This window comes from Agromyces sp. Root1464, from assembly GCF_001427265.1.
GTDB classification, from domain to species: Bacteria; Actinomycetota; Actinomycetes; order Actinomycetales; family Microbacteriaceae; genus Agromyces; species Agromyces fucosus.
This window is the reverse complement of sequence record NZ_LMFU01000002.1, coordinates 226,773-340,232: the sequence shown is the minus strand read 5'-3', so window position 1 is coordinate 340,232 and position 113,460 is coordinate 226,773. Positions and strand designations below refer to the sequence as shown.

General features: G+C 68.9%; 106 protein-coding genes, 2 tRNA genes and 1 other RNA gene (2 of these 109 running past the window's edge). 56 read left to right on the top strand and 53 right to left on the bottom strand.

What is annotated here, in order from left to right:
- The 6 genes from ASD23_RS07425 to ASD23_RS07400 form a co-directional block, all read right to left on the bottom strand.
- Positions 1-812, bottom strand: partial view of a DUF3097 domain-containing protein gene (locus ASD23_RS07425; RefSeq protein ID WP_056008866.1) — the 5' portion only. It extends 67 nt beyond the left edge of the window; the window shows 812 of its 879 coding nt (coding positions 1-812); the start codon lies at positions 810-812; its stop codon lies off the left edge, out of view.
- A gap of 86 nt (positions 813-898) precedes the next feature.
- The gene (locus tag ASD23_RS07420; RefSeq protein WP_056008859.1) at positions 899-2,086 is read right to left on the bottom strand and encodes an MFS transporter; all 1,188 of its coding nucleotides are present in this window, start codon (positions 2,084-2,086) and stop codon (positions 899-901) included.
- A gap of 88 nt (positions 2,087-2,174) precedes the next feature.
- Positions 2,175-5,612, bottom strand: coding sequence for an error-prone DNA polymerase (locus tag ASD23_RS07415; RefSeq protein ID WP_056008856.1), 3,438 nt, complete (start codon positions 5,610-5,612; stop codon positions 2,175-2,177).
- Between the two features lie 47 nt (positions 5,613-5,659).
- Positions 5,660-7,243: a DNA polymerase Y family protein gene (locus ASD23_RS07410; RefSeq protein WP_056008852.1), complete on the bottom strand. Its 1,584-nt coding sequence runs from the start codon at positions 7,241-7,243 to the stop codon at positions 5,660-5,662.
- Positions 7,243-7,959, bottom strand: coding sequence for a hypothetical protein (locus ASD23_RS07405; protein WP_157377038.1), 717 nt, complete (start codon positions 7,957-7,959; stop codon positions 7,243-7,245). Before ASD23_RS07405 ends, ASD23_RS07410 begins: the two co-directional genes overlap by 1 nt.
- Positions 7,960-8,161: 202 nt before the next feature.
- Positions 8,162-8,245: transfer RNA gene (locus ASD23_RS07400), tRNA-Leu, on the bottom strand.
- A 113-nt stretch (positions 8,246-8,358) separates the two neighbouring features.
- Here ASD23_RS07400 and ASD23_RS07395 point away from each other — a divergent pair.
- Complete coding sequence (locus ASD23_RS07395) at positions 8,359-9,684, top strand: M20/M25/M40 family metallo-hydrolase (RefSeq protein WP_056008850.1); 1,326 nt, start codon at positions 8,359-8,361, stop codon at positions 9,682-9,684.
- Between the two features lie 71 nt (positions 9,685-9,755).
- Positions 9,756-10,574, top strand: a complete 819-nt coding sequence (locus ASD23_RS07390; protein WP_056008847.1) for an undecaprenyl-diphosphate phosphatase — start codon at positions 9,756-9,758, stop codon at positions 10,572-10,574.
- Between the two features lie 19 nt (positions 10,575-10,593).
- Here the strand turns inward: ASD23_RS07390 and ASD23_RS07385 are convergent, their stop codons facing one another.
- Together ASD23_RS07385 and ASD23_RS07380 are read right to left on the bottom strand one after the other, a co-directional pair.
- On the bottom strand, positions 10,594-11,361 hold the full coding sequence (locus ASD23_RS07385) for an SDR family NAD(P)-dependent oxidoreductase (RefSeq protein WP_056008843.1): 768 nt from the start codon (positions 11,359-11,361) through the stop codon (positions 10,594-10,596).
- Positions 11,362-11,399: 38 nt separating this feature from the next.
- Complete coding sequence (locus ASD23_RS07380; RefSeq protein WP_056008840.1) at positions 11,400-12,314, bottom strand: PAC2 family protein; 915 nt, start codon at positions 12,312-12,314, stop codon at positions 11,400-11,402.
- A 75-nt stretch (positions 12,315-12,389) separates the two neighbouring features.
- Here ASD23_RS07380 and ASD23_RS07375 point away from each other — a divergent pair, with 75 nt between their 5' ends.
- The 9 genes from ASD23_RS07375 to lnt are packed head-to-tail and all read left to right on the top strand — an operon-like array spanning position 12,390 to position 22,326.
- Positions 12,390-13,064 (top strand): HAD family hydrolase, encoded by a 675-nt coding sequence (locus ASD23_RS07375; protein WP_056008837.1) that lies wholly within the window; start codon positions 12,390-12,392, stop codon positions 13,062-13,064.
- Complete coding sequence (locus ASD23_RS07370) at positions 13,061-14,131, top strand: tRNA (adenine-N1)-methyltransferase (protein WP_056008833.1); 1,071 nt, start codon at positions 13,061-13,063, stop codon at positions 14,129-14,131. Before ASD23_RS07375 ends, ASD23_RS07370 begins: the two co-directional genes overlap by 4 nt.
- 42 nt (positions 14,132-14,173) lie before the next feature.
- Positions 14,174-15,121 carry an FKBP-type peptidyl-prolyl cis-trans isomerase gene (locus ASD23_RS07365; RefSeq protein ID WP_056008829.1) on the top strand — a complete coding sequence of 316 codons (948 nt, stop codon included), beginning with the start codon at positions 14,174-14,176 and terminating at the stop codon, positions 15,119-15,121.
- A gap of 50 nt (positions 15,122-15,171) precedes the next feature.
- The gene (locus ASD23_RS07360) at positions 15,172-16,212 is read left to right on the top strand and encodes a helix-turn-helix transcriptional regulator (RefSeq protein ID WP_235507677.1); all 1,041 of its coding nucleotides are present in this window, start codon (positions 15,172-15,174) and stop codon (positions 16,210-16,212) included.
- Positions 16,212-17,231: a helix-turn-helix transcriptional regulator gene (locus tag ASD23_RS07355; protein ID WP_056008826.1), complete on the top strand. Its 1,020-nt coding sequence runs from the start codon at positions 16,212-16,214 to the stop codon at positions 17,229-17,231. Before ASD23_RS07360 ends, ASD23_RS07355 begins: the two co-directional genes overlap by 1 nt.
- Positions 17,232-17,269: 38 nt before the next feature.
- A complete protein-coding gene (gene tatA / locus ASD23_RS07350; protein WP_056008823.1) occupies positions 17,270-17,482 on the top strand; it encodes a twin-arginine translocase TatA/TatE family subunit in 213 nt (70 codons plus the stop codon).
- A gap of 50 nt (positions 17,483-17,532) precedes the next feature.
- Entirely contained in the window at positions 17,533-18,285 is a 753-nt protein-coding gene (tatC, locus tag ASD23_RS07345; protein ID WP_056012707.1) for a twin-arginine translocase subunit TatC, read from the top strand.
- A gap of 12 nt (positions 18,286-18,297) precedes the next feature.
- The gene (locus tag ASD23_RS07340; RefSeq protein ID WP_056008820.1) at positions 18,298-20,730 is read left to right on the top strand and encodes a DEAD/DEAH box helicase; all 2,433 of its coding nucleotides are present in this window, start codon (positions 18,298-18,300) and stop codon (positions 20,728-20,730) included.
- A gap of 30 nt (positions 20,731-20,760) precedes the next feature.
- Complete coding sequence (gene lnt / locus ASD23_RS07335; protein WP_056008816.1) at positions 20,761-22,326, top strand: apolipoprotein N-acyltransferase; 1,566 nt, start codon at positions 20,761-20,763, stop codon at positions 22,324-22,326.
- Here the strand turns inward: lnt and ASD23_RS07330 are convergent.
- The 4 genes from ASD23_RS07330 to ASD23_RS07315 form a co-directional block, all read right to left on the bottom strand.
- The gene (locus ASD23_RS07330) at positions 22,323-22,688 is read right to left on the bottom strand and encodes an RNA polymerase-binding protein RbpA (protein WP_056008813.1); all 366 of its coding nucleotides are present in this window, start codon (positions 22,686-22,688) and stop codon (positions 22,323-22,325) included. The two genes, lnt and ASD23_RS07330, sit on opposite strands and share 4 nt — an antisense overlap.
- An 84-nt stretch (positions 22,689-22,772) precedes the next feature.
- Entirely contained in the window at positions 22,773-23,528 is a 756-nt protein-coding gene (locus ASD23_RS07325) for a glycerophosphodiester phosphodiesterase (protein ID WP_056008810.1), read from the bottom strand.
- Between the two features lie 10 nt (positions 23,529-23,538).
- Entirely contained in the window at positions 23,539-24,468 is a 930-nt protein-coding gene (locus ASD23_RS07320; RefSeq protein ID WP_056008803.1) for an SPFH domain-containing protein, read from the bottom strand.
- Entirely contained in the window at positions 24,468-24,935 is a 468-nt protein-coding gene (locus ASD23_RS07315) for an NfeD family protein (RefSeq protein WP_235507770.1), read from the bottom strand. The genes ASD23_RS07320 and ASD23_RS07315 overlap by 1 nt, the downstream gene beginning before the upstream one ends.
- A 140-nt stretch (positions 24,936-25,075) precedes the next feature.
- On the opposite strand from ASD23_RS07315, the gene ASD23_RS07310 reads away from it, so the two are divergent.
- A complete protein-coding gene (locus ASD23_RS07310) occupies positions 25,076-25,849 on the top strand; it encodes an SDR family oxidoreductase (protein WP_056008797.1) in 774 nt (257 codons plus the stop codon).
- An 88-nt stretch (positions 25,850-25,937) separates the two neighbouring features.
- On the opposite strand, the gene ASD23_RS07305 is transcribed toward ASD23_RS07310, so the two are convergent.
- Positions 25,938-26,549, bottom strand: coding sequence for an HdeD family acid-resistance protein (locus ASD23_RS07305; RefSeq protein WP_056008794.1), 612 nt, complete (start codon positions 26,547-26,549; stop codon positions 25,938-25,940).
- A 177-nt stretch (positions 26,550-26,726) separates the two neighbouring features.
- On the opposite strand from ASD23_RS07305, the gene ASD23_RS07300 reads away from it, so the two are divergent.
- Positions 26,727-27,401, top strand: a complete 675-nt coding sequence (locus ASD23_RS07300) for a M23 family metallopeptidase (protein WP_056008791.1) — start codon at positions 26,727-26,729, stop codon at positions 27,399-27,401.
- Positions 27,402-27,419: 18 nt separating this feature from the next.
- Here ASD23_RS07300 and ASD23_RS07295 read toward each other — a convergent pair whose 3' ends face one another.
- The 3 genes from ASD23_RS07295 to ASD23_RS07285 form a co-directional block, all read right to left on the bottom strand.
- Positions 27,420-28,085, bottom strand: a complete 666-nt coding sequence (locus ASD23_RS07295; RefSeq protein WP_056012703.1) for a DsbA family protein — start codon at positions 28,083-28,085, stop codon at positions 27,420-27,422.
- A gap of 304 nt (positions 28,086-28,389) precedes the next feature.
- Entirely contained in the window at positions 28,390-29,457 is a 1,068-nt protein-coding gene (locus ASD23_RS07290; protein ID WP_056008788.1) for a permease prefix domain 1-containing protein, read from the bottom strand.
- A complete protein-coding gene (locus ASD23_RS07285; RefSeq protein ID WP_056012701.1) occupies positions 29,454-29,786 on the bottom strand; it encodes a PadR family transcriptional regulator in 333 nt (110 codons plus the stop codon). Before ASD23_RS07285 ends, ASD23_RS07290 begins: the two co-directional genes overlap by 4 nt.
- Positions 29,787-30,312: 526 nt before the next feature.
- On the opposite strand from ASD23_RS07285, the gene ASD23_RS07280 reads away from it, so the two are divergent.
- Both ASD23_RS07280 and ASD23_RS07275 read left to right on the top strand, forming a co-directional pair.
- Positions 30,313-32,583, top strand: coding sequence for a LuxR family transcriptional regulator (locus ASD23_RS07280; RefSeq protein WP_082571293.1), 2,271 nt, complete (start codon positions 30,313-30,315; stop codon positions 32,581-32,583).
- Between the two features lie 47 nt (positions 32,584-32,630).
- Positions 32,631-33,200 (top strand): dihydrofolate reductase family protein, encoded by a 570-nt coding sequence (locus ASD23_RS07275; protein WP_056008785.1) that lies wholly within the window; start codon positions 32,631-32,633, stop codon positions 33,198-33,200.
- Positions 33,201-33,219: 19 nt separating this feature from the next.
- On the opposite strand, the gene ASD23_RS07270 is transcribed toward ASD23_RS07275, so the two are convergent.
- Positions 33,220-33,486, bottom strand: coding sequence for a hypothetical protein (locus tag ASD23_RS07270; protein ID WP_056008782.1), 267 nt, complete (start codon positions 33,484-33,486; stop codon positions 33,220-33,222).
- 75 nt (positions 33,487-33,561) lie between these two features.
- Positions 33,562-33,789, bottom strand: a complete 228-nt coding sequence (locus tag ASD23_RS07265) for an RNA-binding S4 domain-containing protein (RefSeq protein ID WP_056008779.1) — start codon at positions 33,787-33,789, stop codon at positions 33,562-33,564.
- 138 nt (positions 33,790-33,927) lie between these two features.
- On the opposite strand from ASD23_RS07265, the gene bsh reads away from it, so the two are divergent.
- Positions 33,928-34,902, top strand: coding sequence for a choloylglycine hydrolase (bsh, locus tag ASD23_RS07260; protein ID WP_056008776.1), 975 nt, complete (start codon positions 33,928-33,930; stop codon positions 34,900-34,902).
- Positions 34,903-35,015: 113 nt separating this feature from the next.
- Here the strand turns inward: bsh and ASD23_RS07255 are convergent, their stop codons facing one another.
- Positions 35,016-35,900, bottom strand: coding sequence for an AraC family transcriptional regulator (locus tag ASD23_RS07255; RefSeq protein WP_056008774.1), 885 nt, complete (start codon positions 35,898-35,900; stop codon positions 35,016-35,018).
- Positions 35,901-36,006: 106 nt separating this feature from the next.
- Positions 36,007-36,339, bottom strand: coding sequence for a hypothetical protein (locus ASD23_RS07250; protein WP_056008771.1), 333 nt, complete (start codon positions 36,337-36,339; stop codon positions 36,007-36,009).
- A 95-nt stretch (positions 36,340-36,434) separates the two neighbouring features.
- On the opposite strand from ASD23_RS07250, the gene ASD23_RS07245 reads away from it, so the two are divergent.
- A complete protein-coding gene (locus tag ASD23_RS07245; protein ID WP_056008768.1) occupies positions 36,435-37,199 on the top strand; it encodes an SDR family NAD(P)-dependent oxidoreductase in 765 nt (254 codons plus the stop codon).
- An 11-nt stretch (positions 37,200-37,210) separates the two neighbouring features.
- On the opposite strand, the gene dhaM is transcribed toward ASD23_RS07245, so the two are convergent.
- The 3 genes from dhaM to dhaK are packed head-to-tail and all read right to left on the bottom strand — an operon-like array spanning position 37,211 to position 39,618.
- Entirely contained in the window at positions 37,211-37,936 is a 726-nt protein-coding gene (gene dhaM / locus ASD23_RS07240; RefSeq protein WP_056008765.1) for a dihydroxyacetone kinase phosphoryl donor subunit DhaM, read from the bottom strand.
- Between the two features lies 1 nt (position 37,937).
- Entirely contained in the window at positions 37,938-38,585 is a 648-nt protein-coding gene (dhaL, locus tag ASD23_RS07235; RefSeq protein WP_056008762.1) for a dihydroxyacetone kinase subunit DhaL, read from the bottom strand.
- A gap of 31 nt (positions 38,586-38,616) precedes the next feature.
- On the bottom strand, positions 38,617-39,618 hold the full coding sequence (gene dhaK / locus ASD23_RS07230) for a dihydroxyacetone kinase subunit DhaK (protein WP_056008760.1): 1,002 nt from the start codon (positions 39,616-39,618) through the stop codon (positions 38,617-38,619).
- A gap of 206 nt (positions 39,619-39,824) precedes the next feature.
- Here dhaK and ASD23_RS07225 point away from each other — a divergent pair, with 206 nt between their 5' ends.
- Together ASD23_RS07225 and glpK are read left to right on the top strand one after the other, a co-directional pair.
- Entirely contained in the window at positions 39,825-40,610 is a 786-nt protein-coding gene (locus tag ASD23_RS07225) for an MIP/aquaporin family protein (protein WP_082571292.1), read from the top strand.
- A gap of 92 nt (positions 40,611-40,702) precedes the next feature.
- Positions 40,703-42,217, top strand: coding sequence for a glycerol kinase GlpK (gene glpK, locus ASD23_RS07220; protein WP_056008756.1), 1,515 nt, complete (start codon positions 40,703-40,705; stop codon positions 42,215-42,217).
- A 65-nt stretch (positions 42,218-42,282) separates the two neighbouring features.
- Here the strand turns inward: glpK and trpD are convergent, their stop codons facing one another.
- On the bottom strand, positions 42,283-43,335 hold the full coding sequence (gene trpD / locus ASD23_RS07215) for an anthranilate phosphoribosyltransferase (protein WP_056008753.1): 1,053 nt from the start codon (positions 43,333-43,335) through the stop codon (positions 42,283-42,285).
- A gap of 135 nt (positions 43,336-43,470) precedes the next feature.
- Here trpD and ctaE point away from each other — a divergent pair, with 135 nt between their 5' ends.
- The 6 genes from ctaE (at position 43,471) to ASD23_RS07185 (ending at position 49,341) form a co-directional block, all read left to right on the top strand.
- Entirely contained in the window at positions 43,471-44,103 is a 633-nt protein-coding gene (ctaE, locus tag ASD23_RS07210; RefSeq protein ID WP_056008750.1) for an aa3-type cytochrome oxidase subunit III, read from the top strand.
- Positions 44,104-44,152: 49 nt separating this feature from the next.
- Positions 44,153-44,947, top strand: a complete 795-nt coding sequence (gene qcrC / locus ASD23_RS07205) for a cytochrome bc1 complex diheme cytochrome c subunit (protein WP_056008747.1) — start codon at positions 44,153-44,155, stop codon at positions 44,945-44,947.
- Positions 44,948-44,986: 39 nt separating this feature from the next.
- Positions 44,987-46,063: a cytochrome bc1 complex Rieske iron-sulfur subunit gene (gene qcrA, locus ASD23_RS07200; RefSeq protein ID WP_056008744.1), complete on the top strand. Its 1,077-nt coding sequence runs from the start codon at positions 44,987-44,989 to the stop codon at positions 46,061-46,063.
- Positions 46,060-47,667: a cytochrome bc1 complex cytochrome b subunit gene (gene qcrB, locus ASD23_RS07195; RefSeq protein ID WP_056008741.1), complete on the top strand. Its 1,608-nt coding sequence runs from the start codon at positions 46,060-46,062 to the stop codon at positions 47,665-47,667. The genes qcrA and qcrB overlap by 4 nt, the downstream gene beginning before the upstream one ends.
- 152 nt (positions 47,668-47,819) lie before the next feature.
- Positions 47,820-48,593: a methyltransferase domain-containing protein gene (locus ASD23_RS07190; RefSeq protein ID WP_162248735.1), complete on the top strand. Its 774-nt coding sequence runs from the start codon at positions 47,820-47,822 to the stop codon at positions 48,591-48,593.
- A 58-nt stretch (positions 48,594-48,651) separates the two neighbouring features.
- Positions 48,652-49,341 (top strand): methyltransferase domain-containing protein, encoded by a 690-nt coding sequence (locus ASD23_RS07185; protein WP_327019783.1) that lies wholly within the window; start codon positions 48,652-48,654, stop codon positions 49,339-49,341.
- A gap of 69 nt (positions 49,342-49,410) precedes the next feature.
- Here the strand turns inward: ASD23_RS07185 and ASD23_RS07180 are convergent, their stop codons facing one another.
- From ASD23_RS07180 to ASD23_RS07160, 5 genes are all read right to left on the bottom strand, one after another.
- Positions 49,411-49,842 carry a cytochrome c oxidase subunit 4 gene (locus ASD23_RS07180; RefSeq protein WP_056008732.1) on the bottom strand — a complete coding sequence of 144 codons (432 nt, stop codon included), beginning with the start codon at positions 49,840-49,842 and terminating at the stop codon, positions 49,411-49,413.
- The gene (gene ctaD / locus ASD23_RS07175) at positions 49,842-51,578 is read right to left on the bottom strand and encodes an aa3-type cytochrome oxidase subunit I (RefSeq protein ID WP_056008730.1); all 1,737 of its coding nucleotides are present in this window, start codon (positions 51,576-51,578) and stop codon (positions 49,842-49,844) included. Before ctaD ends, ASD23_RS07180 begins: the two co-directional genes overlap by 1 nt.
- A gap of 6 nt (positions 51,579-51,584) precedes the next feature.
- Complete coding sequence (ctaC, locus tag ASD23_RS07170; RefSeq protein ID WP_056008726.1) at positions 51,585-52,478, bottom strand: aa3-type cytochrome oxidase subunit II; 894 nt, start codon at positions 52,476-52,478, stop codon at positions 51,585-51,587.
- Positions 52,479-52,676: 198 nt separating this feature from the next.
- A complete protein-coding gene (gene erpA / locus ASD23_RS07165; RefSeq protein ID WP_022894430.1) occupies positions 52,677-53,027 on the bottom strand; it encodes an iron-sulfur cluster insertion protein ErpA in 351 nt (116 codons plus the stop codon).
- A 79-nt stretch (positions 53,028-53,106) separates the two neighbouring features.
- Positions 53,107-54,549, bottom strand: coding sequence for a dipeptidase (locus tag ASD23_RS07160; RefSeq protein ID WP_056008720.1), 1,443 nt, complete (start codon positions 54,547-54,549; stop codon positions 53,107-53,109).
- A gap of 36 nt (positions 54,550-54,585) precedes the next feature.
- On the opposite strand from ASD23_RS07160, the gene ASD23_RS07155 reads away from it, so the two are divergent.
- A complete protein-coding gene (locus ASD23_RS07155) occupies positions 54,586-55,188 on the top strand; it encodes a DUF3043 domain-containing protein (protein WP_056008717.1) in 603 nt (200 codons plus the stop codon).
- A gap of 57 nt (positions 55,189-55,245) precedes the next feature.
- Here the strand turns inward: ASD23_RS07155 and ASD23_RS07150 are convergent, their stop codons facing one another.
- Positions 55,246-56,394, bottom strand: a complete 1,149-nt coding sequence (locus tag ASD23_RS07150; RefSeq protein ID WP_056008714.1) for an alkaline phosphatase family protein — start codon at positions 56,392-56,394, stop codon at positions 55,246-55,248.
- A 74-nt stretch (positions 56,395-56,468) separates the two neighbouring features.
- Between ASD23_RS07150 and ASD23_RS07145 the strand changes: the two genes are divergently transcribed.
- From ASD23_RS07145 to ASD23_RS07135, 3 genes are all read left to right on the top strand, one after another.
- Positions 56,469-58,943, top strand: coding sequence for a DNA gyrase/topoisomerase IV subunit A (locus ASD23_RS07145; protein WP_056008711.1), 2,475 nt, complete (start codon positions 56,469-56,471; stop codon positions 58,941-58,943).
- A gap of 108 nt (positions 58,944-59,051) precedes the next feature.
- Entirely contained in the window at positions 59,052-60,404 is a 1,353-nt protein-coding gene (locus tag ASD23_RS07140) for an FAD-binding oxidoreductase (RefSeq protein ID WP_056008708.1), read from the top strand.
- Between the two features lie 173 nt (positions 60,405-60,577).
- Positions 60,578-61,387 carry a M57 family metalloprotease gene (locus tag ASD23_RS07135; RefSeq protein WP_056008706.1) on the top strand — a complete coding sequence of 270 codons (810 nt, stop codon included), beginning with the start codon at positions 60,578-60,580 and terminating at the stop codon, positions 61,385-61,387.
- Between the two features lie 106 nt (positions 61,388-61,493).
- On the opposite strand, the gene ASD23_RS07130 is transcribed toward ASD23_RS07135, so the two are convergent.
- Positions 61,494-63,605: a DNA gyrase/topoisomerase IV subunit B gene (locus ASD23_RS07130; RefSeq protein WP_056008703.1), complete on the bottom strand. Its 2,112-nt coding sequence runs from the start codon at positions 63,603-63,605 to the stop codon at positions 61,494-61,496.
- Positions 63,606-63,718: 113 nt separating this feature from the next.
- Here ASD23_RS07130 and ASD23_RS07125 point away from each other — a divergent pair, with 113 nt between their 5' ends.
- Positions 63,719-63,952 (top strand): DUF7455 domain-containing protein, encoded by a 234-nt coding sequence (locus ASD23_RS07125; RefSeq protein ID WP_056008697.1) that lies wholly within the window; start codon positions 63,719-63,721, stop codon positions 63,950-63,952.
- A gap of 135 nt (positions 63,953-64,087) precedes the next feature.
- Here ASD23_RS07125 and ASD23_RS07120 read toward each other — a convergent pair whose 3' ends face one another.
- From ASD23_RS07120 to ASD23_RS07105, 4 genes are all read right to left on the bottom strand, one after another.
- Positions 64,088-64,825, bottom strand: a complete 738-nt coding sequence (locus ASD23_RS07120; protein WP_056008694.1) for a type 1 glutamine amidotransferase — start codon at positions 64,823-64,825, stop codon at positions 64,088-64,090.
- A complete protein-coding gene (locus tag ASD23_RS07115; protein ID WP_056008688.1) occupies positions 64,822-66,078 on the bottom strand; it encodes a Mur ligase family protein in 1,257 nt (418 codons plus the stop codon). Before ASD23_RS07115 ends, ASD23_RS07120 begins: the two co-directional genes overlap by 4 nt.
- 7 nt (positions 66,079-66,085) lie before the next feature.
- Positions 66,086-67,375, bottom strand: a complete 1,290-nt coding sequence (locus tag ASD23_RS07110) for an RNA polymerase sigma factor (protein ID WP_056008684.1) — start codon at positions 67,373-67,375, stop codon at positions 66,086-66,088.
- 252 nt (positions 67,376-67,627) lie between these two features.
- A complete protein-coding gene (locus tag ASD23_RS07105; protein ID WP_056008681.1) occupies positions 67,628-68,554 on the bottom strand; it encodes a proteasome assembly chaperone family protein in 927 nt (308 codons plus the stop codon).
- A gap of 88 nt (positions 68,555-68,642) precedes the next feature.
- On the opposite strand from ASD23_RS07105, the gene ASD23_RS07100 reads away from it, so the two are divergent.
- The 3 genes from ASD23_RS07100 to sucB all read left to right on the top strand — a co-directional run bounded on the left by ASD23_RS07100 (position 68,643) and on the right by sucB (position 73,149).
- A complete protein-coding gene (locus tag ASD23_RS07100; RefSeq protein ID WP_056008672.1) occupies positions 68,643-70,115 on the top strand; it encodes a leucyl aminopeptidase in 1,473 nt (490 codons plus the stop codon).
- Between the two features lie 98 nt (positions 70,116-70,213).
- Complete coding sequence (gene lpdA / locus ASD23_RS07095; RefSeq protein WP_056008669.1) at positions 70,214-71,587, top strand: dihydrolipoyl dehydrogenase; 1,374 nt, start codon at positions 70,214-70,216, stop codon at positions 71,585-71,587.
- A 68-nt stretch (positions 71,588-71,655) separates the two neighbouring features.
- Entirely contained in the window at positions 71,656-73,149 is a 1,494-nt protein-coding gene (sucB, locus tag ASD23_RS07090; RefSeq protein WP_056008666.1) for a 2-oxoglutarate dehydrogenase, E2 component, dihydrolipoamide succinyltransferase, read from the top strand.
- On the opposite strand, the gene ASD23_RS07085 is transcribed toward sucB, so the two are convergent.
- A complete protein-coding gene (locus tag ASD23_RS07085) occupies positions 73,146-74,711 on the bottom strand; it encodes a hypothetical protein (protein ID WP_056008662.1) in 1,566 nt (521 codons plus the stop codon). The genes sucB and ASD23_RS07085 overlap by 4 nt on opposite strands.
- Positions 74,712-74,819: 108 nt before the next feature.
- Between ASD23_RS07085 and lipB the strand changes: the two genes are divergently transcribed.
- The 3 genes from lipB (at position 74,820) to ASD23_RS07070 (ending at position 77,227) form a co-directional block, all read left to right on the top strand.
- Positions 74,820-75,455: a lipoyl(octanoyl) transferase LipB gene (gene lipB, locus ASD23_RS07080; protein ID WP_056008659.1), complete on the top strand. Its 636-nt coding sequence runs from the start codon at positions 74,820-74,822 to the stop codon at positions 75,453-75,455.
- The gene (lipA, locus tag ASD23_RS07075; protein WP_056008656.1) at positions 75,452-76,441 is read left to right on the top strand and encodes a lipoyl synthase; all 990 of its coding nucleotides are present in this window, start codon (positions 75,452-75,454) and stop codon (positions 76,439-76,441) included. The genes lipB and lipA overlap by 4 nt, the downstream gene beginning before the upstream one ends.
- 72 nt (positions 76,442-76,513) lie before the next feature.
- Complete coding sequence (locus ASD23_RS07070; protein WP_056008653.1) at positions 76,514-77,227, top strand: DUF4191 domain-containing protein; 714 nt, start codon at positions 76,514-76,516, stop codon at positions 77,225-77,227.
- Between the two features lie 98 nt (positions 77,228-77,325).
- Here the strand turns inward: ASD23_RS07070 and ASD23_RS07065 are convergent, their stop codons facing one another.
- Positions 77,326-77,760, bottom strand: coding sequence for an RDD family protein (locus ASD23_RS07065; protein WP_056008649.1), 435 nt, complete (start codon positions 77,758-77,760; stop codon positions 77,326-77,328).
- Between the two features lie 137 nt (positions 77,761-77,897).
- On the opposite strand from ASD23_RS07065, the gene glnA reads away from it, so the two are divergent.
- Positions 77,898-79,322, top strand: a complete 1,425-nt coding sequence (gene glnA / locus ASD23_RS07060) for a type I glutamate--ammonia ligase (protein ID WP_056008646.1) — start codon at positions 77,898-77,900, stop codon at positions 79,320-79,322.
- 176 nt (positions 79,323-79,498) lie between these two features.
- On the opposite strand, the gene ASD23_RS07055 is transcribed toward glnA, so the two are convergent.
- Both ASD23_RS07055 and ASD23_RS07050 read right to left on the bottom strand, forming a co-directional pair.
- Positions 79,499-82,516: a bifunctional [glutamine synthetase] adenylyltransferase/[glutamine synthetase]-adenylyl-L-tyrosine phosphorylase gene (locus ASD23_RS07055; RefSeq protein ID WP_056008643.1), complete on the bottom strand. Its 3,018-nt coding sequence runs from the start codon at positions 82,514-82,516 to the stop codon at positions 79,499-79,501.
- Positions 82,517-82,524: 8 nt separating this feature from the next.
- Entirely contained in the window at positions 82,525-83,880 is a 1,356-nt protein-coding gene (locus ASD23_RS07050) for a glutamine synthetase family protein (RefSeq protein ID WP_056008641.1), read from the bottom strand.
- Between the two features lie 99 nt (positions 83,881-83,979).
- Here ASD23_RS07050 and panB point away from each other — a divergent pair, with 99 nt between their 5' ends.
- Positions 83,980-84,864, top strand: a complete 885-nt coding sequence (gene panB / locus ASD23_RS07045; RefSeq protein WP_056008636.1) for a 3-methyl-2-oxobutanoate hydroxymethyltransferase — start codon at positions 83,980-83,982, stop codon at positions 84,862-84,864.
- A gap of 27 nt (positions 84,865-84,891) precedes the next feature.
- Here panB and ASD23_RS07040 read toward each other — a convergent pair whose 3' ends face one another.
- On the bottom strand, positions 84,892-85,077 hold the full coding sequence (locus tag ASD23_RS07040) for an SPOR domain-containing protein (protein WP_056008634.1): 186 nt from the start codon (positions 85,075-85,077) through the stop codon (positions 84,892-84,894).
- A gap of 11 nt (positions 85,078-85,088) precedes the next feature.
- Here ASD23_RS07040 and map point away from each other — a divergent pair, with 11 nt between their 5' ends.
- The 3 genes from map to ASD23_RS07025 all read left to right on the top strand — a co-directional run bounded on the left by map (position 85,089) and on the right by ASD23_RS07025 (position 87,813).
- On the top strand, positions 85,089-85,955 hold the full coding sequence (gene map / locus ASD23_RS07035; RefSeq protein WP_056008631.1) for a type I methionyl aminopeptidase: 867 nt from the start codon (positions 85,089-85,091) through the stop codon (positions 85,953-85,955).
- Positions 85,956-85,991: 36 nt separating this feature from the next.
- A complete protein-coding gene (ppgK, locus tag ASD23_RS07030) occupies positions 85,992-86,744 on the top strand; it encodes a polyphosphate--glucose phosphotransferase (RefSeq protein ID WP_056008627.1) in 753 nt (250 codons plus the stop codon).
- 160 nt (positions 86,745-86,904) lie between these two features.
- A complete protein-coding gene (locus ASD23_RS07025; protein ID WP_056008624.1) occupies positions 86,905-87,813 on the top strand; it encodes a patatin-like phospholipase family protein in 909 nt (302 codons plus the stop codon).
- 54 nt (positions 87,814-87,867) lie between these two features.
- Here the strand turns inward: ASD23_RS07025 and rnpB are convergent.
- The 4 genes from rnpB to ASD23_RS07010 all read right to left on the bottom strand — a co-directional run bounded on the left by rnpB (position 87,868) and on the right by ASD23_RS07010 (position 91,289).
- Positions 87,868-88,245: RNase P RNA component class A (gene rnpB / locus ASD23_RS15630), an RNA gene on the bottom strand.
- Positions 88,246-88,339: 94 nt separating this feature from the next.
- On the bottom strand, positions 88,340-89,077 hold the full coding sequence (locus ASD23_RS07020) for a zinc ribbon domain-containing protein (protein WP_056008621.1): 738 nt from the start codon (positions 89,075-89,077) through the stop codon (positions 88,340-88,342).
- A gap of 58 nt (positions 89,078-89,135) precedes the next feature.
- Positions 89,136-89,954, bottom strand: a complete 819-nt coding sequence (locus ASD23_RS07015; RefSeq protein WP_056008618.1) for a Nif3-like dinuclear metal center hexameric protein — start codon at positions 89,952-89,954, stop codon at positions 89,136-89,138.
- A 105-nt stretch (positions 89,955-90,059) separates the two neighbouring features.
- The gene (locus ASD23_RS07010; protein ID WP_235507676.1) at positions 90,060-91,289 is read right to left on the bottom strand and encodes an NAD(P)/FAD-dependent oxidoreductase; all 1,230 of its coding nucleotides are present in this window, start codon (positions 91,287-91,289) and stop codon (positions 90,060-90,062) included.
- A gap of 137 nt (positions 91,290-91,426) precedes the next feature.
- Here ASD23_RS07010 and ASD23_RS07005 point away from each other — a divergent pair, with 137 nt between their 5' ends.
- Complete coding sequence (locus ASD23_RS07005) at positions 91,427-92,128, top strand: helix-turn-helix transcriptional regulator (protein WP_200941698.1); 702 nt, start codon at positions 91,427-91,429, stop codon at positions 92,126-92,128.
- Between the two features lie 49 nt (positions 92,129-92,177).
- On the opposite strand, the gene ASD23_RS07000 is transcribed toward ASD23_RS07005, so the two are convergent.
- A tRNA-Val gene (locus ASD23_RS07000) sits at positions 92,178-92,250 on the bottom strand.
- A 54-nt stretch (positions 92,251-92,304) separates the two neighbouring features.
- Between ASD23_RS07000 and ASD23_RS06995 the strand changes: the two genes are divergently transcribed.
- On the top strand, positions 92,305-93,006 hold the full coding sequence (locus ASD23_RS06995) for a hypothetical protein (protein WP_235507675.1): 702 nt from the start codon (positions 92,305-92,307) through the stop codon (positions 93,004-93,006).
- 42 nt (positions 93,007-93,048) lie between these two features.
- Here ASD23_RS06995 and ASD23_RS06990 read toward each other — a convergent pair whose 3' ends face one another.
- Positions 93,049-93,501, bottom strand: a complete 453-nt coding sequence (locus tag ASD23_RS06990) for a peroxiredoxin (protein WP_082571511.1) — start codon at positions 93,499-93,501, stop codon at positions 93,049-93,051.
- A gap of 176 nt (positions 93,502-93,677) precedes the next feature.
- Here ASD23_RS06990 and aceE point away from each other — a divergent pair, with 176 nt between their 5' ends.
- From aceE to ASD23_RS06960, 6 genes are all read left to right on the top strand, one after another.
- A complete protein-coding gene (aceE, locus tag ASD23_RS06985) occupies positions 93,678-96,404 on the top strand; it encodes a pyruvate dehydrogenase (acetyl-transferring), homodimeric type (protein ID WP_056008606.1) in 2,727 nt (908 codons plus the stop codon).
- An 11-nt stretch (positions 96,405-96,415) separates the two neighbouring features.
- Positions 96,416-97,630, top strand: coding sequence for a PucR family transcriptional regulator (locus ASD23_RS06980; RefSeq protein ID WP_056008603.1), 1,215 nt, complete (start codon positions 96,416-96,418; stop codon positions 97,628-97,630).
- Between the two features lie 91 nt (positions 97,631-97,721).
- Positions 97,722-98,642 carry an ACP S-malonyltransferase gene (locus ASD23_RS06975; RefSeq protein WP_056012691.1) on the top strand — a complete coding sequence of 307 codons (921 nt, stop codon included), beginning with the start codon at positions 97,722-97,724 and terminating at the stop codon, positions 98,640-98,642.
- 29 nt (positions 98,643-98,671) lie between these two features.
- Positions 98,672-99,676, top strand: coding sequence for a beta-ketoacyl-ACP synthase III (locus ASD23_RS06970; RefSeq protein WP_056008600.1), 1,005 nt, complete (start codon positions 98,672-98,674; stop codon positions 99,674-99,676).
- 64 nt (positions 99,677-99,740) lie between these two features.
- Positions 99,741-99,989 (top strand): acyl carrier protein, encoded by a 249-nt coding sequence (locus ASD23_RS06965; protein ID WP_056008597.1) that lies wholly within the window; start codon positions 99,741-99,743, stop codon positions 99,987-99,989.
- Positions 99,990-100,070: 81 nt separating this feature from the next.
- Positions 100,071-101,306, top strand: coding sequence for a beta-ketoacyl-[acyl-carrier-protein] synthase family protein (locus ASD23_RS06960; RefSeq protein ID WP_056008594.1), 1,236 nt, complete (start codon positions 100,071-100,073; stop codon positions 101,304-101,306).
- 154 nt (positions 101,307-101,460) lie between these two features.
- On the opposite strand, the gene ASD23_RS06955 is transcribed toward ASD23_RS06960, so the two are convergent.
- Entirely contained in the window at positions 101,461-101,982 is a 522-nt protein-coding gene (locus tag ASD23_RS06955) for a DUF3145 domain-containing protein (protein ID WP_235507674.1), read from the bottom strand.
- 171 nt (positions 101,983-102,153) lie between these two features.
- On the opposite strand from ASD23_RS06955, the gene ASD23_RS06950 reads away from it, so the two are divergent.
- Entirely contained in the window at positions 102,154-102,798 is a 645-nt protein-coding gene (locus ASD23_RS06950; RefSeq protein WP_056008588.1) for a PadR family transcriptional regulator, read from the top strand.
- On the opposite strand, the gene ASD23_RS06945 is transcribed toward ASD23_RS06950, so the two are convergent.
- The gene (locus ASD23_RS06945) at positions 102,777-104,570 is read right to left on the bottom strand and encodes a bifunctional 3'-5' exonuclease/DNA polymerase (RefSeq protein ID WP_056008585.1); all 1,794 of its coding nucleotides are present in this window, start codon (positions 104,568-104,570) and stop codon (positions 102,777-102,779) included. The two genes, ASD23_RS06950 and ASD23_RS06945, sit on opposite strands and share 22 nt — an antisense overlap.
- A 79-nt stretch (positions 104,571-104,649) precedes the next feature.
- On the opposite strand from ASD23_RS06945, the gene ASD23_RS06940 reads away from it, so the two are divergent.
- From ASD23_RS06940 to ASD23_RS06925, 4 genes are all read left to right on the top strand, one after another.
- A complete protein-coding gene (locus ASD23_RS06940; RefSeq protein WP_157377036.1) occupies positions 104,650-105,423 on the top strand; it encodes a hypothetical protein in 774 nt (257 codons plus the stop codon).
- A gap of 149 nt (positions 105,424-105,572) precedes the next feature.
- On the top strand, positions 105,573-106,043 hold the full coding sequence (locus ASD23_RS06935; RefSeq protein ID WP_056008579.1) for an NfeD family protein: 471 nt from the start codon (positions 105,573-105,575) through the stop codon (positions 106,041-106,043).
- Between the two features lie 97 nt (positions 106,044-106,140).
- Positions 106,141-107,595 carry a flotillin family protein gene (locus ASD23_RS06930; protein ID WP_056008576.1) on the top strand — a complete coding sequence of 485 codons (1,455 nt, stop codon included), beginning with the start codon at positions 106,141-106,143 and terminating at the stop codon, positions 107,593-107,595.
- Positions 107,596-107,784: 189 nt separating this feature from the next.
- Positions 107,785-109,104, top strand: a complete 1,320-nt coding sequence (locus ASD23_RS06925; RefSeq protein ID WP_235507769.1) for a DUF1254 domain-containing protein — start codon at positions 107,785-107,787, stop codon at positions 109,102-109,104.
- 41 nt (positions 109,105-109,145) lie between these two features.
- Here ASD23_RS06925 and ASD23_RS06920 read toward each other — a convergent pair whose 3' ends face one another.
- Together ASD23_RS06920 and arfB are read right to left on the bottom strand one after the other, a co-directional pair.
- Positions 109,146-109,544 (bottom strand): MmcQ/YjbR family DNA-binding protein, encoded by a 399-nt coding sequence (locus ASD23_RS06920; protein WP_129230264.1) that lies wholly within the window; start codon positions 109,542-109,544, stop codon positions 109,146-109,148.
- Positions 109,545-109,636: 92 nt separating this feature from the next.
- A complete protein-coding gene (gene arfB / locus ASD23_RS06915) occupies positions 109,637-110,074 on the bottom strand; it encodes an alternative ribosome rescue aminoacyl-tRNA hydrolase ArfB (protein ID WP_056008570.1) in 438 nt (145 codons plus the stop codon).
- 158 nt (positions 110,075-110,232) lie between these two features.
- On the opposite strand from arfB, the gene dinB reads away from it, so the two are divergent.
- Positions 110,233-111,429 carry a DNA polymerase IV gene (gene dinB, locus ASD23_RS06910; RefSeq protein ID WP_056008568.1) on the top strand — a complete coding sequence of 399 codons (1,197 nt, stop codon included), beginning with the start codon at positions 110,233-110,235 and terminating at the stop codon, positions 111,427-111,429.
- A gap of 13 nt (positions 111,430-111,442) precedes the next feature.
- Here the strand turns inward: dinB and ASD23_RS06905 are convergent, their stop codons facing one another.
- Complete coding sequence (locus ASD23_RS06905) at positions 111,443-112,024, bottom strand: dihydrofolate reductase family protein (protein ID WP_056008565.1); 582 nt, start codon at positions 112,022-112,024, stop codon at positions 111,443-111,445.
- A gap of 132 nt (positions 112,025-112,156) precedes the next feature.
- On the opposite strand from ASD23_RS06905, the gene ASD23_RS06900 reads away from it, so the two are divergent.
- Complete coding sequence (locus tag ASD23_RS06900) at positions 112,157-112,348, top strand: hypothetical protein (protein WP_056008562.1); 192 nt, start codon at positions 112,157-112,159, stop codon at positions 112,346-112,348.
- A gap of 21 nt (positions 112,349-112,369) precedes the next feature.
- Here ASD23_RS06900 and ASD23_RS06895 read toward each other — a convergent pair whose 3' ends face one another.
- On the bottom strand, positions 112,370-112,939 hold the full coding sequence (locus ASD23_RS06895) for a sugar O-acetyltransferase (RefSeq protein WP_056008559.1): 570 nt from the start codon (positions 112,937-112,939) through the stop codon (positions 112,370-112,372).
- A gap of 41 nt (positions 112,940-112,980) precedes the next feature.
- Positions 112,981-113,460, bottom strand: partial view of a helix-turn-helix transcriptional regulator gene (locus tag ASD23_RS06890; RefSeq protein ID WP_056008556.1) — the 3' portion only. Its footprint extends 399 nt past the window's final position; 480 of the gene's 879 nt are visible here — the last part of the coding sequence; its start codon lies off the right edge, out of view; the stop codon is at positions 112,981-112,983.

Below are 113,460 nucleotides of genomic sequence, written 5' to 3'. Positions count from 1 at the left end.
TCGCCGTAGCCGCGCACCCGCCCGAGGATGTGCTGCCAGGCCCGCGCGATGTCGGCCTGCTCGCCGTGCGGCCAGCCGAACGCGTCGCACACGCCGTGCTTCCACTCGATGCCCCGCGGAATCACGGGCCACGCCTCCTTGCCGAGGCGCGCCGGCTTCACGCCCTGCCAGATGTCGATGAACGGATGCCCCACGACGAGCACGTTCGCCCCGTGCGGACCGCGCATGACGGCGTCGGCGATGCGCTGCTCCTTCGAGCCGGCCACGAGGTGGTCGACGAGCACCCCGGCCCTGCGGCCGGGTCCTGGCCGGAATTCGGCGAGCACGTCGGCCAGCACGTCGACGCCCTCGAGGTACTCGACGACGACGCCCTCGACGCGGAGGTCGGCGCCCCAGACCTTCTCGACGAGTTCGGCGTCGTGTCGCCCCTCGACGAAGATGCGGCTCGGCAGGGCGACTCGCGCGGGCGACGACTCTACGGCGAACGAGCCCGACGCCGTGCGCAGCCGACCGGTCGGCGCCTTCGGCTTCGGCTTCACCAGTTGCACGGCCTCGCCGTCGATGAGGAAGCCCGGGCCCAAGGGGAACATGCGTCTGGCGCCGAATCGGTCCTCGAGCACCACGATGTTCTTCTCGATGCCGATCACGGCACCGCAGAACCCGTTCTCGGCGAGTTCGACGACGAGATCACGTTCGGCCTCGACCGTCGGGATTACCGTTCGCCCACGCGCCTTCCAATCGCCGGCGAGCACATCGCCGCCGTATCGGTCATGGGGGTCGCTGCGGAAGGCATCAGGAGGCGTCGCGGGCACCGATCGAGGCTAACGGATGCCGCGTGGTCGGCGTTGCGCCGACACGGTGGTGCGGCGAACCACCTCTGGCGACATCCGACCTGGCGTCAGGTGGGCAGGTTCGCCTGCGAGCGAGCGGATGCACCGGTGCGGCGGAGGAGGACGAGCGTCCACACTGCACCCATGGCGGCGACGGCCGCCCCGACGGCGAACGCCCACGGGATACCGGCGGCGTGGGCGACGAGTCCGAGCACGATCGGCCCCAGCCCGAGTCCGAGGTCGATGGCGGCACTCGCCGTTCCCGATGCCACGCCGCGCTGCGACGGTGACGCGGTCGCGAAGATCGCGCCGAAGAACGCCGGGGTGCTGAACGCGACGCCGATCGCTGCGACGCCAGTGCCGAGCACGAGGCCGATCGGCGACGCCCACGCCGCGATGAGCGCGAGGCCGATGCCGATCGTCACGAGCGCCGCTGCTCCGAGGGCGAGCGGAGGCACCCGATCGGGAAGACGGGCGAAGACGATGCGGCACACCACGACCACCCCTCCGTAGACGAGCAGCGGGGCGCTTGCGGCCACCGAGCCGACGGCCTCCGCCTGCAACGCCGCGAACGTGAGGAAGCCACCGATCGGCACGAGGGATGCGAGGAAGCCGAGCGAGATCGGCACCGCCGGTCGGTGGATGATCCGCCGATCCGCCTTCGCGGGCGGCGGCCCCTCCCTCGTCTCGCCGACGAGGAGCGAGAGACCGGCGGCGAACACGGCGAGGGCGGCAGCACCGATCCACGCGAGCCCGAATCCGGAGACGCCGACGAGCACCTCGCCGAGTGGCGGTCCGAGGGCGATGCCGAGGTAGAGGCCGAGCGAGTTGTACGACAGGGCCTCGCCCATGCGTGCGGGCGGCGCCAGGTCGGCGAGGGCCGCGAATCCGGCGACGAAGAACGCCGCCTCGGCGACGCCGGCGAGGAGGCGCAACGCGATGATCGTGACGAGGTCGCCGGCGGTCGCGAGCAATGCCAGGCTCAGCGCTGCGGTGAGTGCGCCCCCGAAGAGCAGGGGCCGCCTGCCGAGGGTGTCCGCGAGGCGCCCGGCGACGGGACGCAGTACCAGGGCGGACAGGGCGAAGGCCCCGAACGCCAAGCCGGCCATCGCCTCGTCGCCGCCGATCGGTCCGGTGACCGTGAGCGGCAGTGCGTAGATCGACACCCCGACTGCGGTGAAGTAGGCGAGCTCCGCGACGCCCAGCGCGATGAAGGCGGGCGAGAACAGGCGCTGTGCGGCAGGCGGGCCCGTCATCGCGGGGCGCCTCGGCTCGGTGCACGTGGATCGCAGCTGTCCACGACCTCAGGGTATTCCGCGCGACCGCTCCCGGCAGCTGCGAGATTCAGCGGAAGTCGCGCGATCGGTGCGGCGCCGTCACGGTGAGTGGCTCGAATCGATCGGCGACGAGGTTGGTGACGCCCTCCTGCGAGCGCTCGAGCATGCCGCGCACGATCATGGCCGGTGCCTCGCGGGCGATGCGGCGGTAGCGGTTCCACACCCCGACGCCCGCGATGACGTTCAGCGTGCCCGATTCGTCTTCGAGGTTGAGGAAGGTGATGCCGCTCGCGGTCGCCGGCCGCTGGCGGTGCGTGACGACCCCGCCCACCTCGAGGCGCCGCCCCGACTCCGCCTGCTGCAGCAGGTCGATGCGGATGACCCCGCGCTCGTCGAGTCGTTCGCGCACGTGCCTGATCGGATGGTCGTCGGGGGAGATGCCGGTGGCCCAGAGGTCGTAGACGACTTGCTCGGCCGGGCTCAGCATCGGCAGCAACGGCGGCTGCACGACGACGACGGAACCCGCGAGGTACTCCTCGCGGTCGAGCGCCGCCTCACCCGCCATCCAGAGCGCCTCGCGACGTTCGAGGCCGAATCCGTCGAACGCGCCGGCCGCGGCGAGCGCCTCGAGCTGTGCGGCATCGAGCGCGCCCCGACGCGAGACGTCGGCCATGTCGCGATACGGCCCGCGGGCCTCGCGCTCGGCGACGAGCCGTTCGGCGACCGCCTGCCCGATCGAGGAGACGTCGGCGAGCCCGAGCCGCACCGCGAACGCGCCGTCACGCCGGTGCTCGGTGCTGCGGTCGGGCGCGCGACGATCGAACCCGCCGACGGGCGCCTGCACGGCCTCGGCGCACGCTTCGAGACCGGTGGGTGCGCGGCATCCGTCGTCGCGACCTGATTCGGCATCGGCCGGGCCGCCGCCTGTCGCCTCGAGCCCCGCGTGCACCCCTGATCGCAGGATGTCGGGCCGCAGCACCTCCACGCCGTGGCGGCGTGCGTCGGCGGTGAGCGTCTGGGGCGAGTAGAAGCCCATGGGCTGGGCGCGCAGCAGCGCCGCGAGGAACGCCGCGGGGTAGTGCAGCTTCAGCCAGGAGCTCGCGTACACGAGGAGCCCGAAGCTCAGCGCGTGGCTCTCGGCGAAGCCGAAGTTCGCGAAGGCCTCGATCTTCTCGTAGATCGAGTCGGCGACCTCGCCCTCGATGCCGTTCTCGGCCATGCCGGCGTAGAGCTTCGCCTTCAGCCGCTCGATCTTCTCGACCCCGCGCTTGGAGCCCATGGCCCGCCGCAGCAGGTCGGCGTCGGCGGCGCTGCAGTTGCCGACCGCGACCGCCATCTGCATGAGCTGCTCCTGGAAGAGCGGCACGCCCAGCGTGCGCTCGAGCACCGGTTCGAGTTTCGGATGCAGGTAGCTGACCTGCTCTTCGCCGGTGCGACGGCGGATGTACGGATGCACCGCGCCGCCCTGCACCGGACCGGGCCTGATGAGCGCGATCTCGACCACGAGGTCGTAGAAGCACCGGGGCTTCAGCCGGGGGAGCGTGCCCATCTGCGCACGGCTCTCGACCTGGAACACGCCGATCGAGTCGGCGCGGCAGAGCATGTCGTAGACCGCTCCCTCCTCTTTCGGCAGGGTCGCGAGCTCCCACACCTCGCCCGTCGACTCGCGCACGAGGTCGAACGTGTACTGCAGGGCGGCGAGCATGCCGAGGCCGAGCAGGTCGAACTTCACGAGGCCCATCCACGCGCAGTCGTCTTTGTCCCACTGCACCACGGTGCGGTTCTCCTTGCGAGCGTGCTCGATCGGCACCACCTCGCCGACGGGCCGGTCGGTGAGCACCATGCCGCCCGAGTGGATGCCCAAGTGACGCGGGAAGGTGAGCACTTGCCCGGCGAGCTCGACGACGGCGTCGGGGATGTCGTGGTCGTCGCTCTCGACGACGGCGCCCCATCGCTCGACCTGCCGTGACCAGGCGTCTTGCTGTCCGGTGGAGTACCCGAGCGCCTTCGCCATGTCGCGCACCGCGGCCTTCGGCCGGTAGCTGATGACGTTCGCCACCTGCGCCGCGTTCTGCCGGCCGTACTTCGCGTAGACGTACTGGATGATCTCCTCGCGCCGGTCGGAGTCGAAGTCGACGTCGATGTCGGGTTCCTCGTCGCGGAGCGCCGAGAGGAAGCGCTCGAACGGCAGCCGGTACCCGATCGAGTCGACCGCGGTGATGCGCAGGGCGTAGCAGACCGCCGAGTTCGCCGCCGAGCCGCGACCCTGGCAGAGGATGCCGCGGCGCCGCGCCTCGGCCACGATGTCGTGCACGATCAGGAAGTAGCCCGAGAAGTCCTTCAGCTCGATGACGTCGAGCTCGCGCTCGAGCCGCTCCCGTACGTGCTGCGGCACACCTGGGTAGAGCTCCTCGGCGCCCCGCCAGACGAGCACCCGCAGCCAGCTCATCGGCGTGTGCCCCGCCGGAACCTCTTGTCTCGGCAGCTTCGGGCGGGCACTGCGCAGGGTGAAGGCGAGATCGTCGGCGAGCGTCACCGAGCGCGTGACGGCGCCGGGGTAGCGGGCGAACCGGGCGGCCATCTCGGCGCCGCTGCGCAGGTGCAGCTGGTCGGAGGCCGGCAGCCACCCGTCGAGCTCGTCGAGACTGCGGCGAGCCCGCACCGCGGCGAGGGCGGAGGCCAGGCGGTGCTCGGGCGGCGTCGCGTAGTGCACGGCGTTCGTCGCGAGGAGCGGGAGCCCCGCCCGCTCGGCGAGACCGGCGAGGGCGTCGTTGGCCTCCTGGTCGAAGGGATGCCCGTGGTCGAAGAGCTCGACGACGACGTTGTCGCGCCCGAAGAGCGCGGTGAGGCGATCGAGCTCGCGCGCCGCGGCATCCGCCCCGCCCTCGGCGAGCGCACGGCGCACGGCACCCTTGCGGCACCCGGTCGGCACGACCCACTCGCCGTCGGCGCGTTCGGCGAGCGCTTCGAGGGAGTACACCGGTCGCCCCTTCTCGCCGCCGGCGAGCTGGGCGTCGGTGATCGCGCCGGCGAGCCGGTGGTAGCCGGCCTCCCGTCGGGCGAGCACGAGCAGGTGCTCGCCCTCGGGGTCGGCGAAGCCGTTCTGCGGCCCCTGCAGCCCGAGCGAGAGCTCGGCGCCGAAGACCGTCTGCAGCTCGGGGAAGCTCTCGGCGGCCTCGGCGAAGTGCACGATGCCGTAGAAACCGTCGTGGTCGGTCATGGCGAGCCCCGTGAGCCCCAGGCGCTGCGCCTCCTCGACGAGCTGCTCGGGTGAGGAGGCGCCGTCGAGGAAGCTGAAGTTCGAGTGCGCGTGCAGTTCGGCGTAGGGCACGATCGGGCCGGTCGGGGCCGCGAGTCCCTCCGACGGACGGTACGGATGGCGCTTGCGGCTCCATGCGGGCGAGTCGCCGCCGTCGCCGATGGTCTTCGGGGCGCCCGGCCGGCGCTCGTCGGAGAGCTTGCGCTCGAGCTCCGACCACGGAATGCCCGGATTGTTCCACCCCATCAGTCACCGCCCCCTCGTTCCTCTTGCGTCTTCCGTCGAGCCGGGGCTCAGTCGTACCTCGCCTCGGCCCACCAACCCGCTTCATCGCGCACGAGCAGCCATGCGCAACCGTCGTCGTCGACGATCTGGAACCGGTGCACGCGTCTCGCGTGCTCGGCGTCCCACCATCGCTCGACGACGGGCCAGGGGCCGGCCCAGGCCCGTACGGGAGCAGGCTCAGCACCTGCGAGCGCGAACCGCTCGGGCTTGGCCGAGATCACTCCGCGTGCGTCGATCGTGACGACGGCGCCCCCGCCGTCGAGCAGCCCGATCGGCAGCCGCTCGCGGAACACGCTCGCCGGGGCCAGCGCCGGCAGGCTGCCGGGCCACGGTGCACCCGCACCGGCACCCTCACCGGCGCGTTCGGGCGCCCGATCGCCCCAGGGCACGAGCACCTGGCGGTCGGCGAGCATGCGACCCCCGCCGATCGCGGCCGTGACGACGGCGTCGTGGCCGAGCATGCTCTGCACGCGCGTGAGGCCGTGGTGCACGCGCTCGTCGGGCCCGCCGCCCCAGAGCCCCTCTTCGTGGTTGCCGGTCGAGTCGATGCGTTCGGGCACGACGCGCAGGCGCACGATCGGGCGGGTGAGCGCGCTGTCGGCGGTGCCCGCGCCCTGCAGCTGCCAGCGCACGCGGTCGACGACGTCGGCGGGCGTGAACCAGCGGGGGTGCAGCCAGCTGCGGCTGGAATGCCCGCCGGCCTCGTCGTCGATCTCGACGCGGATGCCGGTGCACACGAGCCGCTTCGCCCGCATGCGCTCGATGAACCCGTCTGCCCGGAGCCGGAAGGCGAAGGCGAGCTGGTCGATGCGGTCGAGCGGGGGCTCGAACTCCTGTGCGACCTCGAACTCGGGCGGCGGCGTGCGGGCGAGCACCCTCGCCTGCTCGCGCCCCGCGGCCCGATCGTGCGCGAAGGCGCCCGCCGCGCCGAACCGGCGACGCACGTCCGCCTCGGGCAGGGCTGCGAACTCGCCGAGCGTGCGCACCCCGAGGCGGTTGAGCAGCGTGCCGATGCGGGCGTCGACGACGAGGCGCACCGGCAGCGGCGCGATGAAGGCAGCGGATGCCCCGGGCGCGATGATGCCCACGGGGGATCCGCCCTCGCCGCCCGCCGCCCGTGCCGCCTGCTCGGCCGCGAACGGACCGTCGGCCACGCCGACCCTCGCGCCCACCACGTCGAGCGCGGCGACGGTGTCGAGCAGCGCCCGCGCCGCGGCATCCTCACCGCCGTAGTAGCGTGCCGGGCCGCGGGCGCGCATGGCGAGCGTGCCCGGGCGGACGAGCTGTACCCCGGGCACCGTCTCTTCGACCCGTCGCACGACCGGCTCGAAGACGCGCATGTCGAGCGAGGCGTCGTAGTCGAGCAAGGCGAGCCCGGGGGAGCGGTACTGCGCCTCGCGGAGCTTCAGACCGCGCACCACGCCGTCGCGGCGGGCTGCGGCCGAGCAGGCGTAGATCTGCCCGCCCTCGGTGAGGGCGACGGGCGAGCCGGGATCGAGGCCCGATTCGCGGCAGGCGGCGAACACCGGCCAATCGGGGCACCAGAGCACGATCGTGCGAGTGGGATCGACGTGCACGAGGTCGACCGCCATCAGACGGCCCGCCGGACGTACTCGTCGAGGCGCACCGGCTCGCCCAGTTGCGCCGGCTCGTCGTCGGAGACCCTGAACTCGAGCGAGCGTCCCGGCAGCTGGAGCCGGGAGCGGCCACGGCGGCCGAACTCCCCGCGCCCGCCCGCCGAGACGACGACGTCGCGATCGCTGAGGTGCCCGTGCCCGAGCTCGAGGCCGTGCCACCGGCTCGTCTCGACGCCGAGGCTCGCGTCGCTGCCCGGCCATTGGCCGGCGACGAGCAGCACGGTGCCGCGCTGCCTGAGGCGGGCCGTCAGCCGCGACGCCTCGGCGGAGGAGACCCGGCCGACCGGCCGCACGGCGACCACGGGGATGACGTCGGCGAGCGCCGCGACCACGGCGAGCCACTGCCGCCCGGGGTCGGGCACGAGCGCGAGCCGCTCGAGGTCGATGCCGAACCGCGAGGCGGCCTCGACGCCGAATTCGGGCATGCCGGCGACGGCGACCCACCGCCCGCTCGCCGAGGGGCCGGCGAGCAGCGCCATGAGCAGGGTCGTCGACCCCTCGACCGAGACGACCGTGCCCTCGCGGAGGCTGCCGCCGGGCAGCACCTGCTCGAAGGCCGGATGCGTGGGCACCGCTTTCGAATCGAGCCGCGTCGCCTGCATGCCCCGGATGCGGGCCTGCAGCTCTTCGACGCGCGATGGCGCATCGGGCGAAGCGAGGGGAGCGGTCATGGTCACCCTCACAGTTTCGAACACATGTTCGAATACGGCAAGTCGAGAGTGCCGACCGTCCGGAACATCCGACGACCTCGGGACAGACGTCCGATGAGCCCGGAGAAATCGCGGAAAAGAAATTCGCACGACCCGGTGGCATTGCCCCGGAAATGCGAAAAGGCCGGATCAGAAAACTGATCCGGCCTTCTCGACACAAGCGTGCGCGAGGGGGGACTTGAACCCCCACGCCCGTTAGGGCACTAGCACCTCAAGCTAGCGCGTCTGCCATTTCCGCCACCCGCGCTCGTGTCAGGCCGTTCCGATCACTCGGTGGCCCGAGAGAAGACATTAGCACGGTTTCAGAGGTGCCTTCGACCACGGTGGCCAACCACGGATGCCCCGGCTAGCGTGAGTGCCATGGCCCCGTCACCCACCGGCACCCCTTCCGACGCAGAACTCGATGAGACGGCGATCGTCGCACGCGACCTGATCCGCTTCGACACCTCGAACTACGGGGAGGGCAAGGCCAACGGCGAGCGCGAGGCCGCCGAATACGTCGAGGCGCGCCTGGCCGCCCTCGGACTCGCCCCGCAGCTCTTCGAGCCAGAGCCGCGACGCACGAGCGTCGTCGCACGCGTGCCCGGCCGAGACTCCTCCAAGCCCGCACTGGTCGTGCACGGGCACCTCGACGTCGTGCCCGCCGACGCGCGCAACTGGAGCGTCGACCCCTTCGCGGGCGAGGTGCGCGACGGCATGCTGTGGGGGCGCGGCGCGGTCGACATGAAGGACATGGACGCCATGATGCTGACCGCCCTCGGCGACATCATCGGCTCGGGCTCGCAGCCGGCGCGCGACCTCGTCATCGCCTTCTTCGCCGACGAGGAGGCCGGGGGAGGCGTGGGATCCGGCTGGCTCGTCGACCACCACCCCGAGCTCTTCGAGGGCGCCACCGAGGCGATCAGCGAGGTCGGCGGCTACTCGATCACGGTCGGCGGACGCCGCGCCTACCTGCTGCAGACCGGTGAGAAGTCGCTGCTCTGGGTGCGCCTCGTCGCGAAGGGCACCGCCGCCCACGGGTCTCGACTCATCCGCGACAACGCCATCACGAAGCTCGCCGGGGCGATCGCGACCCTCGGCCGCACCGAGTGGCCCGTACGCCTCACCAACACCACCCGCGAGCTCCTCGGCGAGATCGCGGGCGTGCTCGGTGTCGACCCCGAGCAGGTCTCGCCCGACGAGCTGGCCCTCGCCACGGGATCGGCATCGGGCTTCATCACCGCGACCCTCCGCACGACGACGAACCCCACGCTCCTCACGGCGGGCTACAAGCACAACGTGATCCCCGATCGGGCCGAAGCGCTCGTCGACATCCGCACCCTGCCCGGCGAGGAGGAGGCGGTGCTCGCCGAGGTGCGTGCGCTCGTCGGCGACGAGGTCGAGGTCGAGATCGTGCACCGCGATGTGGGGCTCGAGGCCGCGACATCCGGTGCCCTCGTCGATGCGGTGAAGCGCACGCTCGGGGTGCACGATCCCGGCGCCCCGGTCTTCCCCTACCTGCTCTCGGGCGGCACCGACAACAAGGCGCTCAGCCGGCTGGGCATCGCCGGATACGGCTTCGCGCCCCTGAAGCTGCCAGAAGGCTTGGACTTCCCGGCGATGTTCCACGGCGTGGACGAGCGGGTGCCACTCGACGCATTAGTCTTCGGGAGGCAGGTCTTGCGCGACCTCCTCCTCGACTACTGACCGACCCTTCTCGACTACCGACCGAACTCAGCCCTCCAGCTTCCGCGGAGGCGGAAGGCGGATGCACCAACGTGATCGAAGCGCTCATCCTCGGCCTCGTCCAAGGCCTCACCGAGTTCCTGCCGATCTCCTCGAGCGCTCACCTGCGCATCCTCGGGGAGTTCCTGCCCGGAGCCCAGGACCCGGGCGCCGCGTTCACGGCGATCACGCAGCTCGGCACCGAGGCCGCGGTCGTGGTGTTCTTCTGGCGCGACATCGTGCGCATCATCTCGCACTGGTTCGGTTCGTTCACCGGCCGTGTGCCGCGGAACGACCCCGATGCCCGCATGGGCTGGCTCATCATCATCGGCTCGGTGCCGATCGTGGTGCTCGGCATCGTCTTCCAGGACCAGATCGAGACGAGCCTGCGCTCCCTCTGGATCGTCGCGACGATGCTCATCGTCTTCGGCCTCATCCTCGGCCTCGCCGACTGGGCGGGCGCCAAGCGCCGCAAGCTCGACGAGCTCACGGTGCCGCACGGCATCTTCTTCGGCCTCGCGCAGTCGCTGGCGCTGATCCCGGGCGTGTCCCGTTCGGGCGGCACCATCACGATGGGGCTCTTCCTCGGCTACGAGCGGGCGGCCGCCGCGCGCTACGCCTTCCTCCTCGCGATCCCGGCGGTCTTCGGCAGCGGGTTCTTCCAGCTGTTCAAGAGCCTCGACGAGCCCACCGTGTACGGCCCGATCGAGACCGCTGCTGCGACGCTCGTCGCATTCGTCGTCGCGCTGCTCGTGATCGCGTTCTTCATGAGCTACATCTCGAAGCGCAGCTTCCTGCCGTTCGTGATCTACCGGGTGCTGCTCGGCACGACGATCTTCGTGCTCCTCGGCACGGGAGTGCTGAGCGCCTGACTCCGGGTCGACGCCATGCTCAGCGTTCCTCGGGGTCGAGCCCTTGCGCGGCACGGCCGCCGTCGACCGGGAGAACGGCGCCGTTGATGAACGATGCAGCGTCGGAGAGCAGGAACGTCACGACATCCGCGACCTCTCCGGGCTCACCGGGACGGCCGAGCGGATGCAGGTGCGTGATCTGCCGCTCGAAGGCTGCACGAGAGGTGACATCGAGGCCTTCCAGCTGCCGCGAGTAGCGATCGGTCACGATGGAGCCCAGGGCGACCGCATTGGTGCGGATGCCATGCGGCCCGTAGTCGACCGCCAGGGCGCGCGTCAGCCCCTCGAGCGCCGCTTTCGCCACGGAGTAGGGCAGTGCGCCCCGAACCGCGCGCTGCGCCTGGTGCGAGGACACGTTCACGACGGACCCGGCGACGCCGGTCCGGACGAATTCCCCGATGGCGGCCGCTGCGCCGGCCACGGTCGGCCTCAGGATGGCGTCGACGATGTCGAGCACGACCTCACTGCCCGCCTCATGCAGCCAGGCATCTCGGAAGACGGCCGCGTTGTTGACCCATCCCGTGAGTTCGCCGAACTCTCGTGCCCGCTCGATCGCGGCCGACAGCACCGCGGCATCTCCGGCGTCGCCCACGACCACCGTGCCCTCGGCGATCTCGTCGAGCCATCCCGCGGATCGGATGTCGACCACGACCACACCGGCGCCGGTCCGAAGGAGCGCCTCGGCGATGCTGCGCCCGACACCGCCCGAGGCCCCGGTGACCACATGCACAGCCCGACGCTGTTCCATGCCCCAATGCTAGTTCGGAGCAGGCCGCCGGCGGCGGATCAGCGCGGGCCGTCGCCCCGACCGTCGGCGCGGCCCCCGGGCTCCTCGCCGCGGCGACGGAGGTAGCGCTCGAACTCCTGCGCGATGGCCTCGCCGCTCGCCTCGGGGGCGTCGACGGCGTCGCGCGCCTGTTCGAGCTGCGTGATGTAGCCGGCCATCTCGTCGTCGTCGGCGGCGAGGGCGTCGACCCCCGCCTCCCACGCCTTCGCGTCGACCTCGAGGCTGCCGCGGGGGATGGAGAGCCCGGTGAGCTCCTCGACCTTGCCGAGGAGGGCGAGCACCGCCTTCGGCGACGGGGCGTTGTGCACGTAGTGCGGCACCGACGCCCAGAGCGAGACGGTCGGGATGCCGGCGCGTTCGGCCTGATCGGCGATGACGCTGAGGATGCCGACGGGGCCCTCGTAGGTCGAACGCTCGACGCCGAGCGCTGAACGCACCTCGGGGTTCTCGCTCGAGGCGAAGACCGAGAGCGGCCGCGTGTGCGGCGCGTCCGCGAGCATCGCGCCGAGCAGCACGATGCCCTCGATGTCGGCGGCGAGGGCCGCGTCGATGAGCTCGGCGGCGAATCCCTTCCAGCTGCGGGCGGGCTCGGCGCCGAGCAGCACGTGCAGCGCCTCGGCGCCCGGGCCGGTCACCCGGTCATCGTCTTCTTCTGATGCGGGCAGCCCGCCGGGGCCCATGATCGCTGCGCCCGGCCACTCGAGGCGACGTGTCCCGTCGTCGCCGAGCACGATCGTCGGGCGCGTGAACTGGTAGTCGAAGTACAACTCGGGATCGACTGCGGCGATCTCGACGAGGCCGAGGCGCTCGACGAGGAGCTTGGCCGCCCCGGTCGCCGCCTCTCCGGCGTCGTTCCATCCCTCGAATGCGACGACGAGCAGCCTTCCGCCCTCGAAACCGGCCGGCTGATTCACTCCTGGTGCCCCGCTTTCCGCCCCGGATCTCCGGGTTCACCTCCACAATAGGCCGTGCCCGTAGACTTGTCGGTTGTGACCACTCGCCTCCCCGCCGCAGTCCTCTGGGACATGGACGGCACCCTTGTCGACACCGAGCAGTACTGGATGGCCGCCGAGACGGAGATGATGGAGTCCTTCGGCCTCCCGTGGAGCCACGACGACGCCCTCGAACTCGTCGGCAGCGGCCTCTGGGAGGCGGCGGAGTTCTTCCAACTGCGGGGCGTCGCGCTCGAGGCCGACGCCATCGTCGCGCGCCTCACGAACCGCGTGCGCGAGCAGCTCGAGGCGCACGGCGTTCCGTGGCGGCCCGGCGCCCGCGAGCTGCTGGAGGCGCTGCGCGAGGCATCCGTGCCCACCGCGCTCGTGACCATGTCGATCCGCTCGATGGCCGATGACATCGTCGCCGCCATCCCGTTCGAGGCCTTCGACGTGATCGTCTCGGGTGACAGCGTCGAGAACGCGAAGCCGCACCCCGAGCCGTATCTCACGGCTGCGGCCGAACTCGGCGTCGACATCGCCGAGTGCGTCGCCATCGAGGATTCGCCCCCGGGGCTCGCTTCCGCACATGCTTCCGGGGCGTTCGCCCTCGCCGTGCCGAACCTCATCCCGCTCGACGGACTTCCCGCCGGCGCGCTGTGGCCGACGCTCGACGGCACGGGCGTCGACGACGTCGCAGCACTTCTGCAGATTCGCGAGGTCACGGCATGATCGAGAGCAGGGGCGAGCAGAGCGGTCCGTTCCGCGTGGGCGACCGCGTGCAGCTGACCGGTCCCAAAGGCCGGCTCCACACGATCACGCTCCAGCCGGGTCAGCACTTCCACTCGCACAAGGGCCTGCTCGCGCACGATGACCTCATCGGCCGGCCCGACGGCTCCGTCGTCGCGAACCAGGCCGGCGTCGAGTACCTGGCGCTTCGTCCGCTCCTCACCGACTTCGTCATGTCGATGCCGCGCGGCGCCGCGATCGTCTACCCGAAGGACGCCGCGCAGATCCTCGCGCAGGCCGACATCTTCCCGGGCGCCCGCGTCGTCGAGGCCGGCGTCGGGTCCGGTGCACTCTCGCTCTGGCTGCTCCGCGCCATCGGCCCTGCCGGCCACTTGTTCTCCTTCGAGCGGCGCGACGACTTCGCGAGCGTGGCCCGGGCCAACGTCGCCACCTTCCACGGCGCCGACCCCGAGAACTGGTCGATCACGCTCGGCGACCTGGCAGAGGTGCTGCCCGAGACGGTCGACGAGGCATCCGTCGACCGCGTGGTGCTCGACATGCTCGCGCCGTGGGAGTGCCTCCCGTCGGTCTCCGCGGCGCTGAAGCCCGGCGGCGTGCTGCTCTGCTACATCGCCACGGCCACTCAGCTCTCGCGCGTCGCCGAGGCGATCCGCGCGACGGGGGAGTACACCGAGCCGCAGTCGTCCGAGACGATGGTGCGCGGCTGGCACGTGCAGGGTCTCGCGGTGCGGCCCGATCACCGCATGATCGCGCACACCGGCTTCCTCATCACCGCTCGACGCCTCGCACCCGACACGATCCTGCCCGAGCTGAAGCGCCGCCCGTCGAAGACGGAGTTCAGTGATGAAGACTTCGAGGCCTGGACCCCCGGCGCGCTCGGCGAGCGCAACGTGAGCGACAAGAGCCTGCGCAAGCGCGTCAGGCAGGCGGATGCCGCAGCCACCCGTTCGCGCGCAGGCGACGAGTCCGCCGTGACCGAAGCGAACGGCGTCGCCGACCCGTCCGACCCCGAATCGCCCGAGACGAACCCCGCCGGTCTGGGCGGGTAGGCTTTCATCGCCCCTCACCGATCACCCAAGAATCGAGGATCAGTGCGCTCGTCATTCGCGCTCATCGCCACGGCCGGCATCATCGCCCTGACCCTGTCGGGGTGCGCTTCGGCGCCCGCTCCCGAAGCGGGGTCCGGTGATTCCTCCAACGCGGTCGAGGTGAAGGGCGACTTCGGCGACACGCCCCGCGTCGAGTTCCCCTCGCCGCTCGCTCCCGAAGAGACCCAGTGCACCGAGGTCATCGCCGGTGACGGCGAGCGTCTCGTCGACGGGCAGCAGAGCCTCGTCGGGCTCGCCGTGTACAACGGAGCCACGGGCGAAGAGCTGCAGGTCACCGGCTTCGGCGGCGAGACGGGCGACCCCGTGCCGCTCGCGATCTCCGAGAACACGCTTCCCGGTCTCAACAAGGGCCTCTCGTGCGGTTCCGTCGGGTCGCGGGTGGCCGTCGTCGTTCCCGAGAAGGACGGATTCGGCCCGAACGGCAACCAGTCCCTCGGCATCGAGCCCGGCGACAGCCTGGTGTTCGTCCTCGACATCCAGCGCGCCTTCCCGGCTCGCGCCGACGGTGCAGTGCGCCTCAGTCGCGACGGCTTCCCGGCCGTGGTCCTGGCACCCGACGGCCGCCCCGGCATCACGGTACCGAAGGCCGACCCGTTCGAGACCACCGAGGTCGAGGTCCTCAAGGAGGGTTCGGGTCAGGTCGTCGAGTCCGGCGACACCGTCGTCGTGCACTACACGGGCGTGACCTGGGCTGACAGCAAGGTCTTCGACTCGAGCTGGGAGAAGGGCGCACCTGCGATCATGACCGTCTCCGACGGCGCCGACAGCCAGGTCATCCCGGGCTTCTCTGAGGCGATCATCGGACAGAAGGTCGGCTCGCAGGTCGCGGTCGTGATTCCGCCGAGTGACGGCTATGGCGACCAGGGGAGCGAGAACATCCCGCCGAACTCGACCCTGTTCTTCGTGATCGACATCCTGGGCGTGATCTGAGCCAGTCGCGGCGGCCCTCGCCGTCACCGCGGTTCAGTAAGATCGCACCTGTGGCGAGCGGCGGAGTGAACAAGGGCGAGTCGAAGATCCCGGTCGAGGATCGCCTGTTCAGCCTCGTCCTGGCTCTGCTCGCGACTGAGACGGGCCTCTTGAAGTCCGAGATCCTCTCGACGGTGCGCGGCTATGCCGAGCGATTCGATTCCGCTGGTCAGAATGCGAATCTCGAGCGCCAGTTCGAGCGCGACAAAGACGATATCCGCGAACTCGGTATCCCGCTCGAGACCGTGGAGTCGCCCGACCGTCCGGGCGACAACCAGGCGCTGCGCTACCGCATCCCCAAAGGGCAGTACGACCTGCCCGCCGACGTGCGATTCACGCCCGACGAGCTCGCCCTGCTCGGTCTCGCCGCCGAGGTCTGGCGCGAGGCCTCGCTCTCGGCCGACTCGCAGCGCGCACTCACGAAGCTCCGTTCGCTCGGCATCGAGCCACGCGAACCGGTGATCGGCTACGCCCCGCGACTGCGAGTGCGCGACACCGCATTCGAACCGCTGCGGCAGGCGCTCGATCGTCGCCAGTCGGTGCGGTTCCGCTACTTCAAGCCCGGTGAGCCCGAGCCGCGCCGTCGCACGGTCGATCCGCTCGCCGTGGTGCTGCACGACGGCCGGTGGCACCTCCACGCGTACGACCACGATGCGGCGGCTTCCCGCACCTTCCTGCTCTCGCGCATCATCGGCGAGGTCACGCCCGTGCCCGGGTCGAGTTTCGATGCTCCGCCGCTCGGCGTGCAGGACCGCATCATCGCCGAGCTGCAGGAGCTGCACCAGCGCAACGTCGCCGATCTGGCGGTGACCGGCGGCAGCGATGCCGAGGTGCGGCTCGGCAAGCGCGCGATCGAGGGCGACGAGGACGCCGGGGTCATCCGCCTGCACTACACGGACGCCGCCGTCTTCGCCGACGAACTCGCCGCCTACGGTCCCGAGGTCCGAGTGCTGTCACCGGCGTCGCTGCGAGATGCCGTCCGCGACCGGCTGCGCGCCGTTGCCGCCGCGCATCGCGACGCGGACGATGCCACCGATGGGGGAGACCGATGATGGCCAAGCGGCCGAAGCCGTTGAAGGCGCCCGACAAGCTCGTCTTCCTGCTCTCGTTCGTGCCGTACCTGCTCGAACAGCGCGTCGTCGACGTGGCCGAGGCCGCCACTCATTTCGGGCTCTCCGAAGACGAGATCAGGCACGCCGTGCGACTCATCGCGACCTCGGGCCTGCCCGGGGAGACCGGCACCTACCAGCCGAACGACCTGTTCGACATCGACTGGGACTCCTTCGAAGAAGAAGACGTGATCGTCATCGTGCACCACGTCGCGATCGACGATGCGCCGCGGCTCTCCGCTCGCGAGGCGGCAGCCCTCATCGCCGGGCTGCAGTACCTCTCGGCCTCGCCCGAGAACGCCGGACGGGCCTCGCTCGCCGCGCTCATGGGCAAGCTCACGGCCGGGGCATCCGCAGCACCCAGTCGGCTCGCCGTCGCCGAATCCGAAGCGGATGCCTCGCTGGCCCGCATCCGCGAGGCGGTCACGGGTGGTCGCCAGCTCGAGTTCGACTACCGCAACGCCCTCGGCGTCGCGGGCCGGCGCCGGGTCGACCCGCTCCGCATCCTGTCGCAGGACGCCGACTGGTATCTGCAGGCCTACTGCCACACGCGCGAAGACGTGCGCAACTTCCGCGTCGACCGCATGAGCGAGCTGCTCGTCTCCGACGCCCCGATCGAAGACCACTCCGACCGAACGGTGCCCGACACCCTGTTCCAGGGTTCCGACTCGGATCTCGACGTAGTCGTCGATGTCGCGCCCGAGACACTGCCGTTGCTCGCCGACTACCTCGCCGACTCCCGCACCGAGCAGGTCGACGGGCGACTGCGCGTCACATTGCGACTTGCGCACGTGCACGGGCTCAAGCGACTCGTGGCCGGACTTCCCGGCCTCGTGACCGTCGTGGCGCCGGCAGAAGCACGCGCCGTCGTCGCCGAGTGGGCGTCGGCGGGCCTCGCAGGCTACGCTGAAGCTGTTCCCTCCGATGTCGGGCGGCAACAGCCTGACATCGACGACAGGTAGACTGTCGTCACCCTCACTGACGAAACGGACGAACCCCCATGTGGCAAGGCTTCACTGGTTGGCACGCGCTGATCATCCTCGTGGTCATCCTGTTGCTCTTCGGAGCTCCCAAGCTTCCCGCGCTCGCCCGTAGCCTCGGCCAGTCGATGAAGATCCTCAAGACCGAGGTTCGTTCCGACAAGACCGATCCCGACGCGAGTGGCGACGAGACGCCCAAGGCCGACGGCCCGGATTCCGGCAAGAACTCCTGACCACGGTGACCGCGGTGAAAGATCGCGGCGAGAAGGACCGCGAGAAGCGGATGTCGCTCGGTCAGCACTTGATCGAGCTCCGCAAACGCCTCTTCATCTCGGCGATCGCAATCGTCGTCGGCACCGCCCTCGGGTGGTGGCTGACCGATGCGTTCATCTGGGACGCGATTCAGGAGCCGGTGACACGGGTCGCCGAGGCGCAGGGCAATGACGCTGCAGTCATCTTCCCGACCATCTCGAGTGCGTTCGACCTGCGGTTGCAGGTCGCGTTCACCCTCGGGATCGTGCTGTCGAGTCCGGTCTGGCTCTACCAGATCTTCGCGTTCCTGGTGCCTGGACTGAACAAGAAGGAGCGACGGTTCTCGCTCGCCTTCTTCGCGAGCGCGATTCCGCTGTTCTTCGCGGGCTGCGCGGCCGGATGGTTCGTGCTGCCGAACATCGTGAAGCTCATGATGAGCTTCGTTCCCGATGGCGCCGAGTCGTTGCTCACGGCGAAGGAGTACTACGACTTCGTGCTGAAGCTCGTCGTCGCGATCGGCATCGCGTTCGTCGTGCCGGTGTTCATCGTGCTGTTGAACTTCGCAGGCGTGATCAGCGCGGCGGCGATCATCAAGTCGTGGCGGGTGGCGATCCTCGTGATCGTGCTGTTCACCGCGATCGCGACGCCGTCGGCCGATGTCGTCTCGATGTTCATGCTGGCGATCCCGATGATCGTGCTCTACTTCGCCGCCTGGTTCATCGCGCACCTGCATGATCGCCGTGTCGCGCGCCGCAACCTCCTCGAATTCGGGGAGCCTGTCTAGGCTGGAGGGGTGATGAGCCTCTCGCCCGCCGAGCGTTACGCGCTCTCTCGCCAGCAGCGCCGCCAGCCGCGTCTCGCCGACTTCGTCGCGGGCCAGCGATTCGACCTCGACCCGTTCCAGCTCGCCGCCTGCGGTGCGCTCGACGAAGGACGCAGCGTCCTCGTCGCCGCGCCGACGGGGGCGGGCAAGACCGTGGTCGCGGAGTTCGCCGTGTTCCTCGCCATGCAGGAACAGGGTGCGAAGGTCTTCTACACGACCCCGATCAAGGCGCTCTCGAACCAGAAGTACCAGGAGTTCGTCGAGGTCTGGGGTGCGGAGTCCGTCGGCCTCCTCACCGGCGACACGAACGTCAACTCGGGCGCGCGCATCGTCGTGATGACGACCGAGGTGCTCCGCAACATGCTCTACGCGGACTCGCCGCTCCTCGACCGGCTCGCGTATGTCGTCATGGACGAGGTGCACTACCTCGCCGACCGATTCCGCGGCGCCGTCTGGGAGGAGGTCATCATCCACCTCCCCGAAGCGGTGCGACTCGTCTCGCTCTCGGCTACCGTCTCGAACGCCGAGGAGTTCGGCGACTGGTTGCAGGCGGTGCGCGGCGACACCGACGTCATCGTCTCCGAGGAGCGGCCGGTGCCCCTCGAGCAGCACGTCATCGTGAAGTCGAAGATGCTCGACCTCTTCGACTCGTCGGGGCAGGCCTCCACGAATCGCGTGAACCCGGAACTGAAGCAGCTCGCCCGCGCGGGCGGTCGCTCGATCTCGAGCCGATCCACCCGCGGGCAGCGGGGCGGCGACCGGGGTCGCTATCACCGCGACGCGCGCGTCGGCAACGGCCGGGCCGATCGTCCCGAAGTCGTCGCGATGCTGCAGGGCAAGAACCTGCTGCCGGCGATCGTGTTCATCTTCTCGCGTGCCGGGTGTGATCAGGCGGTGCGTCAGGTGCTGCGCAGCGGCATCCGGCTCACCGAAGCGGCTGAACGCTCCGAGATCCGGGAGATCGTCGAGTCGCGTGCCCGCATGCTGCGCGATGAGGATCTCGCGGTGCTCGGGTACTGGGAGTGGCTCGAGGGGCTCGAGCGCGGGGTGGCCGCCCACCACGCCGGCATGCTGCCCGCGTTCAAGGAGATCGTCGAGGAGCTCTTCCAGCTGAAGCTGCTGAAGGTCGTCTTCGCGACCGAGACGCTCGCGCTCGGCGTCAACATGCCGGCGCGCTCCGTGGTGCTCGAGAAGCTCGAGAAGTTCAACGGCGAGGCGCGGGTGCCCATCACGCCGGGGGAGTACACCCAGCTGACGGGCCGTGCCGGTCGCCGCGGCATCGACGTCGAGGGCCATTCGGTCATCCAATGGGTCGACGGGCTCGACCCCGAGGCCGTCGCGTCGCTCGCCTCCCGCCGCAGCTATCCGCTCAATTCGAGCTTCCGGCCCACCTACAACATGGCGGTCAACCTCATCGACCAGTTCGGTCGCGAGCGCACCCGTCAGATCCTCGAACTCTCGTTCGCGCAGTTCCAGGCCGACCGGGCCGTCGTCGACCTCGCGCGCACCCTGCGCAAGCAGGAGGAGTCGATGGCGGGGTTCGAGCAGGCCATGCGCTGCCACCTGGGGGACTTCGGGGAGTACGCAACGCTCCGGCGCCGCATCGGCGAGATCGAGCGCCAATCATCGAAGGGCAATCCCACGCATGCGCAGCGCGAACGGATGCAGCGCGAGCTCACGGCGGCGCGCAAGGCGATGCGGGCGCACCCCTGCCACGGGTGCGCCGAGCGCGAGTCGCACGCCCGCTGGGCCGAGCGCTGGTGGCGGTTGAAGACGGAGCACGAGCAGCTCTCCCGGCAGATCAGGACCCGCACCGGTCAGGTCGCGAAGCGGTTCGACCGGGTCACCGAGGTGCTCGAGTCGCTCGGCTATCTCGACCGCGACGCATCCGGTGCCCTCGTCTCCACCACCTCGGGCCGCATCCTGAAGCGCATCTACGGCGAACGCGACCTGCTCGTGGCCGAATGCCTGCGTCGTGGAATCTGGGATGGTCTCGACGAGGCCGGCATCGCCGCGATGGCGGCAGCGCTCGTCTACGAGCCGCGTCGAGACGACAGCAACGTCGAGTACCGGCTCCCGCGCGGCCGCTTCCGAGAAGCCTTCGAGCGCACCACCGACACCTGGGCGGTGCTCGACGACGTCGAGCGCGATCATCGGCTGCCCGGCAGTGAGGTGCCGTCGCCTGCGCTGGCCTCGGCGATGCACTCGTGGGCGCGCGGCACGGGTCTCGGAACGGTGCTGGCCGACACCGAGCTCGCGGCCGGCGACTTCGTGCGTCTCTCGAAGCAGGTGGTCGACCTGCTCGACCAGATCTCGATCGTCGCCGATGCCGAGCTGGGGGCGACGGCGCGATCCGCGATCGATGCCGTGCGGCGCGGGGTCGTGGCCTACGGCGCACCCGCGTGAGCGGCCGCCGCGGTCGCTTAGGCTGATCGGGTGCCCGAGAACGTCCACCGCCCCCTTCTGCCGCTCTGGGGCGCGGTGCTGGCCGCCGCGGCCGGCGGGTTCGCCTACGACCTCGGCTTCCCGGGTGCGAGCATCTGGCCGCTCGCGTTCGTCGGCATCGCGCTCGCCCTCGTCAGCCTGGTCGGGCGATCGGCGTGGGGGGCGGCCCTCGTGGGGCTCGTGTTCGGGCTCTCCTTCTACCTGCTGCAGGTCTCGTGGACCTCGCTCTACCTCGGGCCGGTGCCGTGGCTCGCGCTCTCGATCCTCGAGTCGCTCTTCGTGTCGGCCGGCGGCGTGCTCATCACGCTCGCCTACCGGTGGATACCGCTGGTGAGCAGCTCCCGGTGGGTCCGGCTGATCGCACTGCCGCTGCTCGTCGCGGGCCTCTGGTGCGTGCGCGAGGCCGCCACCGGCAGCATCCCGTACGGAGGCTTCCCCTGGGGGCGGGCCGCGCTCAGCCAGTCGCAGAGCCCGTTCGCCGAGGTCGTCTCGTGGGCGGGTTCGACGGGCTTGAGCTTCGTCATGGTCGCCATCGTGGCCGGAGTCATCGAATGGGTTCGGCTCACCGGGTGGCGGCGGCCGGTCTCAGCCCTGCCCGTCGCCGCGCTCGTGGCCGTCGCGATGCTCGTTCCCGCGTGGCAGACCACGCCGGCGGGTGAGCTCCGGGTCGCGAGCGTGCAGGGCAACGGGCCGTCCGGGTACTTCGACGAGCGCGAACCGGGCGACGTGCTCGCCGCGCAGCTCGCGGCGACGGAACCGATCCTCGACGAGCCGGGCATCGACGTGCTGCTCTGGCCCGAGGGCGGCTCCGACATCGACCCGACCCGCAGCGATTCGGTCGCGCGCATCTTCGATCGGCTGAGCGAAGACCTCGACGCGCCCCTCGTACTCAACACCGTGACGAATCGCGACGACGAGTACTTCAACACGTCGATGCTGTGGCGCGCAGGGGAGGGGGCCGTCGATCTCTACGACAAGCGGCATCCGGTGCCCTTCGGCGAGTACATCCCCGACCGCGACTTCTGGTACTCGCTCGCGCCCGACCTGATCGGTCTCGTGCAGCGTGGATACACCCCGGGCACCAATGCGCCCGTGTTCGATCTCGGCAAGGCCGTCACCGGGCTCGCGATCTGCTTCGACGTCATCTACGACGACCTCGTCTGGGAGGGCGCACGCGACGGTGCGCAGCTCTACATGTTCCAGACGAACAACGCCGACTTCCGCGGCACCGACGAGAACGAGCAGCAGCTCGCCATTGCGCGGCTCCGCGCGATCGAGACCGGTCGCTCGGTCGTGAACATCTCGACAGTGGGCACGAGCCAGGTGATCGACCCGTCGGGTCGCACGATCGATTCGCTGCCGGCCTATGAACCGGGTGCGATGGTCACCGATGTCGAGTTGCGCGACGGACTGACGCCGTCGGTCGCGCTCGGTTCGAGCGTGCCGAACGTGATCGTGCTGGGGTCGCTGGCAGCACTCATCGCCGCCGGTTTCATCGCACGCCGTCGGTCTCGCGACCTGGGCGGCGACGAAGCCGTCGGAACCGATTCGGCCTAGGCGCCGATCTTCTGCTGGCCGCGACGGGCCCGCAGGTAGCTGAGACGCTCCTCGAGCAGCTCCTCGAGCTCGGCACGTGTGCGTCGTTCGAGCAGCATGTCCCAGTGCGTGCGGGCGACCTTCTCGCCCGAGCGGTCGATCTCGACCGGCTTCGAGTCGACGAGCAGCACAGCGGATGCTCCGCAGTGCTTGCATTCCCACGACTCGGGCAGCTCGGCCTCGGTCGAGAACGTCATCACGGTCTCGCGCCCGCAGGTCTCGCAGCGATAGGTGTATTCCGCACGGTCGGCGAACACCACACCGTCTTCACTCTGCAGGCTCTGTGCGCCGATGCGCATGCCTCGAAGGCTCCTGTCCGCCATGGCGTACTCCTCTCGCTCGTCTCTATGTCTAAACGATCAAGCTGGGCGTTCCCTTTCCGGACCCTGAGGTTTACCGGGGAATTCTCAGTTTCGAGCGAGGATGAGGGGGAGAGCGAGGTCGGCGCGATCGGTCACGAGGCCGTCGACGCCGAGGTCGAGCAGTCGTGTCATGTCGGCGGGGTCGTTGACGGTCCAGACATGCACCTCGGCGCCGGCGCGATGAGCGGCGGCGACGAAGCGTTCGGTGACGAGCGGGAGCACGCCGATCCGCTCGGGCACCTGCAGGGCGTGCGCGCCGCGAAGCGCGCGGCTCACGGCTCGGGTCGAACCCGTCAGCGAAGCGAGGCGGGTTCGGATGACTCCGGCGCCGCCGACCGAGGTCGCCGCGTCGAGCACATACGCCGCGAGTCGCCGACGCCTGCCCTCGGAGAAGCTCGTGAGCAGCACGCGCGACCCGGCCCGGAGCTTCGCCACCGAGGCGACGGTCGCCTCGACGGCGCTCTCGATCTTCACGTCGATGTTGAATCGGGTGTCGGGGAACGCAGCGAGTGACTCCTCGAGCGAGCAGAATCCTTGACCGTGGCCGAGGTCGATGCGTCGCAGTTCCGCCATCGTGAGCTTCGAGACCTCGACGTCGCGGTCGGCGACGCGCGCGAGCGTGGGGTCGTGGGCCACGACGGCGACGCCGTCGGCGGTCAGGTGCACGTCGGTCTCGACGTACTCCGCTCCGATCGCGACGGCCTTCGCGAAGGCGAGGAGAGTGTTCTCAGGTGCTTCGAGGGCGAGGCCGCGGTGCGCGAGCACTCGCGGCCTCGCCGGCTCGAAATAGGTGGTGGCCACGGACCTGCCGTCAGAACCGCTGGCCGGAAGCCCCGGGGGCCTCCGGTGCCTGCGGGGGAGCGGTGGGCGTGAAGGCCTTGCCGATGCCCTTCAGCGCCTCGGTGAGTTCGCTCGGCACGATCCAGAGCTTGTTCGACTCGCCCTGCGCGATCTGGGGGAGCATCTGCAGATACTGGTAGCCGAGCAGCTTCGGGTCGGGATCGCCCTTGTGGATGGCGTCGAAGACGGTGAGGATCGCCTCGGCCTCGCCCTGGGCGCGGAGCACCGCGGCCTTGGCGTCGCCCTCGGCCTCGAGGATGGCCGCCTGTCGGGCACCCTCCGCGGTGAGGATGGCGGACTGCTTGGTGCCCTCGGCGGTGAGGATGAGTGCACGCCGGTCGCGCTCGGCGCGCATCTGCTTCTCCATGGAGTCCTGGATGGAGTGGGGCGGGTCGATCGCCTTGAGCTCGACGCGTCCGACGCGGATGCCCCATTTGCCCGTGGCCTCGTCGAGCACGATGCGCAGCTGGCCGTTGATGTTGTCGCGCGAGGTGAGCGCCTCTTCGAGGTTCAGGCCGCCGACCACGTTTCGCAGTGTCGTGGTCGTCAGCTGCTCGACCGCGCCGAGGTAGTTCGCGATCTCGTACGTGGCGGCACGGGCGTCGGTCACCTGGAAGTAGACGACCGTGTCGATCGAGACGACGAGGTTGTCTTCGGTGATGACCGGCTGCGGCGGGAAGGAGACCACGGTCTCGCGCATGTCGACGAGCGGCCGCAGGCGATCGATGAACGGCACGAGGATGTTCAGTCCCGGGCTGAGGGTCTTGTGATAGCGCCCGAGCCGTTCGACCACGCCCGAGTACGCCTGGGGGATGATTCGGATCGACTTCGCCAATACGACGATGACGAAGATGACGATCGCGACGACGACGACCGTCGCGATGATGCCGGAAACTTCCATCAAACCCCAGTGCTCCTCTCCACCGGAACGACGACCGCCGTCGCTCCGTCGATACCGGTCACGAGCACACGCTCGCCGACCGCGACATCCGCTTGCTCGGTGATGGGCGACAGTCGGGCCGTCCACACGTCGCCGTTCTGCAGGCGCACCTGGCCACCCGCGGAGGTGACGGTGCGCACGACCTGGCCGTCGGCGCCGATGAGCGCGTCGATGTTGCTGCGCGTCGGATCACCGCCGCGCCGGAGCATCCGCAGGAGCGGTGGCCGCAGCAGCAGGATCAGTGCGACCGCGACGAGCGCGGCGATGATGAACTGCGCCCACCACGGGATGCCGAACAGACCCGACAGCAGACCGGCGACGCTGCCGAGCGCGAGCATCAGGAACGTCATCTCGAGTGTGAAGACCTCGATCGTGGCGAACGCCAGGATCAACACGAGCCACACGATCCACGCGTACTGGGTCAGCACATCCAATTCGTTCTCCTTCGCACGGCCTTCTACTGAAACTATCAGGGCGGTCGACCCAGTGGGCCGTGCCTGTGGACTTGATAGTCTCGGTTCGCCTGTTCCCTGCGGACCACGTCCGTCAAGCATCGAGGAGTTCCACTGTGACCAACCCGCTCGCCCCCGGATCGTTGGACGGCCGCGTCGCCCTCGTCACCGGCTCTTCGCGTGGAATCGGTGCCGACACCGCCCGCTACCTCGCGGGTGCCGGGGCATCCGTCGTCATCAACTACCGCAGCAAGGCCCCCCGCGCCGAGAAGGTCGTCGCCGAGATCACCGAGGCCGGTGGCACCGCCGTCGCCGTCGGGGCGGACCTCACCGACGCGTCCTCCGTCGCCTCGATGTTCGAGCGTGCCGCTGCTGAGCTCGGACCCATCGACGTCCTCGTGCTGAATGCCTCCGGCGGCATGGAGACCGGCATGGGCGAGGACTACGCGATGCGCTTGAACCGCGACGCGCAGGTCAACGTCGTCGAGGGCGCGCTCCCGCACCTCGCGCCAGGCGCCCGCATCGTCTTCGTCACGAGCCACCAGGCGCACTTCATCCGCACGACGCCGACCATGCCCGAGTACGAGGCCGTGGCCCTCTCGAAGCGCGCCGGCGAAGACGCGCTCCGTGCGAAGCTCCCCGAACTCGAGGCCGCCGGGTTCGAGTTCGTCGTCGTCTCGGGCGACATGATCGAGGGCACCATCACGGCGACCCTCCTCGAGCGCGCGAACCCCGGAGCGATCGAGGCCCGCAAGCAGGACGCCGGTCGCCTCTTCAACGTCGCCGAGTTCGCCGCAGAGGTCGCTTCGGCCGCGGTCGAGCCGGTGCCCGCTGAGCACACGCGCTACGTCGGCGACACGTCGGGCTTCGCGCGCGAGGGCGACGCCTGATCAATTGAAACGTCGTCCCGGCTCGGCCGAGACAGCGGAAAGCCCGCCGAAGCAGACTGCTTCGGCGGGCTTTCGTCGTTCGTCGGGACTACTCCGCGGCCGGCGTGACGCCGCGTCCGAAGGTGAACGCGCGCACGATCTGCACGATGCCGAGGATGATGAGGCTGATGCCCGCGATGACGAAGAGGATGGCGATTCCCCACAGCGGCGAGAACAGCACCACGATACCCGCCACGATGCTCAGGATTCCGAAGAAGATCGCCCATCCTCGCGAGCCCGCGTCGCTCGACTGCGCCAACGCGACGATCCCCTCGATGATCCAGAGGATGCCGACGAGAATGCCGAGGAAGATGCCGAAGAAGACGGCGGACTCGCTCGGGTTGGCGAGCACGATGATGCCACCGACGACGAACAGTAGTCCGAGGATGATGTCGAGCGTGCGTGCGCCGCCCGAGATGCCCTTCGAGAAGATGCCGAGGCCGAGGTAGGCGATGCCGGCGATCAGGAAGTAGATGCCGAACAGCACCGTGATCACGATGGCCGAGTTCTTCGGCCAGAACGTGATGAGGAGGCCGAAGATGAGTGCGACGGCGCCGCTGATGCCGAGCGTCGCGCGGATGGTGTTGATCGCCGACTTCGTCAGTGACGATGCGTCGAGCGAGAATGACGCGAAGACCCCGGTGGGTTGCGACGTAGACATGGTTGTGTCCTTTCTGGCGGCGGGTGCCGTGCAGGGTCAGGTTATGGCCGTCGATCGCCTGAGTGTCGGATGTGAATGCGCGAGTCTTCGGATGTCGCGGGGTGACCATGTGGTGGTGTAGATGGCCGAATTCGTTGGATCCGACGCCTGCGAGAACAGGGCTGACAGTATCGGAGCATGACGGCAGAGCTGTTGCACCTCCCGTTCACGGGCCTCTGGATGGCCCAGAACAGCCCTGCTCGGCGCGTGCCGAGCCACGGGGTCGACCTCTTCGGTGAGCGGTACGCGATCGACTTCGTCGCGGTCGACCGGCGACGCCGCACTTCGGAGCAACGCGACTGGCGAACCGTCCTGACGACCGAACCGCCTGAACGATTCCTCGGGTTCGGACGCGCCATCCTCGCGCCGGCCGACGGCGTCGTCGTCGACTTACACGACGGCGAGCCCGACCACGAGGGCCGCCGTTCCCAGCTCGCCCTCGTGCCGTATGCGCTGGGCCAGGCCGGGCGACTCCGGCAGGGAGTGCACGCGATCGCTGGCAACACCGTGACCATCGCGCTCCGCGGCGGAGATGCGTTCGTCTCGCTCGCGCACCTGCGTCCGGGTTCGATCCCTGTCGCCGTCGGCGACCGCGTCGCGGCGGGGCAGACGATCGGGGAGTGCGGCAACTCAGGGAATTCCACCGAGCCCCATGTGCACCTGCAGGTGATGGACCGCGTCGACCCATCCAACGCCGAGGGACTGCCGCTGGCATTCCGGAGGTTCAGGGAATGGCGGTCGGGGTCCGATCAGCCCGTTGTCGTCGAAGCGGGGATCCCCGGCGAGCGGTCGATCGTGGAGGCGCTCACCTGAACTGCACGCTCGAGTCGGCTACTTCGACGTCGCGACCGCTCGCTCGAGGGCGGCGCGAATGTCGTCGGGGGAGGTGAGGGGCACGAGCTCCTCGTTGATGAAGATCGTCGGGGTGCCCTGCGCGCCGAGCGCGACGGCGGCATCGAAGTCGAACTGCACTCGCGCCTCGGTGGCGGGATCGGCGACCGCTTCGTCGTAGGCCGCCATGTCGAGCCCGAGGTCGTCGGCATACCCGCGGAAGACGTCTGCCTTCGACACCTGCTGCGCACCCCACTCGGCCTGCGTCTCGAACATGCGGTCGTACATCGCCTCGAACTCACCCTGCTGAGCCGCAGCCTCGACGGCGATCGCAGCAGTTCGCGAGTTCGTGTGCCCCGGCATCGGGAAGTACCGCGTCACGAAGGTCACCTCGCCGGCGTAGTCGGCGCGGAGCTCCTCGACGAAGGGGTACGCCGCAGCGCACACCTCGCACTCGAAGTCGAGGAACTCGGTGAACGTCACCGCGCTTCCCTCGGCGACGTCGAGTCGGTGGCTGTTCTCGGCGACGACGGGCGGAGGCGTCGAAGCTGCGGCGCCGGGCGCCGCATCAGGAGCCTGGTTCGCGGTGACCGCGAAGACGATCCCTACGGCGGCGACCACGAGCCCTCCGATCACCGCGAGCTGGATCTTCGTGCTGTTCTTCATCGTCACGGGGGAGTGCCTCTCGAGCCGGTGCAGGGCGGATGCCTCGGAGTCAGTCGCCTCCGAGGCATCCGTTGGTCTCGATCCAGCGTATGGGCGTTCGCTTGGACCTCTACTCAGTCTTCGGGGATGGCCCGACCGAACGTCTCACGCCTGAGGCAGACGATGCCTGAGCAGGAACGGACGGCGGGGGAGTCGAGACGCCAACCGTGGAGAAGGATCGTCGACGGGCGGCAGCCTCAAGGTTGCACGGAGAGGTGACGGCGTGGCGTGACGATGCGGCGGGAACGGGCCCCCGTGCCCGCTTTCATTGGGCGGCGCGGTACCGCTCGACCGCGCTCAGCCCGGAGGCGAGGGCGCCGAACAGCACGGCAGCGATCGGCCAGATCACCCACGAGATGCCCCAGGCGCTGCCGATGAAGCTCCAGGCGAGGAAGATCGCGACCACGAGCGGCCAGTAGAACGCGGCGATCACGCCAACGATGCTGCGCCGTTCGTCGCTGGCGTACCCGTCACTATCGGTCTTCGTCAGGGTTTCGGCGACCGACTGCGCCCAGTTGGTGGGGATGAAGACGACGAGCCCCGTCGCGACCATGACGAGCGTGCCGGCGACGGCGACGCCGATCCAGCTGTTCGTCACCGCGGGCGGAGCGAGCAGGCTCATCGCGAGCACCGGGGATGCGGCGAGGATCCAGAGCCCGATGGCGACCTGCAGCGCAGTCGCCCGTCTGGGAGCGACCTCCGCAGCGAGTTCGTCTGCCCACCGATCGACGCCGGGAGTCCTCGTGAACTCTCCCGCGGCGAGGCGACGGAACGGGGCAAGCTCCTGGTCACGACGCACGACCATGAGCACACCAGTCACGACGACGACGAGCAGGCACGCGAGTCCGATCAGCACGGCAGGATCCTGGCCGAGCCCGATCGCTCCGCCGGAGCTGAGCGTCACGAGCGCGACGAGCGCTGCGGGCGAGACGACGAACATCGCCACGGCCAACGCGAGCCGGGGTTCGGTGCGGCGGCGCACGTCGCCGTACCGCTCAGCCTCGTCGCGAGTGACAGGCGCCGGCGCAGGGCGCCTCGCAGTGTCGGAGCCGGCGTACGCCGGGGGCACCGTCGTGGTCGACAGGACGGGTGCGGTCGAGGACGACCCCGGCGCGATTTCGGCCGAGATGCCAAGCTGCGGCGCGAGCTCGTCGAGGTTGCCGAATTCGGTGATGACCCGGCCGACGGCCTCGTTCTCGCTCAGCCCCGCGGCGAGGTAGCCCGTGTAGGCGTCTTCCATCATGGCGTGCAGTTCGGCCTTTGCCTCGAGCATGCGCGGGTTGTGCGGATAGGCGCTGAACATCGTCTCGAGATAGGCGGTGATGACGTTCATGCTTCGACTCCTTCGATGAACCGGTCGACGACCGATTTCGTGTCGTGCCATTCGGCGACCTTCTGCTCGAGGTGCTCGAGCCCGTTCGCGGTGATCTGGTAGTAGGTGCGCGGCTTGCCCGACGCCGAAGCGCCGGCGTACGAGGTGACGAGGTTCGCCCCCTCGAGCCGCTTGACCGCCGTGTAGAGGGTGGTCTGCTTGATCGTGTACTCGGTACCCGTCACGGCGTGGATCTGCTGCGCGAGTTCATAGGCGTACGACGGCCGCTGGCGCAGCAGTGAGAGCACCATGAGGTCGACGTAGCCGCGGATCGCATCGGCGCTGATCATGCTGACCTCCATTCGAACTTCGTGGCGATACCACCCTGAACGTACTATGTGTGCCGTAGTACGTCAAGCAGGCACTGCAGTCGTCGGTTCAGGTGGATCATCGGCACGCCGATCTCGGCGCATTTGCCATGAGGCGGCTACATCGCGAACGTCTCTTAGATCTTCTCTCAGTGAACCAAATCGGCTATTCGAACGCGAAAGCCCTGCTCCCGGGGCTGATCCTCAATCACCGATAATGCACATTATGTCGGAACGAAAGCCCGGAAGGGGCAGATCTCTCCCCTCGAAGCGCTCCGCGGATTCCCTCCTCCCCTCTTCTGGGAAGCTTCCGCGAAGTATTCGGACCCCGACACGAAGGTGCGCGCTTCGATCGGTAGTCGAGCACCAGCTCCTTGGCACAACAATAGGCACGCCGACTGCACGCAGACTCGCTGCGAACCAATTCGCCGGATCGGTAGTATCTGAAAGCCGCGCAGTGCATCGGGGTGTGCGTTCACTGCTGAAGTCGGTCGATGGGGAGACAAAGATGGTGACCGTTGAACGCGAGCTCAGGGATCTGATCCTTGAAGTCAAGACCACGGGTCCTGACTTCGATCGGGGTTTCGTGCATCGCGATGACCTCATCGAGAGCGTCAGGTCCGGTCCGTCTCGGCTGGTCACCGTCACTGCCCCTGCGGGCTACGGGAAGACCTCGTTCCTCGCGGAATGGCGACAGCGCGAAGATCGCGCCACCGGATGGCTCACCCTCAGCAGCGACGACGACGACCCCGCAGCGCTCGTGCGTCTGCTGACTCGCGCCTGCTCCCCCTTCACACCTGTGGCTGCTTCACTCGACGATCAGATCCTGACCGCCGATCGTGGTGTGCTCGGCCGGATCGCACCGGTACTCGCGCGTGCCCTCTCCCAATGCGAGCAACCGTTCGTGCTCTTCATCGACGACACCCACGTGCTGGAATCACTCGACTCGATCGACGCGCTCAACGTCGTGCTTGCGGGCGTGCCGGCGCGCTCCCAGGTCGTGCTAGCCAGCCGGCATCGGCCGACCTCCTTCGCCCGCGGGCGCGTGGCAGCATCTGCGGCCCATGTCACGGCGGAAGATCTCCGAATCGATGTCTCCGGGGCCGCCAGGATCGCCGAGGGTGCAGGCGCACAGGTCTCCCCCGAGATGCTCGGGAGCTGGGTCGAGCAGAGCGGCGGCTGGGCGGCGGGCCTGCACATGTGCGCCTTGTTGTCGCGAAGGGGGCCGGTCGCATCGATCGGAAGCCAGGATCTGCTCGCCGACTATCTCTACCGCGAGTGCTTGCGCGAGCTGCCCGACGACATCCGCCGGTTCCTCGTTTCCACGTCGATTCTGAAGTCCCTCGTTCCCGCGATGTGCGATGCGGTGCTGGGGCGCTCCGACTCCGCGGGCATCCTCCGTGATCTCGAAGCTCGTCAGCTCTTCATCACCGCGGATCCTCAGCGCCGTTCCTATCGACTTCACCCGTTGTTCGCCGAGTACCTGCAGGCCGAACTCGATCACGACGCCGGTTCGACGGTTCCCGACCTCCACAGACGGGCGTCCGGCTGGTGCCAGGAGCATGGCCTCCTCCCGGAGGCGGTCAACCACTCGATCGCGGCAGGTGATTTCGCGACGGCCTCCTCGCTCGTGGCGCTCGCGGCGCTCAATACGTACACAGCAGGCGAAACGACGACCCTCGGGCGGTGGATCGAGCAGATCGGCGACGCGAACCTGCTCGCCAATCCGTTCGCCGTCGTGGTCGTGACGTGGTACTCGCTCCTGTCCGGTACCGACGGCGCTGCGCAGAAGTGGGCCTCGCTGCTCGGCAGCATGCCCGACGGCGCCCCGCGGGTCGATGGAATCGATGTTTCGTCGGCGAAGGCGATGGTGCGGGCCATCACCATGAAACGCGGCATGCGAGAAGCACTCGCCGACGCCGAATTCGGGGTTCAGGCGGAGGCCGTCGAGAGTCCGTGGCGCGATCCAGCGCTCCAGATCCTGGGCAGCACCCTCCTCTATACGGGACACGAGACCCGAGCGCGCGAAGTCCTGCGTGAAGCGATCCACACGGCGGAGGCACACGGCAACCCCGCCACCATCGTCATGTGCGAGATCGAACTCGCACAGCTCTCGATCGATGCGGACGACTGGGTCACGGCCGACGCACACGTGCAGCGAGCACTCGACGCGATTCGTACCGGCAACATCGACGGCTACGTCATGTGCGCCTATGCGCATGCGGCCGCGGCATACTGCGCACTGCACGCCGGGCGCCGGGTGACCGGGCAGAAGTTCCTGGCTCTGGCGATGACTGAACGCGGCCGCTGCGGAAGCGCGGTTCCCTTGATCAGCATCCCCACGCGTCTCTTCCTCATCCACGCGAGCCTGCAGATGGGCGATATCGAGGCCGCCCGGATGCTGTCCCGAGAAATCAAGGAGATCCTGCCGCCGCGCGAGGGCCGCGAGGTACTGGACGCTCGCGTGGCTGCGGCAGTGCGAGCGATCGATGAGAAGGACCGTCTCGGTCGACACGCTGCGTCGACGGCATTGACGGTCGCCGAACAGCGCGTCCTCCCCTACCTCCAGACCCACTTGACCCTCGCGGAGATCGGAAAGCGACTCTACGTCTCGAGGAACACCATCGGCAGCCACGTGTCCTCGATCTTCCGGAAGCTCGCCGCATCGACCAGGTCCGAGGCCGTGGAGAACGCAACCGCTCTGGGGTTGCTCGGCGGCCTGAGAACCGCCTCGTTCGACGAGCATGAGCCGATGACGATGGCGCCGGCCGACGTCTGACCTCGGTCCGGTCTACGCGAGGGACGCAGGAAGGGAGAGCGACGAGAATGAGGCCGCTTCGATACTCGATCAACGTGACGCTCGATGGCTGCTGCCATCACGAGGCGGGACTCCCACCGGATGAGGATTCGATGCGCTACTGGACCTCGGAGATGGAACGAGCCGATGCCCTGCTGTTCGGGCGGGTGACCTACAGCATGATGGAGTCCGCATGGCGGAAGCCGGCCGCGGGCTCGTGGCCGGACTGGATGGATGCGTGGCAGGTGCCGTTCGCCGAGGCGATCGATGGGGCGAAGAAGCACGTCGTGTCGACGACGCTGAGCGAGGTCGACTGGAATGCCGAACTCCTGCGCGGCGAATTGCGGCCGGCGGTTCAGCGGCTCAAGCAGGAGCCAGGCGACGGCCTGTGGGTCGGCGGTGTGACACTCCCCCTGGCGCTGGCGGATCTGGGGCTGATCGACGAGTACGAGTTCGTCGTGCAGCCGGTCCTTGCCGGACACGGTCCCACGTTGCTCGCCGGTCTCCGTGAGCGTATTCAGCTCGAACTCGTGGATCGCCACGAGTTCCGGTCTGGCGCGGTCGCCATGCGCTACCGGCCGGTGCACGCTGCCGGCTGACGTGGATCACGCCGCTCGACTACCAGACGGTGCCGCCGCCGACTGAGATTCCGCCCCAGGTGAGCGCGATGAAGATCGCCGCGAACACGACCGGTGCGATGCCCTTGCCGTTGCGCGCGAGCCCCTTGAAGAGCGCGATCACCGCGAGGATCGCGGCGATGATGGAGAGGGCGCCGCCGACGATCAGCCCGATGAAGAGCGGGATGGGCATGAGCACGAGGCCGGCCAGTGCAAACCAGAACGCGGCCCAGGCCGCCGGGTTGGAGCGTTCGACAGAGGAAGACATGCTTCATTATGTCGTCTCGGCAGCCCGCAGCCTCGTCGGCGGCCGCGCGTCGTCGCCTCCCAGGTCGGGGCGCCGTCACGCGCTGACGCGAACCCCGCGCCCCTCGAAGCTGACGATGTCACCGAGCTGCAGCTGCCGTCCACGTCGACGATCCACCTCGTCGTTCACTGCCACATGGCCGTCGACGATGGCCTCTTTCACGTCGCCACCGGAGTCCAACAGGCCAGCGAACTTCATGAACTGCCCGAGGCGGATGACCTCACCGCCGATGTGGATGTCGTCGATGGGATCCGGGTTCGTCATCCCCGAATGCTAGTCGACGGCACCCACGGGGACAGGTTTCGCACATGGCTGGACCGAAGACACAGGGGTAGCCAAGAAGTCTCTCGCCTAGCTAGCGTTGGGCCCACTCGACCACGAAATGGAAAGTGGGGGCCTTTCATGTGCACAGGACTGAGCTACACGACGCGGGATCATTACTTCGGTCGCAATCTCGACCTGGAGTTCTCGTACAACGAGACCGTCACCGTGACACCACGGAATTTCCCGTTCGAGTTCCGCAAGGCGTCTGCGCTCCCGACGCATCACGCGATCATCGGGATGGCGACCATCGCGGACGGCTACCCGCTGTACTACGAAGCGACGAACGAGAAGGGCCTCAGCATGGCGGGGCTCAACTTCCCGGAAAACGCCGACTACAAGCCCGAAGCGGAGGGCAAGACGAACATCACGCCGTTCGAATTCATCCCCTGGATTCTCGGGCAGTTCGAGACCGTCGACGAGGTGAAGACGGCCCTCTCGACGCTGAACCTCGTGAAGATCGACTTCAGCGAGACGTTCCCACTCTCCCCATTGCACTGGATCATCTCCGACCGCACGACGTCGATCACGGTCGAAAGTGTGAAGGACGGTCTGAAGGTGTACGAGAACCCCATCGGGGTGCTCACCAACAACCCCACCTTCGACATCCAGTCCTTCAACCTGAACAACTTCATGCACCTGTCGAAGAACCCGCCCGAGCCGAACTTCTCACGCGAGCTGGAATTCGACGTGTACAGCCGGGGAATGGGCGCGATCGGCCTTCCCGGAGACCTGTCGTCGGCATCTCGCTTCGTCAAGGCGGCCTTCACGAAGATGAACTCGGTGTCCGGTGACTCCGAATCCGAGTCGATCAGCCAGTTCTTCCACATACTCGCGTCTGTCGCGCAGCAACGGGGGTGCGTCGAAGTGTCGCCCGACAAGTACGAGATCACGATCTACTCGTCGTGCTGCAACACCGACCAGGGCATCTACTACTACACGACCTACGAGAACAGTCAGGTGACCGGGGTCGACATGCACAAGGAAGACCTCGACGGAACCGATCTTGCTGCGTATCCGCTGGTCACAGGCCAGCAGGTGCATATGCAGAACTGAGGTTCGTGCGCCGCGCCGATCGCCCGGTCGTGAAGCGGTCGCCGACGCGGTGAACACGATCGCGATCGCCGGTGCAATCCAGCGGAGGATTGCGGCGAACGCCGAATGGGCGATCAACCCGGCGCATCCGCTTCGGTGCGTTCCACCGGCAACCACAACTCGCAGGTCGCCGTACTGAAGTCGGGCGCGCGGTCGAGGACCGCCACGATCGAGGTGCCCGGCCTCAGCTGCCAGGGGTTGGAGGGGAACCATTCGGTGGCGGTCGCAGCCCACGTGGCCTGCAGGGCCGCCGGATAGGCGCCCTCGACGCGGAAGACGGCCCAGGTGCCGGCGCCGACCTCGATGGCGTCGAGGTCTTCCGGTACCGAGGTCGCCTCGGCGACCGCGACGCCATGGAGATAGGTCAGCTCGCTGCCCTCCGCGTAGTCGGGATCCACGTCGGCACTCACCTGCAGGAGCCCCGCCGGCTCGGTGTCCCCCAGCCCCTTCAGGCGCTGGTGCTCGCTCGGCGGCAGCGAGGCGATGTGCGCTTGGATGTGCGGGTTGGCGCCGTGGTGGATGAGGGGTACGCGTGCCGAGTGTCCGATGAGTCGGAATGCCGGTCGATCAGCGATGCGGGTGTCCATGGGGGTGCTCCCTTCTACGGTCAGGCGGAACCTGAGCTGCGATTGCATGCGAAGGGGGCCTCCGTTCCTGCGAACGTCGGCCGGGCCGGCGCCGTGAACCGATCTGAACGCCCGGTTGAACGCCTCGGTCGAGCCGTACCCGAACCTGGTCGCGATGCCGAGCAGGTCGTCGTCTCCCAGAACCTCGGCCGCCGCCACCGACATGCGGCGACGACGCACGTACTCGGACAACGGCATACCGGCCAATGATGAGAACATCCGACGCAGGTGGTACTCCGTGGTGCCGAGTCGGCCCGCGAGGCCGGCGATGTCGATCTCCTCGGTGAGGTGATCCTCGACGAAGTCGACGAGTCGATTGAGCAGTGCGATCACGGTTTCCCCCTTCGACGTCCATCCTGCTCGTCGATGAGGGGCTCCACCCGACTATCGCGGTTCGATGCGATCGCTCCGCACGAGGAACGGCGACGACCCTCGATCGTCAGTCGTTCGCGTGCCGTTCAGCGTACTTCTCGAGTCGCCGCCCGGTGGCCGGCATGCCGAGCTCGTTGTACGGCCCATCGACCTCGCGCTCCGGCAGGCGTTCATCGGTCGGGCACACGAGCACGGTGTTCGGCGTCGAGTGATCGATGAAGTGCTCGAACATGGGGTGCCCGCAGATCGGGCAGGCCTTGCCATCGGTCGGCTCGAGTTCCGCTTCATCGGCTGGGGTCGGCGGATTGGTGAAGACCGGCTCCAGCACCCGGTCGACCTTCTCGAAGAAGTGGGTGAATGCGTTGCCGTCGTCGCGGCTCGCTTCGTCACGTGCCATCATGCGCCTGATGGTACGCCCGCTTCGGTCCGCACCGCCACTGCCCGCTCCCCCACCGTCCGCGGCACGCGGCACGGCATCGCGAATAGGCTTGATGCATGACGGATGCCTCAGCCCCACGCCAGGTCACGATCATCACCGGTGCGAGCCGCGGAATCGGTGCCGCGATCGCCGAACGCCTCGCCGCCGACGGGCACGACCTCGTGCTGACCTATCGCGAGCGTCGTGACGAGGCCGATGCGATCGCACGTCGCTGCGCGGCATCCGGCGCTCGAGTGCTCCTGCTACAGGTCGACCTCGCCGATCTCGAGGCCGCCGCGACGGTCGTGCCCGCAGCGATCGCGGAGTTCGGTCGGGTCACGGGTCTCGTCAACAACGCCGGCATCACGGGGCGCATCGGGGGGTTCCTCGATGCGAGTCTCGACGAGAGCGAGGTGCTCTTCCGGGTGAACGTACTCGCCCCCATCGCGCTCACGCGGGCCGCGATCGCGCACATGGCGACCGATCGCGGCGGTGCCGGCGGCAGCATCGTGAACATCTCCTCGGGTGCGGCTCGCAGCGGATCCCCGAACACCTACATCCCCTACGCCATGAGCAAGGCGGCGTTGAACGCGCTCACGACGGGTGCGTCGAAGGAGTTCGGCCCCGTCGGCGTGCGGGTCAACACGGTCTCCCCCGGTACGACGCACACCGAGATCCACGCGGCGGCCGGGCGACCCAATGCCCCCGAAGAGCGCGCACCGAACATCCCGATGCGCCGTGCCGGTGAGCCGCACGAGATCGCCGGTGCGGTCGCCTATCTCTTCTCAGCGGATGCCTCGTACACCACGGGTGCCGACATCCGTGTCGCGGGCGGCAACTGACGAGATCACATTCAGCTCTCGCCGAACCCGGACTCCGCGAGTGCCGCCAACGCGTCGACCGCTTCGCGGCCGCTGAGATCTCGGCTCGAGATGTCGACCTGGGCCCCCTTCGTCAGGCCGAGCGACATGATGCCGAGCAGGCTCTTCGCGTCCGTGCCGTTCACGGTGACCTTCTGCGGGAACGTGCTCGCGAGCTTCACGAGTTCCGCGGCGGGCCGGGCGTGCAGCCCGTCGGAGTTCACCAGACGGATGCTTCGGGTGTAGCCGGATGCCGCGGCGCCAATGTTCGCTCCGTCATCCGCGGTCTCCCCGCTCGAGACGGCCCCCGCGCTCGCAGCCGTGGCCGCCCCTCGTGCCGACTCGGCAGCGGCGACGACGACCCCGAGCGGATCCCCCGCCTCGGCGGCGACTGCTGCGGCGACGCCGCCCTCGACGAGCGGAGCGTCGACGATGCGCACTCGTGCGCGAGCATCGTCGTCGAGGAAGTCGAGAGCGGTCTCGGCCGTGAGGATCGCAGAACCGAGATCGCACAGCACGACGACTCCTGAGCCGGAATCGGCCTCGGTGATGCCGGCGCTCACGAGATCGAAGCTCGTGCCGATGCGACCGTCATCGGTGCCGCCCGCGGCGACGAGCGCTGCGGTCGGCGCCATCTGCCTCGCGAGCTCGACGAGCCCCGTCGCGATCGCCGCCGAGTGCGAGACGAAGAGCAGCCCGACCTTTCCCGGAACGGCCATGTCAGGCACCCGCGGATGCCGCCGCCGCGTCGGCGGCCGCTCGAAGCAGCAGTGCGCTCGACTCGGCACCCGGGTCCCGGTGACCGGCCGATCGTTCGCCGAGGTAGCTCGCGCGGCCCTTCCGCGCGACCAGCGGCTCCGTCGCGACGGCGCCCGCCTCCGCGGCATCGGCAGCCGCCGCGAAGACGCCGGCGGCATCGACACCCGCCGCGGCCGCGGCATCCGCTGCATCGACGGCTGGAGTCCACGCGTCGATCATCGTCTTGTCGCCGGACTCCGCCTTGCCGCGCGACACGACGCCGTCGCGCGCTGCCGTCAGGATCGCGGCGATCGCCGTACCGTCGAGCGACACGGCACCACCGGCGGCCGCCGCGGCCTTCAGGTAGGCGGTGCCGTAGAGCGGACCAGCCGCACCACCGACCGTCGAGATGAGCGTCGTCGCGACGAGTTTCAGGACATCGCCCGGCGTCGATCCCGCGGCGAGATCGTCGAGCTTCGGCAGCACCGCCTGGAACCCCCGATCCATGTTCTCGCCGTGATCGCCGTCGCCGATCTCGCGGTCGAGCGTGATGAGTTCGACTCGGTGATCGGCGATCACCTGCGCGCTTCGTCTGACCCAGTCCACGGCCCAGGTGATGTCCAATCCCACCGAGATTCCCCCTTCGATCCTTCGCTCGGGCCTAGCGGCCCCACCGCAGCGCAGCCGTCTGCACCGGGGCATCCCACAATTCGATCATCTCGTCATCGAGCTTCAGCAACGTGATCGACATTCCCTGCATCTCGAGCGCGGTGATGTAATTGCCCACGAGGGAGCGGGCGATCTCGATGCCGCGCTCCTCGAGCACTTCCGCCGCCCGCCGATAGGCCAGATACAGCTCGATCTGCGGCGTGCCGCCCATGCCGTTGACGAAGAGCAGCGCTCGCTCGCCGCGCTCGTACGGGAGGTCTTCGAGGATCGGCTCGAGCAGCCGATCGACCAGGCGATCGGCGGGTTCGAGCTTGACGCGTTCCCTCCCGGGCTCCCCGTGGATGCCGATGCCGATCTCGATCTCGTCTTCGGCGAGCGTGAAGCTCGGCTCGCCGGCGTGGGGCACGATGCACGGCGTCAGGGCGAGCCCCATCGAGCGCGCATTGGCGTTCACGCGCTCCGCGACGGCGACCACCTCGTCGAGCGAGTCCCCGCGTTCGGCAGCGGCGCCGGCGATCTTCTCGACGAGCACGGTGCCGGCAACGCCCCGGCGACCTGCCGTGTAGAGCGAGTCCTTGACGGCCACGTCGTCGTTCGTGACGACGGAGCGGACCTCGATGCCGTCGGCGGCGGCCAGATCGGCGGCCGTCTCGAAGTTCAGCACATCGCCCGTGTAGTTCTTCACGATGTGGAGCACCCCGGCCCCTCCGTCGACCGCCTTCGTCGCGGCGAGGATCGGATCCGGCGTCGGCGAGGTGAACACCGCACCCGGCACGGCGGCGTCGAGCATGCCGAAGCCGACGTACCCCGCGTGCAGGGGCTCGTGCCCGCTGCCGCCGCCGCTCACGATGCCGACCTTGCCGGCGATCGGCGCGTCGGCACGTACGACATGGATCGGATCGAACTCCACGCGCACGAGTTCGGCATGGGCCAGGCCGAACCCTGCGACCGACTCGTCGACGACCCGCTTGGGATCGTTGATGATCTTCTTCACGACATCCCCTTCCCTCGACTGCCGGGCGCCGTTCAGCCGTGCAGCGACGTCGACGCAGCATTCCCCCGCCAACCTACGCCCGACGTGCGCTCAACCGTAAGGGGCAGCGCGAATCTCACCCGCCCCATTCCGCGCCGAAGCCGCTCTGAGTATCGTGGGCTGTGTTCCGCCCCTGGGCGATGCCCCCGGGCTAGCGAAAAGGATGGATGGTCAACGTGGACAATCTCGGAGTGTTGTTCCTCAGCGAGCTCGTCGGTACCGCGATGCTCGTGCTCCTCGGCTGTGGTGTCGTGGCCAACGTGGCCCTCGCCAAGACGAAGGGCTTCAACGGCGGATTCCTCATGGTGACGATCGGCTGGGGCCTCGCGGTCTTCGCCGGCGTCATCGTCTCCTACGCGTCGGGCGCGCACATCAACCCGGCCGTCACCCTCGGTCTCGTCGCCAACGGCGCGACCGAGTTCGGCAACGCCGGGCTCGGCCTCACCGTACCGGTCGATCCCGTCTCCGTGAGCGCGTACATCGGCGCCCAGTTCATCGGAGCGATCATCGGCGCCGTGATCGTCTGGCTCGCCTACAAGCAGCACTTCGACGAGGAGCCGCAACCCGCCTCGAAGCTCGGCGTCTTCTCGACGGGCCCCGGCATCCGCAACTACGCGTGGAACCTCGTGACCGAGATCATCGGCACCTTCGTGCTGGTCTTCGTCGTGATCGGCTTCGGCGGCGGCAGGCAGGGCGACGGCGGTCTCGCGGCCCTCGGAGCGTTGCCCGTGGCACTGCTCGTGATCGGTATCGGCGTCTCCCTCGGTGGCCCGACCGGCTACGCGATCAACCCGGCCCGTGACCTCGGCCCGCGCATCGCGCACGCCATCCTGCCGATCCACGGCAAGGGCGGCAGCGACTGGTCGTACTCATGGGTACCCGTGATCGGCCCGGTCATCGGCGGACTGCTGGCCGGGTGGCTGGCGATCCCGCTGCTGCCCATCATCACCTGATGACGTCGGGGCCGGTCCGTCGGGCCGGCCCCGCGTCATCCGCGGCACGACCGCCGGTCTCGGCCGGCTGAGCAGATTGAGAGAGAAACCGAATGGCCGACTACATCCTCGCGATCGACCAGGGCACGACCTCGTCGCGCGCGATCATCTTCGACAAGGCCGGATCGATCATCTCGACCGGACAACTCGAACACGAGCAGATCTTTCCGCAGGCCGGCTGGGTCGAGCACAACGCCACCCAGATCTGGGACAACACGCGCGAGGTGATCGGCCAGGCCCTCGGCAAGGCCAACCTCACCCGTCATGACATCGCCGCGGTGGGCATCACGAACCAGCGCGAGACCGCGGTCGTCTGGGACAAGACGACCGGTCGCCCCGTCTACAACGCCATCGTCTGGCAGGACACCCGCACCCAGCCGATCGTCGACCGGCTCGCGGCCGACGGCGGCGTCGAGCGATTCAAGCAGCAGGTCGGCCTCCCGCTCGCGACCTACTTTTCGGGCACGAAGATCGTGTGGATCCTCGAGAACGTCGAGGGTGCGCGTGAGAAGGCCGAGGCCGGCGACCTGCTCTTCGGCACGACCGACACCTGGGTGCTCTGGAACCTCACGGGCGGCGTCGACGGCGGCGTGCACGCGACGGATGTCACGAACGCCTCGCGCACCATGTTCATGGACCTCGAGACCCTCGCCTGGGACGACGACATCCTCGCCGCGTTCGGCGTGCCGAAGTCGATGCTTCCCGAGATCAAGTCGTCCTCGGAGGTCTACGGCCACGCGCACTCCTCGAGCCTGCTGCGCGAAGTCCCGGTCGCCGGCATCCTCGGCGACCAGCAGGCCGCGACGTTCGGCCAGGCGGCGTTCGACGCCGGTGAGTCGAAGAACACCTACGGCACGGGCAACTTCCTGATCTTCAACACGGGCGAGGAGATCGTCCACTCGAAGAACGGACTGCTCACGACGCTCGGCTACAAACTCGGGGATGCCGCTCCCCACTACGCACTCGAAGGCTCGATCGCCGTCACCGGGTCGCTCATCCAGTGGCTCCGCGACAACCTCGGCCTGTTCTCGAGCGCTCCCGAGGTGGAGGCGCTCGCGAAGACTGTCGAGGACAACGGCGGTGCCTACTTCGTGCCCGCGTTCTCTGGACTGTTCGCGCCGTACTGGCGCCCCGACGCCCGCGGCGCGCTCGTGGGCCTCACCCGGTACGTGAACAAGGGCCACATCGCCCGCGCCGCCCTCGAGGCGACCGCGTTCCAGACACGCGAAGTGCTCGAAGCGGTGAACGCCGACTCCGGCGTCGACCTGACGGAGCTGAAGGTCGACGGCGGCATGATCGCCAACAACACCCTCATGCAGTTCCAGGCCGACATCCTCGGCGTGCCGGTCGTGCGACCGGTCGTCGCCGAGACCACGGCACTCGGTGCCGCGTATGCGGCGGGGCTGGCGGTCGGCTTCTGGTCGAGCCTCGACGAACTGCGGGCCAACTGGCAGGAGGACTCTCGCTGGGAGCCCTCGATGGACGAGGCCGAGCGCGACCGCCAGATCCGCCTCTGGAAGAAGGCCGTCACGAAGACGTTCGACTGGGTCGACGCCGACGTGAAGTGACGTTCCGTGCTCGCTGAGCCTGTCGAATCGGGATTCCCCTTCGACAGGCTCAGGGCGCGGGAAGATCAGGCCTTCGTGGCCGCGATCCACTGCTCGAGCTTGCGTGCGGCGGCGCCGCTGTCGATGGCCGCCTCCGCGATCGCGATCTTCTCGGTGAATCGATCGAGGATCGCGCGCTGGAACTGGCTCGGATCCTTCGCGAGCTCGAAGGAGACGAGGCCGGCGGCGGCGTTCAGCACGACGATGTCGCGCACCGGACCCCGGGCACCGGCGAGCACCTCGTGCACGACGACGGCATTGTGCTGCGCGTCACCGCCCGCGAGCTGATCGATCGTGGCACGCGCGATGCCGAGGTCACGGGGATCGAGGTCGTGCTCCTTCACCGTGCCGAGCGACACCTCCCAGACATGGCTGTGGCCGGTCGTGGTGAGTTCGTCGAGACCGTCGTCGCCGCGGAACACCAGCGCCGTCGCCCCGCGGGTCTGGAAGACGCCGACGATGAGCGGCACCCGGTCGAGCTGCGCAACCCCGACGGCTGATGCTTCGGGGCGGGCGGGGTTCACGAGCGGGCCGAGGAAGTTGAAGACCGTCGGCACGCCGAGCTCGGCGCGCACGCGTCCGGCGTGACGGAAGCCAGGGTGGAACGCCGCGGCGTAGGCGAAGGTGATGCCGGCGTCGCCGAGCACCTGGGCGACCCGCTCGGCCGGCAGTTCGAGGTCGAGTCCGAGGGCGGCGAGCACGTCGGAGGAGCCCGACGACGAGCTCGCGGCGCGATTGCCGTGCTTGATCACCGGCACTCCGGATGCCGCGGCCACGATGGACGCCATCGTCGACACGTTGACCGTGCCGAAGCGGTCGCCGCCGGTGCCCACGATGTCGAGCGCCATCGGGTCGACCGGGAGCGCCACGGCGTGGTCCAGGATCGCGTCGCGGAAGCCGACGATCTCGTCGACCGTCTCCCCCTTGACGCGCAGGGCGATGAGGAAACCGGCCAGCTGGGCCTCGCTGATCGAGCCCGTCATGACCTGCTCCATGCACCACGCGGCATCCGAAACACTGAGATCGGACCCCTCGAGGAGGGAATTCAAGATGTCTGGCCAGTTCTGTCCTGCGGGCATGCGTCGATCCTATCTGCGTGATTCACGGCGGATTCGCGGCCTTCGCCCAGCCCAACTTAGGCTCGCCTTACCCGTCGGGAGCGACACGACTCCCCCGGATGACGAAAACTCAGGCCTCGTTTCAGCCATAATGGGATGGTGACGAGCACCTCAATCACTTATCAGGCGAGCGCGCCCCTGATCAAACGACCGAACACCGTAGCGGTGGGAACGATCGTCTGGCTCGGCAGCGAGGTCATGTTCTTCGCGGGACTCTTCGCGATCTACTTCACGCTGCGGTCGACATCACCCGAGCTGTGGTCCTTCGAGGCCGGCAGGCTGAACGTTCCGTTCGCGGCGGTGAACACGCTGATCCTCGTGCTGTCGTCGGTCACGTGCCAGTTCGGCGTCTTCGCGGCCGAGCGCCTCCAGCCGTATGCGACCGGATGGAAGCCGACCCAGTGGGGCGTGGTGGAGTGGTTCTTCCTCACCTACGCCATGGGCGGCGTCTTCGTCGCGGGTCAGGTCTGGGAGTACGCGACGCTCGTGTCCGAGGGCATCGCACTCGACTCGAACGCGTACGGCTCGGCCTTCTACCTCACGACGGGCTTCCACGCCCTGCACGTCACCGGCGGCCTGATCGCGTTCCTGTTCGTCATCGGCCGCGTCTTCGCGGTCAAGAACTTCGGTCACCGCGAGGCGACGAGCGCGATCGCCGTCTCGTACTACTGGCACTTCGTCGACGTGGTCTGGATCGGGCTGTTCTTCGTCATCTACGTCCTCAAGTAAGTCGCATCAGGAGCGTCAGCACAGCATGCCCGTGAACAGGAAGATACCCATGACTCGCCAGAAGCGACGCACCGGACGCCGGCACCCGCTCGCCACCGTCGCGCTCCTCGCGCTCGGCCTCGTCTTCACCGGCGGCGCATACGCCGCGCTGAGCAGCGGCACGATCGCGCAGGCCGAGGTCGACCCGAGCTCGCAGCAGACGATCGAGGAGGGCAAGAAGCTCTTCCAGGCCAACTGCGCCACGTGCCACGGGCTCTCGGCCCAGGGCACCGACGAGGGCCCCAGCCTCATCGGCGTCGGCGCAGCAGCCGTCGACTTCCAGGTCGGCACCGGCCGCATGCCGATGCAGATGCAGGGCCCCCAGGCACAGCAGAAGCCGCCGCAGTTCACCGACGAGCAGGTCAAGCAGCTGGCCTACTACGTCGCCTCGCTCGGCCCCGGCCCCGACATCCCCAGCGACCACCTCGTCAACGGCGGCGGAGACGCGGCGAACGGTGCGGAGCTCTTCCGCATCAACTGCGCGATGTGCCATAACGTCGCCGGCGCCGGCGGTGCGCTCACCGAAGGCAAGTTCGCTCCCCCGCTGACGGACGTCTCCGGCGTGCACATCTACGAAGCCATGGTCACCGGCCCGCAGAACATGCCCGTCTTCAACGACCTCAACATCTCGCCGGAAGACAAGCGCGACGTCATCACGTACCTCAAGTACGTGCAGGACAACCGCTCACCCGGCGGCATCGAACTCGGCTCCCTCGGGCCGGTCGCAGAGGGTCTGTTCATCTGGATCTTCGGTCTCGGCGCAATCGTCGCGATCACCGTGTGGATCACGGCGAAGTCCAACTAGCGCACGCCCCGGCACAGAAGTAGCTGAAGAAGGAGAACCATGGCACAGGACGACCACAGCGGCGCAGAGCTCGCCGCTGCCGACTCGTCGCACGCCGCGCACGACATCGCCGTCTCGCCGGGTACCGCGGTCATCGCCGCCGACTCGTTCGAGAACCCCGGCTTCCCGCCGCACCGGCCCCGAGTCACCGACCAGGAGCCCAAGCGCGAGAAGCGTGCCCAGCGCACCGTCTACACGCTGTTCTACCTGTCGATCCTCGGCAGCGTCTGGGCGATCGCCGCGTACATGCTGTTCCCGATCGAGTCCAACGACGTCGGTGCGGTCCGCCTGAACAACATGTTCTTCGGTCTCGGCGCGACCCTCGCCCTGCTCGCCATCGGTTTCGGCGTGGTGCACTGGGGCAAGGCGATCATGGCCGACGTCGAGCTCGTCGACGAGCGCCACCCCATCGGCGGCTCCCCCGAGACGCAGGCGGCCGCGGTCAAGGTCTTCGCTGACGCCGACCGCGAGTCGGGCTTCACCCGCCGTGCCGCGATCCGCAACAGCCTCATCGGTGCGCTGCTCGTCTTCCCGCTCCCCGCGATCGTGCTGTTCCGAGGATTCGCCCCGCAGGACCAGATGCCCGTCGAGCTGCTCAGCCACACGATGTGGAAGAAGGGCACCCGACTCGCGCTCGACCCGTCGGGCGTTCCGATCAAGGCCGGCGACGTCACCATCGGCAGCGCGTTCCATGTCATCCCCGAGGGTCTCCAAGACCTCGAGCACGGCAAGCTCGAAGAGAAGGCCAAGGCAGCGGTGCTGCTCATGCGCCTCGAGCCTGGCGAGCTCAACCATGCGCCCGGTCGCGAGAACTGGGCCTACGAGGGCATCGTCGCGTACTCCAAGATCTGCACGCACGTCGGATGCCCCGTCGCCCTGTACGAGCAGCACACGCACCACCTGCTGTGCCCGTGCCACCAGTCGCAGTTCGACGTCGCGAACGCCTGCGAGGTCATCTTCGGCCCGGCCGCTCGTCCCCTGCCTCAACTTGCGATCGACGTTGACGACGAGGGCTACCTCATCGCGCAGCACGACTTCACCGAACCCGTCGGTCCGAGCTTCTGGGAGCGCAATTGACCACCGCACCGTCCGCAACCGCGCCGCAGAAGCGGTCGTTCACGTCAGCTGCGTCCGTGTACGTCAACGAGCGCACGAGCATCGCGGGATTCGTCAAGGAGCTCGGCCGTAAGGCCTTCCCCGACCACTGGTCGTTCCTGCTCGGCGAGGTCGCGCTCTTCAGCTTCGTCGTCGTGCTCATCTCGGGCACCTTCCTGACGTTCTTCTTCCAGGCCTCGATGGTCGAGGTGCACTACGACGGCTCGTACGTGCCCCTCAAGGGCGTCGAGATGTCGGTCGCCATGGCATCGACGCTCGACATCTCCTTCGACATCCGCGGCGGCCTCTTCGTGCGCCAGATGCACCACTGGGCGGCTCTGCTCTTCGTCGCGGCCATCGGCCTGCACATGCTGCGCATCTTCTTCACGGGTGCGTTCCGCAAGCCGCGCGAGCTCAACTGGGTGATCGGCTTCACGCTCTTCATCCTCGCGATGGCCGAGGGCTTCACCGGTTACTCGCTTCCCGACGACCTGCTCTCGGGCAACGGCCTCCGCATCATCGACGGCATGGTCAAGGGCATCCCCCTGATCGGCACCTGGACCTCGTTCCTGCTGTTCGGCGGTGAGTTCCCGGGCACGCAGATCGTCGGCCGTCTCTACACGCTGCACATCCTGCTGCTGCCCGCGCTCGTCGTGGCGCTCGTCGCGCTGCACCTGGTGTTCGTCGTCGTGCACAAGCACACGCAGTACGCCGGCCCGGGCAAGAGCCAGCAGAACGCGGTCGGCCCGCCCATCCTCCCGATCTACGCGGCCAAGGCCGGCGGGTTCTTCTTCATCGTGTTCGGTGTCCTCGCACTCATCGCATCGATGTTCACGATCAACCCGATCTGGAACTACGGTCCGTACGACCCCTCCCCCGTCTCCGCCGGTACCCAGCCCGACTGGTACATCGGCTTCGCCGACGGCGCCCTGCGATTGATCCCGCCGGGCTGGGAGTTCGTCTGGCTCGACCGCACGTGGTCGTTCAACATCCTCGTGCCGTTGATCGTGATCGGCATCTTCATCGTGACCGTGCTGATCTACCCGTTCATCGAGGCGTGGGTCACGGGCGACAAGCGCGAGCACCACATCGCAGACCGGCCGCGCAACTCCCCGACGCGCACGGCGATCGGTGCTGCAGGTGTCACGTTCTACGCCGGCCTCTGGGCTGCGGCGAGCTCCGACATCCTCGCGACGCACTTCTCGCTCACGATGGAGGGCGTGATCCACGCGCTCCAGGCTGTCGTCATCATCGGCCCGTTCGTCGCCTACTTCATCGCGAAGCGCGTCTGCATCGCGTTGCAGAAGAAGGACCGCGAGATCGTGCTGCACGGCTACGAGTCCGGCCGCATCGTGAAGCTGCCCGGCGGCGAGTTCATCGAGGTGCACCAGCCCCTCGACGAGTACGACCGCTGGAGGCTCGTGAGCCAGGAGTCGTACGCGCCGCTCATGATCCGCCCCAATGCGCGTGGCAAGATCACTGCGGGTCAGCACGTTCGTGCGGCGCTCTCGCGTTGGTTCTTCGAAGACCGCATCGCGCCGGTCACGAAGGGCGAACTCGAGTCCGGCCACGACACCCACCACTGACGATCCCGTCAGAGAGATTCGGGCACCGCGCCATGTCGATCGATTCGACCTGGCTGCGGTGCCCGAACTGTTTCCAAGATCTGGAGTCGGTCACCGAGCGAGTGCTGGGGTGCGAGCTCGGGCACCGATTCGACCTCTCGAAGCATCACAGCGTGACCCTGCTGCCGCCACGAGCGCCCCGCACCACCGGCGATGATCGGCAGATGCTCGAGGCCCGCACTCGCCTGCTCGACTCCGGCGCCTACTCGCCGATCGCCGCCGCGCTCGTCGAGGCCATGCGCGACGCTCGACCTCGACCACGGTCCGATTCTGACGACGACGGAACCACTGCAGAGCGCGCTGCGACCGACGCGTCGAGAATCGTCGACCTCGGCTGCGGCACGGGCTATTACGCCCGCGCGCTCGAGCACGCAGCGCCGGGCGCCTCCGTGCTGCTCGCCGATCGCTCCCCCGCGGCCGTCCGAACGGCCATGCGGGCCGTTCCCGGCTCGACAGGCGTCGTGCTCGACCTCTGGCGACCGCTGCCGATCCGAGACGCCAGCGCCGACGTCGCTCTCAACGTCTTCGCCCCGCGGAATCCGGAGGAGTTCGCACGTATCGTGCGTCCCGGGGGTGTCCTGCTCGTCGTCGTGCCGACTGCATTGCACTTCATCGAGCTGCGGCGCATCGGAGCGGCGCTCGACATTCCCGACGGCAAGGCCGAACTCGTGACCGCACAGTTCTCCGACGTGGGTTTCACAGCGTCCGGGACCACGCGGGTCGAGTATCCCCTTGTCGCCGACGCCGAGACCCGCGAGTTGCTCGTGGACATGGGCCCCACCGCACATCATCGGGCCGACGGCGAACGGGCAGCGGCATCCGATGACCTCTCGGTGACCGTGTCGGTCGACGTCGTGACGTTCGTGCGTTCGCCTGCTCTTCAGTGACCGGTCGACGACATGCCTGGGTCTCGCCATCGATCGGCATCCGGACGAGAATGAAGCCATGGACGAGTGCTGCGATCCGCGGGTCCCATGCGGATTCGGCGACGTATTCGGTGCCAGATTCGCCGCGAAGCTGGCGCGCCGCTATCGACGGCACGGCCTGACCGACTCCGAGCGCCGCGTGACAGACCTCATCTCGGCTCTCGGCGTCGACGGCAGGTCGGTCTTGGAGATCGGCGGCGGCATCGGCGCCATGCAGCTCGCGCTGCTGGCGCGAGGTGCGGCGTCGGCCGTGAACCTGGAACTGTCGGACGCCTACGAAGCGGAGGCTGCGGAGTTGATTCGCCAGGCTGGAGTCGAATCCGCGGCAATCCGCATCATCGGGATCGATCTCGCCGTGCCAGGCCATGACATCGCACCGGCCGACTTCGTGATTCTCCACCGCGTCGTGTGCTGCTATCCCGACTTCACGCATCTCCTCGGCGCCGCGGCGGCCCATGCGCGGCTCGCGATCGTCTTCACCTACCCGTCGCCGTCGTGGGCGACCCGCGCACTGGTTCGACTGGAGAACGCGTGGATGGCGATGCGTGGGAGTCGGTACCGCGGCTTCGTCCACTCCCCTGAGGCGATGATCGACGTGCTACGACGCTCGGGCATGGTCGTCAGCGACCACGATCGCGTCGGCAACTGGAACGTGGCCGTGGCCCTCAGGGCACCGATCGGCAGCGCGGCGACGACGTCGACCGCCTGACGATGCGATGTCGCAGGTACGCGAAGAGCCCCGAGACGGTTTCCGTCTCGGGGCTCTTCGGGTTGAATCTCAGCGGGCGAAGTTGCCGCGGTAGTACTCGTAGACCCAGCCCACGAGGGCGACGATTCCGAGGCCGACCGCGATGTAGGAGATCCAGAACCCGATCGCGAGGCCCAGGAACATCAGCGCGGCAGCGGCGGCGAGCACGATCGGCCACCAGCTCCACGGGCTGAAGAACCCGAGTTCGGCGTCGCCGTCGTCGATGTTCGCGTCGAGTCGGTCCTCGGGCAGTTCAGCGCCCTGCGCCTTGTGCACCCGACCGAGGTAGAACGCGATGAACGCGCTCAGGACCGCGGTCAGCGTGATGGCGACCGTGCCGGCCCACTCGGGGTGGTCGAGGCCGTGCGCCGCGTTGTCGGCCCAGCTCCAGCCGATGTAGACGCCGGCGACGATCGCGAGGAAGACCGTCAGGATCCAGAAGAGGTTGACGTTGGCGCGCATTACTTGATCTCCTCCGTGGCAGCGTCATACGTGGGCGCCTGCGGTGCGTCCTTCGCCGGACCGATGCCGACCGGGATGCCGGCTTCGGGGTGGTTCAGGTCGAACGCAGGGCGCTCCGAACGGATGCGCGGGATCGAGGTGAAGTTGTGTCGCGGCGGCGGGCAACTGGTCGCCCACTCGAGCGAACCGCCGTAGCCCCACGGGTCGTTGACGGTGACCTTCGGAGCCCGACGAGCCGTGATGTACACGTTCAGGAAGAACGGGATCATCGAGACCGCCAGGATGCCGGCGCCGATCGTCGACAACTGGTTCATCCAGGTGATGTTGTCTTCGGGCAGGTACGAGTAGTACCGGCGGGGCATCGCTACTACGCCGAGCCAGTGCTGGATCAGGAACGTCGTGTGGAAGCCGATGAAGAGCAGCCAGAAGTGCCACTTGCCGAGCGTCTCGTTCAGCATCTTGCCGGTCCACTTCGGCCACCAGAAGTAGAAGCCGGCGAACATCGCGAAGACGACGGTGCCGAACACCACGTAGTGGAAGTGGGCGACGACGAAGTACGTGTCGGACACGTGGAAGTCGAGCGGCGGCGACGCGAGGATGACGCCGGTGAGGCCACCGAACACGAAGGTGATGAGGAAGCCGAGCGACCAGATGAGCGGCGTCTCGAAGGTGATCGAGCCGCGCCACATCGTGCCGATCCAGTTGAAGATCTTCACACCCGTCGGCACTGCGATGAGCATCGTCATGAGCGCGAAGAACGGCAGCAGCACGGAGCCGGTGACGTACATGTGGTGAGCCCACACCGTGACCGAGAGGGCCGCGATCGCGATCGTCGCGTAGATCAGGGTCTTGTATCCGAAGATCGGCTTGCGGCTGAACACCGGGAAGATCTCGGAGACGATGCCGAAGAACGGCAGCGCGATGATGTAGACCTCGGGGTGGCCGAAGAACCAGAACAGGTGCTGCCACAGGATGACACCGCCGTTGGCCGGGTCGAACACGTGGGCACCGAAGATGCGGTCGGCGCCGGCAGCCAGGATCGCCGCGGCGAGCACGGGGAAGGCCATGAGCACGAGGATCGACGTCACGAGGGTGTTCCACGTGAAGATCGGCATGCGGAACATCGTCATGCCGGGCGCGCGCATCGTGATGATCGTCGTGATGAAGTTCACGGCACCGAGGATCGTGCCGAAACCGGAGAGGCCGAGGCCGAGCATCCAGAGGTTTCCGCCGACACCTGGCGAGAACGTCGTCGACGCGAGTGGCTGATAGGCGAACCATCCGAACGACGCCGCACCCTGCGGGGTGAAGAAGCCGGCGACCGCGATCAGCGAACCGAAGTTGAAGAACCAGTACGCGAGTGCGTTCAGACGCGGGAACGCCACGTCGGGAGCACCGATCTGCAGCGGCATGAGCACGTTCGCGAAGCCCGCGAAGAGCGGAGTCGCGAACATGAGCAGCATGATCGTGCCGTGCATCGTGAACAGCTGGTTGTACTGCTCACGCGTCTGGATGATCTCGAGGCCCGGCTCGAAGAGCTGCGCCCGGATGATCAGCGCCATGACGCCGCCGATGCAGAAGTAGATGAACGCGGTGATCAGGTACATGTACCCGATGACCTTGTGGTCGGTGGACGTGATCCACTTGACGAGGATGTTGCCCTTGCGTTCGACCTTGGAAGCGCCGAACGGAAGCGTGCTCGCAGAGGGGCGAGCCGGTGCGGTCGTGGTGCTCATCGCGGCTTAGTGCTCCTCTTTCAATTCGGGCGCGCCCGTACCGGGCAGGTTCTGGTTGCGGTCGTACTCGTTCGACAGCTGGCCTTCCTGGCCGGCGTCGCGGAGCGACTCGATGTAGTCGTCGTACTCGGCCTGCGAGACGACCTCGACGTTGAAGAGCATGAGCGAGTGGTACTCGCCGCAGAGCTCGGCGCACTTGCCCGCGTACGTGCCTTCGCGCTCGGGCACGAACGACATGTAGTTGGTCTTGCCGGGGTACATGTCCTTCTTGTAGAGGAAGTCCACGACCCAGAACGAGTGGATGACGTCGCGCGACTCGAGTTCGATCTCGACGTTCGCCCCGACGGGCAGGTACAGGGTCGGCAGCTCCTCCTGGACGAGCGAACCCTTGGGTCCCTCTTCGGAGAGCTGGCCCTGGATGCCGGGCGAGTACACGTCTTCCTTGACGTAGTTGAAGTCCCACGCCCACTGCTTCGCGATGACCTCGACCTTGACGTCGATCTGGTCTTCGGCGAAGCGCTGCTCGATCGCAGCCTGGTCGCGTGCGGTGAAGGCGAAGAAGCCCAGCACGAGGATCAGCGGGATGATCGTGTAGAAGACCTCGATCGGCATGTTGTAGCGAAGCTGCACCGGGAGGCCGGTCTGGCCCTTGCGGCGGCGGTACGCGACGACGGCCCAGATCGTGAGGCCCCAGGTGATGACACCCACGATGAGCAGCACGATCCACGAGGTGACCCAGAGGCCTGAGACGCGCTCGGTGTGATTCGTCACCGGCGCATCCCCCTCGACGAATCCGGGGAGGAATCCGTTCAACTGGGCCTGCGTGCACCCTGCGAGGACGAGACTGAGCGACGCTGCGATCGGGATTGCAGCCCATCGGAGTCGGCGGTTGTTGCGCACCGGTGACCTTTCGGGAGACTCGAAGGCGCTTCACAGTGAAGCGCGGTGATCGGTGTCTAGCCTACTCCGACTCGACCCCCGGGGTGTGCACTCGGGGCCGGTGTCGGGCGCGTCGATCCACTGATTTCCGGCTCCATCGGCGAAAACACAGAAGGGAGGCCGCTCTCGCGACCTCCCTTCGGAGCTGATCAGGATGCGTCAGTGGAACGAGTCACCGCAGGCGCAGCTGCCTTCCGCGTTCGGATTGTCGATCGTGAAGCCCTGCTTCTGGATCGTGTCCTCGAAGTCGATCGATGCGCCATCGAGGTACGGCACGCTCATCTTGTCGACGACGACCTCGACGCCCTCGAAGTCGACGACGGCATCGCCGTCGAGCAGGCGCTCGTCGAAGTAGAGCTGGTAGATGAGGCCCGAGCAGCCGCCGGGCTGAACGGCGACGCGCAGACGCAGGTCGTCGCGGCCCTCCTGCTCGAGGAGGCTGCGCACCTTGTCGGCGGCGGGGTCGCTCAGCTTCACGCCGTGCGCGGTCTCGATGATCGTGTCGCTCATGTCTCTCCTCGGTGCGTCAGGGAACGCGGAACCTGCTTCCATGGTAACCGCAGGAACGGCGGTCGCGCCCTGCGCGCTCTCAGGAATCGCCGTCCCGTGCGTCGAGGCGGGCGAGGAAGAGCGCCTCGCTGAGCAGGGCTCGCTGGAACACGCCGAGGTGCAGCGACTCGTTGGGGCTGTGCGCACGTGAGTCGGGGTCCTCGACACCGGTCACGAGGATCTGCGCGGCGGGGAACTCCGCGACGAGCTCGGCGATGAACGGGATGGATCCTCCGACGCCGATCTCGACGGGCTCCTTGCCCCAGGCCTCGGCCATCGCCGCGTTCGACTCGGCGACGGCCCAGCCCGAGGTGTCGACGAGGAACGGGTTGCCGAGCTCCACCGCGTCGAACTCGAGCTTCGCGCCGAACGGCGCCCGTGCTTCGAGGTGCGAGCGGATGGCCGCGAGGGCGTCGACGTCGTGCTGGCCCGGCGCCACGCGAGCGCTCACGCGAACGGCGACGCTCGGCACGAGCGTGTTGGATGCGTTCGCCACCGTGGGGGCGTCGATGCCCGTGACCGTGATGGCCGGCTGCGCCCAGATGCGGGAGAGGATCTCGCCGCGCCCGATCGGCGAGACGCCGTCGAGCAGCCCGGTCTCGGCGCGGAGCTGGGCCTCGTCGTAGGCCGGCGTCTCGAGGTCGGCTGAGGTCAGCCCCTCGACGGCGACGGAGCCGTCGGCATCGTGCAGGGTCGCGAGCAGCTGGATGGCGGCGAGCATGGCGTCGGGCACCGCTCCCCCGAACATGCCGGAGTGCGAGGCGTGCGCGAGCGTCGACACCCGCATGCGGAAGGCCACCGCGCCGCGGAGCGCGACCGTCAGGGCCGGCGTCTCGAGGTCCCAGTTGCCGGAGTCGGCGACGACGATCGCGTCGGCTTCGAGCAGGTCGCGGTTCTCGTGCAGGAAATTGGCGAAGGAGAGCGAACCCGACTCCTCCTCCCCCTCGATGAAGAGCGCGATGCCGAGGTCGAAGTCGGTGCCGAGCACCTCCGTGAGCGCTCGGATGGCGCCGATGTGGGCCATCACGCCGGCCTTGTCGTCGGCAGCGCCACGGCCGTACAGGCGGTCCCCGCGAAGCGTCGGCTCGAACGGCGACGACTCCCAGTCGGCGTCGTCGCCGGGCGGCTGCACGTCGTGGTGCGCGTAGAGGAGGACGGTCGGACGGCCGTTGCGCGCAGCACGGCGCGCCACGACGGCAGGCTTGCCGAGCGCGGCATCCGGGCCTTCGCCCTCGCCGATGGCGGCGCGACGGATCTCGACGAGGTCGAAGACGCCGAGGCCGCGTACGAGCTCGGCGACCGCCTCGGCACTCGCCTCGACGTGGGCGTCGTCGAACGCCGCCCACGACACCGAGGGGATCTTCACGAGCCGTGTGAGATCGGCGATCGTGGTGGGGAAAGCGGCTTCGACGGCGCTGCGCAGCGCATCGCTCGTGGAGGTGGGGTCGGAAGTTCCGCCGGCGGCGGGATGAGACTCGGTCATGCCGGTAATCTTAAGGGGACCGATTCGAGGAATCCCGTGGCCAAGAACCCGAACAACACCGAAGAACCGAGCGCCCAGACGCCGAAGCAGGCAGAGACGCTCGAAGAGACCCAGGCTCGCCTGAAGGCCGGCAAGGGTGCGCCCACGCCGAGCCGTGCGCAGCAGGAGGCGGCGCGCAAGCGTCCGCTCGTGCCGAACGACCGCAAGGAGGCGGCGAAGCAGGCGCGCAGCAAGGCTGCCGAGTCGCGCGAGCGTGCCCGCATCGGCATGGCGGTCGGCGACGAGCGCTACCTGCCCGCCCGCGACCGCGGCCCCCAGAAGAAGTACGTGCGCGACTACGTCGACGCGCGGTTCTCCATCGGCGAGGTCCTCATCCCCGTGATGTTCGCCGTCATCCTGCTGACCTTCGTGCCGAGTCCCGAAGTGCAGTCCATCGGCATCCTGGCGCTCTGGGCGTTCTTCCTCGTCGCGGTCATCGACTCGGTCGTGCTCGGCTTCATCGTCACGAAGAAGCTCGCCGCCAAGTTCGGCGCCGACAAGGTCGAGCGCGTGCGCTGGTACGCCGCGATGCGCGCGCTGCAGCTGCGCCCGCTGCGCCTGCCGAAGCCGCAGGTCAAGCGCTGGAACTACCCCGAATGATCGGACGGCTCGGGGCGGCGCCGTCGCCCGCCTCGGGCCCAGGTATCGTCGACTGCGTCAGTTGCGGCTGAACACTCCGCCGCGGATGAGCGGAACCCGGGTCTCCTCGTCGCTGAGCGACCCGTGCTGGCCGATCATGGCTTCAGCCTGTCGGTTCGGCTCCCGCCGGTCGTAGTACGCGATGCCCGCGCGAGCCGCGATCACGAGGTCGCCGATGCGGTCGCGCACCTCATCGGCGACCTCGCCGTAGAGCCCGGACTCGATCGCCTCGTCACGGCTCAGCACCCACGACCGGTGGCCCTCGGCTGCGCGCCAGCCCTCGACGAGCGCGGTGCGAGCGGATGCCTCGAGCCCAGGTTCGAAGTAGAGGGCCACGCAGCGCGGCTCTCCCCCGACGTGACGCACCCCGACGAGCAGCTCCGGCCGGTCGTCGACGAAGACGTGTCGGTGCGCGGGCACATCGACCACACCGTGGTCGGCGGTGACGAGCAGGCCCGTGCCACGCGGCATCCGTCGCTCGAACGCCGCCAGCTCGGCGTCGAGCGTCTCGAGCTGGCCGAGCCACTTGTCGGACTCCCAACCGTGCGCGTGCGCGGCCTGGTCGAGCTCGGGAACGTAGAGGTAGACGACGGCGCGCTCGCCGGTCGCGAGGATGCGGTCGGCTTCGGCGAACCGATCGGCGACGGATGCGCCGGGGCGGTACTCCGCCCCGCGGAGGACGGCGCGGGTGAACCCCGAGTCGGAGTAGCGTGCCGCGCCGATCGCGTAGCTCGCGATGCCAGCCTCGCGCATCGTCTCGAAGAGCGTCGGAAGCCGCTGCCAGGTCTCGGGCGGCATGCCCGCGTCCCACCCGCTGAGCTGGTTGACGAGACGATCGTGGGCGGCATCGAGCACGCGGTAGCCCACGAGGCCGTGCTCCCCGGGAGGGCGACCTGTCGCGAAGGTCGCGAGCGCTGCCGCGGTCGTCGAGGGGAACACGGTGCGCAGCACGTCGCGCTTCGCCATGCGCGAGGCGAGGAACCTGGCGTGCCCGGCCCGCGCCTGGATGTTCGAGGCGCCCAGCCCGTCGACGAGCACCACGACGACGGCCGATGCCGGAGGAAGGCCCAGTTCGTTCGGGAGGCCCTGGACGGCCGACATCGAACTGCCGAGCACCCCGGCAAGGCGCGGGACGGTATCGGCGGGCACCGGTAGCATGGCAGACATCGCGCCCAGTCTGGCACAGGCCGGGCGCGCCCCTGTTTCCCGCGTGCCCGGCACGCCCGCCCCAGAGACGACGGATGACCCGAGCAAAGAATCAGCCCGCTGAAGACCCGATCGTCGAGCGCATCGAAGACGTCGACGTCGCCGCAGAGATGCAGGGCTCGTTCCTCGAATACGCGTACTCGGTCATCTACTCCCGGGCCCTGCCCGACGCCCGCGACGGTCTCAAGCCCGTGCAACGGCGCATCCTGTATCAGATGACCGAGATGGGGCTTCGACCCGATCGCGGCCACGTCAAGTCGGCGCGCGTCGTCGGCGAGGTCATGGGAAAGCTCCACCCGCACGGCGACACCGCGATCTACGACACCCTCGTGCGCATGGCGCAGGCCTTCACGTTGCGCGTGCCCCTCATCGACGGCCACGGCAACTTCGGCTCGCTCGACGACGGCCCCGCAGCCTCGCGCTACACCGAGGCCCGTCTCGCCTCCCCCGCCCTGGCGATGACCGAGGGCCTCGACGAGAACGTCGTCGACTTCGTGCCGAACTACGACAACCAGCTCACCCAGCCCGAGGTGCTGCCTGCGGCCTACCCGAACCTGCTCGTCAACGGTGCGAGCGGCATCGCGGTCGGCATGGCGACCAACATGGCGCCCCACAACCTCATCGAGGTCGTCGGCGCTGCCCGGCACCTCATCGCGCACCCGAACGCCACGCTCGACGAGCTCATGGAGTACGTCCCGGGCCCCGACCTGCCCACGGGCGGCACGATCGTCGGCCTGTCCGGCATCAAAGACGCCTACGCCACCGGCCGCGGCAGCTTCAAGACGCGAGCCAAGGTCAGCGTCGAGTCGATCACGGCTCGCAAGACCGGCCTCGTCGTCACCGAGCTGCCCTACCTCGTCGGCCCCGAGAAGGTCATCGAGAAGATCAAAGACGGGGTGAACGCCAAGAAGATCAACGGCATCTCCGACGTCACCGACCTCACCGACCGCACGAACGGTCTGCGGCTCGTCATCGGCATCAAGACCGGTTTCAGCCCCGAAGCGGTGCTCGAACAGCTCTACCGGCTCACACCGCTCGAGGACTCGTTCAACATCAACAACGTCGCCCTCGTCGATGGCGGCCCCCAGACCCTCGGATTGCGCGAACTGCTCCAGGTCTACGTTGCGCACCGCATCTCGGTCGTCACCCGCCGATCCGAGTACCGCCTGGCCCGTCGTCGCGAGCGGCTCCACCTCGTCGACGGGCTGCTCATCGCGATCCTCGACATCGACGAGGTCATCCAGCTCATCCGGGGCAGCGACGACACCGCCGCAGCCCGCGCCCGCCTCATCGAGGTCTTCGACCTGAGCCAGGTGCAGGCCGACTACATCCTCGAGTTGCAGCTCCGTCGACTCACGAAGTTCTCGCGCATCGAGCTCGAGGCCGAGCGCGACAAGCTGCGCGCCGAGATCGCCGAACTCGAGGCGCTGCTCTCGAGCCGGCACCGCATCGAGGCCCTCGTGTCCGATGAGCTCGCCGAGATCGCCGAACGGTTCGGCACTCCCCGTCGCACCTTGCTCACCGATGCCAGGCCGAGTATCGCCGGCGCAGCGGCCAAGCGCGCCGCCGCGATCCTCGAGGTCGCCGATGTGCCGTGCCGGGTCTTCCTCTCGGCCACCGGCCGCATCGCGCGCGTCGACCTGCCGGTCGGCGACGACGGCCCCCCGGTCATCACCGTGCCCGCCCGACGCAGCAAGCACGATGCGATCCGCTCGACGCTCGACACGACGAGCCGGGCCGAGATCGGCGCGGTCACGAGCCTCGGCCGACTCATCCGATTCACGCCCGTCGACCTGCCGATGCTGCCTCCGACCTCGGTGCAGCTCGGGGCGGGGGTCAAGATCGGCGACTACCTGGCGCTGCCGAACCGCGACGAGAAGGTGCTCGCGATCGTCTCCCTCGACGCCGATCGCTCGATCGCGCTCGGCACGAAGCAGGGCGTCGTGAAGCGCGTCGCGATCGGCGCGTACCCGAACAAGCCCGAGTTCGAGGTGATCGGGCTGAAGGCCGGCGACGAGGTCGTCGGCGCCGTGCAGGGCGACGAGGGCGACGAACTCGTGTTCGTGGCGAGCGACGCGCAGTTGCTGCGCTTCCCGGCTTCGTCGGTACGCCCGCAGGGTTGCCCGGCAGGGGGCATGGCCGGCATCAACCTCGGCAGCGGCGCGCACGTCGTGCACTTCACGAGCCTCGCCGCGAATGACGTGCCGCAGACCGTCGTCGTCACGATCGCGGCGACGACCGACACGCTCCTCGGCACCGACCCCGGCAGCGCCAAGGTCAGCGACTTCACCGAGTTCCCGGCGAAGGGCCGAGCGACCGGCGGTGTGCGGGCGCAGCGGTTCCTGAAGGGCGAAGATGCGCTGCACCTCGCCTGGGTCGGTCCCTCCCCCGCCCTCGCCGTCGGCCCTGACGGCACGGCTCGCACCCTGCCAGACAGCGGGGCCAAGCGAGACGCCTCCGGACAGCCCCTCGAGGCCGTCGTGGGTGCGATCGGCACGCGCATCGGCTGACGACGCCCGCCGGACTTGACGCCGGCACTGCCGAGGAGCATATTCGGCCGTGCCGGCCGGTGAACGCCGCGTTCGCTCGCGCCGGTCCACGGGCGAACGGGAGCATTCATGGCGCACGCGACGTTGCACGACATCGCAGGGAACGTGCTGGAGCCCGGCGACGACGGGTACGACGAGGCCCGCACGGTCTGGAACGGCATGATCGACCGGCATCCACGCTACGTCGTCTGTTGCACTGATGCGACCGACGTCGCCGCCGCCGTGCGGTTCGCAACCCGGAACGACCTCGAGATCGGCGTGCGCTGCGGTGGCCATGGCATCGTCGGGCACGCCGTACCCGACGGCGGTCTCATGATCGACCTCCGCCCCATGGGCGACGTGCAGGTCGACGCGGTCGGACGGCGGGCGCGAGTGCAGGGCGGTGCTCTCCTCGGCGCTCTCGATCGAGCCTCGCAGGAGTACGGCCTCGCGACGACAGCGGGCAACGTCTCGCACACCGGCGTCGGCGGGCTCGCACTCGGCGGCGGCATGGGGTGGCTCGCGAGGCGCCTCGGGCTCGCCTGCGACAACGTGGTCGCATTCGAGCTCGTCACGGCCGACGGCGAGTCACTTCGGGTCGACCACGACTCGCACCGCGAACTCGACTGGGCGCTTCGCGGTGGCGGCGGCAACTTCGGTGTCGTCACCGCGTTCGAGTTCGCACTGCACCCGGTGCCCGGCGACGCGATCGCCGTCGAGTTCCACTTCTCGCTCGATGGCGGCTCGACCACCGCCGCGATGCGAGCGTGGCGGGACCTCAGCATCGACGCCCCACGCGAGGCGACCTTCACCGCGACGATCTCGGGCCGGACGCTCGCCCTCGGCTTCGTGTGGGTCGGGGATGCCGTCGACGCTCGTCGCCACATCGACTCCCTCGAGACCCGCCTGCGCCAGGCGGCCGAGCCGATCGCGAACTCCGTCGATCCGCTCAGCTACTTGCAGCTGCAGACACGCGAAGACGACGTCGAGGGCCACGCTTGGCGCCGGTACTGGAAGGGTCACTACTTTCGCGAACTCGCTGATGACCTGATCGACGCTCTCCTCGACCGCGATGACGACCTCGCGCCCGACGTGAGCCTGCAGGCCTACGGCGGCGCCATCGCAGACGTTCCCGGCGACGCCACCGCCTTCTCGAGGCGCGACACCGCGTTCGAGTTCGTCGCCGCCTCCCGCTGGCGCTTGCCCGACGAGGATGCGCCGCGGATGGCGGCCGCCCGCCGCTACGCGAGCGGAATGGACGGCTACGCCAGCGGCGCCTACGTCAACGTGCTCGGCGATGATGGAGACGCGGGTCTTCGGCGCGCGTACCCGGCCGAACAGCTCGCACGATTGACCGCCGTCAAGGACGCGTACGATCCCGGCAACGTCTTCCACCTGAATCAGAACATCAGGCCGACCGACGGTCGCGCCGGTCACGCCTGACGCGGAACACCTGGAAATCCTTGACACGCAGGAATCGCACAGGCTACTTTTGTGCCCACTTCGGGGGACAAGCAATGACGCTCATCCACGGGCAACGACGCCCGTTCCATGGACCCGAATCCGCTCGCCGACCAGGCGAACGGAGATCGCTCATCTCAGAAGGAGCACACTGCATGAGAATCACGAGAACACTCGCGCTCGCCGCCACCGCGGCGGCCGCGCTCGCCGTCGGCACGGCAATCCCGGCCGCCGGCGCAACCCCGCTCGATGACGTTCCCTCCTACCAGGAGTTCGCGGAGTCGACCTACCGAGACGTCGACGGCAGCTACATCGTCAACGGAGACGAGGTGCTCTCGGACAAGGGCGACCTGAAGAAGTTCTACGACCTGCTCGTCGGTCCCGAGACGCCGACCGACGGTCTCATCGTCAACACGGTCAACGGCGCCGACGACAAGTGGTCGGCCTCGCAGGTCGGCAATCTCACCTACTGCGTCAGCACGAAGTTCGGAACGCGTCACGCCGACGTCGTCAACGCGATGGCGAGCGGCGCAGCGCTCTGGGAGTCCGCATCCTCGAAGATCAACTTCGTGTACGTGGGCAGCGCCGACGGTCAGTGCACGACGCGGAACAAGTCGGTGCTGTTCTCGGTCGAGCCTGTGCAGACCTCGCAGTACATCGCCCGCGCGTTCTTCCCGAGCACGGCCGATCGGCAGCAGAACGTGCTCATCGACGACTCGATCTGGAGCTCCGGCTCCTGGACGCCGACCAACATCCTCGGGCACGAGCTCGGCCACACCCTCGGGTTCCGGCACGAGCACACGCGCCCGGAATCGGGCACGTGCTTCGAAGACAACAACTGGCGGCCGCTGACGCCGTACGACTCGTCATCGATCATGCACTACCCGCAGTGCAACGGTTCGTCCGACGACCTGTCGATGACGAACTCCGACCGCACGGGGGCCGTCGCGCTCTACGGCAACTGAGTCACCGCGCGCTCATCGGAGCGTTGTCAGAGTCCGCTGGGCTCGGTCGTCCTCGACCGGGCCCAGCGGCATGTCGTGAGCCGAAGCCCCGAGCACCGGTCGAACGTCACGCGTCGATGCGGTCGCGCTCGAGCGCGTCGGAACTCTCGATGATGAACTCCTTGCGAGGCGCGACATCGGTGCCCATGAGCAGCTCGAACACCCGACCGGCATTCTCGGCGTCGCCGATGCCCACGCGACGCAGTGTGCGCTGCCGGCGATCCATCGTCGTGGTCGCGAGCTGATCGGCATCCATCTCACCGAGGCCCTTGTACCGCTGGATAGGGTCTTGATATCGCTTCTTCTGGCGATCGAGCGTCGCGAGCACGCCCTTGAGCTCGGCTTCGGAGTACGTGTAGATCGTCTCGTTCGGCTTCGAACCCGGGTTCATGACAACGACCCGGTGCAGCGGCGGCACCGCGGCGAAGACTCGGCCGTGCTCGATCATCGGTCGCATGTAGCGGAAGAAGAGGGTGAGCAGCAGCGTGCGGATGTGCGCCCCGTCGACGTCGGCGTCGGCCATCAGGATGACCTTGCCGTAGCGCGCGGCCTCGAGATCGAAGCTGCGACCCGACCCAGCGCCGATCACCTGGATGATCGATGCGCACTCGGCGTTCGCGAGCATGTCGGCCACGCTCGCCTTCTGCACGTTGAGGATCTTGCCGCGGATCGGCAGCAGAGCCTGGTGCTCGCTGTCGCGGGCGAGCTTGGCGGTCCCGAGCGCGGAGTCGCCCTCGACGATGAACAGCTCGCTGTGCGAGACGTCATTCGATCGGCAGTCGACGAGCTTCGCGGGCAGCGACGAACTCTCGAGCGCGTTCTTGCGGCGCTGCGTCTCTTTGTGCGCGCGGGCGGAGATGCGGGACTTCATCTCGGCGACGACCTTGTCGAGCAGCAATGCCGACTGGTTCTTGTCGTCGCGCTTGGTGGAGGAGAAACGCGCACCCAGTTCTTTCGTCAGCACGCTCGAGACGATGGCGCGCGCCGCGGGAGTGCCGAGCACCTCCTTCGTCTGGCCTTCGAACTGCGGCTCGGGCAGGCGCACGGTGACGACCGCGGTGAGCCCCGCGAGCACGTCGTCCTTCTCGAGCTTGTCATTGCCGGCCTTCAGGCGACGGGCGTTGAGCTCGACCTGCTGGCGCAGGAACTTCAGGAGCCCCTGATCGAACCCGGCCTGGTGCGTGCCGCCCTTGGGCGTGGCGATGATGTTGACGAACGAGCGGATGACCGTGTCGTAACCGGTGCCCCAGCGCAGCGCGATGTCGACCACGCACTCGCGCTTCAGCTCGGTCGGCACCATCGCGCCGCCATCGGTGAGCACGGGCACCGTCTCGGTGAAGTGGCCGATGCCGGTCAGGCGCCAGACGTCGGTGAGCGGGGCATCCGTTGCCAGGTGCTCGACGAACTCGGAGATGCCGCCCTCGAACTGGAAAGACGTCGTGTGCGGCGCCTCGCCGCGTTCGTCGGTGACGTCGATCGCGAGCCCGGGGACGAGGAATGCGGTCTGCCGCGCGCGACCGAGCAGCTCCTCGGTCTGGAACTCGGCGCCCTTCGTGAAGATCTGGCGATCGGCCCAGTACCGGATACGCGTGCCGGTGACGCCCTTCGCCACCTTGCCGACCACGCGGAGCTCGCTGCGCTGCTCGAACGGCGTGAACGGTGCGTCGGGCGACGGCGCACCGGAGTCGGCGAAGTTGCCGGGCTCACCGCGGTGGAACGACATGGCCCAGGTCTTGCCATCGCGATCGACCTCGACGTCGAGACGTTCGGAGAGCGCGTTGACGACCGAGGCGCCGACGCCGTGCAGGCCGCCGGAGGCCGCGTAGGAGCCCGACCCGAACTTGCCGCCCGCGTGCAGCTTCGTGAACACGACCTCGACGCCCGACAGCCCGGTCTTGGGCTCGATGTCGACCGGGATGCCGCGCGCTCGGTCGCGCACCTCGACGCTGCCGTCGGGGTGCAGCGTCACGCCGATCTCGGTGCCGTGACCCGCGAGCGACTCGTCGACGGCGTTGTCGATGATCTCCCAGAGGCAGTGCATGAGCCCCCGGGAGTCGGTCGAACCGATGTACATGCCGGGTCGCTTGCGCACGGCCTCGAGGCCCTCGAGCACGGAGAGATGGCGGGCGGAATAATCGGAGCTCACGTCGAACAAGCCTACTGAGCGCCGCCGACACATCCATTCAGCCACTACGCGCTGAGCGAAATGCCCGGCCCAACGGAAGGAACCTGCCCTCACTCGTGTTTTCATTGATGAACGGAACACCACGCGTGAGCGACGAAGGAGGAGCCATGACCCAGTACACCGAGACCACCGGTGCGGTCGATGAACTCGAGACCCCTTACGAGCTCACCGCGCTCGATCGATGCGATGCCTGCGGTGCGCAGGCGTACATCCGCGTCGTCGTCGCGAGCGGCGAACTGCTGTTCTGCGCCCACCACGGCCGCAAGCACCAGGAGAAGCTCTCGCAGATCGCGCACAGCTGGCACGACGAGTCGAGCAAGCTGCTCGCCGACCGCAGCTGACCCACCGGCTTCACGAACGAACGCCCCGGCTCGTCCGGGGCGTTCGTCGTTTCACCACTCGGGACGACGCGTGAGCACGGCTCGCCGACGCCCGGGTCGACGTGCGCACGTCCGACATCGCAGCGCGCGAACGCGTCAGGTCGTGGGCAGTGAGACGCCCGCCGCAGCCAGCTGCGCGGCACGAGCTGCCGAGGCGTAGGCGTCGACAGCTTGCGCCTGCTCCCCCGCCACGTATTCGAGCCCGACCCTGGAGGCCATGGTCTCGAGCAGGCGATCGGCGAACACGGGGTTCTTGGCGAGCACCGGGCCGTGCAGGTGGGTGCCGTAGACGTCGCCCATGACCGCGCCCTCCTGCCCGGAGTCGCGGCCGTTGCCGTGACCGGCACGGATGCGGCCGAGCGGGGATGCCTCGGCGCCGACGTAGTCACGCGCGTGGTTCTCGAATCCGACGAGCATTCCGAAGCGCGGACTCTTCACCACGACGTCACCGGTCACGCGACTCGCGCGCGGCACCGAGCGGCCGGGCAGGATGCCGAGGCCCTCGACGCTCCGACCGCTCGCGAGCTCGATGCCCCAGCTCAGCAGCTCCCAGCCGGTGCCGATCGAGAGGATCGGCACGCCCTCGGTGCCCCACCGGCGGAACTCGTCGTGCATCGTGAGGAGCAGCCCGCGGCTCTCGTCGAGCGACGAGTCGCTCCCGGACCCGAGCACGATCGCGTCGACGCGCGGCGGCAGCTCTGCGGCCGACTCGACCTCGACGACCTCGGCGTCGAGGCCGGCCCACCGCGCGCGCGTCGAGAGCACGCGGGCGTTCTCGGCATCGCCGTTCGTGTTCTGCAGCCGGGGAAGCAACGAGACGATCGTGAGGGTCATTCTGCTCCAGCGAGTCCGAGGTGGGCACGAGTGCGGCGCATCGCGTCGGCGGTGAAGACGATCGTCTTGACGCCGGAAGCGGGTTCCGGCATCGCCAGGAAGTCGTCGACGGCCGTACCGAGGTCGGGCTCGACGCGATCGATCTCGACTCCGTCGTAGGCGAGCATGAGCGCGGCCTCCGCCGACTTCGAACCCGACACGATAGAAACCCTCCCGAGGGAGCCGGCATCCGTCGGCCAGAAATAGGAGGGATCGCGCACATCGGAACCGATCGCGAAGAGGATCTGCTCGGTGCCCGGCGCGATGCTGTCGACGTTGAGCTGGTAGCTCGCAGGGTTCTGCACGAGCACGAACTCGACGTCGTGGCCGCGAACGACGGTGCGCTCGCCACGCCCGAACACGGCGGGGATCGCGCTCAGTGCGTCCGCCGCGGTTGAGCTGGAGAAGCGGTCGCCGAGCACCGCCTTCGCGGTGGCGTACGCGGCGGCCGCATCGACGGCGTAGTGCACGCCGCGTGCCGGCAGGCCGATCGAGACGGATGCACCGGCGTCGTCGAGCACCGCAGCGGCGCCGTCGACCGCCTCGACGAGCACATCGGTGCCGCTCGAGAGCCGGGTGTCGCTCGTCTCGGTGTAGCCGAGGCCGCGGGGCGACGCCGCGAGCACGGATTCGGTGACGCCGAAGCGGTGCACGGCGACCTCGGGGCGCACCCGTTCGGCGAGGCGCTCGAGGTACGCGTCGTCAGCGTTCACGACGATCGACTCGCCGGCCCGTGCCGCGATGCGGCCGAGCATCGAGGCGACCATCTCCGAGTCGTGGAACCGGTCGATCTGGTCGACCATGACGTTGGTGAGGCACACGACGCGGGCGTCGACGCCCTGCATGACGAGGGCGCCGTGGCCCTCGTCCATCTCGAGCACCGCGACGTCGCCGGGCACGCGCCCGCGCCAGTCGGCCTGTTCGAGCAGAGCGGAGGTGAGGCCCTGGCTGATGTTCGCCGTCGACGGATTGGTGAAGACGTCGACGCCGTGCGCGCGGAGGATCGCGACGAGCATCTTCGTCGTGGTCGACTTGCCGCTCGATCCCGAGACGACCACGAGCCCCTGGGGGAAGCCGGAGAGGGTGCGCTTCAGGTACTTCGGTGCGATGCGGTTGACGACGAGGCCCGGAACAGCCGATCCGCCGCCGGGCTTGCGCAGCCGGGCGGCGAATCGGGTGAGCCTGCCGACGAGGATCGCCGGGGCGTAGCGCACTGGCGGCCTACTCGAGGTAGTCGCGGAGCGACTGCGAACGCGAGGGGTGACGCAGCTTCGCCATCGTCTTCGACTCGATCTGGCGGATGCGCTCGCGCGTCACGCCGAAAGTGTCGCCGATCTGGTCGAGGGTCTTCGGCATGCCGTCGCCGAGGCCGAAGCGCATGCGGATGACGCCCGCCTCGCGCTCGCTCAGCGAGTCGAGGAGCGACTCGAGCTGCTTCTGCAGCATCGTGAAGCCCACCGCGTCGGCCGGCACGACCGCTTCCGTGTCCTCGATGAGGTCGCCGAACTCGCTGTCGCCGTCTTCACCGAGCGGCGTGTGCAGCGAGATGGGCTCACGGCCGTACTTCTGCACCTCGATGACCTTCTCGGGGGTCATGTCGAGTTCGCGGCTGAGCTCTTCGGGCGTGGGTTCGCGACCCAGGTCTTGGAGCATCTGGCGCTGCACGCGGGCGAGCTTGTTGATGACCTCGACCATGTGCACGGGGATGCGGATGGTGCGAGCCTGGTCGGCCATGGCGCGCGTGATCGCCTGGCGGATCCACCACGTCGCGTAGGTCGAGAACTTGAAGCCCTTGGTGTAGTCGAACTTCTCGACCGCACGGATGAGGCCCAGGTTGCCCTCTTGGATGAGGTCGAGGAACTGCATGCCGCGACCCGTGTAGCGCTTGGCGAGCGAGACCACGAGGCGGAGGTTCGCGCCGAGCAGGTGGCTCTTGGCGCGCTGGCCGTCTTTCGCGACCCACTGGAGTTCGCGGCCGAGCTGCGAGCGCTTCTCGGCGTCGGTCATGTGCGAGAGCTTCTCTTCGGCGAACAGGCCCGCCTCGATGCGCATCGCGAGCTCGACTTCTTCGGCCGCGTTCAGGAGCGCGACCTTGCCGATCTGCTTCAGGTAGTCCTTGACGGGGTCGGCCGTCGCGCCGGTGATGGCGCTCGAGTAGACCGGGACCTCGTCTTCGTCGTCGACGGCGCGCAGCACGAGCGCGCCGGTGGGATGCGGCTCGACCGCGACGGCCTTCGTGTCGTCGTCGTCGCCGTCGGCTGCCGAATCGTCGGCGCCCTCGACGACCTCGAGGTCGACGACCTCTTCGCCCTCATCGTCGTCGCTCTTGGCCTTCGCCTTCGCGCGTGGCTTCGTCGCGGTCTTCGCGGTAGTTGCGCGCGGCGTCTTCGTCGCGGGGGTGGCCGCGGCTTTCGCCGTCGTCTTCGCGGCGGTCGACTTCGCGGCGGTCGCGCGCTTCGCAGCAGGCTTCTCCGCCTCGCTCGCAGCCGTCGTCGCTTTCGTCGTTGCCATTCGTTACCTCTCCTACCGTCGTGCCCGCGTGCCCTCGCGGACTCGGCTCATGCACTCGGTCCGGTCGTTTTCGGACACTATGAGGACCCATGTCAAGTCCGCTGCATCGGCATGGTCTTTCACCACGCCAGCGGGCCAGAACGGGTCCTGCCCCCATTATACAGACGTCAGCTCCGCAGTACGCCTGATCGGGGTCCGACTCGCCCTCTCGTTGCTACAACATCGAGCCGCCGACGGGCATTCCCCCGCGGCTCAGCGCCCGCGCGGCGTGTCGTCGTCGTTCGCGCGGCGGAAGGCGAGGAACTTCTCGAGCTCGGCGGCGATCTCGTCGGCCGACGGCAGTTCGCCGTCTTCGTCGGTGAGGGGCGACCGGAGCGTGGTGCCCTCCATGTACGAGTCGTGCCGCTGCTCGAGCGTGCCGACGAGCTTCGCGAGCTCGGCGTTCTCGGAGACCTGCTCGTCGATGCGGGCGACGAAGTCCCGGCCCTGCTCGCGCAGCGCATCGGTCGGGAAGATGCGCCCGGTCGCGGCACTGATCGCCTCGAGCGCGGTGATCGCGGCCGAGGGGTATTCAGCGTCGGAGAGGTAGTGCGGAATCAGCAGCACGAACCCCGTCGTGGGGTGATCGAGCGCCTGGAGCCGGAATTCGACCAAGTGGAGCACGTTGGCGGGCACCTGCGTCGTCGGGCGCCAGATCGACATCGCCTCGATGAGTTCCGAGCGGTTGCCGCTCACGGTCACGCCGACCGGTCGGGTGTGCGGCACGGGCATGGGGATCGAGTTGATCCACGTGGTCGACGACACCTCGAATCGCTCGATCAGGTCGAGCACCGCCGAGCTGAACCGCTGCCACTGGTAATCGGGCTCGAATCCGGTGAGCAGCAGGAACTGCTGGCCCAGTTCGTCGACGGCGAGGTCGAGACTCAGGCGCGGTGGCGTGTAGTCGGTGAGGTGGTCGCCCTCGAACAGGATGATCGGTCGGCGGGCGCGGTAGTCGAGCAGCTCGTCGGCCTCGAAGGATGCCACGACGGTGCTGTCGAGCGTTGAGAGCAGGTACTCGGTGGTCTGCGCGACGGCTCCGCCGGCATCGGCGTAGCCGGTGAGCCCCGCGACCAGCGGAAGCCCGGCGGGAACGTTCACGTCGGGGTTCAGCTCGTACAGGGAGCGGGGGTCTCGCATGCTTCCAGCCTACTGACGCCCGTCGCGGCCTCCTCCGGGTCACCGGTCGTCGACGTGATGCCGAGAGCGAACACGTACGATCGACCGCATGGCTGTTCCCACCCTCTCCGTGACCGACTCCCCCGCCTCCACCTCCGACGCCGACGTCGTGCTGCTGGCCGTCCGAAAGGGGGCCGAGGGCCCGGAACTCCTGGCCGAGACCGGCTTCGAGTGGGTCGAATCCGCGCTCGAGGCGCTCGAACTGAGCGGCGCGGCCGAGGAGTTCACCCGCATCCCCGGCACGCCCGGTGGCCCGCGCGTCGTCGCGATCGTCGGCGTCGGCGAGCGAGCGGATGCCGCGAGCCTCCGTCTCGCCGCAGGTGCCGCCCTCCGCCAGCTGAAGGGCGAGCTCACGGTGGCGATCGCCGTTCCGACGGACGACGCCGACGCGGCAGCAGCCCTCCTCGAGGGCGCCGGCCTCGGCGCATACGGCTACGACGGGTTCCGTTCGGAGCCGAAGCCCCGCCCGACCGCCATCGTGCTGCACTCCGTGCTCGACGACGCCGTGGTCGGCGTCGACCGGGTCCGAGCGGTCGTGACGGCCGTCGCGACGACGAAGGACCTCGTCAACATGCCACCGGCCGACCTCTTCCCCGCACGGCTCGCCGACATCGCCGTCGAGACCGCCGCGGCCGTCGGCATCGCTGCGAAGGTCTGGGACGAGCAGGCACTCGCCGACGACGGCTTCGGCGGGATCCTGGCGGTCGGCCAGGGCTCGAGCCGCGGCCCCCGACTCGTGCGCCTCGACTACACTCCTGCCGGGGCATCCGTTCACCTCGCCCTCGTCGGCAAGGGCATCACGTACGACTCGGGCGGCATCTCGCTGAAGCCCATGAACTCCCTCGTCGGCATGAAGACCGACATGGCGGGCGCCGCGACGGTGCTCTCGGCCATGGTGGCCCTCGCCGAGATCGGCGTGCCGCTCCGGGTGACCGGCTGGCTCTGCATCGCCGAGAACCTGCCCTCGTCGACCGCGGTGCGGCCGAACGACGTGCTGCGCATCCGCGGCGGCAAGACCGTCGAGGTCATCAACACCGACGCGGAGGGCCGACTCGTGCTGGCCGACGGACTGGTGGCCGCGAGCGAGGATCAGCCCGACGCGATCGTCGACGTCGCGACCCTCACCGGCGCGCAGGTGGTCGCCCTCGGCCACCGCATCGCAGGCCTCATGGGCGACGACGACCTCGTCGGACAGGTGCGGGCCGCCGCGGACTCGGTCGACGAGTCGACCTGGCCGATGCCGCTCCCCCGCGACCTCATGCAGTACCTGAAGTCCGATGTGGCCGACCTCGCGAACACCAAGCTCGGCATGACCGTGCCGGGGATGCTCCTCGCGGGCGTCTTCCTGCAGGAGTTCGTCGGCGTCCGCCGAGAAGCCGAGACCCGGATCCCGTGGGCGCACCTCGACATCGCGGGGCCCTCCAACAACACCGCGGCCGGCTACGGCTTCACCGGGTCGGGCGCCACGGGGGTCGCCGTCCGCACGCTCGTCCGCCTGGGCGAGCAGCTCGCCGCAGGGTAGTAAGGTCATATGGGCGAGAACGTCGCCCATACACCCTGTCCCGGCAACGAACCGGGGGCAGTCCGTGTCGCAGATCTGGTGCGCAAGGGAGAGAGCGTTTGTCCGAGCAGAACTTTGACATTGTCGTCCTGGGCGGAGGCAGCGCCGGCTACGCCGCTGCGATCCGTGCCGTCGAACTCGGCATGACCGCCGTGGTGATCGAGAAGGACAAGCTCGGCGGCACATGTCTGCACCGCGGTTGCATCCCCACGAAGGCCCTCCTGCACTCTGCAGAGGTCGCCGAGGTGGCCCGCGAATCTGCGAAGTACGGCGTCAAGGCCTCCTTCGAGGGCGTCGACATCGCGGGCGTCTCGGCCTACCGCGAGGGCATCGTCGCGAGCAAGTGGAAGGGCCTGCAGGGCCTTCTGAAGGCTCGCGGCATCCCCGTTGTCGCCGGTGAGGGCCGCCTCGTCGGCGCGAACGCCGTGGCCGTCGGCGACGACCGCTACGTCGGCAAGAACGTCGTGCTCGCCACCGGCTCGTACTCGCGTTCGCTCCCCGGACTCGAGATCGGCGGCCGCGTCATCACGAGCGAGCAGGCCCTCGAGCTCGACTTCATCCCCAAGAAGGTCGCCGTGCTCGGCGGCGGCGTCATCGGCGTCGAGTTCGCGAGCGTCTGGAACTCCTTCGGCGCCGACGTCACCATCATCGAAGCCCTGCCCCACCTCGTGCCCAACGAGGAGGAGACGATCTCCAAGCAGCTCGAGCGCGCGTTCCGCAAGCGCGGCATCGAGTACTCGCTCGGCGTGCGCTTCCAGAGCGTGACCCAGAACGACGACGGCGTCGTCGTGACGCTCGAGAACGGCACCACCTACGAGGCCGAGCTGCTGCTCGTCGCCGTCGGCCGTGGGCCCGTCACGCAGAACCTCGGCTACGAAGAGGCCGGCATCACGATCGACCGCGGCTTCGTCATCACGAACGACCGACTCGGGACGAGCGTCCCCGGCGTTTACGCAGCCGGCGACATCGTCCCCGGACTCCAGCTCGCGCACCGCAGCTACCAGCAGGGCATCTTCATCGCCGAGGAGATCGCGGGCCTCGCTCCGATCGTCGTCGAAGACGTGAACATCCCGAAGATCACGTACTGCGAGCCCGAGGTCGCCTCCGTCGGCTACACCGAGGCCAAGGCTGCCGAGAAGTTCGGCGCCGACCAGGTGTCGGCCTTCGAGTACAACCTCGCCGGCAACGGCAAGAGCTCGATCCTCGGCACGTCGGGTTCGATCAAGGTCGTCCGAGTCAACGAGGGCCCCATCGTCGGCGTCCACATGATCGGCGGCCGGGTGGGCGAGCTCATCGCCGAGGCGCAGCTCGCCGTGAACTGGGAGGCGTACCCCGAAGACATCGCCCCCTTCATCCACGCCCACCCGACCCAGGGCGAGGCGTTCGGCGAAGCCGTGCTGAAGCTGGCCGGCAAGCCGCTCCACGCCATCTGATCCCGTCGATCCCATCCACGACTGCAATAAGCTAGAAAGCGTTCCCACGCTGTGAAGGAGACAAGCGCATGAGCGAATCCGTCAGCCTCCCGGCACTCGGAGAGAGTGTCACTGAGGGCACGGTCACCCGCTGGCTGAAGAATGTCGGCGACCGTGTCGAGGTCGACGAGCCGCTGCTCGAGGTCTCGACCGACAAGGTCGACACCGAGATCCCGTCGCCCGTCGCGGGTGTCATCGAGGCGATCCTCGTCCAGGAGGACGAGACCGCCGAGGTCGGCACCGCGCTCGTGACGATCGGCGATGGATCGGGTGCAGCTGCTGCTCCCGCCGCGCCCGAGGCCGCAGCGCCCGCGACCGAGGCTGCTCCGGCGGCCCCTGCAGAGCCCGAAGCACCGGCCGCCCCCGCGGCGCCGGCCGCCGAGCCGGTTGCCCAGGCACCCGCAGCTCCGGTCGCCGAGCCGGTCACCCAGGCACCGGCAGCTCCTGCTGCGCCGGTCGCCGAGCCGGTCGCCCAGGCACCTGCTGCTCCGGCTGCACCGGTCGCCGAGCCCGTTGCCCAGGCACCTGCTGCTCCTGCTGCTCCTGCTGCGCCGGTCGCCGAGCCCGTTGCCCAGGCACCTGCTGCTCCTGCTGCGCCTGCCCCGACCGGTGGCTCGCACGCCGGTCCCGCCGGCTACGTCACGCCGATCGTCCGCAAGCTCGCGAACGAGCAGGGCGTCGACCTCGCCAGTGTCACCGGCACCGGTGTCGGCGGTCGCATCCGCAAGCAGGACGTCATCTCCGCGAACGTCGCGCCTGCGGCGTCCGCTGAAGCGGCTCCCGCACGTCAGCCGCTCGAGGTCTCGCCGCTGCGCGGCACCACCGTGCCGATGACGCGCCTTCGCAAGGTCGTCGCCGAGCGCGCCGTCGTCTCGATGACGTCGACCGCGCAGCTCACGACGGTCGTCGAGGTCGACGTGACCCGGGTTGCGCGCCTGCGCGACAAGGTGAAGGGCGACTTCCTCGCGAAGACCGGCAACAAGCTCTCCTTCCTGCCGTTCTTCGCCATGGCCGCGGCCGAGGCACTGCGTGCGTACCCGATCATCAACTCCACGGTCGACGGTGACAGCATCGTCTACCCGGCGCAGGAGAACATGAGCATCGCGGTGGACACCGAGCGCGGACTCCTCACCCCGGTGATCCGCGACTCGGCCGAGCTCGACATCGCCGGCCTCGCCGCGCAGATCGCCGACCTCGCCGAGCGCACGCGCAACAACCAGCTGAAGCCCGACGAGCTGTCCGGGGGCACCTTCACCCTGACGAACACCGGTTCGCGCGGTGCGCTCTTCGACACGCCGGTCGTGTTCCTGCCGCAGTCGGCGATCCTCGGCACCGGCACCGTCGTGAAGCGCCCCGTGGTCGTCTCGACCGACGGCGCCGACGCGATCGCCGTTCGCTCGATGGTCTACCTCGCGCTCTCGTACGACCACCGGATCATCGACGGCGCCGACGCAGCCCGCTTCCTCACCGCCGTCAAGCAGCGGCTCGAAGAGGGCGCGTTCGAGTCGGACCTCGGCATCTAGTCGAAGATCTCTCGGAGTCGCCAACCGGCCTCGCCCCTCATCACGAGGAGCGAGGCCGGTTCTCGTTCGCCCGATGCATAGGGAACGGTGACGAGTACCGCCGAACCCATCTCGGCGGTCACAGCGGCGCCAGAGGCGTCGAACGCCGGCGGCGCTTCTCCGCCGTCGCGCGCGATGCCCATCGCCGCGACTTCGGCGGCTTCAGCAGCGGAACCGGGCTGGAGGATCGACTCGAGACATGCCAGATCGAGCCGGTCGAAGCACTCGGCACGCTGCACGAGCAGCGCCTGAACGGCAGCCACAGGGTCGTCACCGGAGACCGCATCGAGCGAGGGCGGGTTCGTCGCCGGGTCACGGTCGGAGGTCTCGGCCACCGGCGCAGCGGTCCGGGCTCCAGTCTCGGAGGGCGCGGCATCGACCGACTTCGGCGGCACGAGCGTCAGCAGCAGGACCAGCGCTCCCCCGCCGATGAGCGAGGCGACGACGAGTGCCGGGCGTCGCCGCCGCAGCATCGCCTGCACCCCCTTCCTGACGTCCGGCGGCGCGCCTCGTGCTTCGGGAGCCTCGGCGACGTCGCCGCTCCGACGACCATCGGCGAGGAATGCAGGCCACTGCGCGAGGTCGAGGACGGCACGGATCGCGCTCCGCGCCGGCGGGTCGGATGCGCCCCCGTCATCTCCGTCGTACGCACCGTCGCGCCGGTCGGCCCGCGTCCCGAGCTCGAGCGGCACCGTCACTCGCGAGGGCAGCCCCCTTGGAGCGGCGGCGGCGATGCCGCGGACCGGAGCCGGATCGGCGGCTGCGAAGAGCGCACGCTCGAGTTCCGCCTCGCACGGAGCGAACGGCCGCATCGTCAGACGTGACTCCACGAGATCGAGGACGTCCGCGAAGAGTTCCGGTCGCTCGGTCGCCGCCACGACCTCGGCGACCAGCTCGGCAAGGGCGACGTGGCCCGCGCGAAGCAGCGGTGTGCGTTCCTGGGGCGACACCGAGAGCCGCTCGAGCCCGCCGAGGCCGATCAGTCGGGGTCGCCCTCGGCCGTCGAGCAGCACGTCTCCGGGCGACAGCCGGGTGTGGACGAATCCATGACGCGCGAGTTCGCCGACCGCGACGGCGATCGGGGCGAGCACGGTCACCGCTTCGCCCGGGGCGAGACGGCGCTCGGCGATCACGCGGGAGATCGGGGCGCCGGCGATTCGTTCGACGGCCAGCGCGCAGCGCCCGTCGTCGAGTGTCGCGATGTCGAAGAGGGCGGGCAGCGACCCCGACGCATCCGTCGACATCGCCTCGATCTCGAGAGCGATCGCCGCTCCGCTCGCTGCGGCGTCGTAGACCCGTACGACCACGAGCGGCGCCGGATCCTCGGCAGGGCCGTCGACGGCCGCGAGGAAGACATCGGCACGTTCACCCGATGCGATGCGCCGGAGCAGGCGATAGCCCGCGAGCGTCGTCTCCGATGGCGGGCGTCGATCGCGCGCCGGCTCGGAGCTGCCGCCGGGACCGGAGGCGGAGTCGGGTGCCTGGCCGTGGCCACGGCTCTTGCGTCTGCTGGATCGAACCATGCAGCCAGCGTGCTCCGCGATCCGCGCCGCCGAGGCACCCGCCGCATGTCTGGGGAAGCCGCCCTGTCGACGACCGCTGTCGAGGACGAGTGACCTAAGCTGGATCCCATGCTCGACATCGTCGTCACGGGGCTAAGCGCCAACTCCGTGCCGTACATCGAGGGTCTCGACCTTCAGCGCGCCGTCCATCGCGCGGTTGTCAGGGGCGAACGCCCCGACACCGTACTCCTCCTGGAGCACCCCTCCGTCTACACCGCCGGCAAGCGCACAGCGCCCGACGAACGGCCGACCGACGGGACTCCCGTCATCGACGTCGATCGCGGTGGCAAGATCACCTGGCACGGCCCCGGCCAACTCGTCGGCTATCCGATCCTGCGCCTGCCGGAACCGATCGACGTCGTCGGATACGTCCGGCGGCTCGAGGGCATCCTCATCGACGTGCTCGCGGGCATCGGTCTCGAGTCGCGTCGCGTCGACGGCAGGTCCGGCGTCTGGGTCGGGCCGCCCGGCCACGAGAACAAGATCGCCGCCATCGGCATCAGGGTCGAGAACGGCGTCACCATGCACGGCTTCGCCCTCAACGCGAGCAACGAGCTCGATGCCTACGAGCGGATCGTCGCCTGCGGCATCCGGGACGCGGGAGTGACCACGATCAGCCGTGAGCTGGGTCGCACCGTGAACCCGGTCGATCTCGTCGAGCCGATCTCCGCGCGATTCCGCGCCGAGGCGGCGATCGCCGCGTGAGCACCGCACCCGAGGGGCGCAAGATGCTGCGCCTCGAGATCCGCAATGCCCAGACGCCGATCGAGCGCAAGCCCGAGTGGATCAAGACGCGAGCGAAGATGGGGCCCGAGTACCGGGCGCTGCAGTCGCTCGTGAAGAGCGAGGACCTGCACACCGTGTGCCAGGAAGCCGGATGCCCCAACATCTACGAGTGCTGGGAGGACCGCGAGGCGACCTTCCTCATCGGCGGATCGCAGTGCACCCGGCGCTGCGACTTCTGCCAGATCGACACGGGCAAGCCCGCCGACTTCGACGCCGATGAACCCCGTCGCGTCGGCGAGTCCGTGCTGCGCATGCAGCTGCGCTACTCGACCGTCACGGGCGTCGCCCGCGACGACCTGGCCGACGGCGGCGCCTGGCTCTACGCCGAGACGATCCGCGAGATCCACCGTCAGTCGCCCGGCACCGGAGTGGAAATCCTCGTGCCGGACTTCAACGGGGTGCCCGAACTGCTGCAGCAGGTGTTCGACGCCGAACCCGAGGTGTTCGCGCACAACGTCGAGACGGTGCCTCGCATCTTCAAGCGCATCCGCCCGGCCTTCCGGTACGAGCGATCACTCGACGTGATCACGCAGGGACGCGAGGCCGGCCTCATCACCAAGTCGAACCTCATCCTCGGCATGGGCGAGGAGCGGGACGAGGTGTCGCAGGCGCTCCAGGACCTGCACGACGCGGGGACCGACATCATCACGGTGACCCAGTACCTGCGTCCGAGCCCCCGGCACCTGCCGGTGGCCCGGTGGGTTCGACCCGAGGAATTCGTCGAGATCAAGGAGGAGGCCGAGGCGATCGGATTCCTCGGCGTGCTCGCCGGACCGCTCGTGCGCTCGTCCTACCGCGCAGGTCGCCTCTGGGCGCAGTCGATGCAGGCGAAGGGGCGACAGCTGCCCCCCGAGCTCTCGCATCTCGCCGATGCGTCGCTCGGCTTCGCCCAGGCGGTCGGCTAGCGGCATCCGCCGTCTCGGACCGTGCGCAGATCGCGGTCCGAGACGGCCCTCCGCGCCGGTATCCTTGAGAACATGGCACGCACCAAGGACGCATCGAAGGCTCAGAAGGAGCCCGGCCGCATGAAGCAGATGTGGCAGGTCTTCCAGATGACCCGCCGCTACGATTCCACCGCGCAGTGGCTGATGCTCCTCGGTTTCCTCGCTCCGGTACTCGTGAGCCTGGGCCTGGCGCTCTGGCTGAGCGAGGGCAACGGCTTCACGATCGCCCTCTGGGTCGTCGCGGGCGTGCTCGCCGGCCTCCTCATCGCGCTCGTGATCCTCGGCCGTCGTGCCGAGCGCGCCGCGTACTCGCAGATCGAGGGCCAGCCCGGCGCGGTCGGTGCGGTTCTCCGCAGCGGCCTCCGCGGCGGTTGGGTCGGCAACGAGATGCCCGTCGCCGTCAACGGCAAGACCCAAGACGCCATCTACCGCGCCGTCGGTCGCGGCGGGGTCGCGCTCATCAGCGAGGGTCCCGTCTCTCGCACGAAGCGCATGCTCGACGACGAGCAGCGCAAGGTCACCCGCATTCTCCCGAACGTCCCGGTCACGCAGATCTCGGTCGGCGACGACCACGGATCGATCGCGCTCCACAAGCTTCCCGTGACGCTCCGCAAGACGAAGAAGGCGCTCACCAAGCCCGAGGTCCTCGCGGTCTCGAACCGCCTCAACTCGCTCCAGTCCTCCCTGCCGATCCCCAAGGGCATCGACCCGATGAAGGCGCGGCCGCAGCGCGGCAAGATGCGCTGACCCGGCACTGAACGAAACGAACGCGGCATCCGATGACGGATGCCGCGTTCGTGCTTCAGGGAGCGGATGCCTCGGCGCCGCCGGAGCGGATGGGGACCTCAGTAGCGGATGAGCACCGTGCCGGCGACCTTGTCGTGGAAGCCGCGCTGGTCGGAGTCCCACACGAGGGCCGGCACCACGATGAGCAGCAGCGCGGTTCGCTTGACCGGGCGCCAGACGCCGATCCAGCCGCCCTCGAGCGGGATGACCCGCATGCCGAGCAGTCGATGTCCGATGCTGCCGCCGATGGTGGGGATGAAGACGATCTGCAGCACGGCGAACACGAGCGGCGTGACCCAGGTGTAGGCGACCGACTCGTACGGCGTGAAGAGCAGCGAGATGAGCATCGCGCTCGCCCAATCGACGAGCAACGCGGCGATGCGGCGACCGGCTCGGGCCACGGAGCCGCGCCCTTCACTCGGCAGCCCGAGCCGCTCCCCCGGCCACCGGCTCGGCTCGAGGTCTCCGAAGGTCTGGGGTTTCGCGTCAGGCACCCGATGAGTCTACCGAGCCCCGCTGGGCGTAACATGGCCGAAACATTCCGGTCACGGGTGGGAAACGGCACCCGGCTAGCGTCGCTACCGGCTGTGAAAGTCCGTCCGGTACTAGTCCTCTTGGAGACTGCGCAAACATGTTCAGCGATTCGTCCGAAGTTCTCAAGTTCATCAAGGAGACGGATGTCAAGTTCCTCGACATCCGCTTCACCGATCTTCCGGGCGTGCAGCAGCACTTCAACATCCCGGCCTCCACTGTCGATGAAGAGTTCTTCACCGTCGGCCAGCTGTTCGACGGCTCCTCGATCCGCGGCTTCGCGAACATCCACGAGTCCGACATGCAGCTCATCCCCGACGTGACGACGGCGTACATCGACCAGTTCCGCGCCGAGCGCACGCTCATCATGGTGTTCGACATCTACAACCCGCGCAATGGCGAGATCTACTCGAAGGACCCGCGTCAGGTCGCCAAGAAGGCCGAGAAGTACCTGGCTTCGACCGGCATCGCCGACACCGCGTTCTTCGCCCCCGAGGCCGAGTTCTACATCTTCGACGACGTGCGCTACGAGGTCAACCAGCACTCGAGCTTCTACTCGGTCGACTCCGAAGAGGGCGCCTGGAACTCCGGCCGTGTCGAAGAGGGCGGCAACCTCGGCAACAAGACCCCCTACAAGGGCGGCTACTTCCCGGTCAGCCCCGTCGACAAGACCGCAGACCTGCGCGATGACATCACGCTCAAGCTCATCGACGCAGGCTTCGTGCTGGAGCGTTCGCACCACGAGGTCGGCACCGGCGGCCAGCAGGAGATCAACTACCGCTTCGACACCATGGTGCACGCGGCCGACGACATCCTGAAGTTCAAGTACATCGTCAAGAACACGGCCGACCAGTGGGGCAAGAGCGCGACGTTCATGCCGAAGCCGCTCTTCGGCGACAACGGCTCGGGCATGCACACCCACCAGTCGCTCTGGAGCGAGGGCAAGCCCCTCTTCTACGACGAGGCGGGCTACGGCGGGCTCTCCGACCTCGCGCGCTGGTACATCGGCGGCCTGCTGAAGCACGCCCCCGCGGTGCTGGCCTTCACGAACCCGACGGTGAACTCCTACCACCGCCTCGTTCCGGGCTTCGAGGCTCCCGTCAACCTCGTGTACTCGGCGGGCAACCGTTCGGCATCGATCCGCATCCCGATCACGGGCACGAACCCCAAGGCCAAGCGCATCGAGTTCCGCGCGCCGGATGCCTCGGGCAACCCGTACCTCGCGTTCGCCGCGCAGCTCATGGCGGGCCTCGACGGCATCAAGAACCGCATCGAGCCGCACGAGCCCGTCGACAAGGACCTCTACGAGCTCCCGCCCGAGGAGGCCAAGGCGATCCCGCAGGTTCCCGGCTCCCTCGGTGAGGCGCTCGACGCGCTCGAGGCCGACCACGACTTCCTCCTCGAGGGCGGCGTGTTCACCAAGGAGCTCATCGAGACGTGGATCGACTACAAGCGCGAGAAGGAGCTGAAGCCGCTGGCTCAGCGTCCCCACCCGTTCGAGTTCGAGCTCTACTACGGCGTCTGATCCTGCAGCCCCCTCTGCAGTCCCCAGGATCCGAAGCTGCATCCCCCCTGCAGCCGTAGGATCCGACCTTGGATGGGCCCGCACCGCTTCGGCGGTGCGGGCCCATTCGTCGTTCCACGGCATCGCGGCGCCAAGCACCGATCGCGGTGGGATCGCCGTCTACAGCGCGGTCCGGCTCAGCTGATGGATGGCTCGCGCCGCGGTTCGACCCCGTAGAAGCCGCGATCGAAGACGACTCGAGCGCGTCGCGTGACGTGCAGGTAGTCCTGTTCGAGCTGGGTCGCCGAGCCCGGTGGGTAGCCCATGATGCGGGCGACGCCCTCGAGCTGCGAGCGCTCGACGGGCAGCACGTCGGTCGTGCGGTCGAGCCAGAGCGTGAGGGCGGACCGGGCTCGCGAGGCGAAGATCCACGCCGCGCGAAGGGTCTCGGCATCGGATGCTTCGACGAGATCATGTTCGACCGCAGCGGCCAGCGCGTCGAGCGTCGACGTCGTGCGCAGCGCCGGAACGGCGGCGGCGTGCTGCAGCTGGATGAGCTGCACGAACCACTCGACGTCGGACAGCGATCCGCGCCCGAGCTTCAGGTGGCGGGTCGGGTCGGCACCCTGCGGCAACCGCTCGTTCTCGACGCGAGCCTTGATGCGCTTCACCTCGCGCACGTCGCGCTCGCTGATCGCCTCGGGGTATCGCACGGTGTCGGCGAGCTCGGTGAACTCTTCGATGAGTGCGCGGTTGCCGGCCACCCCGCGGGCCCGCAGGAGTGCCTGGGCCTCCCAGGTCAGCGACCACCTCGCGTAGTACGCGCGGTAGGCGTCGAGTGAACGGGCGACGACGCCGTTGCGGCCCTCGGGGCGGAGATCCGCATCGAGGTCGAAGGGCAGGCGCGCGTCTTCGCTGAGGCGCACGAGTTCGGAGACGATGCGGAGCGCCCGCGAGTGGGCCGCGTCGGGCGCGGCATCCGTCGGGCGGTAGACGTAGATGATGTCGGCGTCGGAACCGATGCCGAGCTCGCGGCCGCCGAAGCGGCCCATGCCGATCACGGCGAACTCGATGCCGTCGGGCTCGGCGCCGCGGATCGCGGCGACGAGGGCGGCGATGTGGTTCTCGGTGACGTCGCTGAGCGCGTGGCCGAGCTCCTCGACGGTGCAGACGTCGAGGATTCCGGACAGCGCGAGCCGCAGCACCTCACGGCGACGGATGGCGCGGAAGATCTTGGCGGCGACGTCGGGCTCCTCGTGGCGCCGGAGCACGGCCCGGCCCTCGTCTTCGAGGGCCGCGATGGATCGAGGCCGCAGCTCGTCGAGGTCTTCGAGCCACGCGACCGATTCGGGGCTGCGCTCGAGCAGCTCGGCGGCGAAGCGGGATCCCGAGAGCACCCTGGTCAGCCGCAACGCCGCGTCGGAGGAGTCGCGGAGCAGCCGCAGATACCAGTGGGTCGTACCGAGGGTGTCACTGAGACGCCGGAACGAGAGCAACCCGAAGTCGGGGTCGGTGCCGTCGGCGAACCACGAGATGAGCACGGGCATGAGGTTGCGCTGGATCTGCGCGCGCCGCGAGACGCCGGTCGTGAGCGCCGCGATGTGGGCGAGCGCTCCACGCGGGTCACGGAAGCCGATCGCGGCGAGACGCGCTTCGGCCTGCGCGCTCGTGAGTCCGAGACCGGATGCCGGCAGAGCCGCCACAGCCGACAGCAGCGGCCGGTAGAAAAGGCGTTCGTGCAGGCCCCGCACCCGCAAGCGGGTGGCGTGCCAGACGGCCATGAGCTCGTCTGCTGTGCGACCGAGGCCCGAAGCACGGGCGAGCACGCGGAGCCGGTGCTCGTCACGGGGCATCAGGTGCGTGCGGCGCAACCGCTCGAGCTGCACCCGGTGCTCGAGCACGCGCAGCACACGGTAGTCGCGCGCGAACTCGGCCGCCTCCTCGCGGCCGACGTAGCCGAGCTCGGCGAGAGCGGCGAGGGCGGGCAGCGTTCCGCGCTGGTGGATGCCGTCGTCGGACGCGCCGTGCACGAGCTGCAGCAGCTGCACCGTGAACTCGATGTCGCGGATGCCGCCGGGCCCGAGCTTGATCTGCACGTCGACCTCGTCGGCCGGGATGTGCTGGGTGACTCGCTCGCGCATGCCCTGCACGGACTCGACGAAGCCCTCGCGACCAGAACTCGACCACACCTTCGGCGCGACGCCGGCGATGTAGCGCCCGCCGAGCTCGAGGTCTCCGGCGAGCGGCCTCGCCTTCAGCAGCGCCTGGAACTCCCAGCTCTTCGCCCACCGGTCGTAGTACTGCAGATGCGACTCGAGCGTGCGCACGAGCGCGCCGTCCTTGCCCTCGGGGCGAAGGTTCGGGTCGACCTCCCAGAGCGGCGGCTCGATGCCGGGCTCGCCGATGATGCGCATCGTCAGCATGGCGAGCCTGGTCGCGATGTCGAGCGCCCTCGGCGTGGAGACGATCTCTTCATCGGCAGACTCGGCGACGAAGATGACGTCGACGTCGCTCACGTAGTTGAGCTCGCGAGCGCCGGCCTTGCCCATGCCGATGATCGCGAGCCTCGTGGCCTCGACCTCCGCGATGGGATAACGCCCAGGCGCCGCCGGCTCCCCCGGTGTGCGGCCGACGACACGACGAGCGGCCGCGAGCGCCGCATCGAGCGTCGCGCCGGCGAGATCCGCGAGACCCGCGGCGACGACGTCGACGACGTCGACCGCATCGGCACGCGTGAGGTCGTACACCGCGACATCCGCGAGCAGCCGGCGGTACCGGATGCGGATCGCCCGCGCGGCCGCCTCCGTGACGTCGGCGGTCGCAGCGGGGACGTCGTCGAGCGCGGCGAGCAGCGATGCACGTGCCTCGCCGACGCTCGGGGGCGGACCTGGCACCTGCGCGAACATCGCGAGATCCGACGGATGCCGCAGCAGGAAGTCGGCGAATCCGCGTGACGCCCCGACGAGGCGAACCAGACGCGCCGCGGCGTTCTCGTGCTCGAGCACTGTCGCGAGCTCGTTCGGCGCCTGTTCGTGGAGTCGCGCGACGACCGCAAGCGCCTCGTCGGGATCGGCAGCCTGGGCGAAGACCTCGAGGAGCGAGTCGAGCTCGACGCCCGTGCCGGTCGACAGCGATTCGAGCGCCGATGCGGCGCCGCTCAGATCGCCGAAGCCCGCACGAGCGACTCTTCCGAGCGTGGGGGCCTGACGAGACATCCGCTGCGTCAGAGGATCTCGAGGTTGCGCTGCAGCTCGAACGGGGTGACCTCGGAGCGGTAGTCGCGCCACTCGGCCCGCTTGTTCGCCAGCACGTAGTTGAACACCTGCTCGCCGAGCGTCTCGGCGACGAGCTCCGACTCCTCCATGAGCTGCACCGCGTGATCGAGGCTCGCGGGCAGCGGGTCGTAGCCGAGTGCACGTCGCTCACGATCGGTCAGCGCCCACACGTCGTCTTCGGCCTCGGGCGGAAGGTCGTAGCCCTCCTCGATGCCCTTCATGCCCGCGGCCAGCAGCAGCGAGAATGCGAGATACGGATTCGCCGCAGAGTCGATCGCCCGATACTCGACCCGAGCGCTCTGCCCCTTGCCGGGCTTGTACAGCGGCACGCGCACGAGCGCCGAACGGTTGTTGTGCCCCCAGCAGACGAAGCTGGGCGCCTCGGCGAGCTTGTCGGGCCCGACCCCGCCCCAGAGCCGCTTGTACGAGTTCACGAACTGGTTCGTGACGGCGGTGATCTCTGGAGCGTGGGTCAGCAGTCCGGCGATGAACTGCCGGCCGACCTTGGAGAGCTGGTACTGCGCACCGGGCTCGTAGAAGGCGTTTGCATCGCCCTCGAACAAGGACATGTGGGTGTGCATGCCACTGCCCGGCTGGCCGGAGAACGGCTTCGGCATGAACGTCGCGTAGACGCCCTGCTCGATCGCGACCTCTTTGATGACGGTGCGGAACGTCATGATGTTGTCAGCGGTCGTCAGCGCATCTGCGTAGCGCAGGTCGATCTCGTTCTGGCCCGGGCCCGCCTCGTGGTGGCTGAACTCGACCGAGATGCCGAGGTCTTCGAGCATGCGCACCGAGCGACGGCGGAAGTCGTGTGCGGTGCCGCCGGGAACGTTGTCGAAGTAGCCGGCGGAGTCGACGGGCTCGGGGCCGGATGCCCCGTACTTCGACGACTTCAGCAGGTAGAACTCGATCTCGGGGTGCGTGTAGAACGTGAATCCGCGATCGGCTGCACGTGCGAGGGTGCGCTTCAGCACGTTGCGCGGGTCGGAGACCGCGGGCTCGCCGTCGGGCGTCGTGATGTCGCAGAACATGCGCGCCGTGGGGTCGATGTCCCCGCGCCAGGGCAACGTCTGGAACGTCGTCGGGTCGGGGTAGGCGAGCAGGTCCGACTCGAAGGTACGGCTGAGGCCCTCGATGGCCGAGCCGTCGAAGCCGATGCCCTCGGTGAACGCCCCTTCGACCTCGGCCGGCGCGATCGCCACCGATTTCAGGGTTCCGACCACGTCGGTGAACCAGAGCCTGACGAACTTGACCCCTCGCTCCTCGATCGTGCGAAGAACGAAGTCGCGCTGCTTATCCATCCACACCCTCTCTCGCACCTCTCAGCGTACTGGCTCGCGGTGCTCGCTCGCGCTCGCGCGCGAGGCGGCGACGGATGGCGCGTGTGCCAGACTGGCCCCATGTCAGGCGAGCCCCAGAACGCAGCATCCGACACGTCGGCCGGCACCGAGCAGAACCCCTACGGCGGTGCCGCCGCATCCGGAGGGCCGAAGCGCGTGCGCACCCGGCATTTCCAGAATGCCAAGCGCGACGGAATCAAGATCACGGGCCTCACGAGCTACGACCAGCTCACCGCTCGCATCTTCGACGAGGCCGGCATCGACTTCCTGCTCGTCGGCGACTCGGCCGGCAACAACGTCTTCGGCTACGAGACCACGCTGCCTGTCACGGTCGACGAACTGATCCCGCTGACCCGCGCGGTCGCCGGGGCCGTCAAGCGCGCCTTCGTCGTCGCCGACATGCCGTTCGGGTCGTACGAGAACGGCCCCGAAGACGCCCTCCACACCGCCGTGCGGTTCATGAAGGAGACCGGGGCGCACGCGGTGAAACTCGAGGGCGGAGAGCGAAGCCACAAGCAGATCCGTCGCATCGTGGCTGCTGGAATCCCCGTGATGGCGCACATCGGCTACACGCCGCAGAGTGAGCACGGCCTCGGCGGCCACGTCATCCAGGGGCGCGGCGAGGGCGTCAAGCGGTTGCTCGCCGATGCCAAGGCCGTGCAGGACGCCGGCGCGTTCGCCGTCGTGCTCGAGATGGTTCCGGCAGATGCCGCGCGTCAGGTCACCGAGCTGCTCGAGATCCCGACGATCAGCGTCGGAGCCGGCCCGCACACCGACGGCCAGCTGCTCGTCTGGACCGACTGGGCGGGCCTCACGATCGGTCGTGTGCCGAAGTTCGTGAAGCAGTACGCCGACCTCTCGGGCATCCTCAGCGCCGCCGCCAAGGAATGGCGCACCGACGTCGAGGCGGGCGTGTACCCGAACTCCGAGCACTCGTACGAGTAAGGCAGGCGGCGAGGCCGACCCGACGACTCAGTCTTCGGCGGCCTCTTCTTCGGCCCACTTCGCGCTGTTCGCGCGCAGGATCTCGAGCGCCCGTTCGGCCTCGGCACGAGTCTCGAAGGGCCCGACCCGATCGACCGACGGCGACACGAATCCCTGCTCCACCTCACCGGTGTTCAGGTTGTACCAAAACATGTGCTCGACATCCTCGGCCATAGGCTGATCCTATGCCCAAGGACGCCTCAGGCCACCTGATCCCCGGACGCCTGTCGCCGCTTCGAGCGGTGCCCGCCTCGATCCCGCGACCCGAGTACGTGGGCAAGCGCGCGCCGGCCCCGTACTCCGGCGGTGATCGCTACACGCCCGAAGAAGTCGAGCTCATCCGGGCAGCCGGGCGTGTCGCGGCGGGTGCGATCGAGGCGGCGTCGGCAGCGATCCGCCCCGGCGTGACGACCGATGAGCTCGATCGCATCGCACACGACTTCGTGGTCGCGCACGGCGCCTACCCGTCGACCCTCGGCTACCGGGGGTTCCCGAAGTCGTCGTGCACCTCGGTCAACGAGGTGATCTGCCACGGCATCCCCGACGACACCGTGCTCGCCGACGGCGACCTCGTGAACATCGACGTCACGGCGTACCTCGACGGCTACCACGGCGACCTCAACCACACGTTCGTCGTCGGCGAGGCGGACGAAGCGACCGTCCAGCTCGTCGAGCGCACCCGTGAAGCGCTGCGCCGCGGCATCCGTGCCGTCGCTCCCGGCCGCGAGGTGAACGTGATCGGCCGCGCGATCGAGGCGTACGCGAAGCGCTTCGGCTACGGCGTCGTTCGCGACTACACGGGCCATGGGGTCGGACGGGCGTTCCACTCGGGGCTGATCATCCCCCATTACGACGCCCCCGAGTTCGACACCGTGATGGAGCCGGGCATGGTCTTCACGATCGAGCCGATGCTCACGCTCGGCGGCGGCATCGAGTGGGACGTCTGGGCCGACGACTGGACGATCGTGACGCGCGACCGATCGCTCACCGCCCAGTTCGAGCACACCCTCGTCGTCACCGAACGCGGAGCCGAGCTCCTGACGCTGCCCTGAACGGCACCCGCACGGGCCCGCGATAGTGTGGCCGCTATGGCGACACAGCACGCGATCGGGATCGACATCGGCGGCACGGGCATCAAGGGCGCGGTCGTCGACCTCGGCACCGGCGAGCTCCTCTCGGATCGGCGCAAGGTCGCGACGCCCGAGGGCGGTCGCCCGACGGACATCCTCGCCGCGACCGCCGAACTGCTCGACGGACTCTCCGACGAGTTCGGCGACGCACTCCCCCTCGGCGTGTGCTTTCCCGCGATCGTCAAGCACGGCCGCACCCTCTCGGCGGCGAACATCTCGAAGGAATGGATCGGCCTGCCCGCCGAGGAGCTCTTCGAGGAGACGTTCGGCCGCGAGATCCACTTCATCAACGACGCGGATGCCGCCGGCTACGCCGAGGCCCGCTACGGCGCCGCCGTCGACGCTGACGGCCTCGTGATCCTGACGACGCTCGGCACCGGCATCGGCTCCGCGTTCCTCTACGACGGCGTGCTCGTGCCGAACACCGAACTCGGGCACATCGAACTCGACGGGCGTGAAGCCGAGAAGAACGCGGCGTACTCGGCGATGGAACGGGACTCGCTCGACTGGCAGGAATGGGCGAGCCGGCTGCAGCGGTTCTACGCGCACGTGGAGTTCATCTTCTCCCCCGACCTCTTCGTGGTCGGCGGGGGCGTGTCGAAGCACCACTCCCAGTTCCTGCCGCTGCTCGACCTGAAGACGCCGATCGTGCCGGCGGTGCACCGCAACAACGCGGGCATCCTCGGCGCGGCGTCCCTCGCGGTGCACTAGGGCGGGCGTGCTAGCGTACCGATGATCGTGATCGACGACCAGGAGGTGAGACCCATGAACGCAGTATCCGCAATGGGTGCTCCCCCGCAGTCCGCGATCGCGCGACTGAAGTAGTCGCAACCGGGAGCGCCCCACACGCAATTCGCGAAAGGCGACTCCCATGCACACGACATCTTCAACGCACGACCACCACTCGCGAGCCCTGGTGCTCGCCGGCGCCGGCGCGGCCGGCAACGCCTGGCAACTCGGGCTCATCGCGGGCCTGTTCCACGACGGCGTCGATCTCACCGAAGCCGACGTCATCATCGGCACGTCCGCGGGATCGACGGTGGCTGCCCAGATCACGAGCGGCACCCGGCCGGCCGAGCTGTACGCGGCCATCCTCGCCGAGCCGCTCCAGCCGCAGGCAGCATCCGTCGGATCCGATCGGAGGCGGGCACCGGCGCTCTCGGGGCCGAACTACATGGCGTGGTCGAGCCGGATCATCGACTCTGCTGCTGATGTGAGCGACATGCGTCGACGCATGAGCGCTGCAGCGCTCGACCTCGATTCCTCCGACGGCTCGGGTGCGTCCCGCTGGCGCGACATCGTCGCCGCCCGGCTTCCCAACCACGACTGGCCGCGGCAGCGCGTGCTCATCCCCGCCCTCGACGCTCGCACGGGCGAACCGGTCGTGTTCGACCGCGAGAGCGGAATCAACCTGGTCGACGCCGTCGCCGCCAGCACCTCGGCCCTGACGCCGTATCGCATCGGAGACGACCGCTATCTCAACGGCGGATACCGGCGCAGCTCGAATGCCGACCTCGCGGCCGGATACGAACGTGTTCTCGTGCTGGAGCCGTTCAGCGGGAGGTCGCGAACGCCCGCCGAGTGGGGTTTGGACCTCGCAACGCAGGTCGAGGAACTCCGAGCGGGTGGCAGCCTGGTCGAGACGGTCTTCCCGGATGCCGCCTCGGGCGACGTGTTCAACGCCAACGCGCTCGATCCGGCGACCCGCCGTCCGGCGGCGCGAGGAGGCTACGACCAAGGTCGATCCCTCGCAGCGGCGCTCGCCGAGTTCTGGAGCTGACGCTCGGCAGGGCCCTCTCGGGAGATGGTGCCGCCAGTCGATGTGCGAAGAGTGCGAATGGGCCGGCTGATACGCCGGGTTCTGTTCACCGGGCGCTTTCGCGACACCGGCTGGACGGCCATCTCTCTCGGGACTACGTTGCCGCAGCCCTCCAGCGGTCCACCCGGGAACGGGACGGGCAGCCCCATCGTTCCCTGTCTGACCTTGCTCCGGACGAGGTTTACCGAGCCGACCGCGTCACCGCGGTCGCTGGTGGGCTCTTACCCCACCGTTTCACCCTTACCCGGCGCTTGCGCACCGGGCGGTCTGCTTTCTGTGGCACTGTCTCGCGGGTTGCCCCGGGTGGGAGTTACCCACCGTCCTGCCCTGTGGAGCCCGGACGTTCCTCGGCGCACGACCGAAACCGTGCGACGCGACCGTCTTGCCGACCCACTCGCGGTTCAAGTCTATCGTCGGCGGCCGGGACCGGATCGCCGAGGCATCCGATCGCCGACCACCGTTGCCCGATCCCAGGGTCGGCTGCGGCTCAGAGACCCGACTCGTCGGTGCGCACGAGGATGCGATCGCACTCGGGGCACAGCACGACCTCGTCGGGCGCTGAGCGACGTACCGACTCGAGGTCGGAACCGGTGAGCGTGATGCCACAGCCACCGCACGTTCGGGCGCGAAGGAGGGCGGCTCCGACTCCCCCGCCGCGCACACGACGCTGCTCGTAGAAGGCGAGCAGCCGCTCGGCGACGCCCTCGGCGACGACGGCACGATCGCGTTCGGTCTGCTCGCGCTGGACGCCGAGATCCCCGGCAGCCTCGTCGCGCTCGGCCTCGAGCGCTGCCACCTCGGTGATGATCGCCTCGCGCTGCAGGTCGATGCTCGAGACGGCCACATCGGCCTCCTCGACGCGCTCCATCACCACGAGCTCTTGCTCTTCGAGGTCGTTCAGCCGCCGTCGGAGCGAGGCGAGCTCGGACTCGAGCGCCGAGACATCCTTCACCGAGGAGGTGTGCTGCAGGCGCTCGCTGTCGCGCGCGATGCGGGCCTCGACGATGGCGACATCGGACTCGAGCCGCTTGAGTTCGACGCGGGCGTCTTCGAGCGTGCCGAGCGCCTCGGCACGCGTGCCGCGCACGGCCTGGTCGCGTGCTGCGAACTCGGCGAGCCGGCCGGCCTGCGGCAGCGAGCCGAGCTTGTGCGCGAGCTGCGCGAGGCGGGTGTCGAGGGACTGCAGTCGCAGCAGCTGTTCCTGTTCGGCGGGGCTGGCCTTCACGTGGTGCTCCTCAAGGGATCGGGTCGTCGGTGAGGACGGGGGTCGGTGGGGCGGCTGGTCACTGCACGATCTGGAAGTCCCAGGGATCGGTGCGCAGTTCGGAGACGGTGACGACGAGCTCGGGGTGGGCTGCACCCAACTGCGCGGCCGCGACGTCGAGCCAGAGCCACTCGCTCGCCCAGTGGGAGACATCGAGCAGCGCCGGTCCGCCGGTGAGCTTCGCCTGCTCGCGTGCTTCCGACGCGGGATGGTGGCGGAGGTCGGCGGTGATGTAGGCGTCGGCGCGGCGCACCGCGGGGTCGCCGAGCAGCGAATCGCCGGCGCCGCCGCAGACGGCGACCGTCTCGACGGGGTCGTCGAAGCCGCCCGAGACGCGCACGCCCGTCGCCGTCGGAGGAAGGAGGTCGGCGAGCATGCGTGCGAGACGACCGACGGTAGTGGGTTCGGGCAGGCGACCGACGCGGCCGAGCCCCAGCGACGGGTCGGTCGACGGCTGGATGGGCGTGGTCTCGACGAGCCCGAGGCGGTCGGCGAGCACTGCGGAGGTACCCGCGGAGACGACATCCGCGTTGGTGTGGGCGGTGACCAGTGCGCACTCCGCACGGATCAGTCGCGCGAGCAGCGAGCCCTTGTACCGGTCTTCAGCGATCGAGGTGACGCCGCGCAGGAGCAGCGGATGATGCGCGATCACGAGGTCGGCACGCTCGGCGATCGCCTCGTCGACGGTCTCGACCACGGCGTCAACCGTGAAGAGCACTCGCCGCACCGGGGCGCTCGGGTCGCCGGTCACGAGCCCCGGCGAATCCCACGACTCCGCACCCGCGGTCGGCCAGAGACGTTCGATCGTCGTCAGCAGGTCGGCGAGGGTGGCGGTCACCCGCTCAGCCTACCTTCGGAGCACCGTCTCGGTCTGCTGCGGCATCCGTCATCGCCGTCCGGTCCGTGCGCTCTCGAGTGCAGCGGTCGAGGATGCCGCGGGGGTTCACAGCTCCTCCAACGGAACCCGCTCATCGGCGAGACGCACCGGGTCGACATGGTTGCCGCGACGGATGACGCCCTGCACCGCTTCGTTGACGTCCCACACGTTGACGTTCATGCCCGCGACCACCCGGCCGTCGGCGATCCAGAACGAGATGAACTCGCGGGCCGCCCGATCGCCGCGGTACACGATGTCGGCGCCGCCTGCGAGCGGACCGAAGCCCGAGTACTCCATGCCCAGGTCGTACTGGTCGGTGTAGAAGTACGGGATGTCGTCGTAGGAGACCGGGCTTCCGAGCATCGAGCGGGCGGCAGCGGCGCCGCCGTGCAGGGCGTTCGCCCAGTGCTCACTCCGGAGCCGTATGCCGGCCAGCGGATGATACGCCTCGGCGATGTCGCCCGCCGCGTAGACATCGGGCAGATCGGTGCGGAGGCCGGCGTCGGTGAGCACGCCCGAGTCGATCGCGGCGCCGGCGCCGCGGGCGAGGTCGAGATTCGGGATCGCGCCGACCCCGACCAGCACGAGGTCGGCGGCGAAGAGCTCGCCGCTGTCGAGTCGCACACCCGTGGCGCGGCCGTGCTCGCCCGTGATCTCGGAGACGACCACGGAGGCTCGCAACTCGACGCCGTGCTCGACGTGCAGTTCGGCGAACATGCCTCCGAGCTCATCACCGAGCGCGTTCGCGAGCGGCACCGGATCGCGCTCGAGGACGGTCACCTCGTTGCCGAGGGTGCGCGCCGTCGCGGCGACCTCCATGCCGATCCAGCCGGAGCCGATCAGCACGAGTCGCCGTCCGCCGTCGGCGAGCTCGTCGTGCAGCGCCTCGGAGTCATCGAGCGTGCGGAGCGTCCGCACGCCGTGCAGATCTGCGCCGGGGATCGTCAGCCGCCGAGCGGTCGACCCGGTCGCGAGCAGCAGCGCGTCGTAGTGGAGCGGCGGCCCCGAGTCGAGGTGCACGCTGTGGGCCGCGGGATCGAACGAGGTGACGGTGGTTCCGAGCCGGAGGTCGATCTCGCGTCGGCGGTACCACTCCGACGACTCGACGAACACCGAATCGCGATCGGCGGCGCCGGCGAGGAAGTCCTTCGACAACGGCGGACGGATGTACGGATGATGCGCCTCGTTCGCAATCAGGTGGATGCCGCCGTCGAAGCCCTCCTCTCGGAGTGTCTTCGCCGCAGTGGCGCCGGCGAGTCCCCCGCCGACGATGACGAAACTCGGCGCCTGGGTCACGATGGTCCGCCTCTCGATGCGATTCGAGCACATCTCATGTTCCCGACCCTACGAGTCGCGATTTCTTAAGTCAACGACGCTTGTTTTAGATTCCTTCTTTCGTCAGGAAACCCTGTTTTAGAGTTAGGATGTCGCGCATGGACGACTCCGCACGTCAGGACGACCTCGCGGCGGTCGCCTCGATCGCCGACCCGCAACGACGGGCTCTCTTCGAGTTCGTGGCGAGGCATCCGGAGCCCGTCGGGCGCGACGAAGCAGCCTCCGCCCTCGGCATGGCGCGCGGAACGGCGGCGTTCCACCTCGACCGGCTGGTGGAGGTGGGCCTCCTCCGCACCGAGTTCCAGCGTCGGAACGGTCGCACCGGTCCTGGCGCCGGTCGCCCCGCGAAGCTCTACCGCGCGATGCCCGGCGAGATCTCGGTGTCGGTGCCCGAGCGTCACTACGACCTCGCGGCAGAGCTGCTGAGCCGCGCGGTGGAGGAATCCGATCGGGCGCGCACGCCGATCGGCCCGACACTCGAGCGCGTCTCGGCGAGGCTGGGGCGTGCGCTCGGCGATGCCGCCGACTCGATGCCGGCGGTGCTCGAGCGGCTCGGCTATGCGCCCGTCGACGACGGCGACGACGGCATGCTGCTCACCAACTGCCCGTTCGATCGTGTGGCGCGCAACCACACCGCGACCATCTGCGCGGCGAACGCGGCGCTGCTCGACGGCGCGGTCCACGGTCTCGGTGAGCGCGACGTCGCAGCCGTGCTCGAGCCTCGCGACGGCTACTGCTGCGTGCGACTGAGATCGACGCGGCAGGGCGCTTCGACCAGCCATCGAACGACCGAGGCGTGAGGCTCGGAGAACCCGACCGCGTGTCGCCGGGGACCACCCTCGATTCCGGTGGGCCCTGCCGGGCTCGAACCGACGACATCCACGGTGTAAACGTGGCGCTCTACCAACTGAGCTAAAGGCCCGCGACCGCGCGCGGCGCACGCCAATGCTACCGCGGGCTGCCTAGACTCACGGCCATGGAGCCGATGCAGCAGCATCCGAGCCGGAGCACGCCGACGGAGCACCGGTGGCCCTCCGTCGTCGCCCTCGTCGTCGCGCTGGGCCTCTACGCCGCGCTGCCGAACGAGTTCCTCGGCCCGCAGCGCTTCATCGTCGTCGTCTTCGGCGTCGCCCTTCTCGTGCCGCTCGTCGTCACCAACCCGCACCGGCTGACGCGACGGTCGACGTTCACGAAGTGGGTGTCCATCGCCCTCGCCGGCGGCCTCGTCGTGACGAACCAGCTCACCCTCGTGCTCCTGCTCGCGGCACTCGCCGGCGGGGATGCCGACGACGCCCACGGACTGCTCCTCGCCGCGGTGCAGATCTGGGTCGCGAACGTCATCGGCTTCACGCTGCTCTACTGGGAACTCGATCGCGGCGGCCCGGTCATGCGCACCATGGAAGCTCGTGCCGACCTGCCTCCGGCAGATTTCCGGTTCCCGCAGGACGAGGACGACGACGCCGTCACCGAGGTCGCGGCGCGCTCGTCTGCGGTGCGCGACTGGATGCCGCGATTCGTCGACTACTTCTACACCGCCCTGTCGAACTCGATGGCGTTCAGCGCGACCGACGCGATGCCGCTCTCGCCGCGCTTCAAGCTCCTGATGGCGCTCCAGGCATTCGGCGGGTTCCTCATCCTCGCGCTCGTGATCGCCCGCTCCGTCAACATCCTCGGCTGACGTCCGAGGCGGTACGAGCGAGCGGATGCCGCATCCGCACGATCAGAGCGACGCGAGCGCCTGCCGGTACTGATCGAGCGACCGGGCCTCGCCGCGAGGGGTCGCGAAGCTCGCGGCGACGACCCCGTCGGCGTCGATCACGAACGTCGCCCGTTCGGCGAGCCCGGTGCCGGCATCGAACGCGCCGAACGAGTCCGCGACCGCGCCGTGCGGCCAGAAGTCCGCGAGCAGCGGGAAGTCGTAGTCCTCGCGTTCGGCCCACGCGCGCAGGGTGTGCTTCGAGTCGACGGAGATCGCGTGCAGCGCGACATCCGGCCCCTCGAACATGGCGATGTTGTCGCGCAGCTCGCAGAGCTCGCCATGGCAGATGCGCGAGAAGGCCAGTGGGAAGAAGACGACCGCGACGGGGCGACCGCGGAGCCCGGAGAGCCGCACGGGCTGGCCGAACTGGTTCACGAGCGTGAAGTCGGGCGCAGCGGCGCCGGGAGCGAGGATCACGGGACGGCTTCCTTCCGCGGGACGTTCGGTCGACCGAGGCCTCAGCCTAGCCCCCACCTCGCGGGCATAGAATCACTAGGATGGCGTGGTGCCACCCGGCCGTGAACCGGCCCATTCGGCGTGCGCACATCCCACACCCCGCAGGCACGATCTGCTGAAGAGAGAGGTCGAGTGTGACTGTCAACGACCAGGATCCCTACTCGGTCGAGGCGATGGACGCCGATCCGGAAGAGACTTCCGAATGGGCTGAATCCCTTGATGCACTTGTCGCCGAGAAGGGACACCAGCGCGCGCGAGAGATCATGCTCAGCCTGCTGAAGCGCTCGAAGGAGCTGCACCTCGGCGTGCCGATGGTTCCGACCACCGACTACCTGAACACGATCGCGCCCGAGAACGAGCCCGAGTTCCCCGGCGACGAGGAGATCGAGCGCCGCTATCGCGCCTGGATCCGATGGAACGCGGCGGTGCTCGTGCACCGCGCGCAGCGCCCCGGCATCTCCGTCGGCGGTCACATCTCGACCTACGCGTCGTCCGCCGCGCTCTACGAGGTCGGCTTCAACCACTTCTTCCGCGGCCAGGACCACCCCGGCGGCGGCGACCAGATCTTCGTGCAGGGCCACGCCTCCCCCGGCACCTACGCCCGCGCGTTCCTCGAGGGTCGCCTCTCGTCCGACCAGCTCGACGGCTTCCGCCAAGAGAAGTCGCACGCGCCCGACGGCCTCTCGTCGTACCCGCACCCGCGCCTCATGCCGGAGTTCTGGCAGTTCCCGACCGTGTCGATGGGCCTCGGGCCGATCAACGCGATCTACCAGGCGCAGGCCAACAAGTACCTGACGAACCGCGGCATCAAGGACGCGAGCGACCAGCAGGTCTGGGCGTTCCTCGGCGACGGCGAGATGGACGAGGTCGAGAGCCGTGGCCAGCTCCAGGTCGCCGCGAACGAGGGCCTCGACAACCTGAACTTCGTGATCAACTGCAACCTGCAGCGTCTCGACGGTCCCGTGCGCGGCAACGGCAAGATCATCCAGGAGCTTGAGAGCTTCTTCCGCGGCGCCGGCTGGAACGTCATCAAGGTCGTCTGGGGCCGCGAGTGGGACGACCTGCTCGCCCGCGACCACGACGGCGCGCTCCGCAACCTCATGAACGTCACCCCCGACGGCGACTACCAGACCTACAAGGCCGAGTCGGGCGCGTACGTGCGGGAGAACTTCTTCGGCCGCGACCCCCGAGCGCTCGAGCTCGTCTCGCACCTGTCGGACGACGAGGTGTGGGGCCTGAAGCGCGGCGGTCACGACTACCGCAAGGTCTACGCGGCGTTCAAGGCGGCCAGCGAGCACAAGGGCCAGCCGACGGTCATCCTGGCGAAGACGATCAAGGGCTACGGCCTCGGTCCGGCCTTCGAGGGGCGCAACGCGACCCACCAGATGAAGAAGATGACCCTCGACAACCTCAAGACGTTCCGCGACCAGATGCGCATCCCGATCACGGACGCGCAGCTCGAGGAGAACCCCTACCTGCCGCCGTACTACACGCCCGGCGATCAGGACGAGGCGATCCAGTACCTGCACGAGCGTCGCCGCGAACTCGGCGGCTATCTGCCCGAGCGCCGGTCGAACCACACGGCGATCTCGCTCCCCGACGACTCGGCCTACGCGATCGCGAAGAAGGGCTCCGGCACGCAGGAGATCGCCACGACCATGGCGTTCGTACGACTGCTGAAGGACCTGATCCGCTCGAAGGACTTCGGCCACCGCATCGTGCCGATCATCCCCGACGAGGCGCGCACCTTCGGCATCGACGCGTTCTTCCCGACCGCGAAGATCTACAACCCGAACGGCCAGCACTACACCTCGGTCGACCGCGAACTGCTGCTCGCCTACAAGGAGAGCCCGCAGGGCCAGATCATCCACGTCGGCATCAACGAGGCCGGCGCCATGGCGGCGTTCACCAACGTCGGCACGTCGTACTCGACGCAGGGCGAGCCGCTGATCCCGGTCTACGTCTTCTACTCGATGTTCGGCTTCCAGCGCACGGGCGACGCGATGTGGGCCGCCGGCGACCAGATGGCCCGCGGGTTCATCATCGGCGCGACCGCCGGTCGTACGACGCTCACGGGCGAGGGCCTCCAGCACGCCGACGGCCACTCGCCGCTGCTCGCCTCGACCAACCCGGCCGTCGTCTCGTACGACCCGGCGTACGGCTACGAGATCGGGCACATCATGCACTCGGGCCTCGAGCGCATGTACGGAGGGTCGCACGACGACCCCAACGTGATGTACTACGTCACGGTCTACAACGAGCCGCTCGTGCAGCCGGTCGAGCCCGAGGGCGTCGATGTCGACGGGATCATCCGAGGCATCCACCGCCTGAACGAGTCCGGTGTGGCGGGACCGAAGGCGCAACTGCTCGCCTCTGGCGTCTCGGTGCCGTGGATCCTCGAGGCGCAGCAGCTCCTCGCCGAAGACTGGGGCGTGTCGGCCGATGTCTGGTCGGTCACGAGCTGGGCGGAGCTGCGACGCGACGGCCTCGCCGCCGACGAGCACAACTTCCTGAACCCCGATGCCGAGCGCAAGGTCCCGTACCTCACGCAGAAGCTCACCGGGGCGAACGGCCCGTTCGTGGCGGTCTCGGACTACATGCACGCGGTCCCCGACCAGATCCGCGCGTACGTGCCCGGTCAGTACGCCACGCTCGGCGCCGACGACTTCGGGTTCTCCGACACGCGCGCGGCCGCGCGTCGCTTCTTCAAGATCGACGGACCGTCGGTCGTCGTCCGCACGCTCGAACTCCTCGCGGACCGCGGTGAGGTCGACCGTTCACTCCCCGCCCAGGCGATCGAGAAGTACCGCCTGCACGACGTGAACGCCGGCACCACCGGATCGGCCGGCGGAGAGAGCTAGCAGGCGACGAGGTGGCGACGAGGCCCAAGACGAAGGCGGAGACGCTCGCATGGTTGCGCACCATCGCGGGCGAACTCGCGACGGCGACGCTCAAGCGTCTCGAAGACACGTTGCCGTGGTACGGCGACATGCCTCCGAGCCGCCGCTCTGCCGTGGGCCTCGTCGCCCAAGCCGGCATCTCCTCGTTCGTCGCCTGGTTCGACGACCCGCGGTCGACCCCGTGGATCGCGGCCGACGTCTTCGGCGCTGCCCCTCGTGAGCTGCTCCGCTCGGTGAGCCTGCAGCAGACGCTGCAGCTCATCCGGGTGACGGTCGAGGTCGTCGAAGACCGCGTGAAAGACGGCGGCGAGCCGCTGCGTGAGGCGATCCTCCTGTATTCGCGGGAGATCGCCTTCGCTGCGGCCGACGTCTACGCTCGCGCCGCTGAGGCGCGAGGACTCTGGGACGCGCGCCTCGAGGCGCTCGTGGTCGACTCGATCCTCTCGGGCGAGGCCGACGACGAGCTGCCGAGCCGCATCGCGGCGCTGGGCTGGCACGGGCACGGCGAGGTGTCGGTGCTCGTCGGCACCGCACCGAAGCAGCTCGACGTCGATCACGTGCGCCGAGCAGCCCGCCACATGCACGCCGACGTCCTCATCGGCGTGCAGGGCAACCGCCTCGTACTCGTGATCGGTCGCGCCGATCCGCTCGCCCGTGAGGCCGAAGAGGCGATCGGAACCGCCCCGGCCCTGACCTTCATGGAGATCGCGAGCCAGCTCGAGCCGCACTTCGGCCCCGGGCACCTCGTGCTCGGTCACGCCGTGCCGAATCTCGTCGACGCCTCCAAGAGCGCCAAGGCGGCACTCGCCGGGTTCGCGGTCGCCCGGTCGTGGCGCCACGCGCCCCGTCCGGTGCACGCCGACGACCTGCTGCCAGAGCGTGCGCTCGCCGGCGACCCGCTCGCCCGGGCGACGCTCGTGCACCGCATCTACCGGCCGCTGCAGGCGCACTCGACCGAACTCCTGACCACGCTGTGGAGCTACCTCGACAACGGGCGCTCGCTCGAGGCGACGGCGCGCGAGCTCTTCGTGCACCCGAACACCGTGCGCTACCGCCTGAAGCGCGTCTCCGACGTGATCGGCTGGGACGCGACGGGGGCGCGCGAGGCGCTCATCCTGCAGTCGGCCCTCATCATCGGCTCCATGAGCGACCACGAGCTGGCACCGCGCCGGCGACCCACCAACTGAGGTCACTTCTGTACCGTTCGTACAAGGCTTCCGCCGAGAGCTTGTCGCGTGTGCACACCCGAGGCCGCCCACCGGTTGGCAGACTGGGGTGGTGATCGTCGTCGTCTGCCCTGGACAGGGCTCTCAGACCCCCGGATTCCTCGCTCCCTGGCTGGCCGAGTCGGCCTACGCCGAACGGCTGTCGGTGCTGTCCGACGCCGCGGGGCTCGATCTCGCGCACTTCGGCACCGAGGCGGACGCCGATACGATCCGCGACACCGCGGTCGCGCAGCCGCTCATCGTCGCGGCGGGCATCCTGACGCTCGGCTCGCTCCTCGCCGACGGCCGGGCGGCTCTCATCGGCGGCATCGCGGGCCACTCGGTCGGTGAGATCACTGCCGCCGCGGGTTCGGGCGTGCTCAGCGAGACCGACGCGATCCGCTTCGTCGCCGAGCGCGGCCGGGCGATGGCGGATGCCGCTGCACTCGAGCCCACCGGCATGAGCGCGGTCATCGGCGCCGACGAAGCCGCCCTGCTCCCCCGCCTCACCGAGCTCGGACTCGAGCCGGCCAACTTCAACGGCGGCGGCCAGATCGTCGTGGCCGGCGCGCTCGACGCGCTCGAGGCGCTGAAGACGGAGCCCCCGGCCGGATCGCGGGTCATTCCGCTCCAGGTCGCCGGCGCCTTCCACACCCGCTACATGCGCCCGGCGGTCGACCGTCTCGCCGAGGTCGCGACCGGTCTCGCTCCGGCCGATCCCACGCTTCCCCTCTGGACGAACCGCGACGGCAGCGCCGTGACATCCGGTGCCGCATTCCTCGAACTGCTCGTCGGCCAGGTCTCCTCGCCCGTACGCTGGGATCGCTGCATGGAGTCCTTCCAGGCGGCAGGAGTCACGGGAATCATCGAACTCGCACCGGCCGGCGCTCTCGTCGGCCTGGCGAAGCGCGCGCTCAAGGGCGTGCCGACGGTCGCCGTGAAGACTCCCGAAGACCTGTCGGCGGCGATCGAGCTCATCGAGCAGCACGCCTGAGCCGGCGACGAAAGACGAGAAAGCCGAGCATGACGAATCCCACCCTCCAGCAGTCGCACGGGCCCGCCTTCACGCGCATCTATGCCGTCGGTGCGGCGCGCGGTGAGAACGCGGTGCCCAACACCGATCTGATCGGCCCGATCGATTCGTCCGACGAGTGGATCCAGCAGCGCACGGGCATCGTGACCCGCACGCGTGCCGGCGCCGGCGTCTCGGCGACCGACCTGGCCACGACCGCCTCCCGCGAGGCGATCGAGCGGTCGGGCATCGCCCCCGAGATCATCGACCTCGTCATCATCGCGACCATCTCCAACGTGCAGCAGACGCCGTCGATGGCGGCCGTCGTGGCCGACCGGGTCGGAGCCAATCCGGCGGCCGCCTACGACATGAACGCCGCCTGCGCGGGCTACGCCTATGCGGTCGCCCAGGCGGACGCGCTGATCCGATCGGGCGCGGCGACCTACGCCCTCGTCGTCGGCGCCGAGAAGCTCTCCGACGTCGTCGACCCGACCGACCGCTCGATCTCGTTCCTCCTCGGCGACGGCGCCGGTGCCGTGGTCGTCGGCCCGAGCGAGACGCCCGGCATCGCGCGCACGATCTGGGGCTCCGACGGCTCGAAGGCGGGCGCGGTCGGCATGAACGGCACGCTCACCGAATACCGCGACGGGGCGGCCGAGTGGCCGACGCTCCGTCAGGAGGGCCAGACGGTCTTCCGTTGGGCCGTGTGGGACATGGCGAAGGTCGCGAAGCAGGCACTGGATGCCGCGGGCGTGACGAGCGACGACCTCGCCGCGTTCATCCCGCACCAGGCGAACATGCGCATCATCGACGAGTTCGCCAAGCAGTTGAAGCTGCCCGAGACCGTCGTGATCGCCCGCGACATCGCCACTACCGGCAACACCTCTGCCGCCTCGATCCCGCTCGCGACGCACCGCCTGCTCGAGGAGCACCCTGAACTTTCCGGAGGCCTCGCCCTCCAGATCGGCTTCGGCGCCGGACTCGTGTTCGGCGCCCAAGTGGTGGTTCTTCCCTGAACCACCTCCCTCCGTCCATCTAGACTGTCTCTCGGTCAAACGAGACACCCCCAAGGAGAAAACAATGGCATTGTCCACCGAAGAAGTGCTTGCCGGCCTGGCCGAGCTCATCAACGACGAGACCGGCATTGCGACCGACACGGTTGAGCTGGACAAGTCGTTCACCGACGACCTCGACATCGACTCGATCTCCATGATGACGATCGTCGTCAACGCCGAAGAGAAGTTCGACGTGAAGATCCCCGACGAAGAGGTCAAGAACCTGAAGACCGTCGGCGACGCCGTCACCTTCATCGTCAAGGCTCAGGCCTAGCAGCTGCGTGGAGCGGGCCGGCGCCTTCTGCCCGGCCCGCTCGTTCAGTGCGACCAATCCCTCCATCGGAGTGTTTCTCGAATGACCAAGAAGATCGTCATCACCGGCATCGGTGCGACCTCGCCGCTCGGCGGCACCGCCCCCGAGAGCTGGAATGCCCTGCTCGCCGGCGAGTCCGGCGCGCGCTCCCTCAAGCACGACTGGGTCGCCAAGTACGAGCTGCCCGTCACCTTCGCCGCCGAGGCGAAGGTCCGGCCCGAAGAGGTGCTCGAGCGCCCCGTCGCGAAGCGCCTCGACCCCTCGAGCCAGTTCGCCCTGATCTCCGCGAAGGAGGCGTGGGCCGACGCAGGTTCACCCGACGTCGCCCCCGAACGCCTCGGCGTCGACTACGCCACCGGCATCGGCGGCATCTGGACCCTGCTCGACGCCTGGGACACGCTGCGCGAGCGCGGCCCCCGCCGCGTGCTGCCGATGACCGTGCCGATGCTCATGCCGAACGCCGCTTCAGCCGCCATCTCGATGCACTTCGAAGCCCGCGCCTTTGCACGCACGGTCGCGTCGGCCTGCGCGTCGAGCACCGAGTCGCTCGCGAACGCCTACGAGCACCTCCAGCTCGGCTACGCCGACGTCGTGATCGCCGGCGGCTCCGAGTCCGCGGTGCACCCGATCACGCTCGCGTCGTTCTCGTCGATGCAGGCGCTCTCGCGTCGCAACGACGACCCCGCGCACGCCTCTCGTCCGTACAGCGTCGACCGCGACGGCTTCGTCATGGGCGAGGGTGCTGCGAGCCTCGTGCTCGAGACCGAGGAGCACGCCCTCGCACGTGGCGCACGCATCTACGCGGAGCTCGCGGGCGGTTCGGTGAGCGCCGACTCGTACCACATCACGGCCAACGACCCCGAGGGTCGCGGCGCCAGCCGCGCAGTGCTCGACGCACTCGCGCAGGCCGGTGCGACGGTCGACGACGTGACGCACATCAACGCCCACGCGACGAGCACGCCTGTCGGCGACATCGCCGAGTACACGGCGCTGCGCAACGTCTTCGGTGATCGAGTGCACGAGATCCCCGTCTCCGCCACGAAGGCGTCGACCGGTCACCTCCTCGGCGGCACCGGTGCACTCGAGGCGGTGTTCACGATCCTCGCGCTCCAGAACCGCCTGGCTCCGCCGACGATCAACCTGACCACGCAGGATCCCGCGATCCCGCTGCGGGTCTCGGGCGAGCCGCAGCCGCTCGGCGACGGACCGCAGCTCGCGATCAGCAACTCCTTCGGGTTCGGCGGCCACAACGCCGTCGTCGCGATCCGCACCCCGTAGCAGGTCCGGGCTCAACTGAGCCGGACGCATGAGAAGACCCCGGTCGCACCCGCTGCGCCGGGGTCTTCTCGTGAACGGTCCGAGGGTTTCGCTCATGCGCTGCCGGGAATGGTCATCCGACCTCGCGTCACGCCGCCGGCGGACCGAGGTTCGCTCAGCCCACCTGGTGCAACCAGACGACCGGGGCGAAGTCGCTCGCGTGACGGAACGGTTCGAGTTCGTCGTCCCACGCCTGGCCGAGGGCGAGACGCAGTTCGCGATGGAGCTCGATGGGGTCGGTTCCGCCGACATCCATCGCGTACCGGATGCGGTCCTCGGGCACCACGGTGTTGCCCGCGGTGTCGGTCTGGGCGAAGAAGACGCCGAGCTCGGGCGTGTGCATCCATCGGGCACCGTCGGAGCCGGGCGTCGGGTCTTCGCTCACCTCGAAGCGCAGCTGCTCCCACCCGCGCAGCGCAGAGGCGAGCTTCGCGCCGCTGCCGGCGTCGCCCTCCCAGTAGAACTCCGCGCGCATGGCACCGCGAAGCACCGGCTGCTCGCTCCAGTCGAAGTTCACCGCGACACCGAGCGCGGTGCCGGCGGCCCATTCGACATGCGGACACAGCGCCCTCGGCGAGGAGTGCACGAACAGCACGCCTCGCGCGGTGCGCATTGCCCGCGTGGCATTCTTCGTCATGTCTGTCTCCGTTCTCGAGGTGCGTCTTCCCCAACGACCTCAAAACGGACAGATGACGGTATTCGGTTGTCGACGAGCGAGCCGTCACCGCCGATTATGCCCCGCATCAGGCTCATTGACAAGGCACGAAACCATATACTCAGTGAAACGTTGACTTCGATCGGAGTACGAATGGCTGTTCGCGACGCACTGCTCGCCTTGCTCTCCGCCGGCCCCGGGTACGGGTTCCAGTTGCACGGGGACCTCGCCGAGCGCACGGGCGGCCGGCGGGAGGTCAACGTGGGGCAGAGCTATGCCACGCTCGAGCGCCTCGGCAAGCAGGGTCTCATCGAGTCGGCGGGCGCCACCGACGACGGCCTGCCGCTCTACCGCGCGACCGAGGCGGGCTCGGCGGCGACGTCGGCCTGGTTCGCCGGAGCGGATGCCTCGGGCAGCGACCCGTGGGACGAGACCGTCGACCGGGTGCTCGTCGCGGCCTCGTTGCCGGGCGTCGACGCCGACCCGATCGTCGCGGCGGAGCGGTTGCGCTGGCAGGAGCGAGCGGTCGAGGCATCCGCTCGGGCCGTGATCGACGAGGCGGTGGGTGACGGTGCCGATGCGAGCCCCCTCCCCCGATTGGCAGCGCTGGCCGCCGCCGCGGAAGCGGCGCGGGCTCGCGCCGCCCTCGAGTGGCTCGACGAGGTGACGGCGGTCGCCGGTCGGCATGAACTGGCCTTCGCGCCGCGCATGGAGCGGCCCCGACGCGGCCGTCGCCCATCGACGCGATCGGCGTCGTCGAATGGCCAAGCCGCCGCTCAGGTGTCGGCCGACGCGTAGCTCTCGACGATCGCGAGGTCGAGCGGGAACTCCACGGGGAAGTCGCCGAAGAGCAGCCTGCCCGCCTCCGTCGCGGACGACCGCACGGCGGCGGCTACCTCGTCGGCGACCTCGTCGGGCGTGTGCACGATGATCTCGTCGTGCAGGTAGTAGACGAGGTGGGGCATCCGCTCGAATGCCGGTCCTGAGCGGGAGGCGACGGCCCCTGGCGGGGCGGCATCGCCCGCGATCGCCACGAGCCTCGAGCGGAGGCCGGCCATCCAGCAGAGCGCCCACTCCGCCGCGGTGCCCTGCACCACGAAGTTGCGGGTGAAACGGCCCCAGTCACGCGCTCGCGACCGCGCACGTCGTTCGTCGGCCGGTGTCGCGTCGGGTTGGGAGGCGAGTGACTGCGTGGCACGCCACTCGGCGCCCGGCAACGGCGACGACCGGCCGAGCAGGGTCGTGACGCTGGCGCCGCGCTCCCCCTCGGCCGCCGCGCGGTCGACGAGCGCCATGGCGCGCGGGTAGGCACGGGCCAGACGCGGCACGAGGCGGCCGCTCTCGCCGGTCGTCGCGCCGTACATGGCGCCGAGGATCGCGACTTTCGCCTGGTCGCGCGTCTCGACGACGCCCGCACCCACGATGCCGCTGTAGAAGTCGCGGCCCCGGCCCGCGGCCGCCATCGCCTCGTCGTGCGCCAGGCCGGCGAGCACGCGCGGCTCGAGCTGGGCCGCGTCGGCGACGACGAGCGACCAACCGGGATCGGCGACGACCGCGCTGCGCACGTTCTTCGGCAGTTGCAGGGCGCCGCCGCCCGACGTCGCCCAGCGCCCGGTGGCCGTGCCGCCGGGAACGTAGTCGGGCCGGAACCGGCCGTCGACCACCCACTCGTCGAGCCACGACCAGGCGTTCGCACTGTAGAGGCGGGCGAGCTTCTTGTACGCCACGAGGGGCTCGATGGCCGGATGCTCGTGCTCGCGCAGCTGCCACCGACTCGTCGACTCGACCTGGATGCCGGCACGGCGGAGCGCTTTCAACAGGTCGACCTGCGAGTCGAGGTTCACGGCGGGGGCGCCGAGCAGCGCACGGACCTCGCTCGCGAGCTCCTCCATGCGGGCGGGCTTGCGGCCGGGCGCCGGCTTCGGGCCGAGCTCGGTCTCGAGCACGCGCTCGTGCACGCCTCGGTGCCACGGCAACCCGGCGGCATGCAGTTCGGCGCCGATGAGCGCACCTGCCGATTCGGCCGCGAGCAGGAGCCGAAGCGCGCCGGGCCGCTCCGACGCCTCGACGAGAGCGAGCTGCCGTGCGTGCTCGGCGAGCACGGCCTCGACCGGCACGCCGAGCACGTCGCGAGGGCCGTGGGCCGGCTCGCGCGCCGAAGCATCCGCCTCGCCGTCGAAGTCGAGCAGGTCGAAGAGTGCCGAGTGCGCAACGGATGCCGCGGGGGCGGCCGGTATCGGCTGCCCGGCTTCCGCCGGCCCGAGCGGCAGCCAGTCGGGCCGCGGAAGCATGCCGCCGTCGCGCGCCGCCGTCGTCGCCGTCGAGTGGTCGAGGATCGCGGAGGCGAGCACCAGGTCATGGCAGCGTTCGACGCGCACCCCTTCGGCGAGCAGCCGTGGGTACCACCGGCGGGTGTCGGCCCAGATCCAGCGTGGACGGCGCGCCGATTCGAGCTCACCAACGACCGTCGGGAGCTCGAGCAGCGGCACCGTCTCGAACGGTGCGCCGGAGACCGCGGGGTCGACCAGTGCGACCCGGCCGGGGCCGTTCGCGCCGACCACGATCCGCATGGTCCCATTCTCGCCGCTGCGTCCGACATCCCGTGCCGGCAATGTCGGTGGCGGCGTCGATGATCGGATCCATGAACGAATGCGGGCGGCGCCCATGGTCGCGGTGAGCTTCCGGTGCGGACACGGTGCCGAGCCCGATTCCGGCGCGGTCGCCCTCGCACGCGTGTGCCCGCTGTGCATGCTGCTCCACGAGACGCAGCGCTCACGCTCCGAGCTGCTCGCGCGCGTCGCCCCGCCGCAACGTGCCGCACTCGCACGAGAGACGCGCATCGGCGCGAGCTACGAGTGGCGTTGCGCCCGCGGGCACGATCGGTACCCCGCGACGGTCGGCGACGTGCTGACCGGTCCGAGTTGCGCGAAGTGCCGATCGAACGCAGCGGCGCCCGGCGCACGCCGCGAGGCGGGCATGGCCTTCATGAAGCCGGGGCTCAGGCTCGGCACCTCGCAGGTCGAGCAACGACTGCGCATGCTCCTCGGCGAACGCATCCGCCTCCACCACCGTGTCAACGCGGTGCGCATCGCGCGCATGTTCTATGGCAAGCAAGAGGTCTGGCCCGACATCCTCGTGCCGCAGTTGCGCGTCGCCGTCGAATACGACGATCCCGGTCGCTCGAGGCGCGCGCATCTCGGTCTGAAAGAGGCCTCCGACCTCGAGAAGGACGAAGCGCTCCGCGAAGTGGGCTGGGAGGTCATCCGCATCCGCGCCGGCGGGCTCGAATCACTCGGCCCCGGCAGCATCGTGTGCCGAAGCCTCACGGTCGAGGTCGTCGACGAGGTGGTGGCGCAGATGCGGCGCATTCGGGGAGATGCCGCGGTCGACGCCCTCCTGGTGACCCGCCGGCACGCGGTCTGAGCGTCGGCGACACCGCGCGCACATCGCGTCCCTGATCCCCACCGACGCCCTGTGGAGACATCGCTGCACGGAGGGCGTTCGACCGATAGGGTGAGTCGACCCGAGCACCCCTCTTCGCCCGGGCTTTCGCGCGCGCAGAGAGGCAGTCGATGCTCCTTCCGTTCCTCATCGTCGGAGGCATCGGCCTCGTCCTCCTCGTGATCTCGCTCGTGCTCGGCGACATCTTCGACCATCTCGAGATCGGCGACGGTGCCCTCTCGGGCACGGCACTCGCGGTCGGCATGGTTGTGTTCGGTGCCTCCGGCGCGCTCGTCTCCAGCATGGGCCTCGAGATCGTCTGGGTCTACGTGCTCTCGATCGTGCTCGCCGCGGTCGCGTACCTGCTCTGCGTGCTCACGATCCGCAACCTCACCCGGAGCTCCGACGGCGTGCCCGCCTCGGCGGTGGGTCTCTCGGGCGTCGCGCGGTCCGGCATCACGACCGCGGGCGGCGAAGTGAGCCTCGACGGCCCCGGAGAGCTCGAACGCCGGCTCGCCTACTCCGACGAGCCGATCGCCGAGGGCGCCCGCGTGCGCGTCGTCGAGCACGCCGGCAGCCGCGTGAAGGTCGTCGCGGGCTGACCTCGGCCCTCGCCCGCCACGCCCCACTCCTCCCCCGAACCCCCTGCACCACCCCTCCTGCACCACCTCCCTGCGTCTCCTCCCGAAAGGAAACCCGATGCTCTCCCCCCTGCTGATCCAGGTCATCTCGGTCGTCGCGATCGTCATCGCGCTGCTCGCACTGTTGACCTTCATCGCCCGTCGCATCCGCCGTGTGCCGCCGAACGAGGCCCTCGTCATCGTCGGGCGCGGCGCCGGCCGCGCCGCACCCGAGCAGTCGTCGGCCCAGCGCGTGGTCATCGGCGGTCGCACCTTCATCTGGCCGATCCTGCAGCAGGGCTTCGCGATCTCGCTCGAGCAGCGCCAGATCGGCATCACTGTCGAGGGCGTCGACAAGAACCGCATCAAGATCGCCATCAAGGCGTCGATCAACTTCAAGGTCAGCGGCACCGAAGACGGCGTGCGCCGTGCAGCCCAGCGCTTCCTCTCGCAGCAGAGCCTGCTCACCGAGATCATCAAGGAATCCCTCGAGGGCTCACTGCGCTCCATCGTCGGCGACATGACGATCGAGCAGATCATCTCCGACCGCAAGAGCCTCTCCGACCGTGTCGTCGCCGAGACGAAGACCGACCTCGTCGAGCAGGGCCTGCAGGTCGACCTGCTGAACATCTCCGACATCTCGACGCCCGGCAGCGAGTACCTCGCGAACCTCGGCCGCGCCGAGGCCGCCCGCGCCCGTCAGGTCGCCGAGGTGAGCGAGGCCGAGGCCGCCCGAGTCAGCGAGTTCGCTCGCATCGAAGCCGCCGAGCAGGTCGCCGAGCGGCAGAAGGCGCTGAGCCTGAAGCAGGCCACGATCAAGGCCGAGACCGATCGGGCCAACGCCGAGGCCGAGGCATCCGGTCAGCTCGCGAAGGCCGAGCAAGACAAACTGGTCGCCGTGCAGGAGCGCGACGCCCTCTCGGAGCAGGCGCTCGTGACGCAGGAGCGCCTCGACATCGAGATCCGCAAGCCCGCCGAGGCCGAGGCCTACGCCGAAGTGCAGCGCGCCACCGCCATCCGCGACGCCGCCAACGCGAGCACCGAGGCCGAGGCCTACAAGCGCACGAAGATCGCCGAGGCGAACAAGGTCGCCGCGGTGCAGGACGCCGAGGCGTCGGCGACCTCGGTGCGCTTCGCCGGTGAGGCCGAGCGCGACCGGCAGGTGGCACTCGCCGCCGGTATCCGCGCCGATGGCGAGGCCCGCGCCGCCGCGATCCAGGCCGAAGGTCTCGCCGAGGCGGCAGCGACCGATGCCAAGGCCATGGCACTGAAGAAGTACGGCGAGGCCGCGCTCGCGCAAGAGATCATCTCTCGCCTGCCCGAGATCGTGCGCGCCGCAGCGGAGCCGATCTCGAACATCAAGACGCTTACTGTCGTGTCGACCGACGGGGCGAGCGCCGTCACGAAGACCGTCGGCCAGGTGCTCGGCGAGGGCACCGAGGTCGTGAAGTCGCTGACCGGACTCGATGTCAGCTCGATCCTCGCGGGACTCGCGGGCGGCCAGCTCGTGAAGTCCGACGCCACGACGGACTGACGCGCCGTACCCCTTGATCGACGTCGGCGCGACCCACTGCCAAGGTGAGAGGACGTTCGATCAAGGGGGAACATGTCAGAGCAGCAGCGTCCAGGATTCACCGCGGCCGAAATGGCGGAGGCAGTGGCCTCGGTGAGCACACCGGACACCGTAGCGTCGCCATTCGGTGAACTTCACTTCTTCGACGGGGTGCCGTTGCCCGAGACGGTCGAGACCGCGTACGACGCGCTCGACCTGATTCGGGCCATCGACGTGTTCCTGAACGCCGTACCCGGCGCGTCACTCGTCGCGTTCCGCGCCGGCCTGCGCGTCGCCGGTGTCACCTCTCCCAGACAGATCGGCATCACCGAACCCCGGGCGACGTCGAAGGCGTTGTTCCTCACGCCGAACACCGAGACGACCTACGGCGTCACCATGCTCGATCTCAAAGCGTGGGGACCCACCGTCATCGAGGCGCCGCCGCAGTCGCTGTGCGTCGTGGACGACTTCTGGTTCCGCTATGTCGCCGACATGGGCATCGCCGGTCCCGACCAGGGCGCAGGCGGCAAGTACCTCTTCCTGCCGCCGGGGTACGAGGGAGACGTGCCCGACGGCTACTTCGTCTACCACACACCCACGTACACGAACTTCGTCGTGCTGCGCGCGCTCGGCGGCGTGCCGGCGATGAAGCAGACCCGCATCTATCCGCTCGCCGACGCAGCGAACCCCGCGGACAACGAGTTCATCAACCTCGCGGAGACCCCGTTCAACACGGTGCACGCGAACGACTTCTCGTTCTTCGAAGAGGTGGCGGAGCTCGTGCAGGAGGAACCCGCATCGGCACTCGACCCGGAGCGTGCCGGGCAGCTCGCCGCGATCGGCATCGCGAGCGGTCAGCCGTTCGCCCCCGATGCACGCCTGCGCGGCATCCTCGAGCAGGCGGCGCCGATCGCCGCCGGGCTCGCTCGGACGGTCAGCTACGCGCCCCGCGACCCCGAGGCAGTGCTCTACGGATCGTGGCGCAACGCCTTCGTCGGCGGCGACTACGAGTTCCTCCGTGACGGAGCACGGCTCCTCGACGCGCGCACCCAGTTCCACTACATCGCGACCGTCATCACCCCGGCGATGGCGCATGCCCAGGTCGGTGCGGGCTCGGCGTACGCGTACACCGTGCACGATTCGGCGGGCAATCTCTTCGACGGGTCGCGCACGTACCGTCTGCACGTCGAAGCCAATCCCCCGGCGAAGAACTTCTGGGCGGTCGACGTCTACGACACGCAGACGCGATCGCTGCTCGTCGTGCCATCGACCCCGTACCCCGCCCTTGCCAGCAACGACGGCAAGATGCAGGCCAACGAGGACGGGTCGTTCGACCTGTACTTCGGCCCGAGCGCACCCGCCGGAAAGGAGTCGAACTGGGTCGAGACGGTGCCTGGAAAGTCCTGGTTCCCGATCCTCCGGATCTACGGCCCGCTCGAGCCCTGGTTCGAACAGACGTGGCGATTGAACGAGGTCGAGCCGATCGACTGAACGCGAGGCCGGCAGCGAACGCGAGCGGGCCGAGCGCGTTGTCACCGCCCGCTCAGGCGGCCGCCATCGAGCTCGGCCCGCAGGTACCTCGGCGCCTGCACCCGCCACGCCTCCGTCACGAGTTCGGCGAGATGCCGCTCGTCGACGGCCGCCATGCGGAACGCGACCTTCGGCTCGCCCCACCTCGTCGTCGTGCGCAGGAACACGTCGGGCGCCATCTCGACGAGGGCCAGGGCGTCGATGGGATCGCTGACCTTCACCCCCACGACGAGTTCGGCCGCGATGATCGCGCGCATGTCGGCCGGGATGCTCGGCCACGGGTGGCACTCCCACGCGTAGAGCTTGCCGCGCACGAACCACGCGGCGCCGCCGGTCGTCGAGCGCTCCTCGCTGCCGGGAAGCTGAGCGGCAGTGCGGCGGAGATCGTCGAGGTTCGGCACACCGCGAGTGTACGGCCGGCCACCGACGCGGCAGCTCGGGCTCGTGATGCGACGCGACGCCCTCGACGAGCATCGCGACCGCCACCCCGTGATCAGTCGTGAGGCGGGCGACGCAATCGCTTGACGTCGGTGCGCCGCTTCTTCGCATCGAGGCGCCGTTCCTTGGCTCCGCGACTCGGCTTCGTCGCTCGTCGCGACGGTGACGGCGGCCGCAGGGCGTCGGCCACGACGGCAGCCAGCCGAGCGCGCGCCGCATCCCGGTTGCGCAGCTGGGCGCGGTGCTCGGATGCCGCGATCGTCAGCACGCCGTCCACGAGGCGACCGCTCAGGTGTTCGAGGATCCGCTCCCGCTGGAGCGTCGAGAGCGCGGCCGAGCGTGCTGCATCCCACACGAGCTCCACCCGCGAGTCGGCCGTGTTCACGCCTTGCCCGCCGGGACCGGAAGACCGCGAGAACCGCCATGACAGCTCGGACTCGGGGATCGTGAGTCCGGCGTCGACCCGGAGACCGGGACGGTGGGCTGCGGGCATAGGTCCATCATCCTCTCCCGCTCGAGCCCTGACACGCGGGATCGCGCGGCAGAGACCGTGCCGATCGCGCGCGACCCGTTCGATGAACGCGAAGACGGAGCATCCGGTGTCGTCGGGGCATGCGACGATCCGCAGGACGGACGATCGTTGGGAGCGAGATGCGGGGCGAGGCCACCGTGCTGCATGCGGATCTCGACGCGTTCTACGCCTCGGTCGAGCAGCGCGACGCGCCCGAACTGCGCGGCCGGCCCGTCATCGTCGGCGGAGGCGTCGTGCTGGCGGCGAGCTACGAGGCGAAGGCACGTGGCGTGCGCACCGCGATGGGCGGCCGACAGGCGCGAGACCTGTGCCCCGATGCCGTGGTCGTCCCGCCGCGCATGGACGCCTACTCGGCGGCGAGTCGGGCCGTGTTCACGATCTTCCGAGATACCACGCCGCTCGTGGAGGGGCTCTCCATCGACGAGGCGTTCCTGGAGGTCGGGGGCCTGCGTCGCATTGCGGGCACGCCCGAAGAGATCGCGGTGCGATTGCGCGAGCGCGTTCGCGTCGAGGTGGGGTTGGCCATCTCGGTCGGGATCGCACGGACCAAGTTCCTCGCGAAGGTCGCGAGCGCCGTCAGCAAGCCCGACGGCCTCCTGATCGTCGAGCCAGGACGAGAGGAGGCGTTCCTGCTGCCGCTTCCGGTGGAACGATTGTGGGGCGTCGGTGCCGTCACCGCCGAGAAACTGCATCGGCTCGGCATCCGCACGGTCGGAGAACTGGCCGAGCTCGAGGCCGCGACCGCGGAGCGGCTGCTCGGCAGGGCAACTGGCGCCCACCTGCACGCGCTGGCCCGTCTGCGGGACCCCCGCCCGGTCGTCGCCACGCAGCGCCGCGGCGCCATCGGCTCCCAGCGTGCACTCGGCAGCCGCCCGCGCTCAGCCGAAGAGCTGGATCTCATCCTCACCCAGCTCGTCGACCGTCTCGCCCGCCGACTCCGGGACGGCGACCGGGTCTGCCGCACGGTCGTGCTGCGGCTTCGCTACGCCGACTTCGCCAAGGCGACCCGATCTCGCACCCTCCGCTCCTCGTCCGGCCGCACCGCGGTGCTGCTCACCGTCGCACGGGAGCTGCTCGCCGGCGCACAACCCGAGATCGACGAGCGGGGCATCACCTTGATCGGCGTCTCGCTGTCGCAGCTCGGCCGCGCCGCCGACCTCCAGCCGGAGCTGCCGATCGACTGGGACGACGGGATGCGCCTCGACACGGCGCTCGACGCGGTACGCGACCGCTTCGGGGCGACCTCCGTCGCGCGGGCGACGCAGCTCGGTCGCGATCCGGGCTGGTCGCCGCCGCTGTTGCCCGAGTTCGAGTGAGCAGCCGGGTCGATCAGCGGCGTACTCGATACCGAAGGTGGAGTACCCGTTCGCCCTGGATGACCACATCTGGATCCTCCAACAGGTGCTGCGCCTGGACGGAGCCGAAGTATCGTTTGCCCGACCCGAACACGACCGGAGCGACGTCCATGCGCACCTCGTCGACGAGGCCCGCGGCGAGCACCTGGCCGCCGACATCGCCGGCGGCGACCTCGACGATGCGGTCGCCCGCAAGCTCCTGTGCGATGGCCACGGCCGCCTCGACGCCGTCGACGAAGGTGAACGGCGCATCGGAATCCCAACCCTCGGGTTGTGGTCGGTGCGTCACGACGACCACGTGGTCGATCCCGCTCGGAGGCGTGCCGTCCCAGCCGTCCGTCAGGTCGAAGACGTGGCGGCCCGCGATCGTCACACCGATCCGATCCCAGTACGGCCGCGTGTAGTCGTACGTCGCCTGCGAGACCTTCAGCACGCCGCTCGCGTCCAACGGGACGTCGCCGCCGGTCAACCAGTCGAACAGCGGTCCGGGCTGGTCGTTCGCGTCGGCGATGAAGCCGTCCACCGACACCGAGCCGTACATGACCACCTTGCCCATGGCACGCTCCTCTGCATCGGGTGTCCCCAAAATATCGTGCTCCGTCGCGCTCGGAAAGACGTCGATCGCCTCAGGAATCGCGTATCCCGACCCGCTTCCGGGGGCGTATCGTGAGCCTTGGGGAGGCCGAACATGAATGACAGAGGTTCGAATGCCGGATGCTTCGCCGGCGGCGGTGCGATCTACGGACTCGGCATCATCGGCGCGTGGGTGTTCTTCTTCCAACAGGCCGATGCGTTCTGGGAGTTCATCGGAGCGTTCTTCCAGGGCCTCTTCTGGCCGGCGTTCATGGTCTACGAAGTGTTCACGGCGCTCGTGGAGTGAGACACGAGTTGGCGAGGCCGCTTACTCCTCGATGGTGCGGACCACGCGTGCGGGTGAGCCGACGGCGATCGCGCCCGCGGGGATGTTCTTGGTGACGATGGAGCCGGCACCGATGACCGCGTCTTCCCCGATGGTGACGCCTGGGAGGACGGTGACGTTGGCTCCCAGCCAGACGTTTCGCCCGATGACCACCGGGGAGGGTATGAGGTCGCTGCGCCGGCGGGGGTCGATGTCGTGCTGGAGAGTGGCGATGACGGCATTGTGGCCGATCAGGCAGTCGTCGCCGATCGTGATGCCGCCTTGGTCTTGGAATCGGCAGCCGGAGTTGATGAAGACGCGCTTGCCGAGCGTGATGTTCTTCCCGAAGTCAGCGGTGAACGGCGGGAAGAGTGTCACGGTCTCGTCGACGGGCTTTCCGGTCAGTCGCGCCAGGAGTTCCCGTACTTCCGCCGGCTCGTGGTAGCCGGTGTTGAGCTCGCCCGCGATGCGGAGTGCGTCTTGACTGGTGTCATGCATGACGGCGTGGGCGGGTGAACCGCCGGTGATGGTCTCGCCGGCGTCGAGGAGTGCGAGAAGTTCTGTGAGCGTCATGCGTGCCTCTGTGTGGATCGGGATGGGACGGCTGAGCGCTGTCATTCTGACGGCGCCGTGCGGGCCGGAACGTCGGCACTCCAGTTGGCGAGCATCTGGAGTCGCTCCGCTGACGGTGACCCGGGCTCGGCCGTGTAGATGAGGAGGCTGAGGCCGTCTTCGGCGGTGACGGTGAGTTCTTCGTAGAGCAGGGTGAGCTCGCCGACGATCGGGTGTTGGAAGCGTTTGGTGCCGGTGCCATGGGTCCGGACGTCGTGTGCGGACCAGAGTCTGGCGAAGGTCTCGCTTCTGGTGGTGAGTTCGCCGACCAGGTCCTGCATGGCGCGGTCATGTGGGTCTCGCCCCGCTTCGACGCGCATGATGCCGACGCACATCTGAGCGAAGAGCTCCCAGTCGGGGTAGAAGTCACGGGATGCGGGGTCGAGGAACTGGAATCGTGCCAGGTTCGGCACCCTGCCGCTGGTCCCGATGACGGGTGAGTAGAACGCTGCCGCTAGGGCATTCGTGGCGATGAGGTTCTG

Excerpts from the sequence above, each read along its gene's own strand:
- ASD23_RS07270 (WP_056008782.1), bottom strand. The coding sequence starts at position 33,486 with ATGTCTTCCTCTGTCGAACGCTCCAACCCGGCGGCCTGGGCCGCGTTC.
- ASD23_RS07055 (WP_056008643.1), bottom strand. The coding sequence starts at position 82,516 with ATGTCTCGTCAGGCCCCCACGCTCGGAAGAGTCGCTCGTGCGGGCTTC.
- ASD23_RS06960 (WP_056008594.1), top strand. The coding sequence starts at position 100,071 with ATGACCAAGAAGATCGTCATCACCGGCATCGGTGCGACCTCGCCGCTC.
- ASD23_RS06930 (WP_056008576.1), top strand. The coding sequence starts at position 106,141 with ATGCTCTCCCCCCTGCTGATCCAGGTCATCTCGGTCGTCGCGATCGTC.
- ASD23_RS07300 (WP_056008791.1), top strand. The coding sequence starts at position 26,727 with ATGACGGCAGAGCTGTTGCACCTCCCGTTCACGGGCCTCTGGATGGCC.
- ASD23_RS07355 (WP_056008826.1), top strand. The coding sequence starts at position 16,212 with ATGGCCAAGCGGCCGAAGCCGTTGAAGGCGCCCGACAAGCTCGTCTTC.
- ASD23_RS07320 (WP_056008803.1), bottom strand. The coding sequence starts at position 24,468 with ATGGAAGTTTCCGGCATCATCGCGACGGTCGTCGTCGTCGCGATCGTC.
- ASD23_RS07250 (WP_056008771.1), bottom strand. The coding sequence starts at position 36,339 with ATGATGGCACGTGACGAAGCGAGCCGCGACGACGGCAACGCATTCACC.
- ASD23_RS07005 (WP_200941698.1), top strand. The coding sequence starts at position 91,427 with ATGGACGACTCCGCACGTCAGGACGACCTCGCGGCGGTCGCCTCGATC.
- ASD23_RS07410 (WP_056008852.1), bottom strand. The coding sequence starts at position 7,243 with ATGGCGGTCGACCTCGTGCACGTCGATCCCACTCGCACGATCGTGCTC.
- ASD23_RS07145 (WP_056008711.1), top strand. The coding sequence starts at position 56,469 with ATGACCCGAGCAAAGAATCAGCCCGCTGAAGACCCGATCGTCGAGCGC.
- ASD23_RS07105 (WP_056008681.1), bottom strand. The coding sequence starts at position 68,554 with ATGCGAGACCCCCGCTCCCTGTACGAGCTGAACCCCGACGTGAACGTT.
- ASD23_RS06945 (WP_056008585.1), bottom strand. The coding sequence starts at position 104,570 with ATGCGGATCGTGGTCGGCGCGAACGGCCCCGGCCGGGTCGCACTGGTC.
- ASD23_RS06950 (WP_056008588.1), top strand. The coding sequence starts at position 102,154 with ATGGCTGTTCGCGACGCACTGCTCGCCTTGCTCTCCGCCGGCCCCGGG.
- ASD23_RS07225 (WP_082571292.1), top strand. The coding sequence starts at position 39,825 with ATGGTCAACGTGGACAATCTCGGAGTGTTGTTCCTCAGCGAGCTCGTC.
- ASD23_RS07130 (WP_056008703.1), bottom strand. The coding sequence starts at position 63,605 with ATGTGTCGGCGGCGCTCAGTAGGCTTGTTCGACGTGAGCTCCGATTAT.
- tatC (WP_056012707.1), top strand. The coding sequence starts at position 17,533 with ATGTCGCTCGGTCAGCACTTGATCGAGCTCCGCAAACGCCTCTTCATC.
- sucB (WP_056008666.1), top strand. The coding sequence starts at position 71,656 with ATGAGCGAATCCGTCAGCCTCCCGGCACTCGGAGAGAGTGTCACTGAG.
- erpA (WP_022894430.1), bottom strand. The coding sequence starts at position 53,027 with ATGAGCGACACGATCATCGAGACCGCGCACGGCGTGAAGCTGAGCGAC.
- ASD23_RS07040 (WP_056008634.1), bottom strand. The coding sequence starts at position 85,077 with ATGGCCGAGGATGTCGAGCACATGTTTTGGTACAACCTGAACACCGGT.
- ASD23_RS07295 (WP_056012703.1), bottom strand. The coding sequence starts at position 28,085 with ATGAAGAACAGCACGAAGATCCAGCTCGCGGTGATCGGAGGGCTCGTG.
- ppgK (WP_056008627.1), top strand. The coding sequence starts at position 85,992 with ATGGCGACACAGCACGCGATCGGGATCGACATCGGCGGCACGGGCATC.
- ASD23_RS07285 (WP_056012701.1), bottom strand. The coding sequence starts at position 29,786 with ATGATCAGCGCCGATGCGATCCGCGGCTACGTCGACCTCATGGTGCTC.
- ASD23_RS07100 (WP_056008672.1), top strand. The coding sequence starts at position 68,643 with ATGGCTGTTCCCACCCTCTCCGTGACCGACTCCCCCGCCTCCACCTCC.
- dhaM (WP_056008765.1), bottom strand. The coding sequence starts at position 37,936 with ATGGCCGTTCCGGGAAAGGTCGGGCTGCTCTTCGTCTCGCACTCGGCG.
- ctaD (WP_056008730.1), bottom strand. The coding sequence starts at position 51,578 with ATGAGCACCACGACCGCACCGGCTCGCCCCTCTGCGAGCACGCTTCCG.
- ASD23_RS07050 (WP_056008641.1), bottom strand. The coding sequence starts at position 83,880 with ATGGATAAGCAGCGCGACTTCGTTCTTCGCACGATCGAGGAGCGAGGG.
- ASD23_RS07125 (WP_056008697.1), top strand. The coding sequence starts at position 63,719 with ATGACCCAGTACACCGAGACCACCGGTGCGGTCGATGAACTCGAGACC.
- ASD23_RS06995 (WP_235507675.1), top strand. The coding sequence starts at position 92,305 with ATGGAGCCGATGCAGCAGCATCCGAGCCGGAGCACGCCGACGGAGCAC.
- ASD23_RS07150 (WP_056008714.1), bottom strand. The coding sequence starts at position 56,394 with ATGTCTGCCATGCTACCGGTGCCCGCCGATACCGTCCCGCGCCTTGCC.
- ASD23_RS07160 (WP_056008720.1), bottom strand. The coding sequence starts at position 54,549 with ATGACCGAGTCTCATCCCGCCGCCGGCGGAACTTCCGACCCCACCTCC.
- tatA (WP_056008823.1), top strand. The coding sequence starts at position 17,270 with ATGTGGCAAGGCTTCACTGGTTGGCACGCGCTGATCATCCTCGTGGTC.
- ASD23_RS07140 (WP_056008708.1), top strand. The coding sequence starts at position 59,052 with ATGGCGCACGCGACGTTGCACGACATCGCAGGGAACGTGCTGGAGCCC.
- ASD23_RS06955 (WP_235507674.1), bottom strand. The coding sequence starts at position 101,982 with ATGACGAAGAATGCCACGCGGGCAATGCGCACCGCGCGAGGCGTGCTG.
- ASD23_RS07245 (WP_056008768.1), top strand. The coding sequence starts at position 36,435 with ATGACGGATGCCTCAGCCCCACGCCAGGTCACGATCATCACCGGTGCG.
- ASD23_RS07330 (WP_056008813.1), bottom strand. The coding sequence starts at position 22,688 with ATGGCGGACAGGAGCCTTCGAGGCATGCGCATCGGCGCACAGAGCCTG.
- ASD23_RS07340 (WP_056008820.1), top strand. The coding sequence starts at position 18,298 with ATGAGCCTCTCGCCCGCCGAGCGTTACGCGCTCTCTCGCCAGCAGCGC.
- ASD23_RS06965 (WP_056008597.1), top strand. The coding sequence starts at position 99,741 with ATGGCATTGTCCACCGAAGAAGTGCTTGCCGGCCTGGCCGAGCTCATC.
- ASD23_RS06940 (WP_157377036.1), top strand. The coding sequence starts at position 104,650 with ATGCGGGCGGCGCCCATGGTCGCGGTGAGCTTCCGGTGCGGACACGGT.
- ASD23_RS07415 (WP_056008856.1), bottom strand. The coding sequence starts at position 5,612 with ATGGGGTGGAACAATCCGGGCATTCCGTGGTCGGAGCTCGAGCGCAAG.
- ASD23_RS06900 (WP_056008562.1), top strand. The coding sequence starts at position 112,157 with ATGAATGACAGAGGTTCGAATGCCGGATGCTTCGCCGGCGGCGGTGCG.
- ASD23_RS07420 (WP_056008859.1), bottom strand. The coding sequence starts at position 2,086 with ATGACGGGCCCGCCTGCCGCACAGCGCCTGTTCTCGCCCGCCTTCATC.
- glnA (WP_056008646.1), top strand. The coding sequence starts at position 77,898 with ATGTTCAGCGATTCGTCCGAAGTTCTCAAGTTCATCAAGGAGACGGAT.
- ASD23_RS07385 (WP_056008843.1), bottom strand. The coding sequence starts at position 11,361 with ATGGAACAGCGTCGGGCTGTGCATGTGGTCACCGGGGCCTCGGGCGGT.
- ctaE (WP_056008750.1), top strand. The coding sequence starts at position 43,471 with ATGGTGACGAGCACCTCAATCACTTATCAGGCGAGCGCGCCCCTGATC.
- arfB (WP_056008570.1), bottom strand. The coding sequence starts at position 110,074 with ATGCCCGCAGCCCACCGTCCCGGTCTCCGGGTCGACGCCGGACTCACG.
- qcrA (WP_056008744.1), top strand. The coding sequence starts at position 44,987 with ATGGCACAGGACGACCACAGCGGCGCAGAGCTCGCCGCTGCCGACTCG.
- ASD23_RS07280 (WP_082571293.1), top strand. The coding sequence starts at position 30,313 with ATGGTGACCGTTGAACGCGAGCTCAGGGATCTGATCCTTGAAGTCAAG.
- ASD23_RS07265 (WP_056008779.1), bottom strand. The coding sequence starts at position 33,789 with ATGACGAACCCGGATCCCATCGACGACATCCACATCGGCGGTGAGGTC.
- ASD23_RS07305 (WP_056008794.1), bottom strand. The coding sequence starts at position 26,549 with ATGTCTACGTCGCAACCCACCGGGGTCTTCGCGTCATTCTCGCTCGAC.
- trpD (WP_056008753.1), bottom strand. The coding sequence starts at position 43,335 with ATGCCCGCAGGACAGAACTGGCCAGACATCTTGAATTCCCTCCTCGAG.
- ASD23_RS07180 (WP_056008732.1), bottom strand. The coding sequence starts at position 49,842 with ATGCGCGCCAACGTCAACCTCTTCTGGATCCTGACGGTCTTCCTCGCG.
- bsh (WP_056008776.1), top strand. The coding sequence starts at position 33,928 with ATGTGCACAGGACTGAGCTACACGACGCGGGATCATTACTTCGGTCGC.
- ASD23_RS07120 (WP_056008694.1), bottom strand. The coding sequence starts at position 64,825 with ATGACCCTCACGATCGTCTCGTTGCTTCCCCGGCTGCAGAACACGAAC.
- panB (WP_056008636.1), top strand. The coding sequence starts at position 83,980 with ATGTCAGGCGAGCCCCAGAACGCAGCATCCGACACGTCGGCCGGCACC.
- glpK (WP_056008756.1), top strand. The coding sequence starts at position 40,703 with ATGGCCGACTACATCCTCGCGATCGACCAGGGCACGACCTCGTCGCGC.
- qcrC (WP_056008747.1), top strand. The coding sequence starts at position 44,153 with ATGACTCGCCAGAAGCGACGCACCGGACGCCGGCACCCGCTCGCCACC.
- ASD23_RS07290 (WP_056008788.1), bottom strand. The coding sequence starts at position 29,457 with ATGAACGTCATCACCGCCTATCTCGAGACGATGTTCAGCGCCTATCCG.
- ASD23_RS07185 (WP_327019783.1), top strand. The coding sequence starts at position 48,652 with ATGGACGAGTGCTGCGATCCGCGGGTCCCATGCGGATTCGGCGACGTA.
- dinB (WP_056008568.1), top strand. The coding sequence starts at position 110,233 with ATGCGGGGCGAGGCCACCGTGCTGCATGCGGATCTCGACGCGTTCTAC.
- ASD23_RS06895 (WP_056008559.1), bottom strand. The coding sequence starts at position 112,939 with ATGACGCTCACAGAACTTCTCGCACTCCTCGACGCCGGCGAGACCATC.
- ASD23_RS07370 (WP_056008833.1), top strand. The coding sequence starts at position 13,061 with ATGATCGAGAGCAGGGGCGAGCAGAGCGGTCCGTTCCGCGTGGGCGAC.
- ASD23_RS07110 (WP_056008684.1), bottom strand. The coding sequence starts at position 67,375 with ATGGCAACGACGAAAGCGACGACGGCTGCGAGCGAGGCGGAGAAGCCT.
- ASD23_RS06905 (WP_056008565.1), bottom strand. The coding sequence starts at position 112,024 with ATGGGCAAGGTGGTCATGTACGGCTCGGTGTCGGTGGACGGCTTCATC.
- ASD23_RS06935 (WP_056008579.1), top strand. The coding sequence starts at position 105,573 with ATGCTCCTTCCGTTCCTCATCGTCGGAGGCATCGGCCTCGTCCTCCTC.
- lipB (WP_056008659.1), top strand. The coding sequence starts at position 74,820 with ATGCTCGACATCGTCGTCACGGGGCTAAGCGCCAACTCCGTGCCGTAC.
- ASD23_RS06970 (WP_056008600.1), top strand. The coding sequence starts at position 98,672 with ATGACGAATCCCACCCTCCAGCAGTCGCACGGGCCCGCCTTCACGCGC.
- ASD23_RS07405 (WP_157377038.1), bottom strand. The coding sequence starts at position 7,959 with ATGACCGCTCCCCTCGCTTCGCCCGATGCGCCATCGCGCGTCGAAGAG.
- ASD23_RS07275 (WP_056008785.1), top strand. The coding sequence starts at position 32,631 with ATGAGGCCGCTTCGATACTCGATCAACGTGACGCTCGATGGCTGCTGC.
- ASD23_RS07085 (WP_056008662.1), bottom strand. The coding sequence starts at position 74,711 with ATGGTTCGATCCAGCAGACGCAAGAGCCGTGGCCACGGCCAGGCACCC.
- map (WP_056008631.1), top strand. The coding sequence starts at position 85,089 with ATGCCCAAGGACGCCTCAGGCCACCTGATCCCCGGACGCCTGTCGCCG.
- ASD23_RS07135 (WP_056008706.1), top strand. The coding sequence starts at position 60,578 with ATGAGAATCACGAGAACACTCGCGCTCGCCGCCACCGCGGCGGCCGCG.
- ASD23_RS07025 (WP_056008624.1), top strand. The coding sequence starts at position 86,905 with ATGCACACGACATCTTCAACGCACGACCACCACTCGCGAGCCCTGGTG.
- ASD23_RS07395 (WP_056008850.1), top strand. The coding sequence starts at position 8,359 with ATGGCCCCGTCACCCACCGGCACCCCTTCCGACGCAGAACTCGATGAG.
- ASD23_RS07070 (WP_056008653.1), top strand. The coding sequence starts at position 76,514 with ATGGCACGCACCAAGGACGCATCGAAGGCTCAGAAGGAGCCCGGCCGC.